108 protein-coding genes, 7 tRNA genes and 2 pseudogenes (1 of these 117 only partly in view) are annotated in these 113,370 nt (G+C 63.2%); 28 read left to right on the forward strand and 89 right to left on the reverse strand.

All coding sequences use genetic code 11. The annotated features are described in order from the left end of the window. Positions 1–280: 280 nt before the first annotated feature. The 20 genes from dnaB to rpoE all read right to left on the reverse strand — a co-directional run bounded on the left by dnaB (position 281) and on the right by rpoE (position 15,844). Positions 281–1,654: a replicative DNA helicase gene (dnaB, locus tag GV368_RS07065; RefSeq protein WP_142805114.1), complete on the reverse strand. Its 1,374-nt coding sequence runs from the start codon at positions 1,652–1,654 to the stop codon at positions 281–283. A 110-nt stretch (positions 1,655–1,764) separates the two neighbouring features. Continuing rightward, positions 1,765–2,214, reverse strand: coding sequence for a 50S ribosomal protein L9 (rplI, locus tag GV368_RS07070; RefSeq protein WP_142805113.1), 450 nt, complete (start codon positions 2,212–2,214; stop codon positions 1,765–1,767). A 13-nt stretch (positions 2,215–2,227) separates the two neighbouring features. Continuing rightward, positions 2,228–2,476: a 30S ribosomal protein S18 gene (gene rpsR, locus GV368_RS07075; RefSeq protein WP_142805112.1), complete on the reverse strand. Its 249-nt coding sequence runs from the start codon at positions 2,474–2,476 to the stop codon at positions 2,228–2,230. After that, positions 2,469–2,768, reverse strand: a complete 300-nt coding sequence (priB, locus tag GV368_RS07080; protein WP_142805111.1) for a primosomal replication protein N — start codon at positions 2,766–2,768, stop codon at positions 2,469–2,471. Before priB ends, rpsR begins: the two co-directional genes overlap by 8 nt. 27 nt (positions 2,769–2,795) lie before the next feature. Then, on the reverse strand, positions 2,796–3,179 hold the full coding sequence (gene rpsF, locus GV368_RS07085) for a 30S ribosomal protein S6 (protein WP_169116027.1): 384 nt from the start codon (positions 3,177–3,179) through the stop codon (positions 2,796–2,798). 237 nt (positions 3,180–3,416) lie between these two features. Continuing rightward, entirely contained in the window at positions 3,417–3,989 is a 573-nt protein-coding gene (gene pgsA, locus GV368_RS07090; RefSeq protein ID WP_169116085.1) for a CDP-diacylglycerol--glycerol-3-phosphate 3-phosphatidyltransferase, read from the reverse strand. Positions 3,990–4,020: 31 nt separating this feature from the next. Next, on the reverse strand, positions 4,021–5,820 hold the full coding sequence (gene uvrC, locus GV368_RS07095) for an excinuclease ABC subunit UvrC (protein WP_169116028.1): 1,800 nt from the start codon (positions 5,818–5,820) through the stop codon (positions 4,021–4,023). Between the two features lie 12 nt (positions 5,821–5,832). Beyond that, on the reverse strand, positions 5,833–6,900 hold the full coding sequence (nagZ, locus tag GV368_RS07100; protein ID WP_169116029.1) for a beta-N-acetylhexosaminidase: 1,068 nt from the start codon (positions 6,898–6,900) through the stop codon (positions 5,833–5,835). A 14-nt stretch (positions 6,901–6,914) separates the two neighbouring features. Next, positions 6,915–7,322 carry a holo-ACP synthase gene (acpS, locus tag GV368_RS07105; protein ID WP_169116030.1) on the reverse strand — a complete coding sequence of 136 codons (408 nt, stop codon included), beginning with the start codon at positions 7,320–7,322 and terminating at the stop codon, positions 6,915–6,917. Beyond that, a complete protein-coding gene (locus tag GV368_RS07110; protein ID WP_169116031.1) occupies positions 7,319–8,068 on the reverse strand; it encodes a pyridoxine 5'-phosphate synthase in 750 nt (249 codons plus the stop codon). The genes acpS and GV368_RS07110 overlap by 4 nt, the downstream gene beginning before the upstream one ends. After that, entirely contained in the window at positions 8,065–8,766 is a 702-nt protein-coding gene (gene recO, locus GV368_RS07115; protein WP_142805104.1) for a DNA repair protein RecO, read from the reverse strand. Before recO ends, GV368_RS07110 begins: the two co-directional genes overlap by 4 nt. A gap of 6 nt (positions 8,767–8,772) precedes the next feature. After that, complete coding sequence (gene era, locus GV368_RS07120) at positions 8,773–9,678, reverse strand: GTPase Era (RefSeq protein ID WP_169116032.1); 906 nt, start codon at positions 9,676–9,678, stop codon at positions 8,773–8,775. 18 nt (positions 9,679–9,696) lie between these two features. Continuing rightward, the gene (rnc, locus tag GV368_RS07125; protein ID WP_169116033.1) at positions 9,697–10,383 is read right to left on the reverse strand and encodes a ribonuclease III; all 687 of its coding nucleotides are present in this window, start codon (positions 10,381–10,383) and stop codon (positions 9,697–9,699) included. Then, the gene (locus GV368_RS07130; RefSeq protein WP_169116034.1) at positions 10,380–10,757 is read right to left on the reverse strand and encodes a DUF4845 domain-containing protein; all 378 of its coding nucleotides are present in this window, start codon (positions 10,755–10,757) and stop codon (positions 10,380–10,382) included. Before GV368_RS07130 ends, rnc begins: the two co-directional genes overlap by 4 nt. Positions 10,758–10,771: 14 nt before the next feature. Further along, positions 10,772–11,560 carry a signal peptidase I gene (gene lepB / locus GV368_RS07135; protein WP_169116035.1) on the reverse strand — a complete coding sequence of 263 codons (789 nt, stop codon included), beginning with the start codon at positions 11,558–11,560 and terminating at the stop codon, positions 10,772–10,774. 33 nt (positions 11,561–11,593) lie between these two features. Beyond that, positions 11,594–13,387, reverse strand: coding sequence for a translation elongation factor 4 (gene lepA, locus GV368_RS07140; RefSeq protein ID WP_169116036.1), 1,794 nt, complete (start codon positions 13,385–13,387; stop codon positions 11,594–11,596). A gap of 58 nt (positions 13,388–13,445) precedes the next feature. Continuing rightward, on the reverse strand, positions 13,446–13,703 hold the full coding sequence (locus GV368_RS07145) for a glutaredoxin family protein (protein WP_142811738.1): 258 nt from the start codon (positions 13,701–13,703) through the stop codon (positions 13,446–13,448). A 3-nt stretch (positions 13,704–13,706) separates the two neighbouring features. Further along, the gene (locus GV368_RS07150) at positions 13,707–14,678 is read right to left on the reverse strand and encodes a MucB/RseB C-terminal domain-containing protein (protein WP_169116037.1); all 972 of its coding nucleotides are present in this window, start codon (positions 14,676–14,678) and stop codon (positions 13,707–13,709) included. After that, a complete protein-coding gene (locus GV368_RS07155; protein WP_169116038.1) occupies positions 14,678–15,232 on the reverse strand; it encodes a sigma-E factor negative regulatory protein in 555 nt (184 codons plus the stop codon). Before GV368_RS07155 ends, GV368_RS07150 begins: the two co-directional genes overlap by 1 nt. Positions 15,233–15,241: 9 nt before the next feature. Further along, on the reverse strand, positions 15,242–15,844 hold the full coding sequence (gene rpoE, locus GV368_RS07160) for an RNA polymerase sigma factor RpoE (protein WP_142805095.1): 603 nt from the start codon (positions 15,842–15,844) through the stop codon (positions 15,242–15,244). A gap of 141 nt (positions 15,845–15,985) precedes the next feature. On the opposite strand from rpoE, the gene nadB reads away from it, so the two are divergent. Further along, the gene (nadB, locus tag GV368_RS07165) at positions 15,986–17,596 is read left to right on the forward strand and encodes an L-aspartate oxidase (RefSeq protein ID WP_169116039.1); all 1,611 of its coding nucleotides are present in this window, start codon (positions 15,986–15,988) and stop codon (positions 17,594–17,596) included. A gap of 367 nt (positions 17,597–17,963) precedes the next feature. Here nadB and fabF read toward each other — a convergent pair whose 3' ends face one another. The 8 genes from fabF to GV368_RS07205 form a co-directional block, all read right to left on the reverse strand. Then, positions 17,964–19,202 carry a beta-ketoacyl-ACP synthase II gene (gene fabF, locus GV368_RS07170; RefSeq protein ID WP_142805093.1) on the reverse strand — a complete coding sequence of 413 codons (1,239 nt, stop codon included), beginning with the start codon at positions 19,200–19,202 and terminating at the stop codon, positions 17,964–17,966. A 27-nt stretch (positions 19,203–19,229) separates the two neighbouring features. Next, the gene (gene acpP / locus GV368_RS07175; RefSeq protein WP_142805092.1) at positions 19,230–19,469 is read right to left on the reverse strand and encodes an acyl carrier protein; all 240 of its coding nucleotides are present in this window, start codon (positions 19,467–19,469) and stop codon (positions 19,230–19,232) included. 82 nt (positions 19,470–19,551) lie between these two features. Next, a complete protein-coding gene (gene fabG / locus GV368_RS07180; RefSeq protein ID WP_169116086.1) occupies positions 19,552–20,304 on the reverse strand; it encodes a 3-oxoacyl-ACP reductase FabG in 753 nt (250 codons plus the stop codon). Positions 20,305–20,325: 21 nt separating this feature from the next. Next, positions 20,326–21,270, reverse strand: coding sequence for an ACP S-malonyltransferase (gene fabD, locus GV368_RS07185; protein ID WP_169116040.1), 945 nt, complete (start codon positions 21,268–21,270; stop codon positions 20,326–20,328). 14 nt (positions 21,271–21,284) lie between these two features. Beyond that, entirely contained in the window at positions 21,285–22,250 is a 966-nt protein-coding gene (locus GV368_RS07190; protein ID WP_169116041.1) for a beta-ketoacyl-ACP synthase III, read from the reverse strand. Beyond that, on the reverse strand, positions 22,247–23,305 hold the full coding sequence (gene plsX / locus GV368_RS07195; protein ID WP_169116042.1) for a phosphate acyltransferase PlsX: 1,059 nt from the start codon (positions 23,303–23,305) through the stop codon (positions 22,247–22,249). The genes GV368_RS07190 and plsX overlap by 4 nt, the downstream gene beginning before the upstream one ends. Before the next feature lie 80 nt (positions 23,306–23,385). Next, positions 23,386–23,565: a 50S ribosomal protein L32 gene (gene rpmF / locus GV368_RS07200; RefSeq protein WP_142805088.1), complete on the reverse strand. Its 180-nt coding sequence runs from the start codon at positions 23,563–23,565 to the stop codon at positions 23,386–23,388. Positions 23,566–23,628: 63 nt separating this feature from the next. Then, complete coding sequence (locus tag GV368_RS07205; RefSeq protein WP_142811724.1) at positions 23,629–24,117, reverse strand: YceD family protein; 489 nt, start codon at positions 24,115–24,117, stop codon at positions 23,629–23,631. A 51-nt stretch (positions 24,118–24,168) separates the two neighbouring features. Between GV368_RS07205 and GV368_RS07210 the strand changes: the two genes are divergently transcribed. Both GV368_RS07210 and GV368_RS07215 read left to right on the forward strand, forming a co-directional pair. Then, a complete protein-coding gene (locus GV368_RS07210) occupies positions 24,169–24,750 on the forward strand; it encodes a Maf family nucleotide pyrophosphatase (protein ID WP_142811722.1) in 582 nt (193 codons plus the stop codon). Further along, positions 24,747–25,460, forward strand: coding sequence for an SAM-dependent methyltransferase (locus GV368_RS07215; RefSeq protein WP_178086751.1), 714 nt, complete (start codon positions 24,747–24,749; stop codon positions 25,458–25,460). The genes GV368_RS07210 and GV368_RS07215 overlap by 4 nt, the downstream gene beginning before the upstream one ends. Here the strand turns inward: GV368_RS07215 and GV368_RS07220 are convergent. After that, entirely contained in the window at positions 25,407–26,093 is a 687-nt protein-coding gene (locus tag GV368_RS07220) for an HAD family hydrolase (RefSeq protein WP_328514242.1), read from the reverse strand. The two genes, GV368_RS07215 and GV368_RS07220, sit on opposite strands and share 54 nt — an antisense overlap. After that, the gene (locus GV368_RS07225; protein ID WP_206673329.1) at positions 26,090–27,046 is read right to left on the reverse strand and encodes an RluA family pseudouridine synthase; all 957 of its coding nucleotides are present in this window, start codon (positions 27,044–27,046) and stop codon (positions 26,090–26,092) included. Before GV368_RS07225 ends, GV368_RS07220 begins: the two co-directional genes overlap by 4 nt. A gap of 623 nt (positions 27,047–27,669) precedes the next feature. Here GV368_RS07225 and GV368_RS07230 point away from each other — a divergent pair. Next, positions 27,670–30,714 carry an Rne/Rng family ribonuclease gene (locus tag GV368_RS07230; protein WP_169116043.1) on the forward strand — a complete coding sequence of 1,015 codons (3,045 nt, stop codon included), beginning with the start codon at positions 27,670–27,672 and terminating at the stop codon, positions 30,712–30,714. 45 nt (positions 30,715–30,759) lie between these two features. Here the strand turns inward: GV368_RS07230 and uvrB are convergent, their stop codons facing one another. Both uvrB and GV368_RS07240 read right to left on the reverse strand, forming a co-directional pair. Then, positions 30,760–32,706, reverse strand: a complete 1,947-nt coding sequence (gene uvrB / locus GV368_RS07235; protein WP_328514243.1) for an excinuclease ABC subunit UvrB — start codon at positions 32,704–32,706, stop codon at positions 30,760–30,762. After that, complete coding sequence (locus GV368_RS07240; RefSeq protein WP_169116044.1) at positions 32,706–32,843, reverse strand: hypothetical protein; 138 nt, start codon at positions 32,841–32,843, stop codon at positions 32,706–32,708. Before GV368_RS07240 ends, uvrB begins: the two co-directional genes overlap by 1 nt. 100 nt (positions 32,844–32,943) lie before the next feature. Between GV368_RS07240 and GV368_RS07245 the strand changes: the two genes are divergently transcribed. The 6 genes from GV368_RS07245 to aceA all read left to right on the forward strand — a co-directional run bounded on the left by GV368_RS07245 (position 32,944) and on the right by aceA (position 39,087). Then, positions 32,944–34,152, forward strand: a complete 1,209-nt coding sequence (locus GV368_RS07245; RefSeq protein WP_169116045.1) for an amino acid aminotransferase — start codon at positions 32,944–32,946, stop codon at positions 34,150–34,152. Positions 34,153–34,193: 41 nt separating this feature from the next. Next, positions 34,194–34,430, forward strand: coding sequence for a hypothetical protein (locus GV368_RS07250; protein WP_169116046.1), 237 nt, complete (start codon positions 34,194–34,196; stop codon positions 34,428–34,430). 67 nt (positions 34,431–34,497) lie between these two features. Next, a complete protein-coding gene (gene clpS / locus GV368_RS07255; protein WP_142805080.1) occupies positions 34,498–34,806 on the forward strand; it encodes an ATP-dependent Clp protease adapter ClpS in 309 nt (102 codons plus the stop codon). Between the two features lie 2 nt (positions 34,807–34,808). Then, the gene (gene clpA / locus GV368_RS07260) at positions 34,809–37,088 is read left to right on the forward strand and encodes an ATP-dependent Clp protease ATP-binding subunit ClpA (protein ID WP_169116047.1); all 2,280 of its coding nucleotides are present in this window, start codon (positions 34,809–34,811) and stop codon (positions 37,086–37,088) included. 76 nt (positions 37,089–37,164) lie between these two features. Further along, the gene (gene rraA / locus GV368_RS07265) at positions 37,165–37,644 is read left to right on the forward strand and encodes a ribonuclease E activity regulator RraA (RefSeq protein WP_169116048.1); all 480 of its coding nucleotides are present in this window, start codon (positions 37,165–37,167) and stop codon (positions 37,642–37,644) included. Between the two features lie 147 nt (positions 37,645–37,791). Beyond that, positions 37,792–39,087, forward strand: coding sequence for an isocitrate lyase (gene aceA / locus GV368_RS07270; RefSeq protein WP_169116049.1), 1,296 nt, complete (start codon positions 37,792–37,794; stop codon positions 39,085–39,087). 165 nt (positions 39,088–39,252) lie between these two features. Here aceA and GV368_RS07275 read toward each other — a convergent pair whose 3' ends face one another. After that, on the reverse strand, positions 39,253–39,876 hold the full coding sequence (locus GV368_RS07275) for an RlmE family RNA methyltransferase (protein ID WP_142810590.1): 624 nt from the start codon (positions 39,874–39,876) through the stop codon (positions 39,253–39,255). A gap of 45 nt (positions 39,877–39,921) precedes the next feature. Between GV368_RS07275 and yhbY the strand changes: the two genes are divergently transcribed. Further along, a complete protein-coding gene (yhbY, locus tag GV368_RS07280) occupies positions 39,922–40,365 on the forward strand; it encodes a ribosome assembly RNA-binding protein YhbY (RefSeq protein WP_142810588.1) in 444 nt (147 codons plus the stop codon). Positions 40,366–40,430: 65 nt separating this feature from the next. Here the strand turns inward: yhbY and greA are convergent, their stop codons facing one another. The 5 genes from greA to GV368_RS07305 form a co-directional block, all read right to left on the reverse strand. Continuing rightward, entirely contained in the window at positions 40,431–40,904 is a 474-nt protein-coding gene (gene greA, locus GV368_RS07285; protein ID WP_142810586.1) for a transcription elongation factor GreA, read from the reverse strand. After that, positions 40,901–44,134: a carbamoyl-phosphate synthase large subunit gene (gene carB, locus GV368_RS07290; RefSeq protein WP_169116050.1), complete on the reverse strand. Its 3,234-nt coding sequence runs from the start codon at positions 44,132–44,134 to the stop codon at positions 40,901–40,903. Before carB ends, greA begins: the two co-directional genes overlap by 4 nt. Positions 44,135–44,206: 72 nt before the next feature. After that, positions 44,207–45,358, reverse strand: a complete 1,152-nt coding sequence (gene carA, locus GV368_RS07295) for a glutamine-hydrolyzing carbamoyl-phosphate synthase small subunit (RefSeq protein ID WP_328514244.1) — start codon at positions 45,356–45,358, stop codon at positions 44,207–44,209. A gap of 136 nt (positions 45,359–45,494) precedes the next feature. Further along, positions 45,495–46,301, reverse strand: coding sequence for a 4-hydroxy-tetrahydrodipicolinate reductase (gene dapB, locus GV368_RS07300; protein WP_169116052.1), 807 nt, complete (start codon positions 46,299–46,301; stop codon positions 45,495–45,497). Further along, positions 46,298–46,822: an outer membrane protein assembly factor BamE gene (locus GV368_RS07305; RefSeq protein WP_169116053.1), complete on the reverse strand. Its 525-nt coding sequence runs from the start codon at positions 46,820–46,822 to the stop codon at positions 46,298–46,300. The genes dapB and GV368_RS07305 overlap by 4 nt, the downstream gene beginning before the upstream one ends. Positions 46,823–46,918: 96 nt before the next feature. Between GV368_RS07305 and fur the strand changes: the two genes are divergently transcribed. The 5 genes from fur (at position 46,919) to GV368_RS07330 (ending at position 52,552) form a co-directional block, all read left to right on the forward strand. Further along, on the forward strand, positions 46,919–47,353 hold the full coding sequence (gene fur / locus GV368_RS07310) for a ferric iron uptake transcriptional regulator (RefSeq protein ID WP_169116054.1): 435 nt from the start codon (positions 46,919–46,921) through the stop codon (positions 47,351–47,353). A 70-nt stretch (positions 47,354–47,423) separates the two neighbouring features. Next, a complete protein-coding gene (locus GV368_RS07315) occupies positions 47,424–48,611 on the forward strand; it encodes an MFS transporter (RefSeq protein ID WP_206673331.1) in 1,188 nt (395 codons plus the stop codon). Positions 48,612–48,900: 289 nt separating this feature from the next. Next, entirely contained in the window at positions 48,901–51,663 is a 2,763-nt protein-coding gene (locus GV368_RS07320; RefSeq protein ID WP_169116055.1) for a class I SAM-dependent DNA methyltransferase, read from the forward strand. A 68-nt stretch (positions 51,664–51,731) separates the two neighbouring features. Continuing rightward, entirely contained in the window at positions 51,732–52,163 is a 432-nt protein-coding gene (locus GV368_RS07325; protein ID WP_169116056.1) for a nucleotidyltransferase substrate binding protein, read from the forward strand. A 5-nt stretch (positions 52,164–52,168) separates the two neighbouring features. Then, the gene (locus GV368_RS07330; RefSeq protein ID WP_169116057.1) at positions 52,169–52,552 is read left to right on the forward strand and encodes a nucleotidyltransferase family protein; all 384 of its coding nucleotides are present in this window, start codon (positions 52,169–52,171) and stop codon (positions 52,550–52,552) included. Here GV368_RS07330 and recN read toward each other — a convergent pair. Both recN and GV368_RS07340 read right to left on the reverse strand, forming a co-directional pair. After that, on the reverse strand, positions 52,470–54,158 hold the full coding sequence (gene recN, locus GV368_RS07335; protein ID WP_169116058.1) for a DNA repair protein RecN: 1,689 nt from the start codon (positions 54,156–54,158) through the stop codon (positions 52,470–52,472). The genes GV368_RS07330 and recN overlap by 83 nt on opposite strands. 17 nt (positions 54,159–54,175) lie before the next feature. Next, positions 54,176–55,057 carry an NAD(+) kinase gene (locus tag GV368_RS07340; RefSeq protein ID WP_169116059.1) on the reverse strand — a complete coding sequence of 294 codons (882 nt, stop codon included), beginning with the start codon at positions 55,055–55,057 and terminating at the stop codon, positions 54,176–54,178. Between the two features lie 72 nt (positions 55,058–55,129). On the opposite strand from GV368_RS07340, the gene hrcA reads away from it, so the two are divergent. Genes hrcA through GV368_RS07355 form a run of 3 tightly spaced genes read left to right on the forward strand, consistent with a single transcriptional unit; the run spans position 55,130 to position 57,649 of the window. Beyond that, positions 55,130–56,155: a heat-inducible transcriptional repressor HrcA gene (gene hrcA / locus GV368_RS07345; RefSeq protein ID WP_169116090.1), complete on the forward strand. Its 1,026-nt coding sequence runs from the start codon at positions 55,130–55,132 to the stop codon at positions 56,153–56,155. 10 nt (positions 56,156–56,165) lie between these two features. Further along, positions 56,166–57,260 carry a ferrochelatase gene (hemH, locus tag GV368_RS07350; RefSeq protein ID WP_169116060.1) on the forward strand — a complete coding sequence of 365 codons (1,095 nt, stop codon included), beginning with the start codon at positions 56,166–56,168 and terminating at the stop codon, positions 57,258–57,260. Beyond that, a complete protein-coding gene (locus tag GV368_RS07355; RefSeq protein ID WP_169116061.1) occupies positions 57,257–57,649 on the forward strand; it encodes a phage holin family protein in 393 nt (130 codons plus the stop codon). The genes hemH and GV368_RS07355 overlap by 4 nt, the downstream gene beginning before the upstream one ends. 10 nt (positions 57,650–57,659) lie before the next feature. Here GV368_RS07355 and recD read toward each other — a convergent pair whose 3' ends face one another. The 11 genes from recD to GV368_RS07405 form a co-directional block, all read right to left on the reverse strand. Continuing rightward, positions 57,660–59,750 carry an exodeoxyribonuclease V subunit alpha gene (recD, locus tag GV368_RS07360; protein ID WP_169116062.1) on the reverse strand — a complete coding sequence of 697 codons (2,091 nt, stop codon included), beginning with the start codon at positions 59,748–59,750 and terminating at the stop codon, positions 57,660–57,662. Then, a complete protein-coding gene (recB, locus tag GV368_RS07365; RefSeq protein WP_169116063.1) occupies positions 59,747–63,418 on the reverse strand; it encodes an exodeoxyribonuclease V subunit beta in 3,672 nt (1,223 codons plus the stop codon). The genes recD and recB overlap by 4 nt, the downstream gene beginning before the upstream one ends. Further along, positions 63,415–65,478, reverse strand: coding sequence for a hypothetical protein (locus tag GV368_RS07370; protein ID WP_328514245.1), 2,064 nt, complete (start codon positions 65,476–65,478; stop codon positions 63,415–63,417). The genes recB and GV368_RS07370 overlap by 4 nt, the downstream gene beginning before the upstream one ends. Continuing rightward, on the reverse strand, positions 65,367–67,028 hold the full coding sequence (locus tag GV368_RS11360) for an exodeoxyribonuclease V subunit gamma (RefSeq protein ID WP_328514246.1): 1,662 nt from the start codon (positions 67,026–67,028) through the stop codon (positions 65,367–65,369). The genes GV368_RS07370 and GV368_RS11360 overlap by 112 nt, the downstream gene beginning before the upstream one ends. A 293-nt stretch (positions 67,029–67,321) precedes the next feature. Further along, positions 67,322–67,398 (reverse strand) — tRNA-Asp (locus GV368_RS07375). Between the two features lie 13 nt (positions 67,399–67,411). Further along, positions 67,412–67,487: transfer RNA gene (locus GV368_RS07380), tRNA-Glu, on the reverse strand. A 17-nt stretch (positions 67,488–67,504) separates the two neighbouring features. Continuing rightward, positions 67,505–67,580 (reverse strand) — tRNA-Ala (locus GV368_RS07385). 22 nt (positions 67,581–67,602) lie between these two features. Then, positions 67,603–67,679, reverse strand: a tRNA-Asp gene (locus GV368_RS07390). Positions 67,680–67,692: 13 nt separating this feature from the next. Further along, positions 67,693–67,768: transfer RNA gene (locus tag GV368_RS07395), tRNA-Glu, on the reverse strand. Positions 67,769–67,786: 18 nt separating this feature from the next. After that, positions 67,787–67,862, reverse strand: a tRNA-Ala gene (locus GV368_RS07400). 81 nt (positions 67,863–67,943) lie between these two features. Further along, positions 67,944–68,036: transfer RNA gene (locus GV368_RS07405), tRNA-Ser, on the reverse strand. Between the two features lie 126 nt (positions 68,037–68,162). Here GV368_RS07405 and GV368_RS07410 point away from each other — a divergent pair. Further along, a complete protein-coding gene (locus GV368_RS07410; protein ID WP_169116026.1) occupies positions 68,163–68,546 on the forward strand; it encodes a hypothetical protein in 384 nt (127 codons plus the stop codon). Between the two features lie 13 nt (positions 68,547–68,559). Here the strand turns inward: GV368_RS07410 and GV368_RS07415 are convergent, their stop codons facing one another. Further along, a complete protein-coding gene (locus GV368_RS07415) occupies positions 68,560–69,597 on the reverse strand; it encodes an aldo/keto reductase (protein ID WP_169116064.1) in 1,038 nt (345 codons plus the stop codon). A gap of 80 nt (positions 69,598–69,677) precedes the next feature. On the opposite strand from GV368_RS07415, the gene rlmM reads away from it, so the two are divergent. From rlmM to GV368_RS07435, 4 genes and pseudogenes are all read left to right on the forward strand, one after another. After that, positions 69,678–70,742, forward strand: coding sequence for a 23S rRNA (cytidine(2498)-2'-O)-methyltransferase RlmM (rlmM, locus tag GV368_RS07420; RefSeq protein ID WP_169116065.1), 1,065 nt, complete (start codon positions 69,678–69,680; stop codon positions 70,740–70,742). Positions 70,743–70,823: 81 nt separating this feature from the next. Then, positions 70,824–72,158, forward strand: a complete 1,335-nt coding sequence (locus tag GV368_RS07425; protein WP_169116066.1) for a DEAD/DEAH box helicase — start codon at positions 70,824–70,826, stop codon at positions 72,156–72,158. Between the two features lie 103 nt (positions 72,159–72,261). Further along, positions 72,262–72,666, forward strand: coding sequence for a hypothetical protein (locus tag GV368_RS07430; protein ID WP_142805057.1), 405 nt, complete (start codon positions 72,262–72,264; stop codon positions 72,664–72,666). Positions 72,667–72,726: 60 nt separating this feature from the next. Continuing rightward, positions 72,727–73,258, forward strand: a pseudogene (locus GV368_RS07435) (DDE-type integrase/transposase/recombinase); the annotation flags it as partial. A 12-nt stretch (positions 73,259–73,270) separates the two neighbouring features. Here GV368_RS07435 and GV368_RS07440 read toward each other — a convergent pair. The 17 genes from GV368_RS07440 to GV368_RS07520 form a co-directional block, all read right to left on the reverse strand. Further along, positions 73,271–73,996, reverse strand: coding sequence for a class I SAM-dependent methyltransferase (locus GV368_RS07440; protein WP_169116068.1), 726 nt, complete (start codon positions 73,994–73,996; stop codon positions 73,271–73,273). Next, positions 73,993–74,793 carry an HpcH/HpaI aldolase/citrate lyase family protein gene (locus GV368_RS07445; protein ID WP_169116069.1) on the reverse strand — a complete coding sequence of 267 codons (801 nt, stop codon included), beginning with the start codon at positions 74,791–74,793 and terminating at the stop codon, positions 73,993–73,995. The genes GV368_RS07440 and GV368_RS07445 overlap by 4 nt, the downstream gene beginning before the upstream one ends. A 27-nt stretch (positions 74,794–74,820) precedes the next feature. Continuing rightward, the gene (locus tag GV368_RS07450) at positions 74,821–76,002 is read right to left on the reverse strand and encodes an MFS transporter (protein WP_206673337.1); all 1,182 of its coding nucleotides are present in this window, start codon (positions 76,000–76,002) and stop codon (positions 74,821–74,823) included. A 35-nt stretch (positions 76,003–76,037) separates the two neighbouring features. Beyond that, the gene (locus tag GV368_RS07455) at positions 76,038–76,844 is read right to left on the reverse strand and encodes a GntR family transcriptional regulator (RefSeq protein WP_206673338.1); all 807 of its coding nucleotides are present in this window, start codon (positions 76,842–76,844) and stop codon (positions 76,038–76,040) included. Beyond that, complete coding sequence (locus GV368_RS07460; RefSeq protein ID WP_169116070.1) at positions 76,808–77,998, reverse strand: CaiB/BaiF CoA transferase family protein; 1,191 nt, start codon at positions 77,996–77,998, stop codon at positions 76,808–76,810. The genes GV368_RS07455 and GV368_RS07460 overlap by 37 nt, the downstream gene beginning before the upstream one ends. After that, on the reverse strand, positions 77,995–79,158 hold the full coding sequence (locus GV368_RS07465) for an acyl-CoA dehydrogenase family protein (protein ID WP_169116071.1): 1,164 nt from the start codon (positions 79,156–79,158) through the stop codon (positions 77,995–77,997). The genes GV368_RS07460 and GV368_RS07465 overlap by 4 nt, the downstream gene beginning before the upstream one ends. Positions 79,159–79,190: 32 nt before the next feature. Beyond that, positions 79,191–80,609 (reverse strand): MmgE/PrpD family protein, encoded by a 1,419-nt coding sequence (locus GV368_RS07470; protein ID WP_169116072.1) that lies wholly within the window; start codon positions 80,607–80,609, stop codon positions 79,191–79,193. Positions 80,610–80,626: 17 nt separating this feature from the next. Further along, entirely contained in the window at positions 80,627–81,898 is a 1,272-nt protein-coding gene (locus GV368_RS07475) for a TRAP transporter large permease (RefSeq protein ID WP_169116073.1), read from the reverse strand. A gap of 10 nt (positions 81,899–81,908) precedes the next feature. Continuing rightward, positions 81,909–82,379: a TRAP transporter small permease gene (locus tag GV368_RS07480; protein ID WP_328514247.1), complete on the reverse strand. Its 471-nt coding sequence runs from the start codon at positions 82,377–82,379 to the stop codon at positions 81,909–81,911. Positions 82,380–82,455: 76 nt separating this feature from the next. After that, on the reverse strand, positions 82,456–83,457 hold the full coding sequence (gene dctP / locus GV368_RS07485; protein ID WP_169116074.1) for a TRAP transporter substrate-binding protein DctP: 1,002 nt from the start codon (positions 83,455–83,457) through the stop codon (positions 82,456–82,458). An 84-nt stretch (positions 83,458–83,541) separates the two neighbouring features. After that, positions 83,542–84,054 carry a MaoC family dehydratase gene (locus GV368_RS07490; protein WP_169116075.1) on the reverse strand — a complete coding sequence of 171 codons (513 nt, stop codon included), beginning with the start codon at positions 84,052–84,054 and terminating at the stop codon, positions 83,542–83,544. A gap of 79 nt (positions 84,055–84,133) precedes the next feature. Then, entirely contained in the window at positions 84,134–85,120 is a 987-nt protein-coding gene (gene dctP / locus GV368_RS07495) for a TRAP transporter substrate-binding protein DctP (protein WP_169116076.1), read from the reverse strand. A gap of 31 nt (positions 85,121–85,151) precedes the next feature. Beyond that, complete coding sequence (locus GV368_RS07500) at positions 85,152–86,555, reverse strand: amidase (RefSeq protein ID WP_268969039.1); 1,404 nt, start codon at positions 86,553–86,555, stop codon at positions 85,152–85,154. A 739-nt stretch (positions 86,556–87,294) separates the two neighbouring features. Further along, the gene (gene guaA / locus GV368_RS07505; RefSeq protein ID WP_142811238.1) at positions 87,295–88,863 is read right to left on the reverse strand and encodes a glutamine-hydrolyzing GMP synthase; all 1,569 of its coding nucleotides are present in this window, start codon (positions 88,861–88,863) and stop codon (positions 87,295–87,297) included. 4 nt (positions 88,864–88,867) lie between these two features. After that, a complete protein-coding gene (guaB, locus tag GV368_RS07510) occupies positions 88,868–90,328 on the reverse strand; it encodes an IMP dehydrogenase (protein ID WP_142811236.1) in 1,461 nt (486 codons plus the stop codon). A 54-nt stretch (positions 90,329–90,382) separates the two neighbouring features. After that, entirely contained in the window at positions 90,383–90,679 is a 297-nt protein-coding gene (locus GV368_RS07515; protein WP_206673340.1) for an RnfH family protein, read from the reverse strand. Further along, a complete protein-coding gene (locus tag GV368_RS07520; protein ID WP_169116079.1) occupies positions 90,672–91,115 on the reverse strand; it encodes a type II toxin-antitoxin system RatA family toxin in 444 nt (147 codons plus the stop codon). Before GV368_RS07520 ends, GV368_RS07515 begins: the two co-directional genes overlap by 8 nt. A 71-nt stretch (positions 91,116–91,186) precedes the next feature. Between GV368_RS07520 and smpB the strand changes: the two genes are divergently transcribed. Next, positions 91,187–91,633 (forward strand): SsrA-binding protein SmpB, encoded by a 447-nt coding sequence (gene smpB, locus GV368_RS07525; protein ID WP_142805051.1) that lies wholly within the window; start codon positions 91,187–91,189, stop codon positions 91,631–91,633. 216 nt (positions 91,634–91,849) lie between these two features. Continuing rightward, positions 91,850–92,641 (forward strand): enoyl-ACP reductase FabI, encoded by a 792-nt coding sequence (locus GV368_RS07530; RefSeq protein WP_142805050.1) that lies wholly within the window; start codon positions 91,850–91,852, stop codon positions 92,639–92,641. Positions 92,642–92,685: 44 nt separating this feature from the next. Here the strand turns inward: GV368_RS07530 and GV368_RS07535 are convergent, their stop codons facing one another. Continuing rightward, complete coding sequence (locus GV368_RS07535) at positions 92,686–94,275, reverse strand: peptidylprolyl isomerase (protein WP_169116080.1); 1,590 nt, start codon at positions 94,273–94,275, stop codon at positions 92,686–92,688. A gap of 157 nt (positions 94,276–94,432) precedes the next feature. Here GV368_RS07535 and GV368_RS07540 point away from each other — a divergent pair, with 157 nt between their 5' ends. After that, positions 94,433–94,765 carry a DUF3579 domain-containing protein gene (locus GV368_RS07540; protein WP_142805048.1) on the forward strand — a complete coding sequence of 111 codons (333 nt, stop codon included), beginning with the start codon at positions 94,433–94,435 and terminating at the stop codon, positions 94,763–94,765. Positions 94,766–94,810: 45 nt separating this feature from the next. On the opposite strand, the gene rpsT is transcribed toward GV368_RS07540, so the two are convergent. Further along, positions 94,811–95,074, reverse strand: coding sequence for a 30S ribosomal protein S20 (gene rpsT / locus GV368_RS07545; protein WP_142805047.1), 264 nt, complete (start codon positions 95,072–95,074; stop codon positions 94,811–94,813). A gap of 72 nt (positions 95,075–95,146) precedes the next feature. Between rpsT and murJ the strand changes: the two genes are divergently transcribed. After that, the gene (gene murJ / locus GV368_RS07550) at positions 95,147–96,700 is read left to right on the forward strand and encodes a murein biosynthesis integral membrane protein MurJ (protein WP_142805046.1); all 1,554 of its coding nucleotides are present in this window, start codon (positions 95,147–95,149) and stop codon (positions 96,698–96,700) included. A 15-nt stretch (positions 96,701–96,715) separates the two neighbouring features. Here the strand turns inward: murJ and GV368_RS07555 are convergent, their stop codons facing one another. The 18 genes and pseudogenes from GV368_RS07555 to GV368_RS07635 form a co-directional block, all read right to left on the reverse strand. Beyond that, the gene (locus GV368_RS07555; RefSeq protein WP_142805045.1) at positions 96,716–97,210 is read right to left on the reverse strand and encodes an outer membrane protein assembly factor BamE; all 495 of its coding nucleotides are present in this window, start codon (positions 97,208–97,210) and stop codon (positions 96,716–96,718) included. Between the two features lie 198 nt (positions 97,211–97,408). Continuing rightward, positions 97,409–98,257, reverse strand: coding sequence for a diphosphate--fructose-6-phosphate 1-phosphotransferase (locus tag GV368_RS07560; protein WP_206673341.1), 849 nt, complete (start codon positions 98,255–98,257; stop codon positions 97,409–97,411). Between the two features lie 80 nt (positions 98,258–98,337). After that, positions 98,338–98,655, reverse strand: a pseudogene (locus tag GV368_RS11785) (6-phosphofructokinase); the annotation flags it as partial. Next, a complete protein-coding gene (locus GV368_RS07565) occupies positions 98,652–99,221 on the reverse strand; it encodes an NUDIX domain-containing protein (protein WP_169116081.1) in 570 nt (189 codons plus the stop codon). The pseudogene GV368_RS11785 and the gene GV368_RS07565, both read right to left, overlap by 4 nt. Before the next feature lie 13 nt (positions 99,222–99,234). Further along, the gene (gene nuoN / locus GV368_RS07570) at positions 99,235–100,707 is read right to left on the reverse strand and encodes an NADH-quinone oxidoreductase subunit NuoN (RefSeq protein WP_169116082.1); all 1,473 of its coding nucleotides are present in this window, start codon (positions 100,705–100,707) and stop codon (positions 99,235–99,237) included. A 32-nt stretch (positions 100,708–100,739) separates the two neighbouring features. Beyond that, positions 100,740–102,227 (reverse strand): NADH-quinone oxidoreductase subunit M, encoded by a 1,488-nt coding sequence (locus tag GV368_RS07575; protein ID WP_142805042.1) that lies wholly within the window; start codon positions 102,225–102,227, stop codon positions 100,740–100,742. A gap of 58 nt (positions 102,228–102,285) precedes the next feature. Next, entirely contained in the window at positions 102,286–104,286 is a 2,001-nt protein-coding gene (gene nuoL, locus GV368_RS07580) for an NADH-quinone oxidoreductase subunit L (protein ID WP_142805041.1), read from the reverse strand. Positions 104,287–104,300: 14 nt separating this feature from the next. Then, positions 104,301–104,606, reverse strand: coding sequence for an NADH-quinone oxidoreductase subunit NuoK (nuoK, locus tag GV368_RS07585; RefSeq protein ID WP_142805040.1), 306 nt, complete (start codon positions 104,604–104,606; stop codon positions 104,301–104,303). Positions 104,607–104,619: 13 nt separating this feature from the next. After that, positions 104,620–105,216, reverse strand: coding sequence for an NADH-quinone oxidoreductase subunit J (locus GV368_RS07590; RefSeq protein WP_142805039.1), 597 nt, complete (start codon positions 105,214–105,216; stop codon positions 104,620–104,622). Between the two features lie 19 nt (positions 105,217–105,235). Next, the gene (nuoI, locus tag GV368_RS07595) at positions 105,236–105,721 is read right to left on the reverse strand and encodes an NADH-quinone oxidoreductase subunit NuoI (RefSeq protein ID WP_028874905.1); all 486 of its coding nucleotides are present in this window, start codon (positions 105,719–105,721) and stop codon (positions 105,236–105,238) included. Positions 105,722–105,731: 10 nt separating this feature from the next. Beyond that, entirely contained in the window at positions 105,732–106,781 is a 1,050-nt protein-coding gene (gene nuoH / locus GV368_RS07600; protein WP_142811300.1) for an NADH-quinone oxidoreductase subunit NuoH, read from the reverse strand. Beyond that, positions 106,781–109,093: an NADH-quinone oxidoreductase subunit NuoG gene (nuoG, locus tag GV368_RS07605; RefSeq protein ID WP_169116083.1), complete on the reverse strand. Its 2,313-nt coding sequence runs from the start codon at positions 109,091–109,093 to the stop codon at positions 106,781–106,783. Before nuoG ends, nuoH begins: the two co-directional genes overlap by 1 nt. Further along, positions 109,087–110,406 carry an NADH-quinone oxidoreductase subunit NuoF gene (gene nuoF, locus GV368_RS07610; RefSeq protein ID WP_178086752.1) on the reverse strand — a complete coding sequence of 440 codons (1,320 nt, stop codon included), beginning with the start codon at positions 110,404–110,406 and terminating at the stop codon, positions 109,087–109,089. Before nuoF ends, nuoG begins: the two co-directional genes overlap by 7 nt. After that, positions 110,403–110,882, reverse strand: a complete 480-nt coding sequence (gene nuoE / locus GV368_RS07615) for an NADH-quinone oxidoreductase subunit NuoE (protein WP_142811215.1) — start codon at positions 110,880–110,882, stop codon at positions 110,403–110,405. The genes nuoF and nuoE overlap by 4 nt, the downstream gene beginning before the upstream one ends. Before the next feature lie 20 nt (positions 110,883–110,902). Continuing rightward, the gene (locus GV368_RS07620) at positions 110,903–112,156 is read right to left on the reverse strand and encodes an NADH-quinone oxidoreductase subunit D (protein WP_142811214.1); all 1,254 of its coding nucleotides are present in this window, start codon (positions 112,154–112,156) and stop codon (positions 110,903–110,905) included. After that, positions 112,149–112,751, reverse strand: coding sequence for an NADH-quinone oxidoreductase subunit C (locus GV368_RS07625; RefSeq protein ID WP_169116084.1), 603 nt, complete (start codon positions 112,749–112,751; stop codon positions 112,149–112,151). Before GV368_RS07625 ends, GV368_RS07620 begins: the two co-directional genes overlap by 8 nt. 16 nt (positions 112,752–112,767) lie before the next feature. After that, positions 112,768–113,244: a NuoB/complex I 20 kDa subunit family protein gene (locus tag GV368_RS07630; RefSeq protein WP_142805034.1), complete on the reverse strand. Its 477-nt coding sequence runs from the start codon at positions 113,242–113,244 to the stop codon at positions 112,768–112,770. Between the two features lie 4 nt (positions 113,245–113,248). Then, positions 113,249–113,370 carry the 3' end of an NADH-quinone oxidoreductase subunit A gene (locus tag GV368_RS07635; RefSeq protein ID WP_142805033.1) on the reverse strand. 253 nt of this gene lie beyond the right edge of the window, so 122 of the gene's 375 nt are visible here — the last part of the coding sequence; its start codon lies off the right edge, out of view; it ends in the stop codon at positions 113,249–113,251.

Here is a 113,370-nt window from a genome sequence, read left to right on the forward strand (position 1 = left end):
ACACCCCCCACTTCGGCCACACGACACCGGGGCCGCAGCAGGAGAGAGGCGCATTCTAGGCAATGGCAGCGATGAGTGCAAACAAGAAATTTTGATCGAACTCATAAGGGCGACTCGAAATGCCGTCACCAGCGGCTGCGGGTCAAGATTCAAGGAACACGGAATGCGTGACATATCAAATGGATAGGAGAGCATCAGAGCGCCGGACGACCCGACATGCAGCCGCGACGCAGGTTAGTCGCGGCGCTCTAGCCGCACGCCGATCTGCGAGTCGACTTCATCAGAACGAGGTAGAGGCGAAGCTTTCGAAACGGGTGTGCTCACCGAAGAAGCTGAGGCGAATGGTACCGGTTGGGCCGTTACGATGCTTGGCGATGATGATCTCGGCCACGCCCTTGTCGGGGGTATCGGGGTTATAGACCTCGTCACGGTAGATGAACATGATGATATCAGCATCTTGCTCGATCGCGCCGGATTCGCGCAGATCCGACATGACCGGCCGCTTGTTCGGCCGCTGCTCGAGACTGCGGTTGAGCTGCGACAGGGCGATGATCGGTACGTTGAGTTCCTTGGCGAGCGATTTCACCGACCGGGAGATTTCGGAGAGCTCCGTGGCGCGGTTGTCGCTCTCCCGCGTACCGGTCATCAGCTGCAGATAATCGACGACGATGAGTCCGAGTTTGCCGCACTGCCGCGCCAGACGTCGAGCGCGGGCGCGCAGATCGATGGGATTCAAGGCGGGAGTCTCGTCGATGAAGATGGGGGCCTCGTAGAGTTTACCCATGGCTGCGGTCAAGCGCTGCCAATCATCGTCGGACAGACGTCCTCGACGCAGGTTTTGCATGTCGATGCGCCCGAGTGAAGCAAGAAAACGCGTGGCAAGCTGGGTGCTGGGCATTTCCATGGAAAAAACGGCCACCGGTAAGCGTTGATGGAGAGCGACGTGCTCGGCGATGTTGAGCGCGAGCGTCGTTTTTCCCATGGCCGGGCGACCGGCGAGAATGATCAGATCGGAGGGTTGTAGTCCTGAGGTTTTCTCGTCGAGATCGATATAGCCCGTGGGAATACCGGTGACTTCACTGGGGTCTTCGCGGTCATAGAGTTCCTGGACACGATCGACCACGAGTTTGAGCGCCTGACCAATGGGAATGAATCCAGTGATACTGCGGGCCCCCGCCTCGGCGATCTCGAAGATCTTGGATTCGGCTTCATCGAGCAAAGACTTGGCGTCGCGCCCCATGGGACTGAGGGCGGAAGCGGCAATCTCGTCGGCGACGGCTATGAGTTTGCGCAGGATGGCGCGCTCGCGGATGATTTCGCCATAGCGTCGAGCATTGGCGGCCGAAGGGGTCTGGTTGGCGAGCTCGGCAAGGTAGGCAAGACCGCCCGCGGCTTCGGCTTCTCCACTCTTTTCCAGAGATTCATGAACGGTGACCACGTCGGCGGGACGCCCCTGTTCGAGGAGTCGGCTGACGTGACGGAAAATGCGTTTGTGTTCGTCGCGATAGAAGTCGTCAGGCCCGACGAGATCAGCGACTCGCTCCCAAGCGGTATTGTCGAGGAGCAAGCCGCCGAGCAGCGCCTGTTCGGCTTCGAGCGAATGAGGCGGCAGCTTGAAGGCGGAGGAAGGGGTGAACATGAGTTCGTCGGACATGGAACCAAAGTCTCGCTACGCAAGGTGAAGGGCTATTCTAGCGCCGAAAAAAGACGAGCGCCGGACCCGGAGGTGCGGCGCTCGTCGTTGGGTGCGAACGGGGAGGAGGATCAGTGCTCGCCGAGCACCGAGACCTTGATGATGACGCGCACGTCGGTGTGCAGCGCGATCTCGATCTCGGTCTCGCCGACGCTCTTGATCGGGCCTTGGGGCATGAGAATCTGGGCGCGGGGAATATCGTAACCCAGGGCTTCCAGCCCTTCAGCGATGTCGATGTTGGTCACCGAGCCAAAGAGACGCCCATCCTCACCGGCCTTGCGGGTGATTTGTACCGTGATCCCTTCGAGACGAGTGGCGAGCGCTTGGGCGGCAGCGAGTTTCTCTGCCTGCTGACGCTCGAGTTCCGCACGACGGCGTTCGAATTCGGCGATGTTCTCGGGCGTGGCGCGCTTGGCTTTCTTTTGGGGAATGAGGTAGTTGCGCGCGTAGCCGTCTTTGACCTTGACGATGTCGCCGAGGTTGCCGAGGTTGGTGACCTTCTCCATCAGAATGACTTGCATGTCTGGCCTCCGCTCACTCGTGCTGGTCGGTGTAAGGCAACAGCGCCAGGAAACGGGCACGCTTGATGGCGGTGGCAAGCTGGCGCTGATAGCGGGCGCTGGTGCCAGTGATGCGCGCGGGCACGATCTTGGCGACTTCGGTGATGAAGTCTTTGAGCAGCTCGACGTCTTTGTAGTCGATCTGTTCGATGCCTTCGGCCGTGAAACGGCAATATTTGCGGCGGCGGGAGAATCCGCGTCCGCCCCGTTCTGGTCTAGCCATGTTCTTTTCCTTCCATGTGTCGTAATTCGGTGATGTGTAGGATCGGCGTGCGGCTCTTTAGCGTCCGTGCAGCCAGGAAACCCGTACAGTGGATCACGGCGCCCAGCGGCAGCTCGGCCAGCCGAAGCCCGCATTCACCGAGGGATTTGATGCCGACCTCGAACTCGATGCGGCGCTCGGCGCCGGCTTCGGTCTGCGTCGAACGATGGGCAAGCACGCCCTCGAAAACCGGGATGCCCGCTGGCGTGTAACGCAGGCCACGACTAGAGATCAGCACGCCCTCGAGTTCCACACGGTTGCACACCGATCGGGCAAAAACTCAGACTGCCGAGCTGGATTCGGCGGCGGGCTCGGCTGCCGGGGTTTCCAGCAGGGAGCGAGACTTCTCGTCCTTCATCATCGGAGAGGGCTCGGTGATCGCCTTTTCCATGCGCACGGTGAGGTGACGCAACACGGCATCGTTGAATCTGAAAGCCGTTTCGAGCTCTTCGAGGGTCTCGCCGTCACATTCGATGTTCATCAGCACGTAGTGTGCCTTGTGCACTTTCTGAATGGAATAGGCGAGCTGGCGACGACCCCAGTCTTCGAGGCGATGGATCTTGCCGCCACGGCCGGTGATGAGGTTGCGATAGCGCTCGACCATGGCCGGAACTTGCTCGGACTGGTCCGGATGGACGATGAAGACGATTTCGTAATGTCGCATGTAGACTCCTTATGGTTGACGAGCAGCCTCCCGACATGCGTTCCGGTGAGGCAAGGGAAATGTTCAATATAGCAAAATACTTGGACAATGTCTAGCGAACGCAAAGGGCGTAAGGATTACTCGAGCAAACGTCGTTTGTGGTTGAAGGGGGGAATGCGCCCTGCGCAGGGGCGAAGATGCCGTTCGCGACCAGAGCCTGCCAGCGAGCCCTGAGCATGGCAATCGTTCGCCAGTCCCTCAAGTCATGCCTTCGCGCAACAGCGGCCAAGCGCGGCGCAGGTAATAAATCATGGAGACGATAGTGAGCAAAGCCGCCAGCCACAGCATCGCCTGCCCCCAGAAGGGAGTGTCGAAGTGCGGCAAGGGGCTCCAGTAGAGGAGCACGGGGATGGCGATGAGCTGGACGGTGGTCTTGAGCTTGCCGATGAAGGCAACGGCCACCGAGCCGCGGTTGCCGAGTTCGGCCATCCATTCGCGCAAGGCCGAGATGGTGATCTCGCGCCCGATGATGATGAGGGCAGCCAAGGCATGCGCCCGCCCCAGATCGACGAGCACGATGAGGGCGGCGGCGACCATCAGCTTGTCGGCCACCGGATCGAGGAAGGCACCAAAACGCGACTGCTGTCCGAGCCGGCGAGCGAGGAAGCCGTCGAGCCAGTCAGTGATCGCTGCCGCGGTAAAGATGATCGTAGCCCACAGATCGACGACTTCAGGGCGCAGCCAGCCTTGGGGAAGATAGAAGAGTAGGACGAAGACGGGGATAAGGGCAATGCGCCCCCAGGTGATCAGATTGGGAATGTTCCAGCGCATCGTGTCCTGTCCCTTCGCGTCTCTTCTGCCGTCACTGGTCATGCAGCGCATTATAGAGGGTTTGGGCGAGCCGCCGGTCGATGCCGGGCACGCGGCATAGGTCTTCGACCGTGGCTTCCTTCACTCCGTCGAGCCCGCCGAAGGCTGCGAGCAGCGCCTTGCGCCGTTTGGGGCCGATGCCAGGGATATCCTCGAGGCGGGAACCGGTGCGCGATTTCGCGCGGCGGGCGCGGTGGCCGGTGATGGCGAAGCGGTGCGCCTCGTCGCGCACGGTCTGGATGAGATGCAGCGCCGGCGAAGACGGCGGCAGCTGCAGGGGCGCCCGTCCGTCGGCGAAGACGAGGGTCTCGAGGCCGGGTTTGCGCGCTTCACCCTTGGCCACGCCCACGAGCGGCAGTTCGAGCCCGAGTTCGTCGAGCACCCGGGCGGCGACCTCGAGCTGCCCCTTGCCGCCGTCGATGAGCACGAGATCCGGGCGCGGCGCCTCGCCCTCGGCGACCCGCTCATAACGGCGGGTGAGCACCTGGCGCATGGCGGCATAGTCGTCGCCCGGCGTGATGCCTTCGATGTGATAGCGCCGGTATTGCGAGGGGTTCATCCCCTCCCCCTCCCAGACGACGCAGGAGGCCACGGTGGCTTCGCCCATGGTGTGGCTGATGTCGAAGCATTCGATGCGCCGCGGCGGCTCGGGCAGGTCGAGCGCCGCGGCCAATTCCTGCAGCTGGGTGCGGGCACGCTCACCGCCGCGCAAGCGCGCTGCGATCGCCACCCGGGCGTTCGCTTCGGCCATCTCCAGCCAGGCGCGGTCGGTGGCACCGCGTCCGGCACTCACGGCAATGGGGCGTTCGGCAAGGAACTCTACGAACTCGGCCAATTCCGGCGAGGCAAGATTGGTGAGGATGCGATCGGGCCAGGGCCGGTCCTGGTAGTGCTGCTCGAGGAAGGCGTGAAGCACATCGGCCGGCTCGGCTCCTTCGGCCTGCTGCGGAAAGAGGGGGCGGTCGCCGAGATGCCGCCCGCCGCGCACCATGGCGAGGTTCACGCAGACGAGCCCGCCTTCGGCGATGACGACGAGGATGTCGACGTCCTCGTCGCGGCGACTGTCGACGGCCTGCTGGTGCAGCACCGATTGCAGGGCGCGGAGGCGGTCCCGCAGGCGGGCGGCCTCTTCGAAGTCGAGGCGCTCGCTCGCGGCGTTCATCGCCGCGGTGAGCGTCTCGATCACCTCGGTCGATTTGCCGGAGAGAAAGCGCGCGGCCATCTCGACCTGTTGCCGGTATTCCTCTACGCTCACTTTGCCGACGCAGGGCGCGGTGCAGCGATGAATCTGGTGCAGCAGACAGGGGCGCGAACGGTTGCGGAATACCGAGTCGGCGCAGGTGCGCAGCTCGAAGAGTTTTTGCACGAGCTGAATGCTCTCGCGCGCCGCCCAGCCGTTCGGATAAGGCCCGAAGTACCGTTCTCCCTTGTGCAGCGCGCCACGGTAGGTCTGAATGGCGGGGAAGTCGCCGCCGGTGAGCCGGATGTAGGGATAGGATTTGTCGTCGCGAAAGAGGATGTTGTAGCGCGGCGACAGCGTTTTGATGAGGTGATTCTCGAGGATGAGCGCTTCGGCCTCGGAGCGCACCAGCGAAATGTCGACGCGTTCGATCTGGCGCACCATCAGGGCGATGCGCGGGCTCGGCAGCCGGGCACGGAAGTAGCTCGCCAGGCGTCGGCGCAAGTTCTTCGCCTTGCCGACGTAGAGCACGGTCTCGTCGGCGCCGATCATGCGATAGACGCCGGGCGATTCGGGCACCGTCTGCAGAAAAGCCGAAGCGTCGAAACTCATGGCAGGAACGGATCAAAACCAGACATTGCGCTGCGACCAGTCGCGCACGCGTTCGCGCGCCTGCAGGTAAGGCTCGAAGAGCTCGAGCTCGAACGGATCGGGAATGCGCGGCGAGCCGAGAAGCCCCGTGCGGCGCGCGATGACGTCTGCCGTCTCCTCCGGCCACGCTTCCTCGAGCAGGCGCTCCACCCAGTCGGGGCGATTGCATACGAGCGCCAGGTCGCAACCGGCCGACAACGCCGCCGCGACGCGCGCACGAGGATCGTCCCCCGCGGCTCCGGCCCCCGCCATGCCGAGATCGTCGGAGAGCACGGCCCCGCGGAAACCCAGCCGAGCGCGCAGCACTTCCCCGAGCCAGAAGGCGGAAAATCCCGCCGGTTCGGAGGCACAGCGTTCATAGCGCACGTGCGCCGGCATGACGCCGGCCAGCGAGCGCAACAGGCGATGACGATAGGGCACGAGGTCGCGCTGCCAGATCGCCTCGAAAGGGCGGGAATCGACCGGCAGCGTCTCGTGCGAGTCGGCGGCCACCGCGCCGTGACCGGGAAAATGTTTGCCGACGGCGCGCACCCCCATCATGGCGAGCCCCGCCACCAGCGCCTGGGCGAGCCGCGCGACCACGCCGGCATCGTCGCTGAAGGCGCGGTCACCGATCACCGCGCTCACTCCTGCCTCGACGTCGAGCACAGGGGCAAAAGTGAGATCGATGCCGTGCGCGGCGAGTTCCGCGCCGATGACGAGCCCGACGTCGTAGGCGAGCGCCACCGCCTGCTCGGGGTCGCGTTCGTACTCATCGCCGAGCCGGCGCATGGGGGCGACCGGGGTGAAGCCATCGCCGCGGAAGCGCTGCACGCACCCGCCTTCCTGATCGACGGCGATGACCAATGGCCCCGGGCGGGCGGAACGTATCGCCTGGACCAAGGCGGCGAGCTGGGCCGAATCGCGATAGTTGCGGGCAAAGAGAATGACACCGCCCACGGCCGGATGGGCGAGACGGCGCAGCTCCTCCGGGCTCGGTTCGAGACCGGCGAGATCGATCATCAAGGGGCCGGGAGGCAAAGAGGATGCGGCAATATTCATGGGACAGGGGCTTGTCAGGCAGGGGGGAAAGTCGGCGATTCGCCCTCGCTACGCTCGAGCACGACGAAGGCGACGGCGTACTCGCGCTCGTCGGCAAGGCTCAAGTGCGCCCTCAGGTCGGCCGCGGCGAGCCTCGCCGCAAGGGACTCGGCGAAGGCGAAGAAGGGACGCCCGCGGGCATCGTGCGCCACCCACAATTCCTGCCAGCCGAGCGACGCCCCCAGCCCCGTGCCCCAGGCCTTGGCGAAAGCCTCTTTAGCGGCAAAGCGCTTGGCGAGCAAGCGCTCCGGCATGGCCGCACGAAAAAATTCTTCCCGTTCGGCCGGAGCGAGGATGCGTTCGGCGAAGCGCGAACCATGGCGCGCGAGCGCGGCAGCCAGACGCTCGATACGTACGAGGTCCGTGCCCACGCCCACGATCATCGGGCGCAGGCCTCGCGCATCAGCCGCTTCATTTCGCGCACGGCCTCGCGCAGGCCGGTGAAGACGGCACGGCTGACGATGGCATGACCGATGTGCAGTTCCCGCACGCCGGGCAGGGCCGCCACCGGCTGAACGTTGTAGTAATTGAGGGCATGCCCCGCATTGAAGCGCATGCCCAGCCCCACGATCGCCTCCCCCGCCCGGCGTACCTTGTCGAGTTCGGCCTGCACGGCGGAGTGTGCCAGATCACGCCCGGCGGCATGAAACGCGTGGGCGTAGGGGCCGGTGTGCACCTCGCAGACTTCGGCGCCGATGCGGCTCGCCGCCTCGACCTGACGAGGATCGGCGTCGAGAAAGACGCTGACGACGATGCCGGCATCGCGCAAACGGGAGACGACACCCTGCAAGCGGGCCTCGTCGCGCACGATGTCCAGCCCCCCTTCGGTGGTGATCTCCTGGCGCCCCTCGGGAACCAGCATGGCCATTTCCGGTTTCAGGGCGCAGGCGATCGCCACCATCTCGTCGGTGGGAGCCATCTCGAGGTTGAGTTTGATGTGCGTGAGCTCGCGCAGCCGGCGGACATCGCCATCCTGGATGTGACGGCGATCCTCGCGCAGATGGACGGTGATGCCATCGGCCCCACCCAGATGCGCCTCCACCGCCGCCCATACGGGGTCGGGTTCGTAAGTGCGGCGCGCCTGGCGCAGCGTGGCGACGTGGTCGATGTTCACTCCGAGTTCGATCATTCGAGCAGCTCCCGTAACATGCGTCGTGCCTGCAATTCCTGCCCGTCAAGGGCATGGTCGATGAGCCGGCGTGTGAGCGCACGCACTTCGGCGAGCGTCGCCGGCCGGCTCCAGCATCCGGCGCGCAGATCTTCCAGTGTCTGGGCGCTCAGCACCACCTCGCCCGGAGCCGATTCACCTTCCATGAGCGGTACCAACCCTCGGTGCGGCTCGAAGCGATAGCGCCCGGCCACGGTGTGCGGCCAATCCAGGCCATAGCCGAGCGCGGCGAGGAAGGCGAGTTCGAAGCGGCGCAACACCGGCGCGAGCGCCTCCCCCGCAGCGAGCGCACGCACCGCCGCATCGTAGGCGAGGAAGACCTCGCGGTGGGGATCTTCGCGCGCGAGCAGCCGCAGCACCAGTTCGTTGAGATAATACCCGCACCACAGCGCCCTGCCCTGCGGCAGGGGCACCCCGCCGGCCCAGTCGGCCCGCGTGAGGGTACGCACTTCGCCCGCCCCGCTCCAGCCGAGCACGAGCGGTTGGAACGTGAGCAGCACGGAGCGCAGCTGGGAACCAGGGCGGCGCGCGCCCTTGGCGACCAGCGCCAAGCGCCCGTGTTCGAGCGTGAGCACCTCGAGCAGCAGGCTCGTCTCGCGCCAGGGACGCGCGTGCAAGACGTAGGCGGGCTCGGCCTCGACCCGTTGCCGCCGCGCCATGCGCCCTCAGCCGTCGTAACCCAGCGAGCGCAGCGCCTGTTCGTCATCGGCCCAGCCACTGCGCACCTTGACCCAGACTTCGAGATAGACGCGCGCCTCCAGCAGATTCTCCAGCTCCTGGCGCGCCTCGGTGGCGATGCGCTTGATGCGCTCGCCGCCGCGGCCGATCACGATCGCCTTGTGCGGTTCACGCTCGACGATCACCGCGGCGTAGATGCGGCGCAAGTTGCCTTCGACTTCGTAGCGCTCGATCTCCACGGCGATGCCATAGGGCAGCTCGTCGCCGACGAGGCGGAAAACTTTCTCCCGCAGATATTCGGCGGCGAGGAAGCGTTCGCTGCGATCGGTGATCATGTCGGGGTCGTAGATCGGCTCTCCCTCGGGCAGATAGGGTTCGAGGGCGCGCAGGAGCTCGTCGGTGTGCTCGTCTTTTTCTGCCGACAGAGGCACGATCTCGGCGAAAGGCCGGCGCTGCGCCATCTCGGCAATGAAAGGCAACAGCAGTTTCTTGTCTTTGAGGCGGTCGACCTTGTTGATGACGAGCACCACCGGCACGTTTTCCGGCAGCAGCGCCATCACCTGGGCATCTTCGCCCGTGAAACGGCAGGCTTCGATCACGAAGACGATGACGTCGACCTCGGAGAGCGCCTGGGTGACGGTGCGGTTCATCAAGCGGTTGAGGGCCCGCTTGTGCCGCGTCTGGAATCCGGGCGTGTCGACGAAGACGAACTGCGCCCGGTCCGTGGTGAGGATGCCGTGGACGCGGTGGCGCGTCGTCTGCTGTTTGCGCGAGACGATGCTCACCTTGTGGCCGACGAGGCGGTTCGTGAGAGTGGACTTGCCGACGTTGGGGCGACCGACGATGGCGGCATAGCCGGTGCGAAAGGGGGAAGCAGAGGAAGTATCGTTCATCGGGGCTCTGGAAATGGTTCAGGTCTCTCCCAACTGCGCCAGGATTTTGGTAGCGGCGTCTTGCTCGGCGGCTCGGCGGCTCGGCCCTTCGCCTTCGGCAGAGAGCCCGATCGCCTCGGCCTGCGCCCGCACCTTGAAGTGCTGCGCGTGCGCCGGGCCGCTGACGCTGACGATCTCGTAGCGCGGCACGGGATGATGCCGACCTTGCAGCCATTCCTGCAGACGGGTCTTGGGATCTTTGAGGCGTTCGAGTGGGCCGAGCGCGGCGAGTTCCGGTTCGAGGATGCGCGCCACCAGCTCGCGTGCCGCCTCATAGCCGCCGTCGAGCAGCACCGCGCCAACGATGGCCTCGAGCGCGTCAGCCAGCAGTGAAGGGCGACGGTTACCACCGGCGCGCCGCTCTCCCTCGCCGATGACGAGATACTCGTCGAGCCCCAGGCGCAAGGCCGCCGCGGCCAAAGTCTCTTGGCGCACGAGGCTCGCGCGGGCGCGCGAGAGCACCCCCTCGGGTTCGTCGGGATGGCGGCGATAAAGGAGCTCGGCCACCGCCAAGTCGAGCGCGGCATCGCCGAGAAATTCCAGACGCTCGTTGTGTCCTTCACCCGCGCTGCGGTGTCTGAGGGCGGTGAAGAGCAGATCTTGTGCATGAAAGCGATGACCGAGACGCGCTTGCAGCGCCGTCCACTTTTCCTCACGCTCGCTCATGGCGCCCCTGTCGCGGCAGCGATCTCGAAATCGAAGGCGAGGCTGACGTTGGCTACGAGAGGAACGAGCCGCTGATAGCGTACCTCGATCTTCGTGCGCCCCTCCTCGCGGGTGATGACGAGGTCACGGCCATCCACCGAAGTAAAGCCGTCGATGGTAGCGAACTTTCCGAACTCGGTGCGCAGCTGAGACGGGGGCGTCTGCGGATCTGCGCGCTGGGCAATCTCAGCGAGCGCCCGTTTGATTGCGGCGTATTCGGTATAAACGGGGACGATGCGCAGCGCGAGGATCAGGACGATGCCGACGAGCACCCCCCAGAAGATCACACCCAGCAAACTGACCCCTTGCTGCCGACGTACCAGCGCCGTGCCCATACGCCCTCCTTGTTTCATTGGATTCGACCAATACGCGAGAGGTCGGAAAAATTCAGCCAGATGAAGAAGGCCCTGCCGACGATGTTCTCCTCAGGCACGAACCCCCATACTCGGCTGTCACTGCTGCCATCCCGATTATCGCCCATGACGAAGTAGTGTCCAGGCGGTACCGAGCAGCGCACCCCCCGACGATTGTACTCGCAACGGTCGGCATGGGGGAATTCGAGCCGTTGCGTAACGAACGGTGGAGCGATGTCGTCGACGAGGATCTCGTGCGGGCGCTCCCCTAGATATTCGCGCCAGCGGGTGGAATAATACAGCCGATCGGCATGAAAATAGTCCGGTAAAGGCTCGTAGCGCACCGGCACGCCGTTGATGCGCAGCTTTTTGTCAAGATACTCGACGTAATCCCCAGGCAAACCGACGACTCGCTTGATGTAATCGACTGACGGGTCGACCGGATAGCGAAACACCATGACATCCCCACGCCGGGGTTCTCCCACGGGGATGATGACGTGGTTCACCAAGGGCAAGCGAATGCCATAGGAGAACTTGTCGACGAGGATGAAGTCGCCCACCAGCAGCGTCGGGATCATCGACCCCGAAGGAATCTTGAACGGTTCGACCACGAAGGAGCGCAGCACGAAGACGGCGAGGATCACCGGGAAAAAGCTCGCCCCGTATTCGACCCACCAGGGTGCCGGGGCTCCCTCGGGGCGGCGTTTGCTCGCCACCCAACGATCGAGCGCCCAGAGCACGCCCGTGGCGAGCGTGAGCAGGAAGAGGATCAGCGCGAAATTCATGTTTCCCTGCCTTGGAGAGTGCGGCGAGGCCGGTCAGGCTTCGTCGGTACGCAGCACCGCGAGGAAGGCCTCCTGCGGGATCTCGACGTTACCGACCTGCTTCATGCGTTTCTTGCCGGCCTTCTGCTTTTCGAGGAGTTTCTTCTTGCGCGAAATGTCGCCGCCATAGCACTTGGCGAGCACGTTCTTGCGCAACGCCTTGATCGTCTCGCGCGCGATGATGTGCGAGCCAATGGCCGCCTGCAGCGGCACGTCGAACATCTGCCGCGGGATGAGGCTGCGCAGTTTCTCGACGAGCTCACGGCCGCGTCGCTGAGCGCTGGCGCGGTGCACGATCACCGAGAGCGCATCGACTTTCTCACCATTGACGAGGACGTCGAGCTTGACGAGATCGGCAGGGCGGTATTCCTTGAATTCGTAGTCGAGCGAGGCATAGCCGCGCGACACGGACTTCAGCCGGTCGAAGAAGTCCATCACCACTTCGTTCATCGGCAGCTCGAAGATCGCGTGGACCTGCCGACCGTGGTAGCGCAGGTCGACCTGCACGCCGCGCTTCTGGTTGCACAGCGTGAGCACGGGGCCAAGGTAGTCCTGCGGCACGAAGATGTGCGCCGTGATGATGGGTTCGCGGATCTCCTCGATCTTGCTCGGATCGGGCAGACGCGAGGGATTTTCGATGCGCTGCACCTCGCCCGAGCGCAGCACCACTTCATAGACGACCGAAGGCGCCGTGGTGATGAGGTTCTGGCCGAACTCGCGCTCGAGCCGCTCCTGCACGATGTCCATGTGCAGAAGCCCGAGAAAGCCGCAGCGGAAACCGAATCCCAGCGCCTGCGAGGTCTCGGGCTCGAACTGCAGCGCCGCGTCGTTCAACTTGAGCTTTTCGAGCGCCTCGCGCAGGGAATCATATTCGCTCGATTCCACGGGATAGAGGCCGGCGAAGACCTGCGGCTTGATCTCGCGAAAGCCGGGCAGCGGCTCGGCGGCGACGCGAGGCAGCGTCGTGATCGTGTCGCCGACCTTGGCCGCACGCAGCTCCTTGATGCCGGCGACGACGAAACCCACTTCACCGCACTCGAGCGCATCGCGTTCGAGCGAGCGCGGCGTGAAGACGCCGAGCCGCTCGATCGCGTACTCGGCCCCGGTCGACATCAGCCGGATGCGCTCGCCGCGAGCGAGTCGCCCATCGACCACCCGCACCAGCATGACGACGCCGACGTAGTTGTCGAACCAGGAATCGATGATGAGCGCGCGGGTGGGCGCCTCAGGATTTCCACGCGGAGGCGGTACCCGGCGCACCACGGCTTCGAGCACCTCCTCGATTCCCAGACCCGTTTTGGCCGAACAGAGCACGGCTTCGCTCGCATCCACGCCGATGACGTCTTCGATCTCGGCGCGCGCGCGCTCGGGGTCGGCCTGCGGCAGGTCGATCTTGTTGAGCACCGGCACCACCTCGACACCGAGCTCGATCGCTGTGTAGCAGTTGGCCACCGTCTGCGCCTCCACCCCTTGGGAGGCATCGACCACGAGGAGCGCCCCCTCGCAAGCGGATAGCGAGCGGCTCACCTCGTAGGAGAAATCGACGTGTCCCGGCGTGTCGATGAGGTTGAGCTCGTAGGTCTGGCCGTCGCGCGCTCGGTACATGAGCGTAGCGGTCTGCGCCTTGATGGTGATGCCGCGCTCGCGCTCGAGATCCATGGAGTCGAGCACGCGATCCTCCATCTCGCGATCGGACAGGCCGCCGCAATACTGGATGAGCCGATCGGCGAGCGTAGACTTGCCGTGGTCGATGTGGGCGATGATCGAGAAGTTGCGTATGTTTTTCATCGGCACACAAAAAAAGCCCCGCGGGGCAGTGGAGAGCGGTACGAAAGATTCATCCCGATCATTCTAACGGAAAACGGCTCAAATAGTCATGAACGCTTGCTGCATCGCAGCGATGGCGACAGATTTCCACGCTCCCATGCAGGACGACCGGAATCGCCCGGCCATAGCGTTGACGCCAGGCCGGATCCGCATCGACGTCGCGTTTGACCACGGTAAAACCATAGTGTCGTGCGATGGGCATGAGTTCCTCCACCATGTCATCGCACAAATGGCACCCCGGGCGCGACAAGACCCATAGGACACGCTCCTGGGACATCGCTCACTGCGCTCCCTGGTGTCGTACCATCGCATCGAGCAAAGCGCGCAGGGTCACGTCGGGCACTTCACCCATCGCGGTACGCAGCGCGCCCGGCTCCCGCCGGCGCACCACCTTCGTGGCGCCAAAATCGTCGGTCTTCTCCCCGATTTCGTCCCCGTCCCACGGCTCGAAGAACACGGAGACGCTCGCCAGGCCATCCCCGATCTGCCACTGAGTGATCGTCTTACCCGATGGCCCTCGCCGCTGGAAGACGGCCTCGAGCTCGAACCCTGCAGGCATGACGGTGAACGCCCAGCCTGTATCGGCGGCCTCGATTCGCCTGCCACGCAGATCGATACGCTGCCAATCTTCATGAGCGCCGAATTTCCGTCGTACCTGCGCGACATCAGGAAGGCCCGTCACGCGGAAATCGGAAAAAAACTGCGTCTCCAGTACCCGAACCGGCGCCTCGTCCCAGATCGTTCGCTTCAACACGATCCCACTTTCTTTGTCGATCCACCATTCCTGACCGAACCGCAAGGCGTCGCGTGGCACGAACCGTATCCCGACCACCTCACGTCCCGCCTCACGGCCCTCGCCGAGCGGTTCGATCTGGTAGGATGCCTCGATGCGACCCACGGAGCCGCGCGGATGGTAAGGCACCCCGGATCCGCCCGCAGCCCGATCCATCAATACCAATTTCTCCTCGGGCAAAAAGCAGCGCACCTCCTCACCGATACGGACGGTTTCACGGGGTTCGCCCTCGAGCACCTCGACCCACTCGACCCGCTTTCCCTCCTTGTTCATATGAGTCACGCGAAGCGTTTGCACCCGATCGCCGATCTGCAGCACCACCGTACCGTGATAATCGATGTCCGGCGGAGATAGGGAGCGCTCGAGCAAGCGAAGGACGTCTTCCGAGGCACTCGCCAGCGCCGAGGCCCATGCCACGAGGAGACAGACCATGAACCGCACTTTTGCCGCGAAGCGCATCAACGCCCCCCTTGCTGCTGCGCCATCACCCGGGCATAGCGAAGTCCGCCGACACCCGCGGGACCATGAGCATTGCCGTAAGCGATCCAATAAATCTGCTCGTCCGGCGTTTGAGGGAGAGAACCCGAATTCGAGGGCGCAGCAATTTCCGCCTCCGCCAAACGCATGGCGTTCGCGTTGCCTGCGTCCTCGCGAGGCGTTTGCCACAGCCCCCAGCCGACGGCAAGGACGAGCGCCGCTGCGGCCGCGGTGGCAAACCAGTGTATTTTCGGTTCGTTGGCCACGACGCGTACGTCGCGCTCGAGCCCGACGCGCGTCACGGGGCTTGGTTCGAGCGCGATCCGTCTCAGGATCACCGAGCATAAGTCACGCTGGCGAGGTCCGGGGAGTTCCCCCCGCAGAGCCTCTCCTATGAGGTGATAGGCTAGCCAGCGCTGAGCCATGGCCGGGTCGTTCGTGAGCCGTTGCACCCACGAAGCGGTGTCCGCGTCGTCGAGCTCACCATCCACCAAGGCCGACAGCGCTTCTGGAGTCGTTTTCGTGTCGCGCATCATCGTCGTTTCCTACCAACGTCGATCGGGGGCCGTATCGAGCAGCGGCCGCAAACGTTGCGCGATCGCCTCGCGCGCACGGAAGATTCGCGAACGCACGGTGCCGATCGGGCAGCCCATCACTTGGGCGATTTCTTCGTAGCTCAGCCCTTCGAGCTCGCGTAGCGTGATTGCCGTGCGCAGCTCTTCGGGCAAGGACTGGATCGTCTCTTCCACCGTCTGGGCGATCTCCTGGGTAAGGAGCAAATTCTCCGGCGTCTCGCTGTCACTGAGCAGATCGAGTTCATCCCACTGCTCTCCCTCCTCCGTCTGATGGACGGTGGCGCTCGCGGAAGGGCGACGATTGGAGGCCATCAAGTGATTCTTCGCGGTATTGATGGCAATGCGATAGAGCCAGGTATAGAACGCACTGTCGCCGCGAAACGAATCGAGCGCCCGATAGGCCTTGATGAAGGTCTCCTGAGTCAAGTCTTCCACCTCCGCCGGGTCGCGCACCAGGCGCGACAACAACCGCTGCACTTTGCGCTGATATTTCGACACGAGCAACCCGAAGGCGTTCTGATCGCCTTGGCGCACACGCGCTACGAGCTGCTGATCGATCTCACGGTTGGTCATAGGAAGCGAGCCTGACGTTCCTGTCGGAGGTTCATTATACCGACCCGCTTCCCCAATCCTCGCGAAAATCGACCCACGGAGCAGGGATTTGGTTCCTCCCTTGTGATAACCTTTTCATCTCTCCCCTTCCTTTCTTCCTCGATGGAACACTTCGACGTCCTCATCCTCGGCAGCGGCCTGGCCGGACAGAGCGTGGCGCTCAAGCTCGCCGACCAGCGAAAAGTCGCGCTCATCACCAAGCGCACCTTGATGGAGAGCGCCAGCGCCTACGCCCAAGGCGGCATCGCCGCAGTACTCGACGATGCCGACAGCATCGAAGCCCACGTTCGTGACACTCTCGTGGCCGGCGCGGGCCTGTGCGACCCGAAAGCCGTGCGCTTCGTGGTCGAACGCGGCAAGCAGGCCATCGACTGGCTGATCGCCCAAGGCGTGCCGTTCTCGCGCGACGAGCGCGGCCAGTACCATCTCACTCGCGAGGGAGGACACTCGCAGCGGCGCATCATCCACGCGGCGGATGCCACCGGTGCCGCCGTCCAGCAAACGCTCACCGAAAAGGTGAAAGCTCATCCCAACATCCAGGTGTTCGAGCAGCACATCGCGATCGATCTCATCACCGGCGCGAAGCTCGGTCGACCCGAACTGGGTTGCCTCGGCGCTTACGTCTTCGACCGGCAGGCCGGACACGTGCGCACCTTCTCGGCCGCGCACACGGTGCTCGCCACCGGCGGTGCGGGCAAGGTCTACCTCTATTCAACCAACCCGGACACCGCCACGGGCGATGGCATCGCCATGGCCTGGCGCGCCGGCTGCCGCGTGGCGAACATGGAATTCATCCAGTTCCATCCCACCTGCCTCTACCATCCCCACGCCAAGTCCTTCCTCATCAGCGAGGCGGTGCGCGGCGAGGGCGGCATCCTGCGGCTACCCAATGGCGAGCGATTCATGCCGAAACACGACCCGCGCGCCGAGCTCGCGCCGCGTGACATCGTGGCGCGAGCCATCGACTATGAGATGAAGCGGCTCGGCATCGAGTGCGTCTACCTCGACATCACGCACAAAGATCCGGACTGGATCCGCAGCCATTTCCCCAACATCTACGCGCGCTGCCTGGAACTGGGAATCGACATCACCAAACAGCCGATCCCGGTGGTGCCGGCGGCGCACTATACCTGTGGCGGTGTCAAGGTCGACCTTTCCTCCCGCACCGACCTCCCGCACCTGTACGCGGTGGGCGAATCGACCTGCACGGGGCTGCACGGCGCGAATCGCCTGGCGAGCAATTCCCTGCTCGAATGCCTCGTCTTCGGGGAAGCCGCGGTGCAAGACATGCTGGCGCAACCTCCACGTGCCCCCCTGCCGTTGCCGGACTGGGACGAGAGCCGTGTGACCGACGCCGACGAGGAAGTGGTGATCGCGCACAACTGGGACGAACTGCGCCGCTTCATGTGGGACTACGTCGGGATCGTGCGCACCACCAAACGCCTGCAGCGGGCGATGCACCGCATCCGGCTGCTCGAGCGCGAGATCGCCGAGTACTATGCGAACTTTCGTGTCAGCAACGACCTCATCGAACTGCGCAACCTGGTGACCGTGGCCGAGCTCATCGTGCGCTGCGCCCTCAGGCGCAAGGAGAGCCGCGGCTTGCATTACACCAAGGATTATCCCGAGACCCTACCGGTCGTCCGTAACACCATCCTGCGACCGCGGCGGCCGACCAGTGGCGCACCAGTAGGCCAAGGCCCAACGATCTGACTCGGGCAAAGCGGGGAGCTCGACGAGACAAGTGGCAACGCGGCCGCCACGCCTCGGCCGCGCCTGCAGCAATACCCAGGGGCCGAAGCGGTGCATGCGTGTGCGATGACGGAGGTCCTTGCCTTCGGCAAAGGAGAGGCTCCAACCGGGCCACAACCAAAGCATGCCTCTCGCCGACGGGCGGCGAAACAGCTGCCGAACAGAGATACCGAGAGCCGCACCGATCATGAGCGTTACCGGCCAGCGAAAGTAGAGGACGGAGAGGAAAACGCTCGCCGTACCCAGGGTGAGCGCCAGAAAAATCGCGAACCTCGGTAGCGGCACGACGAGCCGGCATGGCTTCATCGGGCCGCCATCCATATATCATTCACATCCGCTTGAAGAGCAGCGTGCCGTTGGTGCCGCCGAAGCCGAAGGAATTGGACAGCGCCGCACGGATGCGGGTGGGACGGGCGACGTTTGGGCAGTAGTCCAGGTCGCACCCCTCGCCGGGCTCTTCGAGATTGATCGTGGGCGGCACGACCTGGTGATGCAGCGCGAGCACGGTAAACACGGCCTCGACCCCACCGGCTGCGCCCAGCAGATGCCCGGTCATCGACTTGGTCGAGCTCACCACCAGCTGCCGTGCATGCTCGCCGAATGTTCGCTTCACCGCCACCGTCTCGGCCACGTCGCCCAGCGGCGTGGAGGTGCCGTGGGCATTGATGTAGTCGATCTCGTCGGGTGCCATGCGCGCGTCTTTGAGGGCGTTGCGCATGCAGCGCATGGCCCCATCGCCATCCTCGCACGGCGCCGTCATGTGGAAGGCATCGGCGCTCATGCCATAGCCCCCCACCTCGGCGTAGATGCGTGCACCGCGGGCCTTGGCGTGCTCGTATTCCTCGAGCACCAGGACCCCGGCCCCCTCGCCGAGCACGAACCCGTCGCGGTCTTTGTCCCAGGGGCGGCTCGCACGTTCGGGCTCTTCGTTGCGCGTGGACAGCGCCTTCGCCGAAGCGAACCCGCCGATCGCCAGCGGCGTTACCGTCGATTCGGCTCCGCCGGCGATCATCACGTCGACGTCGCCGTATTGAATCATGCGCGCCGCCTCGCCGATGCAGTGCGTAGCGGTACTGCAGGCGGTCACCATCGCCAGACACGGCCCCTTGATGCCGAAGTGAATCGACAGATGTCCGGCGATCATGTTGATGATGGTGGCAGGAATGAAGAAGGGGGAGATCCGACGCGGACCGGTTTTGAGGAATTCGCCATGCGTCTCTTCGATCATCGGCAGACCGCCGATGCCGGAGCCGATGTTGATACCTACGCGCTCGGCATTCTCTTCGGTGATTTCGAGCCCCGAATCACGCATGGCCTGGATGCCGGCCGCCATCCCGTAGTGGATGAAGACGTCCATACGGCGCGCCTCTTTCTTCGGGATATAGGCCTCCACGTCGAATCCCTTGACCTCGCCGGCGATGCGCACCGGAAAACCGGAGGCGTCGAAACGACTGATGGGAACGATGCCGGAGCGCCCGGCAACGACGTTGGCCCAAGCTTCTTCGACGGTATTACCCACCGGGGAGACGATACCCATCCCGGTGACGACGACTCTGCGACGGGTCAAGGTTGGCTCCGTAGTCGAAAAAGGGGATTATTTCTTGGCGTGGTTGGTGATGTAGTCGATGGCCTGCTGCACCGTGGTGATCTTTTCGGCGTCTTCGTCCGGAATCTCGCATTCGAACTCTTCTTCCAACGCCATCACCAGTTCGACGGTGTCAAGTGAATCTGCGCCGAGATCCTCGACGAAGGAGGATTCATTCTTGATTTCGGCTTCATTGACGCCCAACTGCTCGGCGACGATTTTCTTGACACGCTGCTCGATGTTTTCCATTTCAGGAAACTCCTTGAACGGGATGTGGAAAAAACGGGATTATTCTACCAAAGTTGGGAAGTTTGCAATGGTTCGTTACACGTCAGGCCGCCAAGTACATGCCGCCATTGACGTGCAGTGTGACGCCGGTGACGTAAGAAGCCGCCGGCGAGGCGAGAAAGAGCACTGCCGCGGCCACTTCTTCCGGCGAACCGAACCGACCCAGGGCGATGCGACCGGCCAGGGCATCGCGGGACTCGTCGCCGAGCGCCCGGGTCATGTCGGTGTCGATGAAACCGGGGGCGATACAATTTACCGTGATGCCACGGCTACCCAGTTCGAGCGCGAGCGAGCGGCTCATGCCGGCCACGCCCGCTTTCGCCGCGGCGTAATTGGCCTGACCGGGGTTGCCCGAATGCGCCACCACGGAGGTGAGGTTGACGATGCGGCCGTAGCGCGCCTTCATCATCCCCTTGAGCACGAGCTTGCATAGGCGGAAAGTCGCCTTGAGATTGGTGTCGAGCACGGCGTCCCATTCCTCGTCCTTCATGCGCAGAGCGAGATTGTCGCGGGTGATGCCGGCGTTGTTCACCAACACGGCGATGGGGCCGTGGCGCTGTTCGACGGCACCGATGAAGGCCGTGGCCGCAGCCGCGTCGGTGACGTCGAGCCGCATCCCCTCGCCGGCGATACCCTCGGCGCGCAGCGCTTCGGCGATGGCGGCAGCCCCCTCGTCGGTGGTCGCCGTACCGATCACCTTGGCCCCCGCTTGCCCCAGGGCGAGTGCGGTGGCTCGGCCGATGCCGCGGGAGGCTCCCGTGACGACGGCCGTCTGGCCGTCGAGGCGAAACTGGATCATGTCTTCCCCTCTTCCTTGTCAGCCCTTGATGTCGAGCGCCTCGAGCGCCGCATGCAGGCTCGCCGCGTCGGCGAGCGCCCCACCCTCGAGGTCCTTGACGATGCGCTTGGTGAGCGCGGCGAGCACCTTGCCGGGCCCGCATTCATGGACGTGTGTGATGCCGCGATGCGCCGCCTCTTCGATCGTCTCGATCCAGCGCACGGGGCGCCAGGCCTGCTCGACGAGGGCACGGCGTATCTCCTCCGGGTCGCGGTGTTCGGCGACATCGACGTTGTGCAGCACGGGAATACGCGGCGGGCGCGGCACGATGGCGGCGAGACGCTCGGCAAGCCGCTCGGCGGCCGGTTTCATCAACTCGCAGTGAAAAGGAGCGCTCACCGGCAGCGGCACGGCGCGCTTGGCTCCGGCTTCTTTGGCGAGCGCCGCGGCGCGTTCGACCGCCTCCTTGTGCCCGGCGATGACGATCTGCCCCGGAGCATTGAGATTGGCTGGGGCGACGATGCCCCCCGTCTCGGCAGCGGCCTGGCGACAGACGGATTCCAGCGCCGCCACGTCGAGCCCCATCACCGCAGCCATGGCGCCGACGCCGGCCGGAACCGCTTCCTGCATCGCCTGGGCGCGCAATCGCACCAGGGGCAGCGCGTCGGCGAACGACAGACTTTCGGCGGCCACCAATGCCGTATATTCTCCCAGGCTGTGCCCCGCCAGGAGCGCCGGTTCGGGGCCACCCAGGGCGCGCCAGGCGCGCCACACGGCCACGCCCGCCGTGAGCATCAGCGGCTGGGTATTGACCGTGAGGGCGAGCCGTTCGGCCGGGCCGGACTGAACCATCTCCCACAGATCCTCGCCGAGGATGTCGCTCGCCTCGGCGAAGGTCTCACGGATGGTCGGCAGCCCCTCATAAGGAGCCATCATGCCGACGGACTGCGACCCCTGACCGGGAAACACGAACATGAAACGCATGATCCTCCGTCTCCTCAATAGCGCAGCAGCGCCGCACCCCAGGTGAAACCGCCGCCGATGCCCTCGAGCAAAAGCGTCTGCCCTGGACGAACCTTGCCCTCGGCGATGCCGACGTCGAGCGCCAACGGAATGGAAGCCGCCGAAGTGTTGCCATGCCGATCAACGGTGCTGATGACCCGCTCGGGTGGCAGCCCCAGGCGCTTGGCCGTGGCTTGCAGGATGCGGACGTTGGCCTGGTGAGGGATCAGCCAGTCGAGCGATTCGACCGGCAGTTTGGCCAGATCGAGCACTTCGTGCGCCACTTCGGCGAGCACCTGGACGGCGAATTTGAACACCGCCTGCCCTTCCATGCGCACGAAGGGATCTCCTTGTACTTTACCCGCGCCCACCTGCCCCGGCACCCACAACTCGGCGTGATGTCGCCCGTCGGCGTGCAGTCGTGTGGCGAGGATGCCCGGCAGTTCATCGGCTTCGAGCACGATGGCGCCGGCCCCGTCGCCGAAAAGCACACAGGTGGAGCGATCGTTCCAGTCGAGGATGCGAGAGAAGACTTCGGCGCCGACCACCAGCGCGCGGCGTGCCTCCCCCAGGCGCAGGAACTTGTCGGCAAGCGCCAGCGCATAGACGAAACCGCTGCACACCGCCTGGACGTCGAACGCAGGCGCCCGATTGGTCATGCCCAGCTTGGCCTGCAGGAGAGTGGCCGTACTGGGGAAAACGTAATCCGGCGTGGAAGTGGCGAGCACGAGGAGATCGATGTCGTCGGGCCGACAATCGGCCCGCTCCAGGGCATGCCGTGCGGCGATGAGGGCGAGGTCGCTCGCCATCTCCCCTTCGGCGGCGAAATGTCGTGCGGCGATGCCGGTGCGGGTGCGAATCCATTCATCCGACGTTTCAATGCCGCGCGCGACCAGATCGTCGTTGGTGATGGGCACACCGGGCAGATGGCTGCCGGTGCCGATGATGCGGGAAAATCTCATGACAATGCCACCTCGGTGACGGGCGAGGCGGCCCGCGGCCACGCTCCTGCCATTTTTCGTTCGATGCGTTCGACCAGGCGATGCGCCGCCGCTTCGGCCGCCCGATCCAGGGCCTGACCGAAGGCATAGGCATCGGCCCCGCCGTGGCTCTTCACCACGACTCCGCGCAACCCCACCAGCACCGCGCCGTTGTAGCGGCGCGGATCGACGCGATTTTTGAATCGTTTGAGCACCGGATAGGCCGCCAGCCCCATGAGGCGGGTGAGCAGACTGCGGTTGAATTCCTCGCGGAGGATGAGCGCGAGCATCTGCGCGAGACCCTCGGTCGTCTTGAGAGCGACGTTGCCGACGAACCCGTCGCACACGACGACGTCGGCTTGGCCGGAGTAGATGTCCTCGACGTTGCCGACGAAATTGAGGTCGGTGGCACGCAGCAGCGCCGCGGCTTCCCGCACCACCTGATTGCCTTTGATGTCTTCGGCGCCGATGTTGAGCAACCCCACCCGGGGAAGCTCCACCTGCTCGACGGCGGACACGAGCAACGACCCCATGATGCCGAATTGACGCAAGTGCTCGGCGGTGCAATCGACGTTGGCCCCGAGATCGAGCACCCAGACGCGACTACCTCGCGCCGGCAACACCGTGGCAATGGCTGGGCGATCGATACCGGGCAGCGTCTTCAACACGAAGCGTGCGATCGACATCAAGGCACCGGTATTCCCCGCGGAGACCGCCGCCTGCGCCCGGCCCGCCTTGATCTGCTCGATCGCCACGCGCAAGGAAGAATCCTTCTTGTTGCGCATGGCGGACGTGGGCGCCTCGTCCATCTCGACGACCTGGGAAGCCGGCACGAGCTCGATTCGCTCCCCGAATCGACGACGAAGGCGCCCCACCTCTGCCTCGAGCACGGATGGCTGCCCCACTGCAAGCACGGAAACATCCGAACGCCGGCGCAGGAAAGACTCGATCGCCGGCAAGGTGACTTGCGGTCCGTGATCCCCGCCCATGCAATCCACGGCAAGCACGAACGGCTTTGCGCGCTCAGAAGCTGTCATGATCAGTCACGATAAACGGGCAAGCGCGCACCGAGAGGCGGCACGAAGCGCGCGAGCTCATCGATCGCAAGAGAATGGGATCATTCGCCGCCGACGTCGATCACTTTACGGCCGCGGTAAAAGCCGCCCGGAGTGACGTGATGACGCAGATGCACTTCCCCCGTGGTGGGATCGACGGCGATCGGCGGGTTCTTCAACGCCTGGTGCGCGCGGTGCATCCCACGCTTCGAAGGGGACTTCTTGTTCTGCTGAACGGCCATGACCGGATACTCCTCTAGTTCGAACAGGCCGGACGATGCCGGCCCAAAAAGTTCAGGATTGTCTCACGAGCGCTTCAGTTGCGCCAAGACCGCAAAAGGAGAAAGCGCTTCACCCGCCTCCCATGGCCCTGGGGGTTCACAGGCTTCATGCCGCGCGAACACCGGCAACTCGAGCAAAATCTCGTCTTCCACCAGCCCTGCCACGTCGAGCGCCCCTGCGAAGTGGATCGCGTCACAGGATTCATCCTCGAGTTCCTCCTCGGGGATGTCCTCGTCGGCACGATAGAGCGACAAACGCCGCGCCACGGCAAAAGCCCAATCCAACGGCCCCAGGCAACGCTCGCAGCGCAAAACGGCTACACCTTGAGCGGACACATCGAGCGCAGCGCGACCATCTTCGAGACACGCCCCCGAGACGCGCCAGCGCACCGCCCCCAATTCGAGCACGGAAGCGGATAGGCGCGACAACTCGCCGGATCCGAACTCGCCGCAGAGCGAATCGGCATCCCGTGCGAACACCAGCGGATCGGGCAGGGTCACGTTTTGCGACATAAGTTCTCAATGATAAGATTTCCTGAAATTTTTGTCAAAAAATTCCTCTCCATGACGCGTCTCATCCTCGCTTCCACCTCGCCCTACCGCCGCCAGCTCCTCGAACGGTTCGGCCTGCCCTTCACTGCCCTCGCACCCCAAGTCGATGAAACGCCGCTGCCCGGCGAACCCCCGGCACGGACGGCCCGGCGACTGGCCGAAGCCAAGGCCCGAGCGGTCGCGGCGACGCTCGACGAAGCCTGCCACGTCATCGGCAGCGACCAGGTCGCCCATCTCGGCGACGAGCGTTTCGGCAAACCGGGGAGCGTGGAGCGTGCCGTTGCGCAACTGCAGCGCATGCGCGGCCGGACGGTCGAATTTTCCACCGCCGTGTGCGTGCTCGACGAGCAAGGTCGCGCCCAGACCGAACTCGTGCCCACCCGGGTGCGCTTTCGCGCCGACCTCACCGACGCGGAACTCGTGCGCTACGTCGAGCGCGAACGGCCGCTCGACTGCGCCGGCAGCGCCAAGGCCGAGGGGCTCGGCATCGCCCTGCTCGAGGTGATCGAATCGAGCGACCCCACCGCCCTCATCGGCCTGCCGCTCATCGCCACGGCGCGGATGCTGCGCCGACTCGGCTGGACGCTGCCGTGACCCCCGGGCGATTGCTGCTCATCCCCACGCCGCTGGGCGATGAAGGGCCGCCGCTGCTGCCGCCGGAACATCTACGCGAAGTGCAGCGCCTGCGCCGTTTCGTCGTCGAAAACGAGAAACCGGCCCGCGCCGCCCTCAAACGCCTAGGACATCCAGGGCCAATTGCCGAATTACTGCTGCAGCGCATCCCCGACGCGCCGACGCCGGCCGCCCTGGACGTACTGCTCGCGCCTTGCCTCGAGGGCGAAGATCTCGGCCTGATGTCCGATGCCGGCTGCCCCGGGGTGGCCGACCCCGGAGCGGCGCTGGTCGCCCGGGCGCACGGGCGCGGCATTGCCGTGGTGCCGCTCGTCGGTCCCTCGGCCCTCCTGCTCGCGCTCATGGGCAGCGGCCTCGAGGGCCAGCGTTTCACCTTTCACGGTTACCTGCCGATCCCGGCGCCGGAGCGCGCCACCGCGATCGCCGCGCTGGAAGCGGCCTCACGCGCCCACCAGCAAAGCCAATTCTTCATCGAAACGCCGTACCGTAACGATCGCATGCTCGAAACCCTGGTGCGGGTGCTGGCGCCGACGACGCTGCTGTGCGTGGCCTGCCATCTCACTCAACCGGATCAATGGATCCGCACCGCCCCCGTCGCACGCTGGCGCGCCGACCCCTTACCGACGCTCGGCAAGCGCCCGACCGTCTTCGGCTTTCTCGCCCAGCACTAGCGGCGCGAGCGCGCCCGCACAATCCACCACCGACAACGGTCGCAGGGCCGTGAGCGCCTCGCGCGGATGCGCCCCGTAGGCCACGCCGATACCGGCCGTCCCCGCCGCCTGGGCCATGAGCAGATCGTGCGTCGTATCGCCGATCATCACCGCCCGCTCCGGCGGAACCGCGAACTCTGCCAGCAGCTCGTGCAGCATCTGCGGATGCGGCTTGGAATGGCACTCATCGGCGGTGCGCGAGGCCATCACGTAGCGGCGCAAGCCCGAATGATCGAGCGCACGCTCCAGCCCCAGCCGGCTCTTTCCGGTGGCCACCGCCACGTAGCGCCCGGCCGCCGCGAGCCGCGCAAGCAGCTCCTCGACACCGGGAAAGAGCTCGAGCTCGCCGTCGTGCGACAAGTAATGGTGGCGGTAGCGCGCCGCCATCTCCGGGTAGCGCTGCGCCGGCAACTCGGGCAGTGCCAGACGCAAGGCATCGGTCAAGCCCAGGCCGATCACCTGCCGCGCCCGCTGCGCCGGCGGAGGCGGCACGCCCAGATCCTCGGCGGCACGCTGCATCGCCCGCACGATGGCTGCCGTCGAATCCATCAGCGTTCCATCCCAATCGAATACCACCAGATCGAATGCGCTCACCCCTCCTCCCCCGGGCCCAGATCAGCCAAAAATTCCCGCAATTCCGGCGGCAATGGCGCCTCCAGGTCGAGGCGCACCCCCGAGCGCGGATGCATGAAAGAAAGAAAAGCCGCATGCAGGAACATGCGATCGAATCCCGATCGCGCCAGCGCCTTGTTGGCGGCGAAACGACCGTACTTCTCGTCTCCCACCAAGGGATGCCCCAGATGCGCCATATGCACGCGAATCTGATGCGTGCGCCCGGTCTTCAGTTCCACTTCCACCAAGGTATAACCCGCCTGCGGCCAGCGCCGCAGGCGCCGCACGATGCTGTGCGCGACCTTCCCCTCGGAGCTGACGCGCACGCGCCGCTCCCCTTCCGGCGTGAGGTACTTGAAGAGCGGCGCGCGCACGTGCTGCACGTGCTGCTCGACGAGGCCGTGGACCAAGGCGAGATAGCGCTTGCGCACCTGCCCGGCGCGCAAGGCATCCTGCAGCGCCTTCAGGGCCGAGCGGCGCTTCGCCACCATCAGCAGACCGGAAGTTTCGCGATCGAGCCGATGCACCAGCTCGAGCAGCGGTGCCGCCGGACGCTCGGCGCGCAAGCGTTCGATCACCCCGAACGACACGCCCGAGCCGCCATGCACCGCCAAGCCGGCCGGCTTGTCGAGGACGAGCAAGTCTTCATCCTCATGGATCACTGGCAGCGGCGGCCCGGCGGGAATCGCCGGACGCACGGGTGCCTCGGCCACGCGCACCGGCGGCACCCGCACCCTCTGTCCCTGCTCGAGGCGTGTCTGCGCCTGCGCCCGACGGCCGTCGACGCGCACCTCGCCGCTGCGGATGATGCGATAGACGTGACTCTTCGGCACCCCCTTGAGGTGGCGCAAGAGGTAATTGTCCAGGCGCTGCCCGGCGCCCGCCTCATCGACGCACCACTCCTGCGCCGCGGGAGAAATTTTGCGTTCCATCATCTTCCCGAATATACTATCGCTTCGATTCACGGTCGAGTCGTCGTGTAACGTCCACCCGGAGTGGACCGACTTCGAGCGGTCGAGCCCGTCGAGAAGACGTCGTGCTCCCGCCCGACCGGAATCGAAGGGCGCGCGAACGAACCTGCTGCCAGCAGCCGCAAGGCAAGTTGCCCGGAGCACAGATGCCAGACCATCTCGACGAGATGGGCAAACACCCGAGCGCCGGAGAACGTCTCCATACGGCTGTGCAGCGAATTGATCGCGATGTCCCGAAAGAACGCTTCGCGCCGGGAGCTCCAGTCTCATGCCCCTTGCCGAAGCCACCAGCGGAACACCAGGGTCGCCCGGCCACAGACTTTTTTCTCAACTTGAACGGCGTGGGCGGACACGAACAGGAATGCAGCAACGCCGCACCGACAGCGGAGCGGCACGAGACCGAAGAGACGATCGACGACATGGTGCCACCGAGATCCGGCCCCACGACCCCCGCAATGCACGGCGCAGCTCCTTGCTCCGTGAGGCCTGCCTGGCCGCCGCGGAACGGTGCTCCTGCGCACTGACGTCGAACCCTCGTCGGGCCACTGCCCGTTCGTGTCCGTCCCGAGCGCGGGAGTAAGGACACGATGAAACGCATGCTCTTCAATGCGACGCAGCCAGAAGAACTGCGCGTCGCCATCGTCGATGGTCAAAAGCTCATCGACTTCGACATCGAATCGGCAGCACACGAACAGCGCAAAGGCAACATCTACAAAGCGGTGATTACCCGTATCGAGCCCAGTCTCGAAGCGGTATTCGTCGACTACGGTGAAGACCGTCACGGTTTCCTTCCTTTCAAGGAAGTCGCCCGCACCTACTGGAAAAGTACCGAAGCCAACGGTCGCACCCGGGTACAAGACGCGCTCTCGGTGGGGCAAGAGCTCATCGTCCAGGTGGAAAAAGACGAACGCGGCAACAAAGGCGCGGCGCTCACCACCTACATTTCACTCGCTGGCCGCTATCTCGTGCTCATGCCCAACAACCCGCGCGGCGGTGGTGTGTCACGACGCATCGACGGCGAGGAGCGGGCCGAACTCAAGGCGCTGCTCGAGGAACTCGACGTCCCCGAAGGCATGAGCCTGATTGCGCGCACCGCCGCCATCGGTCGCACGCGCGACGAGCTGCAATGGGACCTCGACTATCTCCTCAAGCTATGGCGCGCGATCGAAGAAGCCGCCTCCTCCCAGTCCGGCCCCTTCCTCATCTACCAAGAAAGCGCCTTGGTGATCCGAGCGATCCGTGACTACTTCCAACCCGATATCGGCGAAATTCTCTGCGACACCGACGACATCTGCGAGCAGGCGCGCCAATTCATGGCCCACGTCATGCCCGACTTCGTGCCCCGCGTCAAGCGCTACCAGGACGACGTCCCGCTCTTCTCCCGTTTCCAGATCGAGCACCAGATCGAGACGGCCTTCTCGCGCCAGGTGAATCTGCCGAGCGGCGGAGCGATCGTCATCGATCACACCGAAGCGCTGGTGGCCATCGACGTCAATTCCGGCCGTGCCACCAAGGGAGCCGACATCGAAGAGACCGCACTCAAGACGAACCTGGAAGCCGCGGACGAAATCGCCCGCCAATTGCGCCTGCGCGACCTCGGCGGGCTCATCGTCATCGACTTCATCGACATGGATGCGGCCAAGAATCAACGTGAAGTGGAGAATCGCCTCAAGGATGCGATCAAACACGACCGCGCCCGCGTTCAGCTGGGCAAAATCAGCAAATTCGGACTGCTAGAGCTCTCACGCCAACGGTTGCGCCCGGCACTCGCCGAGACGAGCTACATCCCCTGCCCGCGCTGCACCGGCACCGGTCACATTCGCAGCACCGAGTCGGCGGCGCTACACATCCTGCGCCTGATCGAAGAAGAAGCGATCAAGGAAAACACCGCAGCCGTCTATACGCAAGTGCCCGTCGATGTCGCCACCTTCCTGCTCAACGAAAAACGCGTCGACATCGCCCGCATCGAGGCACGCCACAAGGTGCGCATCGTCGTCATCCCCAACCGGCACATGGAAACCCCCGTCCACGAAGTGGTGCGTCTGCGTCACGATCAACTCGATGCGCACGACGTCGCCCTGGTGAGCTACGAGCTCGCCACGCCGCCCGCGCCCGAACCCAATCGCCTCGTCGATCTCTCGGACAAGCCTGCCCGGCGGCAGGTCGCTGCCGTCAAGGGAATCACCCCCGAGACACCGCCGCCCTCTGCGAGCAGCCCGCCCCCTTCCGTGCCCCCCACCCCCGAGACTCCAGAGGTGAAAGCCGCACCGGCCCCTCTGGTGCAGCGTCTCAAATCCTGGCTCCGCAGTCTCATGGGGCCTGGCGGCAACGAGCCGCCCAAAGCCGAAGAACCCGCTACGCCGCCGGCCGAGCCCGAGGCGTCCGAATCGGCCCGCCGCCCCGAGGGCCGTCGCCAGCCGAGAACCCGAAGCAGCGACAACGGACACCGTGGCGACCGTCCCTCACGTGAATCGAGCCGGCGCCGCGCAGAATCTTCGGAGCGACCCGGCGCACGTCCAGCCTCCTCAGCGCCCCAAAGCGCTACCGTCTCGGACAAGAGCTCAACGCAGCCTCGCACCGCAACGTCACCGAGCTCCTCCGGCAGCATCGAGGCGCCCCCCACCACCCTGGCCACGGTACACGAAGCTGCCGAATCCCTCGAAGGCGCCCCACCCACGACCGAGAGCACCTCGGAGGCCACCGTCAAGCGCCGGCGTCGTTCGCGCTCGCGCCGCAAGGTCATGGGAGAAACCGCCGAGGCGATCGAAGCCGCCGAGACCGAAGAAACGGGGCAAAACGAAGCCGACCTTGCTGCCAGCGACGAATCCGCTCGGACCGATGAGATCGCCCCGGCACGCAAAGCCGCAACGAAGCGCGCCGATGCCACCGAGGAAGCGCTGCCCACCGAGCCCGCCGCTTCCGAGCAAAAGGCAGGTGATCTGCCCGCCATCGTGCCGCCACGACTCCCCGAACCGACGATCGAATCGCGGCGTTCGGACGCGGATCTCGAAGCCGCAACCCCACACGCCACCGTGACGCCTCGCGCGGATGCCCCAACGACCGAATGGCAGGCCGATTCCCAGGCGCTTCGGCACCCGCGCGACGAAAGCGAACCAACAACCCGAGATGCCGAAGCACTCGCACCGCTGCCGCTCGCCGGCCCCGCGCTCGAAGCGATGCAGCCCCCCGCCAGCCACGCCACGAAAAGGGAACACCCCGAGCCGACCGAGCAAACGCCGGCCACTCGCCCGACACTCCAGGAAGCCCCGGCAGCCCCCGAGGGTGGAGAAGCGGCTCCTCCCACGTCATCGAGCGAACCTCGTGCGCCGAGCACTTCGACGCACCGCGAATCTGCCATGGCAAGCAGGCAGGCCGCCCCTCCTCCCGCACCTGCACCGGAAATGACTTCAGAATCCCTGCGCGAGATCCTCGCCGCCGCCGGCCTGCAGTGGGTAGAGACCGATCCGGCCAAGCTCGCCGAGCTCGAGCCCACCGAAGTGATCGTACGGCTCGGCCGCCCCGTGGTGCGCCCGCCCAAGGTCGAGGAAGGCCCGCTCGTTCAGGTGGAGACCAAGCGATCCTCTATCGAATCGACCCCTGCCGTCGCCGACGAGCAGCCTCCCGCCGCCTGAAAAAGGGCGCGGCAAACGCCGCGCCCTGCGCCTTTCCCCGCCCCTTCACTCCTCGAGCGAGGCGTGGGGATCGGCACCGAAGACACGCGCGCGCAGGCGAAAGAGCCGGTCGCGTACCTGCGCCGCTGCTTCGAATTCCAGATTGCGCGCGTGCTCCAGCATCTCCTTCTCCAGCCGGGCGATCGCCCTCGCCACCGCCTTCTCGTCGGTCGGGTCGATGGACTCTTCCCAGTGTGCCTCGGTCGCGGCGACGGCCCGCGCCGAGGGCCGATTCTCGCCCTCTTCACCATAGACCCCGTCGATGATGTCCTTGATGCGCTTGGTCACGCCCCGCGGCGTGATGCCGTGCTCGGCGTTGTAGGCGAGCTGCTTGGCGCGGCGCCGCTCGGTCTCGTCGATGGCGCGGCGCATCGACTCGGTGACGCGGTCGGCGTAGAGGATGGTCGTGCCGTGGAGATTGCGCGCCGCCCGCCCGATCGTCTGGATGAGAGAGCGCTCGGAGCGCAGAAACCCCTCCTTGTCCGCGTCCAGGATCGCCACCAGCGACACCTCGGGGATGTCCAACCCCTCGCGCAGCAGGTTGATGCCCACCAGCACGTCGAATTCCCCCAGACGCAGGTCGCGGATGATCTCCACGCGCTCGACCGTGTCGATGTCCGAATGCAGGTAGCGCGCGCGCACGCCGTTCTCGTTGAGATACTCCGTCAAATCTTCGGCCATGCGCTTGGTGAGCGTGGTCACCAGCACGCGCTCGCCGGCGGCCACGCGGCGCTTGGCTTCGGCGAGCAGGTCATCGACCTGGGTCGAAGCCGGGCGCACGATCACTTCCGGATCGACCAGCCCCGTGGGGCGCACCACCTGCTCCACGAGCTGCTGCTGGTGCGTCGTCTCGTACTCGCCGGGCGTGGCCGAGACGAAGATCGTCTGCGGCATCAATCGCTCGAACTCCTCCCAGGTGAGTGGCCGGTTGTCGAGCGCCGAAGGCAGGCGAAAGCCATATTCGACGAGGTTCTCCTTGCGCGAACGGTCGCCGCGGAACATCCCCCCGATCTGCCCCACCGTCACGTGCGACTCGTCGATGAAGAGCAGCGCATCGGCCGGCAGGTAGTCCATGAGCGTGGGCGGCGGCTCGCCCGGACGGCGTCCCGAAAGATGCCGGGAATAGTTCTCGATGCCCTTGCAAAATCCCATCTCGGAGAGCATCTCCAGGTCGAAGAGCGTGCGCTGCTCCAGACGCTGCGCCTCCACCAGCTTGCCGCACTCCAGCAGCCACGCCTTGCGCTCGCGCAGCTCCTCCTTGATCGAGTCGATCGCGCGCAGGACGGTGGCACGCGGCGTCACATAATGGCTCGAAGGATAGACGGTGAAGCGCACGAGCTTGTGCACCAGATGGCCGGTGAGCGGATCGAAGAGCGTGAGATGCTCGATCTCGTCGTCGAAGAGCTCGATGCGCAGCGCGTACTCCGCGCTCTCGGCCGGGAAGACGTCGATCACCTCGCCGCGCACGCGGAAGGTGCCGCGGCGGAAATCCGCGTCGGCGCGCTCGTACTGCATCTGCACCAGACGCTCGATGATGGCGCGCTGCCCCATGCGCTCGCCCTCGCGCAGGTGCAAGACCATCGAGTGGTAATCGACCGGGTCGCCGATGCCGTAGATGCACGAGACGGTGGCCACGATCACCACGTCGCGCCGTTCCATCAGGCTCTTGGTCGCCGACAGGCGCATCTGCTCGATGTGCGCGTTGACGCTCGAATCCTTCTCGATGTAGAGGTCGCGGCTGGGCACGTAGGCTTCGGGCTGATAATAGTCGTAATACGAGACGAAGTACTCGACGGCGTTCTTGGGGAAGAACTCGCGGAACTCGGCGTAGAGCTGGGCGGCGAGCGTCTTGTTCGGCGCCATCACCAGGGCCGGGCGCCCGCAGCGGGCGATCACGTTGGCCATGGTGTAGGTCTTGCCCGAACCGGTCACCCCCAGCAGCGTCTGAAACATCAGCCCGTCGCGGATACCCGATACCAGCGCCTCGATCGCCTGAGGCTGGTCCCGGCCGGCGGATAAGGCTGGAAAAGCTCGAACGGACTGCCCGGAAAACGCACGAAGCGCCCGCTGGAGGAAGGAAGTTCGGCCATGCTACAATTCCTTTTTTCGGCGGTAGCCTTGCGACATCTTACCCCGAAGCGGGTTCCCGCAAGGCACAGCCCGATGGTCCAGCCTCAGGAGCCCCGATCCATGTCCCGCAGTCTCTTTGCCGCGGTCGAACTCGCGCCGCGCGACCCCATCCTCGGACTCAACGAAGCCTTCGCCGCCGACCCGCGCCCCCAGAAAGTGAACCTCGGCGTGGGCGTGTATTACGACGAAGAAGGACGCATTCCGCTGCTCGCCTCGGTGAAGACCGCCGAGGAAGCGCGCGTGCGTCAAGCCAAGCCGCGCGGCTACCAGCCCATCGAAGGCCCGGCCGCCTACACCGGCGCCGTGCAGCGTCTGCTCTTTGGCGCCAATTCCCCTCTGCTCACCGAAGGGCGCGTCGTCACCGCCCAGGGTCTGGGCGGCACCGGGGCGCTGCGCATCGGCGGTGATCTCCTCAAGCGCATCGTGCCCGATACCACCGTCTACATCTCCGACCCCAGCTGGGAAAACCATCGCGGCATCTTCGAGGCGGCGGGCTTTCCCGTGCACACCTACCGCTACTACGATCCCAGCACCGGCGGCGTGGATTTCGCCGGCATGAAGGCGGCGCTCGCGGCCATGGCCCCGCGCAGCATCGTCGTGCTGCACGCCTGCTGCCACAACCCCACCGGGGCCGATCTCGGTGAAGCACAGTGGAAAGAAGTCGCCCAAGCCTGCGTGGCGGGCGAGCTCGTCCCCTTCCTCGACATGGCCTACCAAGGATTCGCCGAAGGGATCGACGCCGACGCCGCGGCGGTGCGCCACTTCCTCGCCACCGGCATCCCCTTCTTCGTCTCGAGCTCGTTCTCGAAGAATTTCTCCCTCTACGGCGAGCGCGTCGGAGCGCTGTCCATCGTCACCGGCTCGCGTGACGAGGCCGAGCGGGTGCTGTCGCAGCTCAAGCGCGTCATCCGCACCAACTACTCCAACCCGCCCTCGCACGGCGCGGCGCTCGTGGCCGACGTGCTCGCCTCAAGCGAGCTGCGCGCACAATGGGAAGAAGAGCTCGGCGGCATGCGCCGACGCATCCGCGCCATGCGCGAAGGGCTGCGCCAGCGCCTGGAAGCCGCCGTGCCGGGCAAGGACTTCTCCTTCGTCACCGGCCAGCGCGGCATGTTCTCCTACACCGGGCTCACCCCCGAGCAGGTCGAACGGCTCAAGAGCGAGTACGGCATCTACGCGGTACGCTCCGGGCGCATCTGCATCGCCGCGCTCAACGCGCGCAACCTCGACTACGTCGCCGAAGCGATCGCCGCCGTCCTACGCGGCTGAGCTCCTTTCCGCCGCCCCGCTCGGGGCGGCACCCTCCTCCCATGAACGAACTCGACGCCTTCCTCGAACACCTCGTCTGGCGCACTCCCTCGGGCGAAGCGATCGGCTGTACGGAAAAGCGCAAAGTCCTGCGCGAGAATCTCGAGGAACTCGCCCAGATGCTCAAGGATACCCTCGACGACGCGCTCCTCATGGGCGTGAGCGAACGTCAGGTACGCGAAGTGTTCCATGCCCTGATCGACCGGATCGAGAGCGACTTTTCCGAACGCGACGATTGAGCGCAACGATTGATCACATCGTCCGCGCCGGGGTTGCGTTTGGGCACGGACGCATTAGAATGAAACCATGACGACACGGCATACCACCATCCCGATCCTCGAGAAAGAAGAGGCGCGGGTTACTCCCCCGCGGTTCTACAAGGTGCTGTTGCTCAACGACGACTACACCCCCATGGACTTCGTGGTGATCGTGCTGGAGCGTTTTTTTCACATGGGCCGCGAACGCGCGACGCAAATCATGCTCAAAGTCCATCATGAGGGGATGGCAGTGTGCGGCGTCTATCCGAAAGACATCGCCGCCACCAAGGTCGAACAAGTCACGACCTTTGCCCGGCAACACGGACACCCCCTCGCCTGCGTCATGGAGGAAGTTTGAAAATGATCGCCCAAGAGCTAGAAGTCACCTTACACATGGCGTTCGTCGACGCGCGGCAGAAGCGGCACGAGTACGTCACCGTCGAACACCTGCTGCTCGCGCTGCTCGACAACCCGTCGGCGGCCGATGCGTTGCGTGCCGTGGGGGCCAATTTCGACGAATTGCGCCGAGAATTGTCGCAGTTCATCGACACGCACGTACCGCGGGTGCCGGGCAACGGCGAGGTCGACACCCAGCCCACGCTGGGTTTCCAGCGCGTCATCCAGCGCGCCATCCTGCACGTACAATCCTCGGGCAAAGCCGAAGTGGTCGGCGCCAACGTGCTGGTGGCCATCTTCGGCGAGAAGGATTCGCACGCGCTCTATCTACTGCAGCGGCAGAAGATCACCCGGCTCGACCTCGTCAATTACCTCTCGCACGGCATCGTCAAGTCGCGCAGCGCCGCACAGGGTGAAGCTGCGGCGAGTAAAGCCAAGCACGAGGCGAACGACGAGGAAGAAACACCGCAGGGCAACGGCGGCGCGCTGGAGAACTTCACCGTCAATCTCAACCAGCTCGCCCGCGAAGGCAAGATCGACCCGCTCATCGGTCGTGGCACCGAGCTCGAACGCGTCATCCAAACCCTCTGCCGTCGGCGCAAGAACAATCCCTTGCTCGTGGGCGAGGCCGGCGTGGGCAAGACGGCCATCGCCGAGGGGCTCGCACGCATGATCGTCGAAGGCAAGGTGCCCGAGATCCTCGCCAACGCCCAGGTCTACGCGCTCGACATGGGGGCGCTCCTTGCCGGCACGAAGTACCGCGGCGACTTCGAACAGCGCCTCAAGGCCGTGCTCAAGCAGCTGAAAGAACGCCCCAACGCCATCCTCTTCATCGACGAGATCCACACGCTCATCGGTGCAGGCGCCGCCTCGGGCGGCACGCTGGATGCGTCCAACCTGCTCAAGCCGGCGCTCTCCAGCGGCCAGCTCAAGTGCATCGGCGCTACCACGTACGCCGAATACCGCCAGATCTTCGAGAAGGATCACGCCTTGTCGCGTCGTTTCCAGAAGATCGACGTACCCGAGCCGAGCGTGGAAGACACCATCGCCATCCTCAAGGGGCTGCGTAGCCGGTTCGAAGCGCACCACAACGTGAAATACTCGACCGCGGCGCTGCATGCCGCCGCCGAGCTCGCGGCGCGTTTCATCACCGATCGGCAGCTGCCGGACAAGGCCATCGACGTCATCGACGAAGCCGGCGCGGCGCAGAAGATCCTGCCCAAGAACAAGCAGAAGAAAGTCATTGGCAAAGGCGAGATCGAGGCGATCGTCGCCAAGATCGCGCGCATCCCGCCGCGCACCGTGGCCGCCGACGACCGCGAGAAACTCGCCAGTCTCGAACGCGACCTGAAGAGCGTCGTCTTCGGGCAAGACGCGGCGATCGAAGCGCTCGCGCGCGCCATCAAGATGTCGCGCTCGGGTTTGGGCAATCCGCAAAAACCCATCGGCGCCTTCCTCTTCTCCGGCCCCACCGGCGTGGGCAAGACCGAAGTCGCGCGCCAGCTCGCCTACACGCTGGGGATCGACCTCATCCGCTTCGACATGTCGGAGTACATGGAACGGCATACCGTCAGCCGCCTGATCGGCGCGCCGCCGGGCTACGTCGGCTTCGAACAGGGAGGGCTCCTCACCGAAGCGGTGATGAAGAAACCGCACTGCGTGCTGCTGCTCGACGAGATCGAGAAGGCACACCCGGACGTGTTCAACATCCTGCTGCAGGTGATGGACCACGGCACGCTCACCGATGCCAACGGCCGCTCGACCGACTTCCGCAACGTCATCATCATCATGACGACGAACGCCGGCGCCGAGACCATGCAAAAGAGCACCATCGGCTTTGCCTCCAAGCGTGAGGCCGGCGATGAGATGGGCGAGCTCAAGCGGATCTTCTCGCCGGAGTTCCGTAACCGGCTCGATGCGATCATCTCCTTCAAGCCGCTCGACAACGAGATCATCCAGCGCGTCGTCGAGAAGTTCCTCATGCAGCTCGAAGCTCAGCTGCACGAGCGCAAGGTCGAGGTGCACTTCACCGACGAGCTCAAGGCCTGGCTCGCCGCCAAGGGGTTCGACCCGCTCATGGGCGCGCGCCCCATGGCCCGGCTCATCCAGGACACGATCCGCGCCGCGCTCGCCGACGAGCTCCTCTTCGGACGGCTGGTGAACGGCGGGCACGTGACGATCGACGTCGATGCCGAAGGCAAGGTGAAGCTGCTCTTCGACGAAGAAGCCGTGCTCGAATCCTGAACCCGGGCGGACGCCATACCGCATCCGAGCTGCTGCTAGAATCTCCGGTCGTCTTCCACCGACCGGAGATTTTTTTATGGACTTCCATACCGCCGACCTGTGCGACGCGCACGAAGACCGCGTGCGCGTGCTCGCCCCCATGCTGCGCTCCTATGGCGGCGCCCGCGCCGCGGGCGGGCCCGTGCGCACCCTGAAAATTTTCGAGGACAACGCGCTGGTGCGCGAGATGCTCGCCGAGCCCGGCCAAGGCGCGATGCTGGTGATCGACGGCGGAGGGTCCCTTCGCCGGGCGCTCCTGGGCGACAACCTCGCCGAACTCGCGGTGAAGAACGGCTGGGCCGGGGTCATCGTCTATGGCTGCATCCGCGACTCGGCCGCCATCGGTCGGCTCCCCCTAGGCGTCTGGGCGCTTGCCACGCATCCGCAGAAGACGCTCAAGCGCGGCGAAGGGCAGCGCGACATTGCGGTGAGTTTCGGCGGCGCCACCTTCGCGCCGGGGATGTTCGCCTATGCCGACGAAGACGGTGTGATCGTGTCCGACACGCCACTCGTATGACCCATAAACATCGCCTGATGCCGCAGCATACCCACCTTATCTTATGTCTTATATAAGACTGTTGACGTCGCGTCCGAGCTGACGTACCATGCAGCCCATGGGCTTTGCTCATGGGCTTTTTTCTCCTCTCTCAAGGAAGGAACCGTCATGGATCGTCAGCAACAGATCGCTGCCCTGAAAAAAGACTGGGCCGAAAACCCCCGCTGGAAAGGCGTCACCCGTCCCTATAGCGCCGAAGACGTGGTGCGGCTACGCGGCTCGGTCAATCCGGAATACACCCTCGCCCGCCGCGGTGCCGAAAAGCTGTGGAAGCTGCTGCACGAGGAGCCTTACATCAACTGCCTCGGCGCGCTCACCGGCGGTCAGGCGATGCAGCAGGTGAAAGCCGGCGTCAAGGCCATCTACCTCTCCGGCTGGCAAGTGGCCGCGGACAACAACGAATACCGCGCCATGTTCCCCGATCAATCCCTCTATCCGGTCAACTCCGTGCCGGTGGTGGTCGAGCGCATCAACAATGCCTTCAAGCGCGCCGACGAGATCCAGTGGAGCAAGGGGCTCAACCCCGGCGATCCGGGCTGGATCGACTATTTCGCGCCCATCGTCGCCGATGCCGAAGCCGGTTTCGGGGGCGTACTCAATGCCTTCGAACTCATGAAGGCCATGATCCGCGCCGGGGCATCGGGCGTGCACTTCGAAGACCAGCTCGCCTCGGTGAAGAAGTGCGGCCACATGGGCGGCAAGGTGCTGGTGCCGACTTCCGAAGCGGTGCAGAAACTCGTCGCCGCGCGGCTCGCCGCCGACGTCTGCGGCGTGCCCACCTTGGTGATCGCCCGCACCGACGCCGAGGCGGCCGATCTGCTCACGTCCGATCACGACGAATACGACAAGCCGTTCCTGACCGGTGAGCGCACCGCCGAAGGGTTTTATCGCACCCGCAACGGGCTCGAGCAGGCCATCGCCCGCGCGATCGCCTACGCGCCCTATGCCGACCTCGTCTGGTGCGAAACCGGTACGCCGGATCTCGAATTCGCGCGCAAGTTCGCCGAGGCGGTGCACGCCAAGTTCCCCGGCAAACTGCTCGCCTACAACTGCTCGCCGTCCTTCAACTGGAAGAAGAACCTCGACGACGCCACCATCGCCAAGTTCCAGCGCGAGCTCGGCGCCATGGGCTACAAGTACCAGTTCATCACGCTCGCCGGTATCCACTCCATGTGGTACAACATGTTCGACCTGGCCTATGACTACGTGCGCCGGGGCATGTCGGCCTACGTCGAGAAAGTGCAGGAGCCCGAATTCGCCGCCCGCGAACGGGGCTACACCTTCGTCGCGCACCAGGCCGAAGTCGGCACGGGCTATTTCGACGACGTGACCACGGTGATCCAAGGCGGCCAATCCAGCGTCACGGCGCTTACCGGCTCGACCGAGGAAGAGCAGTTCCACTGATCACGAGAGAGGGAGGAGTCCGCGGCCGCATCAGACGGCCGCGCGCAGACAATCTTGAGGCCGGGTAACCGGCCTTTTTTCTTTGGACACCTCGAATAACCTGCTGCGCGGCTGCATGGCGGCGTTGCGCGGTGCCCGGATGCTCGCCTATCCGGGGGATCACACTCAAGTGCGGCGCAATCCCCGCCCGAGCAGATACACCTCCGCACTGCGGTCGCGCGAAGCTTTGGGTTTGCGCACCGCCACGCTGCCAAACGCCGCACCCATCGCCCGGCGGAACTCCTCGAATCCTTCCCCTTGGAACACCTTGATGAGAAAAACCCCTTCGGGACGCAGGTGGCGCACGGCGAAATCGAGCGCCAACTCGGCCAGGTGCATCGCACGCGCCTGATCGACCGAGGCGATGCCCGAAAGGTTGGGGGCCATGTCGCTCAAGACCACGTCGAGCTTGGTGTCGGCCAAGAGCGCCTCCAGCGCCCGTTCCGTCGCCTCCTCGGTGAAATCTCCCTGCACGAATTCCACGCCAGGAATAGGTGCCATCGGCAAAAGATCGAGGGCAAAGACCTGTCCCGTCTCACCCACCCGTTCGCGCGCCACTTGCGACCAAGCCCCCGGCGCCGAACCCAGATCCAGCACGCACTGACCGCGCCGCAGCAGCCGGTCCCGATCGTCGATCTCGATCAACTTGAAGGCCGCGCGCGAGCGGTAGCCGGCGCGGGTGGCCTCCTGGACGTAAGGATCGGTCAAATGGCGATGGATCCAATCCCGATGGCTTTTGTTCTTTCCCATGATCCTTGCGCTAAAATCTTGTTTTACAGCAAACACTACCATCCCATGCGCCAGATCGACAGCCATACCCGCCGGGCCCTCCGCGCCCAAGCCCATCATCTCAACCCCGTCGTCATCATTGCAAGCAAGGGGCTCACCGAGGCGGTACTCGCGGAGATCGACCGGGCGCTGACGGCGCACGAGCTCATCAAGGTGCGGGTGGCCGGCTCCGAGCGCGAGGCGCGCGAAGCACTCATGACCGAAATCTGCGAGCGGCTCGACTGTGCGCCCGTGCAGCACATCGGTAACCTGTTGGTGCTATGGCGCCCCCGACCCGAGACTCCACCCCAGGAAGTGGCGGAAAAATCCTCTGCGCCAGGGGCACACGCCAAGTCGGCCAAGGCATTTGCTCGGGCGGCCCGGCTACGTGCGCTCATCGAGCAACGCGCAACCGCCAAGGCAGCTCGACGCCCCGCCAAAAAGCAGGGCCGCAAGCCGCGAAGTCCATGAAAGAAGCTGCCGTGCGCACGGCCACCTCGCGATCGGCTCGCTGGCGACGATTCATCCCCCGCCGCTCAAACGTAGCGCACGCCCAGGATCTCGAACTCGCGCAGCCCTCCGGGAGTTTGTACCTGCACCACGTCGCCCACGTACTTGCCGATGAGGGCGCGGGCGATCGGTGAGCTCACCGAGATTTTCCCCGCCTTCACGTCGGCTTCCTCGTCGCCCACGATCTGATAGCACGCTTTCTCACCGCTTTCCATATCCTCGAGCTCGACGGTGGCACCGAACACGACCCGCCCGTCGGCATCCAGGGTTTTCGGGTCGATGATCTGCGCATTCGCCAGTTTGGCCTCCAGCTCCTGGATACGCCCTTCGATGAAGGCCTGACGCTCGCGCGCGGCGTCGTATTCGGCGTTCTCGGAAAGATCGCCGTGGGCGCGCGCTTCGGCGATCGCTGCGATCACCGCCTGCCGCTCCACGGTCTTGAGACGATGCAATTCCTGGCGCAGCTTTTCCGCGCCTTCAACCGTCATGGGATATTTCATCTCGCCTCCTCCCGCAACTGGGCGTGCAGGGATTGCAAGGAATACACGTCATAGCGACCAGCCTGTTCGATTCCCAAACAAGCGGCCTCGGCTCCCTCGATCGTCGTGAAGAAGGCCGTGATCTTGGCTGCGAGGGCACTGGTACGAATCGAGCGCGAATCGAGCACGGCCTGGCGTTTCTCCTCGACGGTGTTGATGACGAAATCAATCTCGCCGTTTTTGATCATGTCGACGATGTGCGGCCGCCCTTCGGTGACTTTGTTCACCACGCGCACGGGGATACCGGCCTGGGCGATCACGCCGGCCGTACCGCGCGTGGCTACCAGATCGAAACCGAGCGCGTGCAGCTTACGGGCGATCTCCACCGCTGCGGGCCGATCCTTGGGCTTGACGCTGATGAATGCGCGTCCCTTGGTGGGCAAGCGCACCCCCGCGGCCAATTGCGCCTTGTAAAAGGCTTCGGCGAAGGTCTGACCGATGCCCATGACTTCGCCGGTCGATTTCATCTCGGGCCCCAGGATGGGATCGACGCCGGGGAATTTCACGAAGGGGAAAACCACCTCTTTCACCGAATAGTAAGACGGCACGATCTCGCGCGTGACGCCCTGCTCGGCGAGCGGGCGCCCCACCATGCAGCGCGCCGCCACCTTGGCGAGCGGCACGCCGCAGGCCTTGGAGACGAAAGGCACCGTGCGCGAGGCGCGCGGATTGACCTCCAGCACATAGACGACGGCCTCTTCACCCGAGCCCTGGATGGCGAACTGCACGTTCATCAGACCCACCACGCCGAGCGCCCGAGCCATGGCCACCGTCTGGCGGCGCATCTCGTCGAGCACGGCAGGAGCAAGGGTGTAAGGGGGCAGCGAACAGGCCGAATCGCCCGAATGTACGCCGGCCATCTCGATGTGCTCCATGATGCCGCCGATCACCACGTCCTTGCCGTCGGCGAGCGCATCGACGTCGACCTCGGTGGCGTCGTTCAAGAACCGGTCGAGCAGGACAGGCGAGTCGTTCGACACTTTCACCGCCTCGCGCATGTAGCGCTCGAGGTCCTTCTGCTCGTGCACGATCTCCATGGCGCGTCCGCCGAGCACGTAACTGGGGCGCACCACCAGCGGATAGCCGATCTCGGCGGCGAGCCGCAGCGCCTCCTCGGGTGTGCGCGCCGTGCGGTTGGGCGGCTGACGCAGGCCCAGCTGCACGAGCAGCTGCTGGAAACGCTCGCGGTCTTCGGCGGCGTCGATCGCGTCGGGCGAGGTGCCGATGATGGGCACGCCGTTCGCCTCCAGCGCCCTGGCGCGCTTGAGCGGGGTCTGTCCGCCGAACTGCACGATCACCCCTTCGGGGCGCTCGACGTGGACGATCTCGAGGATGTCTTCCAGCGTGATCGGCTCGAAATAGAGTCGGTCGGAGGTGTCGTAGTCGGTGGAGACGGTCTCGGGGTTGCAGTTGACCATGATGGTCTCGAATCCGTCCTCGCGCAAGGCGAGCGCCGCATGCACGCAGCAGTAGTCGAACTCGATCCCTTGACCGATGCGGTTGGGTCCCCCGCCGAGGATCATGATCTTGCGCCGGGTGGTGGGCGCCGCCTCGCATTCTTCCTCGTAGGTGGAATAGAGGTAGGCCGTCTGGGTGGCGAACTCGGCCGCACACGTATCGACCCGCTTATAGACCGGACGCACCCCCAAGGCATGCCGGTGCAGGCGCACGGCGGTCTCGTCGCGTTGCAGCAGCTTGGCGAGCCGCCGGTCGGAGAACCCCTTGCGCTTGAGCGCACGCATCTGGGCGGCGTCGATCGCCTCGAGCGAGCGCCCCACGAGCGACTGTTCCGTGCGCACGAGATCCTCGATCTGGGCAAGGAACCACGGATCGATGTGCGATAGGCGGTGTACGTCGGCCTGGGTGTAGCCTTCGCGGAAGGCCTGAGCCACGTACCAAATGCGCTGGGGGCCAGGATTGGCCAGCTCATGTTCGAGCTCCTCGCGACCGGAGTCGACCTCGTCGAGCCCATAGGCGCCCACTTCCAGCCCGCGCAAGGCTTTCTGGAAGGATTCCTGGAAGGTGCGGCCGATCGCCATCACCTCGCCCACGGATTTCATCTGCGTGGTGAGGCGATCGTCGGCCTGGGGGAATTTCTCGAAAGCGAACCGCGGCACCTTGGTGACCACGTAGTCGATCGTCGGCTCGAAAGATGCCGGCGTCGCCCCGCCGGTGATTTCGTTCTTGAGTTCGTCGAGCGTGTACCCCACCGCGAGCTTGGCTGCCACCTTGGCGATGGGAAAGCCCGTGGCCTTGGAGGCGAGCGCCGAGGAGCGCGACACGCGCGGGTTCATCTCGATCACGATCATGCGACCGTCTTCGGGATTGATGGCGAACTGGACGTTGGAACCGCCCGTGTCGACCCCGATCTCGCGCAGCACGGCGATGGAGGCATCGCGCATGCGCTGGTACTCCTTGTCGGTGAGCGTCTGCGCCGGCGCCACGGTGATCGAGTCGCCCGTGTGCACGCCCATCGGGTCGAGGTTCTCGATGGAACAGACGATGATGCAGTTGTCGGCGCGATCGCGCACGACCTCCATCTCGAATTCTTTCCAGCCGATGAGCGACTCTTCGATAAGGAGCTCGCTGATGGGGCTCGCGTCCAGCCCCCGCTTGCAGATCTCGACGAACTCCTCCATGTTGTAGGCGATGCCGCCACCCGTTCCCCCGAGCGTGAAGGAAGGTCGGATGATGACTGGGAACCCGATCTGCGCCTGCACGGCCATCGCCTCTTCGAGCGTGTGGGCGATGCCCGAACGCGCCGAATCGAGCCCGATGCGCGTCATCGCTTCCTTGAATTTCTGCCGGTCTTCGGCCTTGTCGATCGCCTCCTCGCGTGCGCCGATGAGCTCCACGCCGTAGCGTTCGAGCACCCCGCTACGGGCGAGCTCGAGGGCACAGTTGAGCGCCGTCTGCCCGCCCATGGTGGGCAGCAGCGCATCGGGCCGCTCCTTGTCGATGATGCGCTCGAGCACGGCGGCGGTGATCGGCTCGATGTAGGTGACGTCGGCCGTCTCCGGGTCGGTCATGATCGTGGCCGGGTTGGAATTGACCAGGATCACGCGGTAGCCTTCCTCGCGCAGCGCCTTGCATGCCTGCACGCCGGAATAGTCGAATTCGCACGCCTGGCCGATGATGATCGGGCCGGCGCCGATGATGAGGATGCTGTGGATGTCGGTACGCTTGGGCATGTCGTTCCCTGTCGTCGGTGGGTGGCCGCCGGCCCCGCCCGCTCGTGACGGACGGGGCCGGCGGCGGAAAGCTCATGGACGTTGGTTGCGGTGCGCGTCGATCAGCGCGACGAAACGGTCGAACAGATAGCCGACGTCGTGCGGCCCCGGGCTCGCCTCGGGGTGACCCTGGAAACCGAAGGCCGGCGCGTCGGTGCGCTCGATCCCCTGCAGGCTGCCGTCGAAGAGCGAGACGTGCGTGACGCGGCAATTGGCCGGCAGCGTGTCGGCATCCACGGCAAAGCCGTGGTTTTGGCTGGTGATATACACGCGCCCGGTGTCGAGATCCTTGACCGGGTGGTTTGCCCCATGATGGCCGAACTTCATCTTCACCGTCTTCGCCCCCGAGGCGAGCCCCAGGATCTGATGCCCCAGGCAGATGCCGAAGGTGGGGATGCGCCGCGCGATCGCCTCACGCGCGGTGGCGATCGCATAGTCGCAGGCAGCCGGATCGCCCGGCCCGTTGGCGAGCAGGATACCGTCGGGTGCGAGCGCGAGCGTCTGCTCGAAGGGTGTCTGCGCCGGCACCACCGTGACGCGGCAGCCGCGCGCGGCGATCATGCGCAGGATGTTGCGCTTCACGCCGTAATCATAGACCACCACGTGCCGCGGCCCTTCGCCGGCCGGTACGTAGCCCCGCCCCAGCGCCCATTCGCCTTCGTGCCAGGCGGCGACGTCGCGCCGGCTCACTTCTTTGGCCAGATCCATGCCGGCAAGGCCGGGGAAAGCGCGCGCCAAGGCGAGCGCCTCGGCCACGTCGGGCGTCTTGCCCGCCGGGGCCGTGACGAGGGCGCCCGCCTGCGCGCCGCGATCGCGCAGGATGCGCGTGAGCTTGCGCGTGTCGATGCCGGCGATCGCCACCACCCCTTGTGCGCGCAGATACTCGGGCAAAGCGCAGCGCATGCGGAAGTTGCTCGCCAAGAGCGGCACGTCACGCACCACCAGTCCGGCCGCCATCACACGCTCGGACTCGACGTCCTCGTCGTTGATGCCGACGTTGCCGATGTGGGGATAAGTGAGCGTGACGATCTGCCGGGAATAACTCGGATCGGTGAGGATTTCCTGATAACCCGTCATCGAGGTGTTGAACACCACCTCGCCGACGGTGTGACCGGTCGCACCGATACCCTCGCCGTGGAACACCGTTCCGTCGGCGAGGACGAGGATCGCGGGATTGAAAGACACGACGACTCCTTGCAGTGGATTCAGCGGCGCCTGAGCGGCCTGCCGAAAAAAACGGGATGGGCACGCTTCGCCATCCCGTTCTTTATATTTGAATTTTACCGCGAAAACCTGCCGGCGGCAATCGCGCCGCGCTGTTTCAGCGCAATCCGAGCACGTCGCGCATGTCGTAGAGCCCGGGCGCACGCCCCTGCAGGAAGCGCGCCGCACGCATGGCCCCCACGGCATAGGGCATGCGGCTCTGCGCGCGATGGGTGATCTCGATGCGCTCACCGGTTCCGGCGAAGAGCACGGTGTGGTCCCCCACGATGTCCCCGCCGCGGATGGAGGAAAAACCGATCTGCCGCGACGGGCGCACTCCCACCGTCCCCTGGCGACCATAGACGGCCTCGCGGTCGAGGTCGAAGCCCAACACGCGGGCGATGGTGCGTCCCATTTCGAGCGCGGTGCCCGAAGGCGCATCCACTTTGTTGCGGTGATGCGCCTCGATCACCTCCACGTCGTACCCCTCGCCGAGCAAGGCAGCAGCCCCTTCGAGGAGCCGAAAGACGACGTTGACCCCGATGGCCATGTTCGGTGCGAGCACGATGGGGATCTCCGTGGCCGCTTGCTCGATGATGGCGCGCTGCTCGGCATCGAACCCGGTGGTACCGATCACCATGCTCTTGCCCAGGCGCTGAGCCGTGCGCACCAGACCAACGGAGACCGCTGGCCGCGTGAAGTCGATGAGGCAATCGGCGGCACCAATGGCTCGTTCGTAATCGTCATCGATGACAACTCCCGTGGAACGGCCAAGCTGCTCCCCGGCATCACGCCCGATCCACTCGCTCCCCGGCCGTTCCAAGGCCGCTACCAGTTCGATGCCGGGATCTTCCTGCGCCGCCTCGACCAGCATCCGCCCCATCCGGCCACCCGCGCCGGCGATCGCTACCCGTACCGGTTTCATTGCTCCGCCTCCCGCTTCGTTTGGTCTGAGTCCTTCGGCTCTCCCGCTGCGGTGGATTGCTCCACCTCGCCCGCTTTTTCCGGATTCCGCTCGTTCTTGCCGTTTTTCTTCTCGCTTTTGGTTGGCTTGCCGGGAATCTCGACCACTCGCGGCGCGGAACTCGTCACCGGTGCATCCCCTTCTGCCGGCATGACGTCGCCCGCCACGCGCACGAGCACGTCGTTCTCGAAAAACACGGTGAGGCGCCGCTGCTGGATCGTGCCATCACCCTTTTTCACGTAGTAGACGTAGTCCCAGCGATCGTTGCGGAATGGATCGACGAGAAGCGGCGTTCCCAGAAGGAATCGGACCTGGTCGCGCGTCATCCCCTTCTCCAAACGGGCGACGGCTTCCGGATCCTGAAAATTGCCCTGGCGCACGTCGGCACGGTAGGGCGAAGCCAAACCGACCACCCGGTCCATCGAGCATGCGCTCAAGGCCAGCGCCAACGCGACGGTCGGCAAGAGAATACGAGGCGACATGAGTCTCACTAAGGTTTTGCCGAACGGCGAAAAACTATATCATAGCGCATGTCGTGCCGCTGGAACGCGCGCACCAAGATGAGGACCCCCCCGCCGATGGACAACACGAAGAATCTACGCAACAGGGGCCTCAAGGCCACCTATCCGCGGCTCAAGATCCTGGAACTCTTCCAAAGCGGCGAACATCGCCACCTCACCGCCGAAGACGTCTATCGTCTGCTCAACGCCGCCGGTGTCGACATCGGCCTGGCGACGGTCTATCGGGTGCTGACACAGTTCGAGCAAGCCGGCGTGCTGGAGCGGCATCACTTCGAGTCGGGCAAGGCGATCTTCGAGCTGGCTGCCGGCGAGCACCACGATCATCTCGTCTGTCTCGACTGCGGCCACATCGAAGAGTTCTTCGACGCCACGATCGAGGCGCGGCAGCGCGAGATCGCCCAGGAGCGCGGATTCGAGGTTACCGATCACGCGATGTATCTCTACGCCCACTGTCGGCGCGAGAATTGCCCACGCCGAGCGCATGGCTCTTAATTAACCGATTGGTCACAAAAACAAATACATGCAGTCGCAATAGACTGACCACGACACCGAGAGCCTACCTTTGCCTGATCGTCCTTTGACCCACGGCCTGCGCGCCTTGCCTGCGAGCATCTGGGGCCTGGCGCTCACTTCACTCTTCATGGACATCTCCTCGGAGATGGTCCACAGCCTGCTGCCGCTCTTTCTCTCGACGGTGCTCGGCGCCTCGATGACGACGATCGGAGTGATCGAGGGGTTGGCGGAGGCCACGGTGGCCGTCACCAAGGTCTTCTCCGGGGCGATCTCCGACTTTCTCCGGCGGCGCAAAGCGGTCGTCGTGACCGGTTATGCGCTCTCGGCGCTCACCAAGCCGCTCTTCGCGCTCGCCGCCTCGGTCTCCTGGGTGCTCGCGGCGCGCCTGCTCGATCGTTTCGGCAAAGGAATACGGGAAGCGCCGCGCGATGCGCTGATCGCCGACGTCACGCCCGACGATCTGCGCGGTGCCGCCTACGGCCTGCGCCAGGCGCTCGATTCGGTGGGCGCCTTCGTCGGGCCGATCTTCGCTTTCGCCCTCATGGCATGGTTTGCCGGCGACCTCCGGCTGGTGTTCTGGGTAGCCGTGATCCCTGCGATTCTGGCGGTCGTGATCCTGGTGCGATTCGTTCCCGAACCCCGGCACCCCGCCGCGAGCACGGAACGCGAGCCCTTCTCCTGGCGCCTCCTGCTGCGTCTGCCGCACGCCTACTGGATCGTGGTCGGTTTGGGCATTCTCTTCACGCTGGCGCGCTACAGCGAAGCCTTCCTGCTGCTGCGGGCACACGACGTGGGGCTCGCCGTGGGTGCAGTACCCCTCGTGATGATCGCGATGAACCTCGCCTACGCCGTGCTCGCCTATCCGGCCGGCGCCGCCGCCGACCGCCTCGGACCGCGGCGCTTGCTGCTTGCCGGCATCGCTGCCCTCATCCTGGCCGACCTGATGCTCGCCTTGGCAAGCGGTCCGATCGTGGTCTTCCTCGCCGCCCTCCTGTGGGGCGCCCATCTTGCCGCCACCCAAGGCATCTTCGCCAAGATGATCGCGCACGCCGCCCCGGCCGAGCTGCGCGGCACGGCCTTCGGCGGGTTCAACCTGCTGACGGGCCTCGCGCTCTTGGCCGCGAGCGCGCTCGCCGGTTGGCTATGGAGCACCTGGGGCGCCGCCGCGGCTTTCCTCGCAGGGGCGGGATTCGCCGCAATGGCCGCGGTGGCGTTGGTGAGGTACGGCAAAGGATGATCGTGGGCCAGCACCTGGTACGCGCGGCTGGCGATGACCTGCGGCACGACGAGCGTCTGACAACAAACCCGCTCGCACGGCCACGTTCGCGGCTACAATGACCCTTGGGCGCATGGCGCCGATGATGACAGAGGAAACCACGCTGCACACGTGCGCTCTTTCTTGTGCGAAATCGCCCAGGAGCGCGGCTTCGAGGTCGCCGATCACGCGAATCTACGCCCGCTGACGGCGCAAGCACTTCCCGCACCGACAGCATGGTTTCAATTAACTGATTGACAAGAACGAATACATGCCGTTATCCTGGAACGAAATCCGTGCGCGCGCACTCGAGTTCTCCCGCCGCTGGGCCGATGCCTGCTCAGAGCGTGCCGAGGCGCAAAGCTTCTGGAACGAGTTCTTTGCCATCTTTGGCGTCGATCGCAAACGCGTCGCCAGTTTCGAGAAACAAGTTACTCTTTGTCGGGCCGGAACGAAGCTCAGAAACGGCCGCATCGATGCATTCTGGAAAGGCGTGCTCTTGATCGAGCACAAAAGCGTCGGCCAAAGCCTCGAGCGTGCGTTTACCCAGGCGATCGACTACTTCGAGGGCCTACCCGAACGCGATTTGCCGCGCTACATCTTGGTGTCCGACTTTGCCCGCTTCCGCCTGTATGATCTCTTGAACAACAGCGAGATCGAGTTCCGTCTGGCCGATCTGCACAAACACGTCAAGCATTTCGCCTTCATCGCCGGCTACCGTACCCAAGAGATCGCGCCGCAAAATCCCGTCAATATCCAGGCGGCAGAACGCATGGGCGTTTTGCACGATCTGCTCAAGGATTCCGGGTACACGGGCCATGCGCTCGAAGTGCTGCTGGTGCGGCTGCTCTTTTGCCTGTTTGCCGAGGACACAGGCATTTTCCAGCCCGCCTCGGCCTTCCGCCTGTGGCTGGAGGAACGCACCGCGCCGGACGGCTCCGATCTCGGCCCGCAGCTGGCGCAGCTGTTCCAGGTGCTCAATACGCCCGAGGACAAACGCGCCAAAACGCTCGACGAGCAGCTTGCCGCCTTTCCCTACGTGAATGGCCGGCTCTTCGCAGAAACCCTGCCGATTGCCAGCTTCGACACCAAGATGCGCGACGCCCTGCTCGAATGCTGTGGGCTCGACTGGAGCGCAATCTCACCGGCCATTTTCGGCGCGCTGTTCCAGTCGATCATGGACGAACGGGCGCGACGCAACCTCGGCGCGCATTACACCAGCGAGGAGAACATTCTCAAGCTCATCAAGCCGCTGTTCCTCGACGCGCTGTGGGACGAATTCGAGCGTGTCAAGGGCAACCGCAACAAGCTGTTCGAGTTTCACAAAAAACTGCGCACGCTTACTTTCTTTGATCCGGCCTGCGGTTGTGGAAACTTTCTCGTCATCGCCTACCGCGAACTGAGAAAACTCGAGCTCGAGGTGCTGCGCGCCGGCCATGCCAGCGGCCAGCAGTTTATCGACATCCACCAGCTGATCCGCATCGACGTCGACCAGTTCTACGGCATAGAAATCGAGGAGTTTCCGGCGCAGATCGCCCAAGTGGCGCTGTGGTTGATCGACCACCAGATGAACCTGCGCGTCTCCGAGGAGTTCGGCCTTTACTTTGCGCGTATCCCGCTCAGGACTTCGCCGCACATCCATTGCGCCAATGCGCTGCGGCTCGACTGGAACGACGTGCTGCCGGCCGAACGCGCAAGCTACGTGCTCGGCAATCCGCCGTTCGTTGGCGCCAAGCTCATGGACAATGCGCAGCGGGCCGACGCGGCGGCGATATTCGCCGGCATTGCCAATGCTGGCCTGCTCGATTACGTCGCCGCTTGGTACGTCAAGGCGGCGCGCTACGGCGCAGCCAATCCTGCCATCCGCTGCGCTTTCGTTTCCACCAACAGCATCACGCAGGGTGAGCAGGTTGGCGTGCTCTGGGGTTGGTTGCTGGCGCAGGGCATTCACATCCATTTCACCCACCGCACCTTTCAGTGGAGCAACGAGGCGCGCGGCGTGGCGGCCGTGCACTGCGTCATCATCGGCTTTGGGCGGCAGGGTGTTGAGCAGAAGGTGATCTTCGAATACGAGGATATCCGCGGCGAACCGCATGCCGTGATCGCCCGCAACATCAACCCGTACTTGGTCGATGGGCCAAACGTAGTGTTGCCGCGCCGCTCGAAACCCTTGTGCGATGTGCCGGAGATCGGCATCGGTAACAAACCCATCGACAATGGCAACTATCTTTTTACCGCCGAGGAGAAAGCCGAGTTTCTCAAGCGCGAACCAGCCGCGGCAAAGTGGTTCCGCCGCTGGCTTGGCGCTGACGAATTCCTCAACGGCTACGAACGCTGGTGCCTGTTCCTCGGCGACTGTCCGCCCAGCGAGCTACGCCGGATGCCGCATGTGCTCGCGCGGGTGGAAGCGGTCAAGAAGTTCCGCGCCGCCAGCAAGAGCGCGGCGACGCGTAAGCTGGCCGAAACGCCGACGCGGTTCCATGTGGAGAACATTCCGCAGCAGCCATATCTGCTCATTCCCCGAGTCTCCTCAGAAAGCCGACTTTTCGTTCCGATGGGATTCATCACGAATGGCGCGATCGCCAGCGATGCCACCCTGATCGTGCCAGAGGCCACCATTTACCATTTCGGCATTCTTTCCTCGACCATGCACAATGCCTGGATTCGCTATACCTGTGGCCGGCTGGAAAGCCGTTATCGATATTCCGCCACGATCGTCTACAACAACTTCCCTTGGCCGCCAAACCCATCGGCAAAACAACGCGCCGCCATCGAGACAGCGGCGCAGGGCGTGCTCGATGCCCGCGCGCAATTCCCCGGCGCGTCATTGGCCGACCTCTACGACCCGGTCGCCATGCCGCCGGCGCTGGTCAAGGCGCACCAGAAGCTCGATGCCGCCGTCGATGCGGCCTACGGCCGAAAGCATTTCAAAAACGACGCCGAGCGCGTGGCCTTTTTGTTCGCGCTGTACCACGACGCGATACTCGCCGCGAAACAGCAGATGACGGACAGCGCCCAAGCGCAGTCGCAATAGCCTGACCACGACACCGAGAGCCTGCCTTTGCCTGATCCCCATCCATCCCCGCCGAGAGGCAAGACGACATGGCGTTGAACACCGAGCATCTTCGCACCACTCTGCGCGCTCTGGAAGCCGCCGTCGAGCGCTTCCGCCATACTGAAAGCGTCGGCGACGAGCTCGAGCGGGAAATCCTGCGCATGGCCATCGTCAAAGGATTCGAGCTGTCGCAAGAAATCTGTTTCAAGCTGCTCAAACGCCGGCTCAAAGCGTATGGCCACACGGCCCGCCAGATCGAAAGCCTGCCTTTCAAGGAAGTCTTGCGCCTGGCTGCCCGACACGGTCTCTTGACGCTCGAAGAAACCGAACGCTGGTTTGCTTATCGGGACAACCGCAATGATACTGCCCATGATTACGGCGAAGCATTCGTCGCGGAGACTTTGGCGCTCATTCCCGATTTCCTGCGCGATGCCTGGGCGCTCGAATCCCGTCTCACCGCAGCACCGGACGAGCGCTGAAACCCATGACCGTCGTTGACCTCGACCTGCCCGTCCGCTACCTGGACGAAGTGCGCGCCCTCCTGCGCCGCCACGTGCCCGGCCACGAGGTCCTGGCTTATGGCAGCCGGGTAAAAGGTGAAGCGCACGCGGCGAGCGACCTCGATCTGGTCGTGCGCGACCCGCTCGACCCGCAACGCCCCTGCCCGGCGATCCCGGCGCTGCGCCGTGCCTTCATCGACAGCAACCTTCCGATCTCGGTCGACGTGCAAGACTGGGCGCGCTTGCCCGAGCCGTTTCGCCAGGAAATCGAACGGGCTTGCGTCGTCATCCAGAGTGGGGAAGTTCGACCTGACCCATCCCCCGACGCCCCAGCAGCTCCCGCGCGTGTTCGCGGGTCGTATCGGTGATTTCCAGCCCGCCCAGCATGCGGGCGATCTCTTCGACGCGGGCGGCAGCATCGAGCGCTTCGACTCGGGTGTGCACGGCTCCGCCCTCTTCCTCTTTCCACACGCGCAGCTGCCAGTCGGCCCAGGCGGCGACTTGCGGCAGGTGCGTCACTGCCAGCACCTGCCGGTCGCGGCCGAGCTGCCAGAGCGAGCGGCCGACGATCTCGGCCACCGCCCCGCCGATGCCGACGTCGACCTCGTCGAAGATAAGGGTGGGCGTGTCGCTCGCGCGGCTGGCGATCACCTGGATCGCCAGGCCGATGCGCGAGAGTTCCCCTCCAGAGGCCACACGCGCGAGCGGGGCGAGCGTCTGGCTCGGGTTGGCGGCGACGCGAAATTCCACCCGCTCCAGGCCCGTGGCCGCCGGCTCTCCGGCAATGAGCGCCGCCTCGAAGCGCCCACCTTTCATCGCCAGCTCCTGCATCGCCGCGCTGACCTCGGCCGAGAGCCATTCGGCCGTTTCGCGCCGGCGTTCGCTGAGCGCGCGGGCGGACTCGAAGTAGGCCGACTCGGCCGCGCGCACCTCGACTTCGAGCCGCTCGAGGTCGGCGCTCTCTTCCAAGGCGGCGAGGCGCTCGCGCCAGCGCTCGGCGAGCGCGAAGAGTTCTTCCGGCGGCACACGGTAGCGACGGGCGAATTCGTCAATGGCTGCGAGCCGCCGCTCGAGTTCGGCGAGCCGCGCCGGGTCGAGCTCGAAGGCGTCGAGATAGCGCCGCAGGCTGGCGGCGGCCTCCTGTACCCCGATGCGCGCCTCGCTCACCAGTTGCACGGCCTCGGCCAGCTTGGCGTCGAACTCGAGGCTGCCGGCGAGCGCGCGTTCGGCCTGCCCGAGCAGCGCCTGCGCCGAAGGCTCTTCCTCGCTGAGGAGCGCCGCCGCCTGCGCCACCTGCTGCAGCAGCTGCGCCGCGTGCGCGAGCCGGCGGTGTTCCTGCTGCACCTCGTCCCATTCGCCGGGGCGCAGCGCGAGCCGCTCCCACTCCTGCAGCTGCCACAGCAGCCGCTCGCGCTCCTCGCCCAGGCTCTCCTGGCGCTCGCGCGCCCGGGCGAGCCGTTCGCGCGCCGACTCCCAGGCGGCGAAGCGCTGCCGCACGTCCTCGGCGAGCGCCTCGGCCCCGCCGAGCCGGTCGAGCATGCGTCGCTGCACCGCGCTCTCGAGCAGTGCATGGTGGGCGTGCTGTCCGTGGATGTCGGCGATCCAGGCGCCAAACTCGCGCAGCGCCGTAGCCGGCACCGGCACGGCCTCGATCCAGGCGCGCGAACGGCCCGATCGTTCGATGTTGCGGCGCAAAAGTAGCGTGTCGCCCTCGACCTCGATGCCGTGCGCCTCGAGCCAGGCGCGCGCCTCCGCCGCTGGCGGCAGGGTGCATTCGAGCGTCACCTCGGCGCGTTCGGCCCCCTGGCGGATCACCTCGGCGCTGGCGCGCCCGCCGAGCAGCAGATCGAGCGCATCGAGCAGGATGGACTTGCCCGCGCCGGTCTCGCCGGTGAGCACGCCGAATCCCGACGCCAGGCCGAGTTCCAGTTCGCGCACCAGCACGAAATCACGGATGGTCAGGCGAACGAGCACTTTCTCCCCCTTGCGCCTCAACCGCGAGGCAGCGCGCTCCAGTGCAGTTTCTCGCGCAGCATGGCGAAGTAGCAGTATTGCCGGGGATGCAGCAGCCGCACGCCGCGCTGCGCCCGCTGGATGCGCAGCACGTCGCCCGGCAGCATTTCGATGCGCCCCTGCCCGTCGAAATGCACGTCGGCCATGTGACCCGGCAGAAGTTCGATCTCGATGGTACAGCGATCGGGCAAGGTGACCGGCCGCGCCGTGAGCGCGTGCGGGCACAGCGGCACCAGGGCGATGCCATCCACTCCCGGATGCAGGATGGGGCCATTGGCCGAGAGCGCATAGGCGGTCGACCCGGTGGGCGTGGCGACGATCATGCCGTCGGAGCGTTGGGTATAGACATAGGCCCCGTCGACGGTGAGCCGGAATTCGATCATCCGTCCCAAATCGCCCTTGTTGAGTACTATGTCGTTGAGCGCGTGGCTCGACGTGAGCACCTTGTCGCCGCGCAGCAGCTGCCCGAAGAGCATGGAGCGCACTTCTTCTTGATAATCGCCCGCGAGGATCTCGGAAAGCCGTTCCTGCGCCTCGTCGCGCGGAATGTCGGTGAGAAACCCGACCCGCCCCTGGTTGATGCCCACGAGCGGCACGTCGTGATCGACGAGATGACGTGCGGCGTTCAACATCGTGCCGTCACCGCCGACGATCACCGCCAAGTCGATCTGCGTGCCCAGGCGCGCATAGGGCAGTGCCGGGAAAGGGGCACAGTTGCCGAGCGAACTCGCCGTCTCCGCCTCGATCAAAACGTGATAACCTCGTTCGTGCAGAAACCGCGCCGTCTCGACCAGCGCCGCGGCGACTTCCGCCGATTGGTGCTTGCCGATCAAACCGATGGAGGTAAATGGATTCGCCATGCCCCGGATTATTCCACAACTCGGCCACGATCGGCGCCGTCGCGCGGCACCCTTCCGGAGGGAAGAACGATGATGCTCGACCCGCGCAGCCGCATCCTGCTCAAGACGCTGATCGAACGCTACATCGCCGAAGGGCAACCGATCGGTTCGCGCACCCTGTCGCGCGCGAGCGGCCTCGACCTGTCCCCGGCCACGGTGCGCAACGTGATGAGCGACCTCGACGAACTCAGGCTCGTCTATAGCCCGCACGCATCCGCCGGGCGCGTGCCCACGGCCAAGGGATACCGCTTCTTCATCGACGCGCTGCTCACCGTCGCACCGCTCGAAGAAGAGACCCGCGCCGAGATCGAGGCCAACCTCCAGCCCGACCAGCCGCAAAAGCTCCTCAGGAAAGCCTCCGAACTGCTCTCGGAGCTCACCCACTTCGCCGGCGTCGTCATCGTCCCGCCGCGGGATCAAGAACGCGTGCGCCAGATCGAGTTCGTGCCCTTGAGCGGCAACCGGGTGCTGCTGATCGTCGTCACCCAGAGCGGCGACGTGCAAAACCGCCTGCTGCACACGCCCCGCCCCTTCAGCGCGGGCGAGCTCGAGCAGGCGAGCAACTTCCTGAGCAGCCGCTTCGCCGGCCACACGCTCGACGAGATCCGCACCCACTTGCGCGACGAACTGGCCAAGCTGCAAGACCACGTCTCCGAACTCATGCGCCTGGCGCTCTCGCCCACTACGCTCACCGACGAGGACGAAGACTGCCTGGTGGCCGGCGAGACGAACCTGCTCGAAGTCGACGATTTCACCACCAACATGCAGCACCTGCGCGAACTCTTCCGCCTGTTCGAGGAGCGCACGGGGCTGCTGCAACTCCTCGAGCTCGCCCAGCGCGCCCGCGGCGTGCAGATCTTCATCGGCGCCGAATCTGGGCTGGAGGAGCTCGAAGGCTGTTCGGTGATCACCGCCAACTATACTTTCGACGGACGCATGCTCGGCTCGATCGGCGTCATCGGGCCCAACCGCATGGCCTACGACCGCGTGATTCCCATCGTCGAGCTCACGGCGCAGCGCCTGTCGCAAGCGCTCGCCGCCACCGCCGAAGAACGCTGAAGGAGCCTGCATGGCCCGTTACGCCCCCGAGCCCCCCTTTCGCCACGACCGGCCACAACGCACGGGCGTGCTGCTCGTCAATCTCGGCACCCCTGCCGCCCCCACCCCGGAAGCCGTGCGTCCTTTCCTGCGCGAATTTCTCTCCGATCCGCGCGTCATCGAGCTGCCGCGCTGGCTGTGGCAGACGATTCTGCACCTCTTCATTCTGCCGCGCCGCCCCAAGGCGAACGCGCAGAAGTACGCCAGCATCTGGCTCGACGAAGGCTCGCCGCTCGAAGTCTATACCGAGCGGCTCACGCACGCGCTGGAATCCCATTGGACCGAGCGCGGGCGCGAACCGCTCGTGCGCTGGGCCATGCGCTATGGCGAACCGAGCGTGGCCAAAGTGCTCGCCCGCATGAAAGAAGAAGGTCTGCGACGCCTGCTCGTGGTACCGCTCTACCCCCAGTATTGCGCCAGCACCACGGCTTCCGTGTTCGACGCCGTGGCCGCCGAGCTCATGAGATGGCGCGACGTGCCCGAGCTGCGGCTCGTGCGCCACTGGCACGACGACCCCCGCTACATCGAGGCGCTCGCGCAGACGCTGGAAACCCACTGGGCGCAGCATGGCCGCCCCGACAAGCTGATTCTCAGTTTCCACGGCATGCCGCGGCGCACGCTGGAACTGGGCGACCCCTACCACTGCGAATGCCACAAGACGGCGCGGCTCGTGGCCGAGCGGCTTGGGCTCGCCCCCGACCAATGGCTCGTCACCTTCCAGTCGCGCTTCGGGCGCGCCCGCTGGCTCGAACCCTATACCCAGCCCACCCTGGAGCGGCTCGCCCGCGAGGGAGTGGCGCGCGTCGATGTCCTCTGCCCCGGCTTTGCCACCGATTGCCTCGAAACGCTGGAAGAGATCGGCATGGAATGCCGCACCGCCTTTCTCGAGGCCGGCGGCAAACAATTCCATTACGTCCCCTGCCTCAACGATTCCCCTTTCTGGGTCGAACGCTTCGCCGCCCTCCTCGAAGACCACCTCGGCCATTGGCCCGATCGCACGCCGTCCACGGATGAAGAACTGCAGGCACGCCTCGCGCGGGCCAAGGCAATGGGAGCGAAACAATGAGACCCGGATTCTGGATGCTCATCCAGTGGCTGCTCAACGCAGTGGCGCTGATGGTCACTGCCCAGCTCGTCCATGGCATCACCATCACCGGCTTCGTGCCGGCGCTGGCGGCGGCGCTGGTGCTCGGCCTCATCAACCTCTTCCTCAAGCCGGTGCTCCTCATCCTCACCCTGCCGGCGAGCATCCTCACGCTCGGTCTCTTCACCCTCATCCTCAATGCGCTGCTCTTCTGGGCGGGAACGGGATTGGTGGCCGGCGTCGTGGTCGAGGATTTCTGGTCGGCCTTCTGGGGCGCCATCGTCTATAGCATCCTCACCTGGGTCGTGTCGCTGGCGCTGTCGCCACGCGGCACCGACACCATCGTGATCAAAATTCAGCGCCGCGACTGAATCCTCCCGCTTATTCCAGAGGTGCCTCCAACCCGGACGAGCGCAGCACGCGGCGCGCGATCGCCGCTTCCAGCATGGCCCCGCCCGACGGATCCACCAGAGTGAACCGCGAGCGGGCGCGGGTGATACCGGTATAGATCAGCTCACGGGTGAGCAAAGGGCTGGGAGTATCCGGCAACACCAGCACCGCGTGCCCGAACTCCGAGCCTTGCGACTTGTGCACCGTGAGCGCGAACACCGTCTCCACCTCGGGCAGACGAGCGGGCAGCACCCAGCGCAGCCCACCAGCGGCGGCAAAGGCCACCATCAGCCGCGGGGCTTGCCCTTCCGCCCCAGGCAGAGCAAGCGTCACCCCCACGTCGCCGTTCATCAGACCCAAGGCATAGGCGTTGCGCGTCATCAACACCGGACGCCCCTCGTACCAGCCTTCTTCGTCCGGCAACACCCCTTGGCGGCGCAACCAGTGCGCGATACGCCGATTCATCTCCCCCACGCCCCAAGGCCCCTCGCGCAGGGCGCACAGTATCTGGAACTCGGCGTAGGCTGCGAGCACCGCCCGTGCCCAGTCGTCCCACGCTGCCTGCGGCGCTTCGGGCAGCGGGCGCTGCGCATGCAGCACTTGCAAATAAAACGCGTAGCCCGCGGGATTCTTTTGCGTGCCGCACACGAGCCGACGCAACGCTGCGTCCTCCTGACTTTGGGGAACGAGAAGGGCCACTTCGGAGCGTGGATGGCCGGGCGTGATCGAGGCGCGCCCTTCCCCGCCCTCTTCGCCCGAAACGTCCGGATCACTCGCAAGGGGCCCACCCAGGACCCCCCGCGCCGCGGCCGCATCGCCCCGATTGACCGCCGCCGCGAGCCGGCCGATGGCGCTCCCAGCGGCGAAACGGTGGCTCTGGCGCAGCATGGCGATCGCCTGATCGAGGGCCGAGCCCTGGAAGTCGATGAAACCGGAGGGTTCCTCACCCTCCTCCACGCCAAATCCTTCGGGTAGTTCCTCGCCCACCGTCGCCCGCAGCCAGGCGATCGTCTCGGGTGTATAGTGCCCCTCGTCGGCGCGTCGACACAGACCGCCGAGCACGGCGCCGGCCTCGACCGAGGCAAGCTGATCCTTGTCACCGAGCAATACCAACTGCGCTGCCGGAGGCAAGGCCCGCAGCACCGCCGCCATCATCTCGAGGTCGACCATCGAGGCCTCGTCGATCACCAGCACGTCCAGCACCAGCGGATCGGCCTCGTCGTGGCGGAACCGCCGCGACCCGGCCCGGGCACCCAGCAGCCGGTGCAGCGTCGACACCTCCTGCGGCAGTGTGGCGCGGATCCGTCCGCCTTGGGGCAACGCCTCCCACGGCAACCGCTCGAGGGAACGACCGATCGATTCGCTCAGCCGCGCGGCCGCCTTGCCGGTGGGTGCGGCGAGCCGGATGCGCAGCGGCGCCTCGCCCCGCCCCGGTATCCTTCCCTGCAGGGCGAGCGCCTGCAGCAAGGCGATGAGGCGCACCACGGTGCTCGTCTTGCCCGTACCGGGACCGCCGGTAATCAGCGCAAAGCGTCGCCGCAGCGCGAGCGCACAGGCAAGCCGCTGCCATACGTCGCCTTCTCCGGAAGGAAAGAGCGCATCGAGGAGAGCTCGCACCGGCTCCGGCGCGAGCAGGACGACTTCCCGTACCCGGGCGAGAACACCCTGCCGCACGGCACGCTCGTTGTCCCACTGGCGGCGCAGATAGAGGCGATGCGCCCGGCGCACGAGCGGCGCAGCCTCTTCCTCCTCGCCCTGTCCCACCAGCTCGGGGCAGGAGAGCGCGGCGAACCAGGATTCGAGCGCTTCCCCCTGGGCCGCCCCCGCTGGCGTTGGCAGCCCGTTTGCGTCGCGCGAGGGGATCGCCAGGGTGAACACCGCATCGTCGGCGAGCGCGGCGAGATCGAGGCACACGTGGCCGCGCCCCAACTGGTGGCTCGCCAGGGTCGCGGCAAGGATCGCCCGTGACGGCGCCTGCGGCACTTTTTCCTGCAGGAATCGCGCAAAGGCCGCATCGAGCGGCCGCAACCAGCCATCCTGCACCCAGCGCGCCAGATCGTCGCGCAGGTCTGTCTCACTCATGTCAGTCTCCCGCCTGGGCCATCGAGCAAGGCGTCGAGCCCATCGAGCAGCGGTGCCTCCGCCTGCGCGAAAAACACGCCTTTGCCGGGTTCGTCGTGGATGCCGCGCAGGAAGAGCAGCACCGCGCCGCCCAGATGGTGCTGCGGATCGTAATCGGGCAAGCGCACGCGCAGATGCCGGTGCAAGGCATGCAGATAGAGCGCATATTGCAGGTCGTAGCGCCCCTCGAGCACGGCCGCCTCCAGGTTCGCCCACCCATAGGCGGAATCCGTCGCCCCCAGGACGTTGGACTTGTAGTCGAGCACGTAATAGCGCCCCTCCCGGCAGAAAACGAGGTCGATGAACCCCTTGATCATGCCCTTGATCCGCCCCGGCGTCAGCCTCGGGCGATCCGCTCCCTGCAAGGTGTGCCGCTGCACCAGAGCATCCAGCGCCTCGATGCGGGTCTCGGGCACCGAGAACCAGAATTCCATCTCCGGCAGATAATCGGATAATGCGGCCAATTGGCACGTTCCCCCACCCGGCAAAGGCAGATCGGCCTGCATCACCGTCAGGAGCCAGTCGGTGAGCATGTCGACGTGCGTCGTCCAGCCGCGCACCGCGCAGCGCCGTGCCACCTGATCGCGCAGCCGCACCCCTCCGTCGGCGCACACCGCGTCGAACCCCTGCTGCGCCGCCCATTCGAGCAGGCCGTGGAGGAAGGTGCCGGTCGCTGCCCCCGGCGGCAGGGCATGGATCCCCGTCGCCGCTCCCGTCGGCTCCGCGCGGGGCGCATGAACGAGCTCGCGCGCCTTGGCTTCGTCCGGTGTCTGCGGGTCGGCCGCGAGCGCGCCGCGCAATCCCGAATAGCTGGAGATCGCCCACGGTGCGAAGAGACGGCGCCGCGGCGTGCGCGCCGGGCCCAGGGCGATCCCTTCCCCGTCCGCCGGCAGGCGGTCCTCGCCCGGTACCGGCAAGGGCGCGACGGCGAGGGAATCGCACCCTTCGGCGAGCGCTTCCAGCGCCGCACGCACCTGAGCCGGGGAATCGCCCTGCCGCACGCCCAGGGCATAGCCCATGGCGCTCGCGGGCAGATTCTCCAGCGCCCCCACGCCGATCCAGGTGGCAAACCGCGCCCGGGTGAGCGCCACGTAGAGCTTGCGCACGTCTTCGGCCAGGCGCTCGCGCTCGGCGCGGACGAGCGCCGTTTCGTCGACGACGGGCGACACCCGACGCCGACCCGCTTCGTCGTGCCAGACGAGAGGAAAATCGTCTTTCCCGACCGGCCGGCAAGAACAGGCAAACGGCAGAAACACGAGGGGATACTCCAGCCCCTTCGCCTTGTGCACCGTCACCACCTTGACGAGTGCCTCGTCGCTCTCCAGGCGCAGCTGCCGCTCCTCGGCGCCCTGTCCGCCATCCTGGCGCGCCTCGGCCAAGGCGCGGATGAGGGCATGTTCACCGTCCAACCCCCGGCTCATCTTCTGCAAGAGCTCGCTCAAATGCAGCAGGTCGGTGAGCCGCCGCTCGCCGCTATCGCCGTCGGGCGTCTCCCCGGCGAGCAAGCGCGCAGGCACGTCGAAGTCGTGCATCAGGCGGCGCAGCATGGGCAACACCCCTTGCCGCCGCCACAAGTCGCGATAAGCGAGAAAGCGCGCAACCTCCGTTTCCCAGGCGAGGACGTCGCGCTCCAGCGACTCGATTTCTGCCCATGATCGCCCGAGCGTGGCGCTCGCCAGGGCCGAGCGCAGGCGCGCGTCGTTCTGCGGCTCGGCACAGGCCTCGAGCCAACGCTGCAGGTCGGCCGCGGCGGGGCTCGCGAACACAGAGCTGCGCTCGGAGAGATAGACGCTGCGCACACCGCGCCGCGCGAGCGCCGCCCGCACCAGCTTGGCCTCTTCGCCCGTATGCACCAGCACCGCCACGTCGGCAGCCCTCACCGGCCGCATCGTCCCTTTGCTCGAATCGACGAACCCCGCCCGCCCTTCCCGCCCCAGCCGCAGCAGGCGCACGATTTCCTCGGCGCAGCCGTGGGCGACCAGCTCTCGATACACCGTCACCTTGATCGCCTGACTCGCATCCTCGTTTTCCGCCACCCACCACGCCACGAGCGCCGGCGGCTCCTGCCCCTCACACACGAACCGTTCGTTAAGTCCCTGGGCGGTTGCCGGCAGGAAAGGCAGGAGATCCTCCTCTTCCGAGATTTTGAAGAGAAAGGCACCGGCCTCGTTCTTTTCCTGCGCGTTGAGAAAGACGCGATTGACCGCCTCCACCATCGCCGGGGTCGAACGGAAATTGCGCCGCAGGGTGTAGCGCCGCCCGTCGCAGGCCAGGCGCGCTTCGAGATAGGTGTAGATGTCGGCGCCGCGAAAGGCGTAGATCGCCTGCTTGGGGTCGCCGATGAGGATGAGTGCAGTCTGAGGGTCGTTCTTCTGCGGCGCATAGACCGCCTCGAAGATGCGGTACTGTACCGGGTCGGTGTCCTGGAATTCGTCGATCAAGGCCACGGGGAAAGACTGTCGGATGCGCGCGGCGAGCCGCTCGCCGTTGGGTCCGCGCAGCGCCTCGTCGAGACGGGTGAGCAGATCGTCGAATCCCAGCTGCGCCCGCCGCCGCTGCAGCACGGCAAAACGCTGCGCCACCCAGCGCGCCGCATGTGCAAGGACGCTCGCCTTGCCCTGCTCGCGCAGCCGTTCGAGCCGTGAGCGCAGGTTTTCCAGCGCGTCGATCGCCTCATGCCCGGGTGGCTCGCCGCTCTTCCACGCCTCGTCCAAACCCGCGCGCGTCAAACGATTCCAAGCCGCTTCGGACAAATCCGGCGCCTCCGCCAACGGGTCGTCGCGCCACCGAGCCAGCGCCGCCAACCAGTTCTGTACGATATTGGCGCGCAATTTCCGCCCGTCGAGCTCCTTGCGATTGCGCGCCTCATCAAAGAGGGCCTGCAACGCGGGCACCCATTTCTCCCACGGCGCCTTCGCCTCCCCCCATTGCCGCAGGACTTCCGCCGTCACCTCCGCCGGCCCGCTCTCCCCTTCCAGATCCGCGGCGAGCGGCAGCAGGCGGCTCAAGCGCCGCTGCATCCCTTCCGGCGTGAAATCCGCAGCAAACCAGCCGCGCAGCAGCGCCAACGATTCGGCCAGCAGCGGCGTGAAGAACTCGCGCCAGTAATCGCGCACCGCCTCGAGCAACAGGTCCTCCGTCTCCGTCTCCAGCGTCTCGCTGAAGAGGCTGCCGCTGTCGAACGCGTGCTCGCGCAGCATGCGGTGACACCAGCCGTGGATGGTCGAGACCGCCGCCTCGTCCATCCATTCGGCCGCAGCCTGCAGCCGGCGCTCGCATCCCGGCCAATCCTGTTCGGGATATTGGGCGCGCAATGCGCGCAGGAACTCATCCACCCATTCGGGGATTTCCTCCCCGGCCGGATGGCCGAACCAGCGCGCCGCCTCGCTCAGGCGCCGGCGGATGCGCTCGCGCAACTCCTTGGTGGCCGCCTCGGTGAAGGTCACCACCAGAATCTCGGGCGGGGTGAGCGGACGGCAAAACGCCCCCGCTCCGCCATGCCCCAGCACCAGGCGCACGTAGAGTGCGGCGATGGTATACGTCTTGCCGGTACCGGCGCTCGCCTCGATCAGGCGGCTGCCCCACAGGGGAAAACGCAGCAGATCTACCTCATTCGCATCTTCCGTCACGCCTGCGCTCCTTTTTTCCCTTCCTTGGTGGCCTCCACGTACTGCAGCAAAGGCCCGAGCAGCACCTCGGCCCAGTGCGCGAACCCGCCGCTCGCGCGCAAGTCGACAAACCTCGGCCAGGCGCGCGCCAGGTAGGGGTCCTGGTCGCGCTCGCCGTCCGTCCACCCGTTGCCTTCGTACGCCTTGCGCGCCGCCTCCCACGCCTCTTCCTCGCCTTTGTTCGGCGCTTTACACCACGCTTTCCGCCACGCCAGCGACGCCTGGAACGCAAAGGGCAGCGGCCGGCACATGCCCTCGGCCCAGGCGCGCAGCAGCGCCGCGAGCGGTTCGGCTGCCGCGTCCCCAAGCGGGGCAAAAGTGTAGTCCCCCACGCGGCTCAAGACCACCGTCCACGTCGGCCCGGCCCCGGCATTGGCCGCCAGATGCTGTACCCAGTAGCCCGCCAGCCGATCCGGGCGGTATTTGCCGTCTTTCACGAGCTCGCTCGGCGAGATCAATACCCGCGCCCGTTCGCCCTCATCGTTGCCGCGCCAGTCCCCCAGCCAGTCGGCAAGCTCCAGACCGTCGGCGGCAAAGCGCACCTCCTCGCCGCCTGCGTGCTCCAGCGGCCAAGGCGTCAGCGCTTCCTGATAGCGCGCGAAGAGCTCGTCCATCCCCTCCTCGAGTTCTGCCGCCCACAGCGTTCCCATCTCCCCGGCAGGCAGCACGCCGCGCCGACGGATGCGGCCGATCGCCGCCCTTCGCACCGCGGCCACGTCCCGTCCCTGCCGCAGGGCCACCCGCTGCGCGTCGATCACTTCCTGGCGCAGGCTCCACAGGGTCAAACCATCGAGCGCGAACGGCTCGGCCTCCTCGCTGCCCGGATCGTCCAGTTCGAGGAAGACGCCGAGTCGATCGCGCAGGAAGGACCGTACCGGATGGCGCAGGAACTGCGCGAGCTCCCGCACTCGCAGCGGCTCCTCGAGCACGGGCGGTTGTAACGGCTTGGAAGGAACACGGGGCTCTGCCTCACGTCGCGCACGCCATTCGCGGGCATAGGTAAAGAGCGCCCCCGGCGCCGATTCGGGCGGGAAATAGGCCGGACTGAACGGTTGCAGCCGATGCTCGGTCGTGAGCGCCGCCAGCAGATCCTCCCCTTGCACGGGCTCTTTCTTTCCCGCCCGATGCCCCGTCCAGCCCGCCGCCAGGTGCTCGCGCAGCTGGGCCACCAGCACGGAAGGCGGCTGCGGCGCATTGTCGGTGATGCGGTGCCCCACCCAGGAAACGTAGAGGCGCTCGCGCGCCGACAGCAATGCTTCCAGGAAGAGATAGCGATCGTCCTCGCGCCGCGAGCGGTCCCCCGGACGATAATTGCGCGCCATGAGGTCGAAATCGGAAGGCACGCGCGCGCGCGGATAATCTCCGTCGTTCATCCCCAGCAGATAGACGTGCCGAAACGGGATCGCCCGCATCGGCATGAGGGTGGCAAAAATCACCCGCCCGGCAAAGAAACGCTGCGACAGGCCCTGTTCCTCCAAACGCTCCAGCCACGGTTCGCGCACCACCGCCAGCGGCAAACGCTCCTCCAGCCCCGCCGCGGCGCACGCTTCCACCCAGTCCTGCAGGGCGGTCTCCAGCCGCATCAGGGTAACGGTTTCCTCGTCGTCCCCGGCGGCAAAAAAGCGTGCGAGCAGCGCCTGCAGCCGCTCGCCCCACTCGGAAGGCGTGAGCGGCTCGCGCAGCTGACGACGCGCCGTCTCCAAGGCCTCGAGCACATCCGCCAGCGGACCGACGAGGCCCGCCTCCAGCCCCCCGACCTCGTCGAAAGGTTCGACCCCCCTCCAGGCCGGCGCATCACCCGCCGCATAGCCGTAGAGCATGCGCTCAAGACCGAATCGCCAGGAATTCTGCTCGAGCCACTCCCCTCCCCCCTGCTCGCCCAAGCCCAGGTCGCGCCGATGATCCCCATTCAGTCCCCAGCGGATCTGCGCCCCCTCGACCCAGGAACGCAGACGCGGCAGCGCCTCGTCGTCGATCCCGAATCGCCGGCGCAGTGCCGGCACGTCCAAGAGATCGAGCACATCCCCCACCCGTGCCCGCCCCTGCGGCAGATCGAGCAGGGCTCCAGCCCCTGCAGCAGCGGGTCGCGCGCACGCAGCCCCTGATCGGCGAGCGAAAACGGAATGTGGCGCGGATCCTCGGGTTCGATCGCACCGAACACCGCCTCGATGTGTGGCGCATAGACCTCGATGTCCGGCACCATGACGATCACCTCGTCGGGGCGCAGGGTCGGGTCCTCGTCGAAAGCCGCGCGCAGCTGATCGTGCAGCACCTCCACTTCCCGCTGCGGGCCGTGCGCCACGTGAAAGACGAGGGAACGGTCGTGATCGAGATCCACGCCCGGCCATCGTTCCCGCGTCTCGGCAAGGGGACGCAATTCGAGGATGTCTTCCTGCAGTTGCTGCAGTAAAGTGTTCGTTGCTTCGGGCGCCTCGAACCAGTCGAGCCGTCCGCCGTTTCCTTCCACCTTCCCCGCGTAGCGCTGGCGCACCGCCTCCTCGTCGAACTCGTCGAGCAGGGCGATGAAATCCCTTCCCTGCTTGCCCCAGGCCGCAAGCAAGGGATGACCATGGCGATGGAGTTCCGCTTCCGGAATGGAATCCGGCTGCCCCTCACGCCGCCGCCGGCGCCGACGCCATTTCTCCTGCTGCCGCAATAGCTCGCGCCCATCGACCACGTCGGCCCAATGGTAACGGCAAGGGTTATGCACGAAGAGCAGCACCGGAATCCAGCGCCCCAGCGCCGCCAAGGCCTCCACCCACTGCTGCGGCAGGCTCGAAATCCCGAAGACGACGAGCCGCTGTGGCAGTCCCGGCGGGGGCGGGCCTTGCCAGGTTCCGACCGCTTCGAGAAAGGCCGAGTGCACGCTCGAGCGCGCCGTGCGCTCGGCGCCCGGCTCGGTACGCGCCACGTCGGCACACAACAGGCGCCACAGCGCCGCCTGCCAGCGCTGCCCCTCCTCGAGCGGCGATTCCGTGCCGTGCGCGTCGCGCAGCACGTCCCGACCTGCGCCCCAAGCCTGCAGCCAGTCGGCACGATAGACCTGATACTGGTCGAACAGCTCGGCGATGCGCCCGGCCAACTGATCGCGCTTGCGCATCGCCCGCTCCACGCGCACCTGCCGCCGCAGCTCCTCACCCGGCGCTTGCTCCTCGGCTTGCGTTTCTTCCGCGAGGAAACGGCGCAGCGGCTCATAGACCGGATCCTCCGGCAGTGATCCCAGCAAGCGCAGCAAGCGCCAACGCAGCAAGGGCAGATCGAAGGGCGAGCGCTCCGGCACCGCTTCCGCCCCCAGCACGGCCCGGTAACAGCGCCACAGGAAGGTCGAGGGCAAGGAAAACTCCAGCGCCGCCGCCACGCCATAGCCCCCTTCGTTGGCCCCCGCAGCCAGCGCGAGCCGCAGCCACTGCGCCATGGCGTTGCCCTGCACGAGGAAACACTCCGGCACGAGCGGCGGCAGCGGCTCCCGTCCCAGCCAGGTCACCGCCAGCTGGCGCAAGTTTTCCACCCGGTTGCCATGAAAAATCAGGAATCCCGCGCCGGAGTCCGCTTTGCCCGCCCCCTCGCCCATCGTCCATCTCCCATTCCCCGCCCCGGCGGTTGCGCCGACCGTCCCCAAGAGCATAAAGGGTCATTGGTGACCATGCAAGAGACCTTGGGGAAACGCTGAATAATTGGCTGCGCGGGCGAATCGCTGCGTTGCGCGGTGCTCGCTCCCTCGCCTATCTGCTTGATATGTCTCGGTCGCTGCGCTCCGTGCGCCTTGCGCTTCATCCCGCTCGCTCATTTCTTCAGCGTTTCCCCAGCAGCGGGGTGCGCGTAGACGCAAAAAAGCGGGCACGAAGCCCGCTTTTTTGGAAGAACTGGCGGAGTGGACGGGACTCGAACCCGCGACCCCCGGCGTGACAGGCCGGTATTCTAACCGACTGAACTACCACTCCGCACTCATGAACCTGGCGTCCCCACGGGGATTCGAACCCCGGTTACCGCCGTGAAAGGGCGGTGTCCTAGGCCTCTAGACGATGGGGACCCGTAAAACCGTTTCCCTGGTGGAGGTGAGCGGAATCGAACCGCTGACCTCTTGCATGCCATGCAAGCGCTCTACCAACTGAGCTACACCCCCGACGAAGCACCTGCGGTATTCCTGGCGGAGTGGACGGGACTCGAACCCGCGACCCCCGGCGTGACAGGCCGGTATTCTAACCGACTGAACTACCACTCCGCACTCATGAACCTGGCGTCCCCACGGGGATTCGAACCCCGGTTACCGCCGTGAAAGGGCGGTGTCCTAGGCCTCTAGACGATGGGGACCCGCACAACCGTTTTCTCTGGTGGAGGTAAGCGGAGTCGAACCGCTGACCTCTTGCATGCCATGCAAGCGCTCTACCAACTGAGCTATACCCCCGGCAGAAGAGCACGCATGGTAGCAAAAAAACCATTCACTGTAAACCGGTTCCACACGCCTTGCGGCATTGCCGATGAAACCTGGCGGAGAGGGCGGGATTCGAACCCGCGTGCCGGTTTTACCCGGCCATCCGATTTCGAGTCGGCGCCGTTATGACCGCTTCGGTACCTCTCCTGAAGGGCGGAATTGTAGCCAATTCCCCGAAAAAAATCCATACTCTCGCACTTGACGGCGCGCAGGCATAAAGTTTTCCGCGGCCATGCCGTTAATGATTCCATTCGCTCCCGCGAGGAGGACTCGATGCTCCGCCGATCCCTGCCCTTGCTGCTCCTTCTGGCCGCATCGCTGTCCGGCTGCGATGCCTTCTACGACGCCATCGGCCTCAACGACGCCAAGAAGGCCGAAGCGGAGGCCAGGGCGATCGGGGCCGCCTGCCGGCACGCCGGACGCTCGCTCGAAGATTGCTATGCCCTCAACCCCAACGCCTCGAAGTCGGCGATCTTCGAGGGATGGCGGGAAATGAACGATTACATGCTGCAGAACAACCTGCGCGAAGTACCCCCGGTGTTCGTCCCCACCGAACCGCTCAAACGCTCGCAGCCCATCATCCCCAAGCCGGAAAGCGCGCCCGGCGCTCCGGCTCCCGGAACACCACCGCCCACGACCGCACCACTGGGTCGCTAGTGTCCGGACCTTCTCAAGGCGCCGGATTCGTATAGCGCAGGTGGATTTCATCGATGCGCGCGAGCACCTCCGGGCTCGGGCGCCAATCCCAGGCCCGGAGATTTTCCTCCAGCTGCTCGGGGCGAGTCGCCCCGATGATGGTGCTCGTCACACAGCGTCGGTGATAGACCCAACCCAAGGCGAGCGTGGCCGGGCTCACTCCCAGCTCACGCGCCAACCGGGCGTAGGCCTCGACCGCCGGCTGGACGTTGGGTTTGGCATAGCGTTGCCCGAAGTTGGCAAAGCGCGTCAGACGCCCTTCGGCGTGGGGATCGGCGAGGTACTTGCCGCTCAACAGGCCAAACGCAAGCGGCGAGTAGGCGAGCAGTCCCACGCGCTCGCGGAAACAGACTTCTTCCAACCCATATTCGAACGTCCGGTTCATCAGGTGATAAGCGTTCTGGATCGAGACGATACGCGGCAAACCATGCTCTTCGGCCAGGCGCACGAACTGCATCACGCCCCAGGGATGTTCGTTCGAGACGCCGACGTAGCGGACCTTCCCTTCCTCGACCAACTTGGCCAGTGCCTCGAGCTGGGCGCGGATCGGCACCGTCGGTCGCTCCTTGTCCGGATCGAACTGCCATTGTCCGAACATCGGCTGGTTGCGATCCGGCCAGTGCAGCTGATAGAGATCGACGTAATCGGTCTGCAAGCGCCGCAGGCTGCCTTCGATCGCCTCGCGCAGATTACGCTCGTCGAACCCGCCGGGACCACCGCGGATCCAATCGAGACTGCGCGCCGGCCCTGCCGCCTTGGTGGCGAGGATCACCCGATCGCGCGGCTTGCGCCTGAGCCAGGTGCCAAGAATACGCTCCGTCGCCCCGTAGGTTTCGGCGCGCGCCGGCACGGGGTACATCTCCGCCGTGTCGTAGAAATTGATCCCCGCTTCCCAAGCGCGATCGAGCAGCGCGTGCGCTTGTGCCTCGTCGTTCTGTTCCCCGAAAGTCATCGTCCCCATGCAGATCGCCGACACCTGCAAGGCACCCTCTCCCAGCGTGCGATACTCCATGCCCGTTCTCTCCTTCGTCGAAAAGCGCGCCGCTGCCGGCACGCCGCGGTATCATTGCCATTTCGTTCGTAGTGTACGCCATGCATTCCCCGCCGCAAGGGTTGATCGCCCTCACCCGCCCAGGTTTCGAGCCCGAGGCCGCCGCCGAACTGCGCCGCTGGGCCGAGGCCCAAGGCGTCCCTGCCGAATTGACGGTACAGGCGCGCAGCGGCTACGTGCTGCTGGATGCCCGTGCCCCGCTGCCGGACGAGATTTCCCTGCCCTCCTGGCGCGAGCTCGTCTTCGCCCGCGAGTGCCTGCCCTGGTTCGATCGCCTGACGCTGCCCGAGCGCGATCGGGTACGCCCCTTGCTCAAGAACGTCGTGCACCATCACCCCCGCACGCGGTTCTCCGCCCTGCGTCTCGCCTTTCCCGATAGCGACGAAGGACGCCCCCTCTCCGGTTTCTGCCGCCGCCTGCGGCCGCACCTCGAAACGGCGCTCGCCGAGGCCGGCAAGTTCGCCGAGCGCGCCCGCGACGTGCTCGTCGTCTTCTTCCCTTCCTCGCGCGAAGCCTTTTTGGGTAATGCTCCCGCCGCGCTCCTCTCTCCCTGGGAAAACGGCATTCCGCGGCTGCGCCTGCCGGCGGAAGCCCCCAGCCGATCGGCGCTCAAACTCGCCGAAGCGCTCCTCGTGCTGCTCGACGAAGACGAACGTGCTCGCTGGCTGCGCCCCGGCACGAAAGCCGTGGATCTGGGCGCCGCCCCGGGGGGCTGGACCTGGCAGATGGTCCAGCGGGGATTGCGCGTGAGCGCGATCGACAACGGCCGACTGGATGCGCGGCTCCTCGCCTCGGAGCTCGTCGACTGGCAGCGCGCCGACGGGTTTACCTGGCGCCCGCGCGGTCGCGTCGATTGGCTACTGTGCGACATGGTGGAGCAACCCAGCCGCATCGCCGAGCTCGTCGGTCGCTGGTTTGCCCAACGCCTGTGCCGCTACGCCCTCTTCAACCTGAAACTGCCGATGAAAAAACGCCTCGAAGCGCTAGAAGACGCCCGCAAGCGGCTACAGCGGCTCACGCGCGAGGCCGGCGGCATCGAGCTGCGTTGCAAGCAGCTCTACCACGACCGCGAGGAAGTCACCGTCTTTGCCCGAGCCTTGGCTTGAGTTCGCCGCCGATCGCCCGATGCCGGCGTATAATTTCTTGTCTTTGCCATTTTCTTCCGTTTCTGGAGCGCACGACCTCTGATGACCTTCTCTGAGCTTGGGCTTCTGCCCGAACTGCTTGCCGCCGTCAACGACCTCGGTTACACCGAACCCACGCCGATCCAGGCCCAAGCCATCCCGCGCATCCTCGCCGGCAAGGATCTGCTCGGCGCCGCCCAGACCGGCACCGGCAAGACCGCCGGATTCACCCTGCCGCTGCTGCAGCGCCTCGCGCCCCACGCCAACACTTCGGCGAGCCCCGCCCGCCATCCCGTGCGCGCGCTGGTGCTCGCTCCCACCCGCGAGCTGGTGTTGCAGGTCTATGAATCGGTGCGCCAGTACGGCAAACATCTGCCGCTGCGTGCCGCGGCGATTTACGGCGGTGTGGATATCAAACCCCAGATCGAGGAACTGCGCCGCGGCGTGGAGATCGTCGTGGCCACGCCGGGACGGCTGCTCGATCACCTCGAACAGAAGACCATCCAGCTCAACCAGGTCGAATTCCTCGTCTTCGACGAAGCCGACCGGATGCTGGACATGGGGTTCATGCCCGACATCCGCCGCATCATGGAGCGCTTGCCGCAGCAACGCCAGACCGTGCTCTTCTCGGCCACCTTCTCGCCCGAAATCAAGAAACTCGCCCAACAGCTGCTACGCGATCCGGAAACGATCGAAGTCGCGCGGCGCAACACGGTGAGCGAGACCATCACGCACCGTGTCGTGCGCTGCGAGGCCGCACACAAGCGCGAAGCGCTCGTCGAACTGCTGCAGCGCCACCCCGGCCAGGCGCTCGTCTTCGTCGACACCAAGATCGCCTGCGGACGGCTCGCCTCGCTCCTGCAGCGGCGCGGCATTCAGGCCGAGGCGATCCACGGCGACAAATCCCAGCAGCAGCGTTTCGAGGTGCTAGAAGCCTTCAAGAACGGCTCGCTGCGGGTGCTCGTGGCCACCGACGTCGCCGCCCGGGGGCTGGACATCGAAGAACTGCCCTTCGTCATCAACTACGCCCTGCCCCCCAACCCCGAAGACTACGTGCACCGCGTCGGACGTACCGGCCGCGCCGGACATGAAGGCTTGGCGATCTCGCTCGTCGATGCGAGCGAAGAGGAGCGGCTGCAGGCGATCGAAAAAATGCTCGGCCGCCCCATTCCCGCCGAAACGCTGGAACCCCCGCCCCGCGAGCGCCGCGCCGAACCCACCCGCCGTCGCAGCGCCGAGCGCAGCGGACGCGCCCCCGACGGTTTCGACTTCTCCCGGCCCTACGAACCCAAGGCCGGCGCCGTGCTTGCCACGACGAAGCAGCAGACGGCAGCGCATCGCGCCGGAAGCAAGAAGGCGGTGGCGGTGTTGCTGGGAGGCAGCGGACGCGCGCAGTGAGGCGACGAGGTCGAATCACCGCGGCGTTCTTCTTTTGTCAGGTACCAGACGCTGCGCGATAAAACCACGCAGCGCCGGTGACCTCCACGTTGGACCTCACTACATGGCGCTTGATTCTCAGCTCACCGGCAACGCCGGCCTCTACTACTGTTGCTACCACCTCTCGCTGCTCGGGTGGAACGTTATGCCCACGGCACGGAACGCCCGTGGCGTCGACATCATCGCCTACAGTCGGGACGCAACCCGCAAGCTCGCCATTCAGGTCAAGGCGCTGAGCAAGCGATCCCCCGTTCCCCTTGGCACGTCCTTGGAAAAGGTCATGGGCGATGTCTGGGTCATTGTGAACAAAGTCACTTCGTCCCCGTCTGCCTTTATCCTCCTACCGTCCGAGGTAAAAGAACTTGCCCACCGAGGCGAGAAAGATGGCCGTGTTTCATTCTGGCTTCAACCAATTAGCTACGACCGAGAATGCTTCAAAGAGAAGTGGGAGCGCATCGGGCATGGTTGAACGGCTGCACGGGACTCCGTTGTTCCGCAAGGCACTGAGGCCGACACCGGGTCGCCCCCTGACGAGGACAAGCGCCGCTACCTTTTCGTGGCGATCGACCGAGCCACGCGTTGGGAGCTCAACGCCATCTACCCGGAGAAGACGGCCGCCAACGCCCGGCGCCTTCCTGCGCTCGCTCCTCGAGGCCGCCCCCTTTCGCCTGCGTACGATTCCCGCCGACAACGGCAAGGAGTTCACCGACCGCTTCATCACTCGCGGCGAGCGTACTCCTACGGGAACGCATGCCTTCGATGAACCGTGCCAGGCGCTCGGCATCGAACATCGGCTGACCAAACCTCGACGCCCGCAGACGAACGGCATGGTCGAATGGCTCAACGACCGCATCAGCGAAGTGCTTGCCACCCACCGCTTCGACAGCCGAGCCTCGTTGGAGGCGACGATTCAGCGCTACGTCTGGCTGTTGTACAATCATCACATCCCCCAGAAGGCCCTGGGACACATCACCCCCGTCGAAGCCATGAAAAGATGGTACAAAGAAAAACCGGAACTTTTCATAAAAATACCACGCAATCGTCCGGGACCTGACATCTAGAACCACGTACCGTCAAACGTAAGTTTTTTTTCGCAAAAGATCCACTCGCATTGGACGATCGAATCGCACCCCTGACTGTCCCATGTAAGAATCAAATAAGGTTCGTACTCGTTCTTTTATAACCGGACTAATCTCGAGCTTTGTGTGGGAAGGATTCATCATCCTGCGCTCGAAATCGTCAAAGTCAATAAAAGTGATTGGCGTAAGAAAATATATCTGTTCTATTCGTTCGAACAAACCCTTATCGCAGGAACGCTCCATCGCTGCGATAGCCGCTTCACGAACGATTTTTTCGTCATGAAACAAACGCATAATCTCATTAAATTCACCTTCGAAGACAGGCTCAGAGACATATAACAGTCCCCCGGGGCGTAAGACACGATGGATTTCTTCCAAGGCCCGATCCATCATATCGACCGGAACATGATGCAGCGACTTAAGCATCATCGCATGGTCAAAACTCTCATCTGGTTCATTGATGGCTTCTGCTGCGCCTCGACAAAACGTGATCGATGCTGGTCGATCCTTCGCAAGATTACGGGCAAGTTGCGCCTCGTCAACCTCAAGCGCGACGATCTCTCGCACGCCCGCTCGTTCGGCCAAGCGGCAACTCATCGTCCCATCTCCACAACCCAACTCGATGATTCGAGCGTTATTGAGTGGAAGTTTTTGTACAATTAATTCATATTCATCATTTATTATTTGAACTGTTTCGACTGCCGAATAATTTGTGCTCATCGTGAGCCCTCCAGCATACGCTTTGCCCGTTCGATCACCGGGCGATCGATCAGTTTCCCATTCAGGCGAATTGCACCGAATCCCCCCGATCTCGCGGCCGCATCGACCACCAATCTCGCCCATTGTAGATCTTCGTCACTGGGAGAAAAGCCCTCGTTCACCACCGCCACCTGCCGGGGATGAATACACAGTTTGGCACCGAATCCGAGTTTTCGTGCAAATGACACGTCACGAGCCAAACGCTCCAAGTCGTCGATAGCTACAGTCACGCCGTCTACTGGTGACTCGAGCCTCGCCGCCGCCGATGCAAGAACGATACGAGAGCGAGCATAAAGCAAACCATTCTCCTCATCTTCTATTCCGGTATCCAGCTGAAAGTCGACCGAACCGAATGCCAAACGAGTCACCCCTGGTACCTGCGCCAGTTCAAATACCTTCCACAAACCCAATGCAGATTCGATCAGCGGTATAACGGGCATACCCGCAGGCACGCGATTCACGAAGTCGGAAAGCTCGAACACCGCCTCTGCCTTCGGGAGCAGCGCAGCGAGTATCGACGCCATGTTCAAAAGGCGACAATCTTCCTCGTACCATTCAGTGTCGACACCATTGATTCTGATACAGGCCTTACCACCACGAGCTAGCCACTCGCGAATCGCATCACGGGCTATGCTTTTGTGTTCAGGCGATACTCCATCCTCAAGATCGAGGATCACAGTGTCAGCACCCGATGAAACCGCTTTGTCGAACCGCTCCGGACGGTCCCCGGGGACGAACAGATAAGAACGTACAAACACCACAATCTCCTCTTGGATATTCCTTCGTCACACCTTACGATCTATTGGAGAATCAGTCCTCTGCAGACGCGTGAACATCAGCATCAAGCCAATCAGCATAATAGTCGTCCCAAATACAACAAATCCGCTCGCATGTTCGCCAGTCAGGGATACAATCCCAACAAACAATGGCGGTCCAGCGACCACACCGGCATAGGTCAAGAACAATGCACCACCCGTTATCGTCCCGGCTTGCCCAGCTGGCGCAAGACGTGCGATTTCCGCAAGATAAACCCCGTTCCAACCAATAGCCATTCCGCCGAAGGTAGCGCCCAGAACGAGCACCCAGGCAAATGACCACCCATGCGCAAAGATTGCCAGTAACAGCGCACAGGAACCCATGCCTAATGCAAGGAGGCTGAGTAAGACGCGCGGGGCAATCCAGTGATCTGCCACCCAACCCCATAGCAGGCGACCAACGATTCCCGCCGCCTGCGCCACTGACAAAACCAGTCCGGCTGTAATCAGAGGAAAACCGAACTCCTTGGTAAGATAGGTCACAAGGAAAGTTGTCAAGCACAATTGCATCGCACTAAAGAAAAATGAACATATCGCCAAATCTCGAATAGGTTTGTAGGCGAAGACCATTCTCAACGGACCGAGTGCGCCACTAAGCGAAATTCGTCTGCTGGAATCACGATCGGCATCCAATTCCATACGAATAGCTTGTGTCACAACCGTCATGGCCACACAGAACAAGGCCACGGCGCAAGCTGCTCCACGCCATCCGGCAAGCAATACCATCGTGGGCACCAGCGCGCCAGCCATCATGCCACCCAATGGCACACCGGTTTGCTTCAATGAAAACACTACACCCATTCGCTTTGCAGGCGTAGTTCGAGCCAAAACGTGGCTACTCGCAGGCGTCACCGGACCATAACCAAACCCGATAAGTAGCGCGCCTAACACAATGGCCCACGGAACTCCTATGGTCGCAAGAGCAAGTCCGGACGCGCACAAGATGAGACAAAACTGACTGACCCTAATCGCACCGAAGCGTTTGATCAGATCACCACTGCCCAGACTAGACAGCATACTGCCGATGTACACCAGCCCAACGAATAAGCCAATCATCGATACCGGCATGCCAATTTCAGCTGCGGCCACAGGCGCAAGTACCGGCGGCGTCAACGAGGCCATAGAAACGAGTGCCTGAATCCCTAACGTCATCAAGAGAGGCATCAGGCCCGCTACAAGGGAAGGTTTCACTGCGAGTCAGCTCCATCGAAACGAGCGAGGCGCTGTGTGGTCGAATAGCTAAAACGATCACCTGGGTAAAGGTTGACCGCCACCTCAAAAAGCTCGCCGTTCGTCGCGAAGTACTTGCGCACGACTCTAAGTCCGGCCGCACCGGAGATGGTGCCGAGCCTAGAGGCTGCCGTGTCGTCGATCAAAACCGCGCTGATCTCTTGGCGAACTTCGACCACCATCACGCCGTACTTTTGTTCGATGATTGAATAGATCGGCACGGAAGGATCATCCAACGCATCCAGGACCCCGTAATACGGACGAGCGATGTAGACATCTGTGAGCGACAAGGGCAACTGCTGATCTGGAATATAGCGCTCACCACTCACCTTAAGCCATGCCTGACCGACCTGACATTCAAGAAGATCAGCCAGTTGTTCATCGGCGAACACCTCTTCGCTACTACAAATCTTCAAACGCACGTCGTGAACATACTGGAACAGATCGGAGATACTCTCACTCGCCTGTATGTAGCGTGAAGCGATCCGAGTGGCCTTGACCTTCGTTCCTACGCCTGGCTGACGTGTGACGAGTCCGAGTTCCAATAGCCGGCGAATCGCCTCGCGTACCGTATGCCGACTCACGCTGAACTGCTGACACAGCTCATTCTCGCTCGGCAACAGGCTACCGATTGGATACCGACCGACACGAATATCGTCAATCAAAGCTTGTGCCAACACCAGATACCGAGGCTGACCAGCCGCAAGCAAGTTAGGAGAGGAATTCGTCATATTACCCTTTCCGATTCCAATGTAGCGATCCATTCATCGTCGTCACGAATCGCTTTAAGGATTTCACGGGTATCCGCACCGAGCCTCGGTGCAGGATGAGTCGGCAAGACCTCCCCCGGACACCGAATAGGGCATGCTAAAGTCTTAATCGATCCACGCACAGGGTGTGGGACGTCTACGATAATCCCCTGCTCCCGGACGAACTCGTTGTCAAGAGCTTGGGCAACATCATATACTGGCGCAGCTGGTACTTTGCCGGCGAATCTCTGCATCCACTCCATCGTGGTCGCACCACTGAGAACCTCATCCAGTAGCTTTGTCAACTCATCCCGGTGTGCGAGTCGTGCCTTGAAGTCCACGAAACGAGAATCAGTCGCCCACTCAGGTCGTCCGATCACTTCGGTAAGCACACCCCAGAATTTCTCCTTGTTACACATAATGAATATCCAACTATCCTTAGTTTTGTATAACTGGCTGGGTGTCAACGACGGGTGACTTGAGCGCGGCAGACGAGAAGTAATGACACCCTCGTTGAGATACCAAGTACCGACATAGCTCAAATTGTGCATTGCAACATCGAACAAGCTAACGTCGATATCGCGCCCGATCCCTGTTTCACGTGCGCTGAGCACCCCCGAGATCAACGCCAACGCGGACATTGTTCCAGTCATCATGTCAATGATCGACAGTCCGAATCGGACAGGAGGACCATCAGGCTCGCCGGTCAGGGACAGATATCCTGCCTCAGCCTGCATCAGATAGTCATATCCAGGCCACGTGACCCTTGAGCCATTACGCCCATACGCCGAGAGATGAGCGCAAACGATCTTTGGGTTATATACCTTTAGCTTTTCGTAGATAAGACCGAGTTTTTCGGGCTGATCACCGCGAAGGTTATTGAAGACCGCGTCGGCACTCTTGACCAGCTCATGCAGTACTTCCTGCCCCTTAGGCTTTTTGATGTCGAGCGTAATACTTTTCTTATTGCGGTTGAACGACTGGTGAAAATGACTGTCGCCAGGAGCGAAGAAATACGGCCCAACGCTGCGGCCCACATCCCCTCCATCAGAAGGATTTTCCACCTTGATGACTTCGGCACCCAAATCCGCTAGGTGCTGAGTACCGAATGGCCCTGCTCCATATTGCTCTACGGCAATAATGCGAATACCTTCGAGAGGAAGACTCATACCGGATTCCTTTTGATCAATTGCTTAGCAATAATGAGTCGTTGCAGTTCGTTTGTACCCTCACCGATGACCAATAGCGGTGCGTCACGGTAGTAGCGCTCAATATTATATTCTTTCGAGTACCCATATGCACCATGAATTCTCATCGCATCCGTTGAATTACGTACAGCAGATTCTGTCGCGAAGTACTTCGCCATGCCCGCTTCCATGTCACAACGCTCCCCGCGGTCGAACGCCTTGGCTGCAGACTCTACAAGCAGGCGGGCCGCCTCGACCCGCGTTGCCATTTCAGCCAACATGAGTTGAATGGCTTGATGTTCGCAGATCGGCTTACCAAAAGTCTTGCGCACTTGGGCATAGGCCACTGATTCTTCAAGCGCGGCACGCGCAACGCCGACACCACGGGCAGCAACGTTGATCCTGCCTAACTCGAGACCTGAAAGGATCTGCTTAAGACCGACCCCTTCAATACCGCCGATCAGTCGGTCGACCGGTACACGGTAGTCTTCGAAGACTAGTTCGCAAGTATCGATTCCGCGATAACCTAGTTTCTCGAGTTTTCGAACGACCTTAAACCCTTGGCCTTTTTCAGCCAATAGAAGACTCATCCCTTTATGAGGTGGATTTGCGGTTGGATCAGTCTTGACCAGCAAAGCGATGCAATTACCATACATGCTATTGGTAATCCAAGTCTTCGCACCATTGACTATGTAATAGTCCCCCTCGCGTTTGGCAACGGTACGGATAGCCTGAAGGTCTGTGCCTGCATCCGGTTCAGTCAAACCAACACCACCGCGCAATTCACCAGTAGCAAATCGTGGCAAAAAGTATTCTTTCTGTTGAGGTGTGCCATGGCGTTGTACGATTGAAGCCATGATCAAGTGAGAATTGATGATGCCCGACAGCGACATCCAGGTGCGTGCAATACATTCGACGATCTTCGCATAGGTGGAAGTGGACAGTCCCAGACCACCATATTCTTCGGAGATGATACAGCCAAACAGCCCCATCTCCTTCATTTTTTCAACAATCTCGCTCGGATAAATATCTTGATGATCAAAATGTCTGACAAAAGGTCTCACCTCCGTCTCTAAAAATCTATTTATCATATCAAGAATCAGGTTTTCCTGTTCGTTGCTCTGGTCAACGTTGTTGTTCATTTCATACTCCATTATTCATTAGGATTCATGGATTAGACGCGACCACCCAGGTTACGTGAAAACTCATTGGCTTTAATATCGTCCAATGCGAGAACAGTTTCAAGAATTTGTTTTGCTCGCGCCTCGGAAACCGCCATACTCGCATTCTCAAGATACTTGGAAATGATATCGCTGGCACTGAGCGGTCTATCCGACGCACCTCTATTGACATGCTCACGGTGGCGTAACTCACGTCCATCCCGCAGGGTCACGACCACCTCGCCCGAGTAGTACTTCGGAAAAGCTGATGCGGGATCAGCCTCATAGGCAACCTTATTTGCCACTTCTAGCACGATTGGATCAGCGATCGACTCTGGTTCAAGCTCCGCCAGTCCAAATCGACCTCGCACCAGACCTGAAGCAACCGCGTAGGGGATACTAAACTGGGCATCATAACTATTCTGTGGTTTTCGCTTGTTGGCTAATGGCTCGCACACCGTTTTGATGACCTCAGCCGGGACCAATGCACGTACAGCGACGATATCCCGGGGATCAAAATCATGTTCATGGTGCAAGAAAATCGCCGAATCCGCACATGCATGCGTGAAGTGACAGGCAGGCAAGGGTTTAACAGCCACCGCCGATACTTCCCAGGTTTCCCCAAGCCCTTCGGTTGCCAGCGAGTAATCACACTGCTCAGCCAACGCACCGAGATGACTATTGAACAGACCAAACCGCCCTTCATAGACCGCCTTCGGACCAATAAATCCATTACGCGCCAACGCGGCAGCCGTAATTCCCGCTGCACCGGCCCAACCAGGGTGAATGCGCTTGGTCCAGGCACCATCTTGGAGAAATTCCAAGCTACCAGATGCAAGCGACAAGGCGATCCCCTGAGCCATGGCGAGCTGACGCTCGTTCAGTCCGCGCAACCGCCCTGCGATCAGCGTACAGGCAAAGGTGCCGATAAGACCGGTGGGGTGGAAACCAGTCTGATGAAACCCGCCTTTTGCGACGGAACCGAGTCGTGCTGCTACTTCCACGCCAATCACATAAGAGGTAACCAGTTCTCGACCCGACAATTTGCTGGCCGCAGCGACACCAAGTGCACACGGGAAACAACTCGCAGTAGCATGGATCACACCACGCGTGTGAGTATCGTCGTAATCGAGGCCATGTACCAACAATCCGTTGATCAAAACCGCATCACGCAAGGCTAGACGAACACCGAAACCAATGACATCACTGTCACCATCACCGAATTCGCTCGCCGCGGAAAGGGTACGATGGGCAAATTCATACTGTGTAGATGCAAGTGCGATACCTACCGCATCCAAAATCAGATATCGTGCCCGCTCTCGTACCGACTGAGGGATATCGCCATCTCTCAGCTGGTTCGCAAAACGTGCGAACGTCTGCGCAATTGGCATATCGTCTTTAGTATCGGCAGAGGTTTTGCCTTGAATGTTCATGATCTTTATTTCCTTATTCAGCGAAGAAGAACGAGCGAAATGCTTGGAATATATGTAATAAGCATTAAACCTATAATACGGACACCAAAAAAGGGCAAAACTCCGCGAGCAACTTCATGTACGGGGATCTTTGCAACACCACTCATAACAAAAAGATTAAGCCCGATCGGCGGCGTAAGCGTCGCAATCTCAACGTTGGCCACCATGATCACTGCAAAGTGAATAGGATCGATTCCAAGTGCGCCGGCAATAGGAAACAGCAAAGGCGCCGTAAGAACGACCAGCGTGACGCCGTCGAGAAACATGCCGAGAATGAGAAGTACGACGTTGACCACCAGCAGGAACTGCCAGGCGCTCATCCCCATATCGGTGATGTAACTTACCAATTGCTGCGACACCCCCATGCGCGCAAGCATGAACCCTACCAAACTACCGCCCATCACGACCGTAAAGATCATCGTCGTTTGCAGCAGCGACTCCTTAGCCACACTCCACATCTTGCCGGCAGTAATGCTTCGATAGACGAACAAACCCAGCAGCGCCGCATAAGCTGCCGCAAAGGCTGAAACCTCAGTCGGTGTCAAAAACCCGGTGTAAATACTTCCTAGCACCAACGCTGGCATGGACAATGCGGCGGTAGCAGCAGGCAGGCGCTTGCCAAAACCACGCCAATCCGGACGACGCACATTAGTTCCATAGTTGTTCCGCTTGGCAAGATATACCGTAGCAATCATCAGCAAGACCGCTTCCATCAAACCCGGCACTATGCCGGCGATGAACAGCTTGTCGACTGGCATACCAACGATTGAACCGATCAGGATGAAAAGAAGCGAGGGTGGAATCATAAGACCCAAGGTTCCACCGACTGCAACGAGCGCAGCCGAGAATCCAATAGGATAGCTCTCGCGCTTCAAGCCCTCGACCGTCGAAGCTCCGATGGCCGCTGCCGATGCCACACTCGAACCTGATATCGCCGCGAAGAACACGCTGGTAATCAGCACGGTAAGAGCCAAGCCCCCTTTGATCGCACGAACCACGCTACCAACCAGTTCGATCATGATGTTAGCGATTTGCCCCTTCATCATCAGGTTGCCAGCAAGCACAAACATGGGTATGGCCATTAGTGGATAACTATTGACCGACTTGAAAGCAGTCTGAGCAATCACAGTCGTTGGCACACCGTCGCTCAGAAGTGCCAACCCGACCGCGACCAAACCGAGAGCAACCGAAACATGCGTGCCAATCGCTAGAAATATCAGCGTAAGCACCAGTGCGCTGAGCAGAAACACTATCTGTCTCCTAAAAGTCGATTTTGATCGGCGTACCGCCCGCAAAAGGGTCTTCACCCTTGAGCGTTCGCCAGAGACATGAAAAATAGTAAATAAAGTACAGCACAGCCCCAATCGGCATAGCAAGGAACAACACCCAGAGAGGAATATCAAGATTTGACTCTGTCATCATACCCATCGTATAATAACGATAAATCTGGGGAAACGAGGCGTAAAATAGGATTGCGCTAAAACTCAGACCGATGGCACTAGACAGGAAATGGCAAAGTTGTCGCCATCGTTTCCCGAGCCGCTCGACCAACAGTTCGGTCCGGATGTGGTAACCAGCCGAACCAGCTGCTCCGACTGTCAAAAAAAATGCCCATACCATGAGATAACGAACCGTCTCCTCAGCCCAGAAATAACTGGTGTTCAGTAACGCTCGGCCGAAAGCTTCATTCAGCATGATCACGGTCGATGCCAAGAACATTACAGTCGCCACGTTCAACAAGAATCCCAACTCGAATCGGCACCAAAATCGGGATCGCCTCGCCTGTGCCGCATCTTTATTTAGATGATCAATTGTGGACGCCACAGCGCGCTCCCAGTTCGTTGAACTGTTTGATTACTTCATCATAGCGCTCAGAAAAAAGGCTGGTGTTCTTCTGTGCCAGCGATCGCCAACGCGCGCGTTCCTGATCGTCGGCAACATGAAATACCGCGCCCTGGTCAATCATTTTTTGGATCAGTGTATCGTCTTCTGCCTTCACTTCCTGCCACTGGCGAGGAGAAATATCGGCAATTGCATCGACGATCGCAGTACGGTGCGTAGCAGGAAGAGAGTCGAACCATCCTTTATCCACCACGATAGAGTAGGTCGTGAGTGAGAATCCCGGCACGTACCAGCCATACTTCCCGGTGATACCGATCATCTCCGCCCAACCAGCTGGTGAGGTAAAAACGCCATCAATCGCACCTTGTGCCAACGCCGTACTCATCTCCGAGGCAGCCATCGACACCGGGCTAATCTGCAAGCTACGCATGGTCTCCAGAAAGACACGGCCGCCAGTTACCCGAATTTTCATACCTTTCAGATCCTCCATCCGTTTGACCTCGCGATCACGGAGTACGAACATGAGATCGGCTGTGCGCAAAAACCCAAGGATCCGAAGATTTCGCGGCTCAACGTACGAGGACATCAATCCGGAAAGTCCAGACATAAAACATGAATTATTCATCATACTGTCACTAACAGCAAACGGTAGATTGATAACACCTGTGCGGGGTTCAATTGTCTCGATTCTGACCGAGACGGGCCAGACCATGTGCACGGCCCCAGTACCTAATGCTGCTAATGCATCTTGGTCGTTATACAGCTGCCCAGCAGTAAAAATCTTTACCTTAACCTCACCCTTGGAACGCTTTGCCACTTGTTCCGCAAACTCGTTCATATAACGAGTCTTCCAGTGTGTAGTGGCAACTTCACTAGTCAGAACAAGTTCGGTTGCCGTGGCGTTTTGAACCAATAAAGCACCGAAAATCAGCGACACGCCTGTTATGAACCGGGTAAATACGCTCATTGTTGCCTCCTCCTTTAGTATGTTTCGGTCGATGATCCACTAATTATTCCCAAGGACATCCTTACGCCCCTGGTTCATTACAGCTCAATAATCGGCAGCTTCGTCAATATTTCCTTCACGCATCTGAATCAGTACGCTACGTTCGAAGCTCATAAATACCGTTCCATCAGCTTTTTTGCCGATCGTGCGAACGGTAACGATGCCCTGTCCAGGACGTGATTGTGATGCTCGCTTGGCCAACACTTCGGATTCTGCGTAAATCGTGTCTCCAGCAAATACCGGTGCGACTAGCTTGATATCTTTCCATCCAAGATTCGCAATCGCCTTACCGCTGACCTCGGGCACCGACATACCGAGCACTATTGCCAGAGTCAAACCGCTATTGACGATTAATTTGCCGAACTCACTTTTCTCCGCGTAGGCAGCATCGCAATGCATTGGATGATAGTTCATGGTTATCAGAGAGAAAAGAATATTGTCGGCATCCGTCAACGTTCTTCCCGGACGATGCTCATACACATCCCCAATTTCGAAATCCTCGAAGTATCGGCCGATCTGACCGCGGTACCGTTGTTCACCAATTTTCTTCAAACTCATTTACGAATTCTCCGTATTGCTTTGTTACTGTTCCACGGAGTGGCGACACTCACACACTCACCCCGCCCCGTCCTAAGAATCAATTACCCAGACACATTTTATTTAGCTGTTTGAGTGCAAAAACAGCATCGGCATTATCGCTTACGTACTTTGCACTGGCCTGTTGGAACACTGTCCTCAGCTTTTCCACTTCAGTCGACGCAACCACGCGATAGTTTGCCCCCTGAGCAACCATCTGCTCGATCAACTCTTTATCCTTGGCCACGGTTTCTCGCCACTGTTGATCAATGAGCGAATCAAGCACCTCGGAGATGAGAGTACGGTAATTTTCTTCCAGCCCTTCGAACCACGACTTATCGACAACCACCGGAGAGATCGCCAATGCCATACCAGGAAAGAGCGATCCGTACCTCGCTGAAATTCCCAACACATCCACCCAGCCCGCAGGCGACGTCAACGCACCATCAATCGCACCCTGCGCCAGCGCAACTCCCATCTCCGAGGCAGCCATTGAGATTGGATTTGCCTGCACTGCACGCATCGCATCGAGCATCACGCGCCCTCCCACAACCCGGATCTTCAACCCCCGCAGATCGTCGACGCGTTGGATATCCTTATCCCGCATAACAAATAAAAGCTCGGCGGTCCGTAGAAAACCAAGAATCTGTATACCTCTCGGCGCAAGATAGTCTGAAATTTCTTTTGCTAGACCGTTAGCAAAGCATTTGTTAGTCATCTGCTCCTCGGTTAGACCGAACGGCAAGCTCAAGACGCCAATACGCTTGTCGAACAACTCTAGACGGGAAACAACTGGAAAAACCATGTGTACCGCCCCCGTACCTAGAGCAGCCAGAGCGTCACGGTCATTATAGAGTTGCGATGCGGGATAATATTTTCCAGTTACAGCACCATTCGTTCGAGATTTTATTTCCTCAATAAACTTAATGATGTAAGGACTAGGATTTGTGGTAAGCGGAACCTCCCCGGTGATGATAATCTCCATCGCTTGTACATGGACCGGCACTAGGCCAATTGCCAACAATGCAATTATAATAATCTTTTTCATACAAACTCCACTTTACATCATATTAATAACTTTAATTTTTCGGCAAGGGCGCATATAAATGCCATTCAGACAAAGACTGAACAATGTGACCGATCGCAAGCAAACGCTCTTCGTCAAATGGCCATCCGACGAACTGCGCCCCCAAAGGCAATCCATTCGAATCAATGCCAACAGGCAACGAAAGGGCAGGAAGACCGAGATAGTTTATCCCACGCGTCCAATACGACAGTCTACTAAAATCTTTCTCGAGCTTGATGTGATCATCCCCAATGGTATCTTTGATAAGTGGGGCCCCCGCGGGAGTCGTCGGCAACAACAAAGCATCAGCACCTGCGAGTGTTTCACGCAAAAAGCGGCGCAATAACCGTGAACGCAGGCGATGGGACTCATGGTAATCTAATCCATTGATGAGCATCCCCCGAAACAAACGCCGACGAACCTGCCGGCCGAATACTTCTGGCTGATTAAGCAAGTTACGTCGGTGTACTGCTGCCGATTCCACTGCCAGCAACACCGAGGCAAGATCCCCATAAAGCCCAAGATCAGGCAACTCAATCTCCAAGAAACGCATGCCCGCCTCGGACAGTAGGCCGCGCAAACGCGCGAGCGACTCAAACATCTCGTTGCTCAACATATCGCCGACAGCGAGCCGCGGAACGACGACAGTGAAATCACTCGCCTTGCGTCCGAGCCAACCGCCTGCGTAAAGCGGCAGATCCACACAAGAGGGATCGAATGGATCGGCTCCTACCATTGCCACAAGCGCCCTGCCACACAGGTCAGCACTCAAGGCCAGGGGTCCGATGCAATCAAGACTTGGGGATAATGGCATCGCACCTGCTACGCTGACGCGAAATTGGGTTGGCTTAAGACCCGTCACCCCGCACAAAGCGGCAGGTAAGCGCACCGACCCCCCGGTGTCGGAACCGATTGCGAGTGGAACCTCTCGGGCAGCCACCGCCATGCCGGCTCCGCTGGAACTTCCACCGGAAACTCTTTGCGGATCAAAAGGGTTACTACCATGGCCAAGTTGATCATTGCGGCCTGTCGGCGACATCGCGAACTCGGCCATATGCAAAGCGCCGATTATTACGGCGCCAGCACATTCAAGTCGACTGACGATGGTCGCATCTCTGCTAGCGGGTGTTTCGTGGCGTCGAATCGTCGAACCCCAACCGGCAACCCGCCCTCGGCAGTCAAACATATCCTTCAATCCGACCGGAACACCATGGAGAATCCCAACTGCCGCACCCGAGGCATAACTTGCGTCGAGATCACCCGCTTGTGCCAGCGCCTCATCTCGCTCCAAGCGCACCCAAGCAGAAGGCATCATCCGACTAACAGTGATCTTCGCGAACGACCTCCTGACAGCGCCAAGAGCCCCGTCATCCAAAATTTGATCTAGAACAAGCTGCGCACCCGTTATAGGCGGCATAGGGCGTCGTCGTGATGCCAATAGCACTTCAGCGAAGGGCTCCCAGGCATCTACCGCTCTCAGACGATCCGCCGCCGATGCTACTACGGCGGACAACCCTTTCACCGCACTTTGGACATCAGCCCAATCTTCCGTTGGTATCTCCAACGCCGCCCCCCCCCGTGCCCATTTCGTAGCGCACCGATGGTGCACTTTTTAGTACGGACATCAGGATGTCCGTATGTCTGGATAAATAGTAAACATCAACATGATGGATGTCAACATTAGTTGCACAGAGTATGTAACATTTTGTAACATTGATAATATTCACTCTGGGCAACTTGAAACATACTCGCACGGAGTGAATGCGGAGTTTAAATGGAGCGAATCGAGGTAAGTCACGAGGAGAGGTAAAGCGTCTGGAGATACTGCGCCGGGTGGAGGACGGGGCGATGAGTCAGAAGACGGCCCAAGAGTTGGGGCTGACGGATCGAGAGGTGCGGCGACTGTTGCGGCACTATGAGCAGCAAGGAGGCAGACAGTTTGGTCAATCGTCGGCGCAGCAAGCCGTCGAACCGACGACTTGCTGCGGTTTCAAAGAACGGGTTTTGGCACGCCCGTGGAAATGCTAAACAGATTTTTCTGCCTAGCACTGGTGGTCGAGTCCTTGAAGATGTCTCGAAGGAGAGTTTGCAGGGCTGGATGACCGCAACAGGGCTACGGTAGGTGGCCAAATGGTGGCAAAATGCCAGACGCCAAATCACTCCCACTCGATCGTCGCCGGCGGCTTGCCGGAAATGTCGTAGACCACCCGGTTGACGCCGGCCACCTCGTTGATGATGCGGTGCGACACTTGGGCGAGCAACGCGTGCGGCAGCTCCGCCCAGTGCGCTGTCATGAAATCCTGCGTCTGCACCGCGCGCAGAGCGATCACGTGCTCGTAAGTGCGGGCGTCCCCCATCACGCCGACGCTGCGCACCGGCAGGAACACGGCAAACGCCTGGCTCACCTTGTCGTACCAGTCGGCGCGGCGCAGCTCGTCGATGAAAATCGCATCGGCCTGGCGCAGGGTGTCGGCGTACTCGCGCTTCACTTCCCCGAGGATACGCACCCCAAGCCCCGGTCCGGGGAAAGGATGGCGATAGACCATGTCGTGCGGCAGCCCCAGGGCGATGCCCAGCTCCCGCACTTCGTCTTTGAAGAGCTCACGCAGCGGCTCGAGGAGCTTGAGGTTCAGGGTCTCGGGTAGCCCCCCCACGTTGTGGTGGCTCTTGATGCTCGCCGCCTTCTTCGTCTTGCCCCCGGCCGATTCGATCACGTCGGGATAGATGGTACCCTGGGCGAGCCAGCGCGCACGCGGCAGCTTCGCCGCCTCTTCCTGGAAGACTTCGACGAAGATGCGCCCGATGATGCGCCGCTTCTGCTCCGGGTCGGCCACGCCGGCGAGCGCCGAGAGAAAGCGCTCGCTCGCATCGACGTGAATCACCTTCACACCCAGATTGCGCGCGAACGTCGCCATGACCTGCTCGGCCTCGTTGAGGCGCAGCAGGCCGTTGTCGACGAAGACGCACGTGAGCCGATCGCCGATGGCACGATGGATGAGCGCCGCGGCGACCGACGAATCCACCCCGCCGGAGAGCCCCAGGATCACTTCCTCGTCACCGACCTGCGCCCGGATGCGGGCAATGGCCTCGCCGATGAAATCGGGCATGGTCCAGTCGCGTCCGCAGCCGCAGATCTCGTGCACGAAGCGCTCGAGCATCTCCTTGCCCTTGAGCGTGTGCGTGACTTCAGGGTGGAACTGCACGCCGTAGAAACCACGCGCCTCGTCGGCCATGGCGGCGATGGGGGTGGACTCGTTGCTGCCGATCACGGTGAAACCCGGAGGCAACTCGACCACCTTGTCGCCGTGGCTCATCCACACCTCCAGCACCGCGTGCCCTTCCTCGTCGCGGCGATCGGCGAGCGATCCGAAGAGGCGGTTCGGGGCGGTGACGCGGACCTGGGCGTAGCCGAATTCGCGCTTGCCGCTCGCCGCCACTTTGCCACCCAGCTGCTCGGCCATGGTCTGCATGCCATAGCAGATGCCCAACACCGGCACCCCTAGCGCAAAAACGATCTCGGGCGCGCGCCAATCGAGCGCCGCGTAGGCCGAATTCGGCCCGCCGGAAAGGATGATCCCCTGGGGCGCAAAGGTACGGATGAAGTCCTCGCCCACGTCGAAAGGATGGATCTCGCAATAGACCTGCGCCTCGCGCACGCGCCGGGCGATGAGCTGGGTGAGCTGCGAGCCGAAATCGAGGATCAGGATCTTGTCGTGTCGGGTCATGGGATCATTCGACGTGGTAATTGGGGGCTTCTTTGGTGATCTGCACGTCGTGCACGTGGGATTCGCGCACACCGGCCGCGGTGATCTCGACGAACTGCGCTTTTTCCTGCAGCTCGGCGATGGTGCGGCAGCCCAGGTAGCCCATGGCCGAGCGCACGCCGCCCACCAGCTGGTGGATCACCGCACTCACCGGCCCCTTGTAGGGCACCCGACCTTCGATGCCCTCCGGCACCAGTTTCTCCACGTTGGCGCTCGCGTCCTGGAAATAGCGGTCGGCCGCTCCCTGCTGCATCGCCCCGAGCGAGCCCATGCCGCGGTAGGCTTTGTAGGAGCGCCCTTGATAGAGCACGGTCTCGCCGGGCGCCTCTTCGGTCCCCGCGAAGAGGCTACCGAGCATCACGGAATCGGCCCCGGCCGCGAGCGCCTTAGCGATGTCGCCCGAATAGCGGATGCCGCCGTCGGCGATGAGCGGCACGCCGGTGCCGGCCAGCGCCGTGGCCACGTCGTCGATCGCGGTGATCTGCGGCACACCCACCCCCGCAACGATGCGCGTGGTGCAGATCGAGCCCGGGCCGATGCCCACTTTCACCCCGTCGGCGCCGGCATCGAGCAATGCCCGCGCCGCCTCGGCGGTGGCGATGTTCCCCCCCACCACCTGCACTTGGGGATAGGTGCGCTTGACCCAACGCACGCGATCGAGCACCCCTTGCGAGTGGCCGTGCGCCGTATCGACCACCAGCACGTCCACGCCGGCGGCCACGAGCAACTCGGCGCGCTCCTCGGTGCCGGGCCCCACACCGATCGCCGCCCCCACGCGCAGGCGGCCCTGCTCGTCTTTGGTGGCGAGGGGATGTTCGCTCGATTTCTGGATGTCTTTGACCGTGATGAGCCCTTTGAGCGTATCGTGCTCGTCGAGGATCAGCACGCGTTCGAGGCGGTGACGCTGCATCAGCGCCTTCGCCTCTTCGAGCGAAGAGCCTTCTGGCACGGTGACGAGCCGCTCACGCGGGGTCATGATGACGGACACGGGTGCCTCGAAGCGCGTCTCGAAGCGTAGGTCACGGTTGGTGACGATGCCCACCACTTTGCCGTGCTCGACCACCGGCAGCCCCGAGACCCCAAGCTGGCGCGTCAACGCCAGCACTTCGCCCACGGTCATCGTCGGCGGGATGGTCACCGGATCCTTGAGAATGCCCGATTCGAAACGCTTGACCTTGGCGACTTCCGCCGCCTGCTGCTTGGGCGTGAGGTTCTTGTGGATGATGCCGATGCCGCCTTCCTGGGCGAGCGCGATCGCCAGGCGCGCTTCGGTGACGGTGTCCATCGCGGCAGACACCAGCGGCAGATTCAAGCGGATGTCGCGCGTGAGCCGGGTGGAGAGGTCCGCGTCGCGCGGCAGAATGGCAGAATGGGCGGGAACGAGGAGGACGTCGTCGAAGGTGAGGGCTTTCTTCAGCAATCGCATGGTACAGTCCTTGGACCAAAACGGAATTATACCGGCGAGGCAGCTTCGAGAGGGCTAGTTTTTGTTGCGAGACGTTCGGGCGCGACGCCGGCGCACCGCTTTCGGGTCGGCGATGAGCGCGCGAGTGAGTTCCAGCCGGTCACCCTCGGCAAGGGGCGTCTCCGGCGGTACGAGCCGGCCGTAGAGGCTGCACGCGCGCTCCCAGTCTCGCTGCAACGCCGGATGGCGTTCGAGCACCCCCGAGCGCAGCACGGCATCGCGCACCGTCGCCCCTTCAGGCAACACGAGCGATACGCGATCGATCACCCTCGGGGAGGGGGCGCAGACGAGCTCGATACGCAGTTCAGCCACTGCCCTCCCCCTTGATCTGACGGGCCCGGCGCACGAAGGCATCGATGAAAGTGGCCGCGATGCGATTGAACACCGGCCCCAGCACCTTCTCCAGCACGCGCGACGAGAATTCGTAGGAGAGGTCGAACTCCACGCGGCAGGCCTGCTCCCCCAGCGGCACGAAGCGCCATTCTCCCTCCAGGCGGCGAAAAGGCCCCTCCTTGAGGCGAATGCGCATGCGATGGGGAAATTCCTTTTCGTTGACCGTGGTAAAGTGGGTCTTGATGCCATGGAAATCGACGTGCAGCGTCGCCTCGGTTATCGCATCCGTGCGTCGGTGCAGCTCGACCCCGCCACACCAGGGCAGGAACTCGGGGTAGTCCTCACAACGGTCGACGAGTTCGAACATCGTCTCCGCTGGGGAATCGATCAAGACGCGCTTGTGGACTTCGGCCATCCGTGCCCTTTCGCCGGCTGCTCACCTATAATTGGGCGATTCTACCCCAGCACTTCACCGGAACGTCGTCCATGAGCATCGTCGAAAACCGCAAGGCACGCCACGATTACTTCATCGAGGAGACGTTCGAGGCCGGCATCGAGCTACAGGGCTGGGAAGTCAAGGCGATCCGCGCTGGCCGCGTAAACCTCAAAGAGGCCTACGTGATCGTCAAAGACGGCGAGATCTTCCTGCTCGGCATGCACGTCACACCGCTGGCGAGTGCCTCGACCCACGTCCACCCCGACCCCACGCGCACCCGCAAACTGCTGCTGCACCGGCGCGAGATCGATCGCCTCGTCGGCCAGGTAGAACGCGCAGGCTATACGCTCGTACCCCTCGATCTGCACTTCTCCCGCGGCCGCATCAAAACGACGATCGGTCTGGCCAAGGGCAAGAAACTGCACGACAAACGGGAGGCCGAGAAAGAACGTGACTGGCAGCGCGAGAAGGCACGCCTGATGCGCGAGAAGCGTTGAGGATCACGGACGCCACGAAAACCGCTACGCGCGTTTGCCGAGCAAGGCGCCCGAGGCACGGAACGCAAGACAAATCACAAAGATGGCCGAGCAGCCGAACCCGCATAACGACGCGATCGGACCGCACGACGTACGATTCACCGGCGCCGATACGAATGCCCCTTCGGGCTTGCCGTATAATCGCCGCCATAAGATAACCATGACGGAGCACACCCAATGGGCTTTCTCACCGGCAAAAAGATCCTCATCACGGGGATGATGAGCAACCGTTCGATCGCCTATGGCATCGCCAAAGCGATGCACCGCGAAGGTGCCATCCTTGCCTTCACCTACCAGAACGAACGCTTCGAGGAACGTATCCGCAAGATGGCGTCTGAATTCGGCTCGGAGCTGGTCTTCCCGCTCGACGTCACCGACGATGCGCAAATCGAAGGGCTGTTTACGGCGATCAGTCAATACTGGGACGGCCTCGACGGCCTGGTGCACTCCATCGCCTACGCCCCCACCGAAGCGCTCGATGGCGATTTCCTCGATGGGTTCACCCGTGAAGCCTTTCGCATCTCTCAGGAAGTGAGCGCAGCGAGCTTTCCCTTGCTCGCCAAAGCCGCCAGGCCGATGATGCGGGGACGAAACGGGTCGCTCCTCACCCTCACCTACCTTGGCGCCGTGCGCACCATGCCCAACTACAACATCATGGGTCTGGCGAAGGCGAGCCTGGAAGCGGCCGTGCGCTACATGGCCGCCTGCCTCGGGCCCGAAGGCACGCGCGTCAATGCCGTCTCGGCCGGCCCCATCAAAACGGTGGCCGCCTCCGGCATCGGCAGTTTCGGCAAACTGCTGCGCTTCAACGAGCACAATGCCCCGCTGCGGCGCAACGTCACCATCGAAGAGGTGGGCAATGCCGCCGCCTTCCTCTGCTCGGATCTGGCAAGCGGCATCACCGGCGAAATTCTCTACGTCGACGGGGGGTTCAACACCACTGCGCTCGGCAACCCCGAACAGGAGTAAACCGGCAATGAGCTTCTGCTGCGCCGGGCCTTACCAGCGCAGGGTCATTGTGCCGTCGTGAGCGCCTGCAGCGCCTCACGGCGGATCACTACGGGGTGGCGCGCTTCCAGCGTCCTCAGCCAGGCGCGCCACTCGACGTTGCCTACCACCGAGCGGATGCGCTCACCGGCAAAACGCACCATGGGGTCGTCTGCCTGTAATTGCGGACGCCGCGCCCCCTCGATCCGTACGAACCAGTGATCACCGTTCTCGGCTTCCCAAGCAAGGTAACGGGGCCAAGGCGCAACGGCCCTGAAAACCTCATCGACGAGCTCGGGCGGCAACACGCTGGAGGCCCGGGTCACACTACGCGCGGGCTGCCAGGACAGCTCGGGGAGCGCTTCGCCCTGCGTCAGCCGATCCAGCCACAGCGGCGCCAGCTCGCGCAGCCGCTCTCGTCCTTTTTCTCGCGCCAAATCCTGGGTCACTCGCTCGCGCGCCTCGTCGAACGTCATCTGCCTCGGCGGAACGTATTCGGCTACCCGCACTGCGGCGAGCTTGCCCGGCTCGAGTTCGATCGGATCGAGATTTTGTCCTTCCTTCGCTTGCGCTTCCTGAAGGGCTGCGATGAGTTTGTCGCTCTTCACGCCGGCGATTTCGACTTCCTGCAGAGGGACGAGCCCCGTCTCGTGGATCTCCAGACCAAAACGTTCGGCCACCGGATCGAGCCGGTCGATCGCCTCGAACACGGCGTTACCCAGCTCCTCGTGCAGCTCCCCGTAGCGTACCCTCGCCTGGCGAGCGCGCCAGGAATCGGCCAACACCTCTCGCACGTCCGCGAAAGCCCGTAGTTGCTGGGTAGCCGGATCGCGAAACAGCTCTGGCGCCTGCTCATAGAGAGAGCGCAAGTCGGACTCGCTCGGCGTCAGCGACCGTCCGATCTCTGCTTCATCGACGAGCAAGTATTGCAGCCGGACCTTGGCCGGCTCGACGTAGCGCGAGGCATTCGCCTCGTAGTAGGCACGCAAGTCATCCTCCGAGAGGCGAGCGGGATCGGCTTCGTGCAGCGCCGTACGTACCGCCACGCGCACTTCACGCTCTTCGAGCTGCTGTGCCACCAATTGCAGCATTTGTTCGCGCGGGACGATGGCCCCCTGCGCGATCGGCTCCACCAGACGCTGGACCGCGAGATCCTGTGCGAGCATCGCTTCGAACGCCTTGGGAGTCAGTCCCTGAGCTCGTAACACGGTCTCATAGCGCGTGTAGGAAAATTGACCGTCCTGCTGGAACACCTCGAAGGATGCAATCGCGCGCTGCAAGGTCTCGGGCGTCACCACCACCCGCGCCCGGGCAGCCTCGGCCTGAATCAGACGACGTTCGATGAGCTCGCGCAGTATCATCTCGACGAAGGCGGGGTCGCGTGCGATGCGCACGTCGAAGTTCGCGCCGAACTGCTGACGCAATTGCGCCGTACGATCTTCCAGTGCGCGCTGCAATTCGGCCACGGTCACGACCGTATCCCCTACCTTGGCCACCTCCAGACGATTGGGCCCGCCGGAGAAGTAGTGCTCGACTCCAAAGAAAGCAAAAGGCAGAATCAACAACAGCAGGATGCCTTGGGCGATGCGTTTCTTCTTGCGAATGACCTCGAACATGGAACCGCCTTCCTTTACGATGAGCGCAGGACGGCCATGCGCCCCTGCAACGAAAGGGCGATTATCGCATCAAATTTTGGATGAGTGGGGGTGTGGCGGGCTGGGCTATAATGGTTCTTTTTGTTCGAGGCCGGGACGACAATTTGGCAGGCCATCCATGAAACCCAATGTACATAATTTCTTGATCATCGGGCTCACTTCCGAAGGCAAACGGTTCCGCCCCAGCGACTGGGCCGAACGCCTGTGCGGCATCATGTCGCAGTTCGGCGCCGACCACAAGATGCGCTATTCCCCCTACGTCCAACCCGGCCCCGACGAAAACGGCGCCAAGACCGTACGAGTCGACGCCCGTCTCTACGACATCGAACCGCTCGCCTACCACTTCTTGCTCAATTTCGCCAAAGACAACGACCTTCAGCTAAGATTCCTCGAAGAAGAATCCTCGATTTCCAACGGCGGCGAGCGGGAAAATGAAAAAGGCAGCCTTTGAGCTGCCTTTTTCGCACCGATGTGGCGATCCCTGTCGGGCGACTTCTCAGCCGAGCGCCTTGATCCGCGCCATCAACCGACTCTTGTAGCGTGCAGCGGCATTCTTGTGAATGATGCCCTTGCCAGCCATCGAATCGATCACACCCTGAGAGGACTGGAAAGCAACGAGCGCTTGTTGCTTGTCACCAGCGGAAAGCGCCCGCCGAACCGCTTTGATCGCGGTACGCAGACGCGAGCGCAGACTGCGGTTGTGCGCGCGGCGCTTGAGCGCCTGACGGGCGCGCTTGCGAGCTTGAGCCGTGTTGGCCATGTCCTTCAACCCCGAAATACTTGGAAGAAACTATAATTTTAGCCTTTCCGCCATTCCGATGCAACCAACACGATGAATCTGTTGCGCGCGCTGGCCACCGTCAGCGGCTTTACCCTGGCATCCCGCATCCTCGGTTTCGTGCGCGACCTTCTGATCGCCGCCGTCTTCGGTGCCGGCCCTGCCACCGACGCCTTCTTCGTCGCCTTTCGACTGCCGAATCTCTTGCGGCGGCTCTTTGCCGAAGGGGCGTTTTCCCAAGCATTCGTGCCGGTGCTCGGGCACACCCGCGAGCGCCACGGCGCTCGCGCCACGCAAACGCTGATCGATCGCATCTTCACCCTGCTCTTCACCTCCGTGAGCGCCGTAACGCTCTTGGGAATCCTCGCCGCCGCGGTCCTCATCTCCGTTTCCGCTCCCGGATTCCTCGCTCAGCCCGAAACCTTCGCGCTCGCCGTGTCGCTGACGCGAATCACCTTTCCCTACATCTTGTGCATGACCCTGGTGGCGTTTTCTTCGGCCATCCTCAACACGTGGGGCCGGTTCGCGGTACCGGCAGTCACGCCTGTGGCGCTCAACATCTCCTTCATCGCTTTCACGGCGCTCGTGCTCGCTGGCCCGCCCCTCTTCTCCGTGCCGGTGAAGGCGCTCGCGTGGGCCGTGCTCGTCGGGGGACTCGCCCAGGTGTTGATTCACGCCGTTGCCTTACGGCGGATCGGCATCTGGCCTCGTTGGGACTGGGCACCGCGCGACGAAGGCGTGCGCCGCGTGCTACGGCTCATGGCCCCAGCCGTACTCGGGGTTTCGGTCGCCCAGCTCTCGCTGCTCATCAACACCGTATTCGCCTCCTTGCTACCCAGCGGCAGCGTCTCCTGGCTCTACTATGCAGATCGCCTCATGGAGTTTCCCGCCGGGCTCTTGGGAGCGGCGCTCGGCACCATCCTCTTGCCGAGCCTGTCCCGAGCCCACGCGCGCGCCAGCCAAGCAGACTACCGAGCTCTACTCGACTGGGGACTTCGCCTGACGGTGCTCCTCACGCTGCCCGCAGCGGCGGGCATGGCCCTGCTGGCCGAACCCCTCGTGAGCACCCTCTTTCAGCGTGGGGCCTTCGGGGTACCAGACGTAGCAGCCACCAGCCGCGCGCTCCTCGCCTATGCCATCGGGCTTACGCCCTTGATCGCCGTAAAAATCCTCGCCCCGGGATTCTATGCCCAACAAAACGTGCGCACGCCCGTGCAAATCGCCGTGATCTCGCTCGTGGCCACTCAAGCCATGAACGTGGTGTTCGTCTTCGTCCTGCAGCTCGCGCACGCGGGTCTGGCGCTGTCGATCAGTCTCGCGGCCTGGCTCAATGCGGCGCTGCTGCTGCGAGGGTTGTGGCAGCGCAACACCTACCGCCCCCTGCCGGGCTGGGGAAAATTTCTTTTCCGAGTCATGTCGGCTACGATCGTGCTCGGAGCCATCGCCTGGATCGGGGCGCAAATGGCTGGCGACTGGCCCCATCTACCCTCCCTCGAACGCGCCCTATGGCTTTCTGTGCTCCTGGCCGCCTGCGGCCTCGCCTATTTCGGCACGCTCTACGCCTTGGGGATGAGATTGGCCGAGTTCCGCCGCCAAGGCGGTGCGTGACGAGGCACGGTGCGCCTACATCGCGTCGGGATCGAGCCAACCATAGACGTAGCTCACGCTGGTGCGCTCGACCACGCCATTGCGGAAATGCACGTTGAAAAGTGTGAAGAGCACCCCGCGCCACTCGGTCTTGATGTTCCAGTCCCACACTTCCTCGCCCGAAAGCCTGAAGTAACGTTCGCGGCGATGCGTCCCCAGAATACGGGAGACCTCGGCCTTGGTCATACCCGGCTTGACCCGCTCCAGGTTCTCGGGCGCAAGAGCATCGTACTGCTCGACGATACGCCCCTCAGCATCCACCGTGTACATCCAACAGGTCCAACCATAAGGTTGCGTGGCGTATTCCAGGGTGCGCGTGCCGTCGGGATTTTCCCAAACCCGCGTGGGCGAACCGCGTGCGGCAAGGAGCTGCGCCTCCGTCTCGAAGACGGGCGTATGGATGAGCGGTGTGGTGCATGCCCCCAGCAGCACCGCAACGATGACAACGACGGGCAATAACCGGGCGCGCATCCTCGTCTCCTGTCTCCATAGTCTCAAGGAAATTATAGGGCACCGCGAATAACCTGCTGCGCGGCTGCATGGCGGCGTTGCGCGGTGCTCGGATGCTCGCCTATCTGGGTGATATGTCTCGCATCCTGCGCTCCGGGCGCCTTGCCCTGCAGCCGTTCGCGACGGTTCTTCGAGCTACCCTATAGTCCCGCCATCCGATCAAGGCATGGACCAAGGCGTACAGCGCTTCGGCAGGCTCTCCCAGACAGGCAAATGCACGTCCGGCAATCCACCACGGCAAGGGGTAGACAAGGTTCCTTCGATGAGGGGCAAGAGCCAGCGCGAAAAAGCCTCGTTTACGCCACAGCCGGCGGTATCGATCCATTGGGGCGGAAAACCTCGCTCGCGGTTGGCCGGCGTATCGATCGGCACCGTCACGCACCGATGACGGCAAGGGGCTTCGTCGAGGCGCTCCACCGCCACCATCACCGCCGAACTGCCCCCGAGCGCCGTTTCCACGGCGAATTCACCCAGGCGAGCGGCCACCTCGTAATCGACTGGGCTTGCCCAATGCGCCGCGGCCCGCTGCAGATAATCCGGCACGGCAACGTGATACTTCACTCCGAATTCCTGCGCAAGCCACTGCGCGAGCGCCATTCCCGCCCCGCCGAGTTGCACGTAGCGCCCATCCTCCACCCCGCGCATCGACAGCAGTCGCCCCGTTTCGTCCTTGACCCCTTCGGCGACGACGAGGGAGCAAAAACCGAGGCGGGAGAGCGCCTCCTCCACGCGAGGGAAAACCGCTTCAGGACGAAAAGGCGTCTCCGGCAGCAACACCAGGTGCGGCCCTTCGTCGGGCGCGAACCGCTGCACGAGCGAGGTGCTGGCGGCGAGCCAACCGACGTTGCGCCCCATCGTCTCCATGACGAAGAGCCGGGGCTTGCGCACGTAAAGAGAGGCCAGGTCGAGGCTCGCTTCGAGATAGCTCGTGGCGAGATACTTCGCCGCCGAAGGATAACCGGGAGAAAAATCGGTGCCGAGAAGGTCGTTGTCGATGGTCTTGGGCACCCCCACCACGGTGAGGGGATACCCAGGCGTTGCGCACTCAAGTGCAGCTGGCGCACCGTATCCATCGACCCGTTGCCGCCGTTGTAGAGCAACCAGCGCACCTCATGCGCCTCGAGCACGGCAAAGAGCCGCTCGTGGAGCGCCGGTGCTTCATCGAGCGGCGGCAAGTCGAAGCGGCAGGAACCGAAAGTCCCGCCCGGCGTGCGCGAAATGCGCGCGAGCACGGAAGAATCGAGCGTACCGGGCGCGACGAGCTCCTCTTCGAGCACACCGAGGATGCCGTGCCGGGCGGCGAGAAACGACACCCCCGCCGCGGCGCAGGCGCGCATCACGCCCACGGCGCTCGCGTTGATCACCGCCGTCATTCCGCCCGATTGGGCGTAGAGGAGCGCGCTCATGGTGTGGGCAGCCCGAGCGCACGTAGCCGCGGCAGCGCGAGCAGGATCGCCGAGAGCGTCTTGCCGTCGATGATCTCACCGGCGAAGATCGCTTGCCACAGGCGCGGCAGCGGCCAGTGCAGCACCTCGAGGAATTCGCCATGATCGAGACGACGGCGACCGGCACGCAGCCCGCGGGCGAGAAAGACGTGAATCACCTCGTCGGAATAGCCGACACAGGGATGGAAGCGCCCGATCGATTCCCAGTGCTCGGCCGTATAACCAGTCTCCTCTTCCAGCTCGCGCCACGCACAATCGAGCGCGGGTTCGCCTGCATCGAGCTTGCCTGCCGGCAGCTCGACGATGCTGCATCCCAGGGGATAGCGGAACTGGCGCTCCAGCACCACTTCGCCTGCGTCGGTGAGTGCGATCATCGCCGCGGCGCCAGGATGGCGCAGATATTCGCGCGTCGTCTCGTGCCCATCGGGGAGACGCACGCGATCGCGCAGCACGCGCAGAAAACTTCCTTCCCATACCGTGTCCGAGGCCAGCGTCCGCTCGCGCAGGAGGTCGTCGGCCGAGGACACGGGCACGCCTCGCTCAGAAGGACGTGAGCACGGCGTAGCCACACACCGCCATCAACCCCTGCGGCATGAGTCCCGCCACCGCCAGCGTCAGGGCATTGGCCGAGAGCAGCACGCGCGTCTCGCTGGAGGCGATGAGCGCCGTGCGATCCATCGGCTCATCGAAGTACATCACTTTGACCACCCGTAGATAGTAGTATGCACCGATCACCGACATGATCACGGCGAGCACGGCGAGCCAGGTATGCCCCGCGCTGACTACCGCTTCGAGCACGGCGAACTTGGCGAAAAAGCCGAGGAAAAAGGGGATGCCGGCCATGGAGAACATGACGAGCATCATCATCGCCGCGAACCAGGGACTACGGCGGTTGAGTCCCTTGAAGTCGTCGATGTGCTCGGCCTCGAACCCGGTACGCGCGAGCAACAACACCATGCCGAAGCTCGCCAGGCTCATGAGTGCGTAGGACACGGCGTAGAAGAGCGCCGAGCTATAGGCATTGAAGACCTGTTGATGACCGCCATCGGTGACGCCGGCGAGCAAGCCAAGCAGCACGAACCCCATGTGGGAGATGCCCGAGTAGGCAAGCATGCGCTTGATGTTGCTCTGGGCGATCGCCGCGAGGTTGCCGAGCACGATAGAGGCCACCGCGAGCAGCATCAACATGGGTTGCCAGGTCTCGGCCAGGCCGGAAAAACCACCAACGAGCAATCGCACCGCCAAGGCAAAGGCTGCCAGCTTGGGCGCCGACGAGATGAGCAGCGTCACCGGCGTCGGAGCACCGTGATAGACGTCGGCCACCCACATGTGGAAGGGCACCACGCCGAACTTGAAGGCGATGCCGGCCACGAGGAAGGCGAGACCGAACTTGAACACCAGCTCATCGCCTGCCCCTAGGGACACCGCCTGGCCCACCACGCCCAGATCGAGCGAGCCAGTGGCGCCATAGATCATCGACATACCGTAGAGGAGCAGTCCCGAGGAGATCGCCCCCAGAACGAAATACTTGATCGCCGCCTCGGAACGCAAACCATTGTCCCGGTCGAAAGCAACCAGGGCGTAGAGCGCCAGCGTCATCATCTCCAGGCCGAGATAGAGGACGAGCAGGTTGTTGGCCGACACCAGGATCATCGCTCCCAGCATCGACAGCAGCATCAACACGTAATACTCCGCTTTCTCCAGCCGCCGTTCGATGAGGTAGAGCCGTCCGTAGAGAAGCGAGGCGAACACCGACAGGTAGATGAAGAGCTTGAGCACTTGGCCGAGCCAGTCCGAGACGTACATCGTGCCGAAGGTGTAGCGCACCGTCGGGTCGTCGACCGAAAAGACCGTGATGAAGGCAGCGCCGATGACGGTGAGCTGCGCCAGCGCATAGCCGAGCTCCCGGCTGATGCGGCGCAGGAAAGTCCCCGTCACCATGACGACGAGCGCCATCACCGCCACGAAGATCTCGGCAGCTGCCAAGGAGAAGTCCGGTCGTTCGAATTCCATGTTCTATCCCGTCCCAGCGTAGAGGGCTTGACTCAGTGCAGTTTGCCGGCGGCCACGTGCCGCAGCAGTTCATCGACGGAGGCGTGCATCACGTCCAGGAGCGGCGCCGGATACACCCCCAGCAGCAACACGAAGAACGCGAGCACCGCCAGCATCCAAAATTCGCGCGCCCCGATGTCGTCGAGCGCCGCGACGCGGTCATTGGCCACCGGACCGAAGACGACGCGCTTGTACATCCACAGCGAGTAGGCCGCGCCGAGGATGAGCGTGGTGGCGGCCACGAAGCCGATCCAGAAGTTGGTCTTCACCGCAGCGAGCGCCACCATGAATTCCCCGACGAAACCGCTGGTCGCCGGCAGACCCGAGTTGGCCATGGCGAAGAGCAGGAAGAAGGCCGCGAACTTGGGCATGACGTTCACCACCCCGCCGTAGTCGGCGATGCGCCGAGAGTGCATCCGATCGTAGAGGACGCCGATGCACAGGAACATCGCCCCCGACACGAACCCATGCGAGATCATCTGCACGATGGCCCCTTCCACCCCAAGCCGGTTGAACAGGAAAAAGCCCAAGGTGACGAATCCCATGTGCGCGATGGAGGAGTAGGCCACGAGTTTCTTCATGTCCTCCTGCACTAGGGCGACGAAGCCGATATAGACCACGGCGATCAGGGACAGGGTCACCATCAGCCACTGGAAACTCATGGAGGCATCCGGCGCGATCGGCAGGGAAAAGCGCAGGAAACCATAAGCCCCGAGTTTCAACGCGATCGCCGCCAGCACCACCGAGCCACCGGTGGGCGCTTCGACGTGCGCATCCGGCAACCAGGTGTGCACCGGCCACATCGGCACCTTGACGGCAAAGGCCACGAGGAACGCCAGGAAGAGCAGCTGCTGCGTGCGCAGATCGAGCGGCAGCCGGTGCCAGTCGAGGATCTCGAAGCTGCCGTTGGAGGCGTAGAAGAGATAGAGCAACGCCACCAGCATCAGAAGCGAGCCGGCGAGCGTATAAAGGAAGAACTTGATCGCCGCGTAGACCCGGTTCGGTCCGCCCCAGATGCCGATGATGAGATACAGCGGAATGAGGGAAGCCTCGAAGAAGACGTAGAAGAGCACGGCATCCATCGCCGAGAAGATGCCGTTGATGATGCCGGACATGATGAGGAAGGCGGCCATGTACTGCGCCACCCGCTCCTGGATCACCTGCCAGCCGGCGATCACGACGATGAGCGTGATGAAGGAATTGAGCAGCACGAAAGGCATCGAGATGCCATCCACGCCGAGGTGATAGCGCACTGAATAGCGGGGAATCCAGTCGCGGATCTCGACGAACTGCAGCGCCGAGGTGCCCGCATCGAACTGGAACCACAAGGGAAGCGTCACCGCGAAGCCGAGCGCCGCCGCGAAGAGACTCGTCACCCGCGCCAAAGGCGCGTTGCGGTCGTTCCCTCCCACCGCCAGCACCAGCAGCCCCCCGAGGATCGGAATCCAGATCGCCAAACTCAATAAAGGAATTCCCGCCATATCGCTCTTCCGTGTGCGCGTCGTCTTGGTATCGTAAAAATCGGGACCTGATCCCGCCTCAATGTCCACCGTAGATGAACCAGAGCAACACCACCATGCCGACGATCATCGCGAAGGCGTAGTGGTAGAGCCGCCCGGACTGCAAGGTGCGCGCCGCAGCAGCGATCTCACCCACCATGGAGGCCGAGCCATTGACCACGGCTCCGTCGATGATGGTGCGATCGCCGATCTGCCAGAGGAAACGCCCGAGCAACCGCGCCCCGCCGGCGAAGACCACCTCGTTGAATCGGTCGAAATAGTACTTGTTCTCCAGCAGCACGTAGATCGGGCGGAACGTGCGCGCGAAGAATTCCGGCACCTGCGGACGTACCAGGTAGCAGAACCAGGCGAACACGACTCCGGCGAGCGCGAGCCAGAACGGTGCCGTGGTGAAACCGTGCAAAGCCATCGCCAGAGGCCCGTGGAATTCCTCGGCGAGTTTCTCCATGGCCGGGTGTTTCTCGGCGAGCACCTGAATCGCGTCACCGAACCAACCACCGTAGAGCATGGGCTCGATCGTGAAATAGCCGATCACCACCGAGGGAATGGCCAAGAGCACCAGCGGCACCGTCACCACGGCAGGGGATTCATGCGGTTTCTCGCCCGGCGCCAGCCCATGATGCTCGTCGTGACCATGCGCCTCGTGCCCATGGTGCGCCTTCCCGAAACGCTCCTTGCCGTGGAAGACGAGGAAATACATGCGGAAGGTGTAGAACGCCGTGACGAAGACGCCGGCGAGCACGCAGAAATAGGCGTACCCCGCGCCGAAGACGTTCGCCTCGGCCACCGCCTCGATGATGGTGTCTTTGGAGTAGAACCCGGAGAAGAAGGGCGTGCCGATGAGCGCGAGCGAGCCGATGAGCGCCGTGATCCAGGTGATGGGCATGTACTTGCGCAAGCCCCCCATGTTCCGCATGTCCTGGTCATGGTGCATGCCGATGATGACCGAACCGGCGGCGAGGAAGAGCAGCGCCTTGAAGAAGGCGTGCGTCATGAGATGGAACACCGCCGCCGAATAGGCCGATGCCCCCAGCGCCACCGTCATGTAACCGAGCTGCGACAGGGTCGAATAGGCCACCACGCGCTTGATGTCGTTCTGCACGATCCCGAGAAAACCCATGAAGAGCGCGGTCGTGGCACCGATGATCAGCACGAAGGAGAGCGCCGTGTCGGAGAGCTCGAAGAGCGGCGACATACGCGCCACCATGAAGATACCGGCCGTGACCATAGTCGCGGCGTGGATGAGCGCCGAGATCGGCGTCGGACCTTCCATCGAATCCGGCAGCCAAACGTGCAAGGGAACCTGGGCCGATTTGCCCATGGCGCCGACGAAGAGCGCGATACAGATGGCGGTCACGAGCGGCCAACCGGTGACCGTCTCGGTGAGCCCCGCCAGATGCTCGGCCTTGGCAAATACTTCGACATAATCGAGAGAACCCGCATAGGCCGCCACCAGACCGATACCCAAGAGGAAGCCGAAGTCACCGACGCGATTGACCAAAAAGGCCTTGAGATTGGCGTAGATGGCACTGGGACGCGTGTACCAGAAACCGATCAGCAAGTACGACACCAAGCCCACCGCTTCCCAGCCGAAGAAGAGCTGCAGGAAGTTGTTGGCCATCACCAACATCAGCATGGAGAAGGTAAAGAGCGAGATGTAGCTGAAAAAGCGCGTATAGCCCGGATCATCGGCCATGTAGCCGATGGTGTAGATATGCACCATCAGCGACACGAAAGTGACCACGAGCATCATCATCACCGTGAGCGGGTCGATGAGGAATCCCACCTGGAAGGAGAGCCCATCGCTCGTACCCCAGACATAGAGCGGCCCGTTGAACGTGTTACCCGCCTGCACGTCGAAATAGATCGCGATCGAGGCGAGGAAGGACACGAGCACACCGAGGATGGTGACCGTATGCGCCCCACGGCGCCCCACCCAGCGACCGAAGAGCCCCGCCACGATGGAACCCACCAGCGGCGCGAACGGGACCAGGAGATAGAGCGTTTTCATTTCGTTCATCGCGCTCATCACAATCAACCCTTCAGTTGGTCGAGGTCATCGACGTGGATGGAGCGGCGGTTGCGGAACAGCACCACCAGGATCGCCAGCCCGATCGCGGCCTCGGCCGCCGCCACCGTCAGGATGAAGAAGACGAAGATCTGTCCATGGATGTCTCCCAGGTAGCGGGAAAAAGCCACGAAATTCGTATTCACCGCGAGCAGCATCAACTCGATGGCCATCAACAACACGATCAGGTTCTTGCGGTTGAGGAAAATTCCGACCACGCTGATCGCGAACAGGATGGCGCCGAACACCAGATAATGGGACAAAGTCAGCATGATGTCTCCCCGCTCACTCTTTTTCTGCGGGCATGGAGATCACCCGCAACCGATCGGCTGCTTTCACCTTCACCTGTTCGGCCGGATCGAGATAACGCACGTCCTTGCGCTTGCGCAGCGTCAGGCTCACCGCAGCCACCATCGCCACGAGCAGGATCATCGCCGCCAGCTCGAAGGGATAGGAATAGAGGGTGTAGAGCACTCGACCGATCGATTCGGTATTGCTCGCATCGGTTGGCAAGGCGGGTGGAGAGGAAGCCTGGCGGAAGACATCTCCCGTGAGCACGAGCAGCATCTCGACTACCAGCACCGCCGCCACCAACAAACCCAGCGGCAGATTGGACCAGAATCCCTCGCGCAAACGATCGACGTTGATGTCGAGCATCATCACGACGAAGAGGAAGAGCACCATCACGGCGCCCACATAGACGAGCACCAAGGTGATGGCCAGGAATTCTGCCTCAAGCAAGAGCCAGATCGCCGCGGAAGAGAAGAAAACGAGCACCAGGCACAGGGCGGCATGCACCGGATTACGCACCAGAATCACCCCTAGGGCTGCGGCTACCGCGATCGCGCCAAAGAGATAAAAAACGACGGTTTGGAATTCCATGGCCTGTCCTTTTCCCGGCTCAACGATACTTCGCGTCGGCCGCACGATCGGCAGCGATCTGCGCTTCGTACTTGTCGCCCACTGCCAGTAGCATCTGCTTGGTGTAATAGAGATCGCCGCGCTGCTCCCCGTGGTACTCGAACACCCGCGTCTCGACGATGGCATCCACGGGGCAGGCCTCCTCACAAAAGCCGCAGAAGATGCACTTGGTCAGGTCGATGTCGTAGCGCGTGGTACGGCGCGAGCCATCGGCACGCGGCTCGGCCTCGATGGTGATGGCCATGGCCGGGCAGATCGCCTCGCACAGCTTACAGGCGATGCAGCGCTCTTCGCCGTTGGGATAGCGACGCAGCGCGTGCAACCCGCGAAAACGAGGACTCTGCGGCGTGCGCTCTTCGGGATATTGCACCGTGATCTTGCGGGCGAAAAAGTGCCGCCCGGTCACGGCGAGCCCTTTGAAGAGCTCTTTGAGGAACAAGGTTCCGATCAGGTTGTGCGCGCCCATCGTATTCTCCTCAGCGCCAGATCGACAGTGGCGAGAGCAGCCACACCGTCACCACGAACAGCCAGATCAAGGTGATCGGGACGAAGACCTTCCACCCCAGACGCATGATATGGTCATAACGGAACCGCGGGAAGGTGGCGCGGAACCACAGAAAGAGGAAGAGGAACACCGCCGCCTTGATGAGCAGCCAATGCAGGCCGTCGGGCAGGAAACCCACCGGAGAGAGCCAACCCCCGAAGAAGAAGATCGAGGTGAGGAAAGAAACCAGGATCATGTTGGCGTATTCGGCGAGGAAGAAGAGCGCGAACGCCATCCCCGAATACTCCACCATGTGCCCGGCCACGATCTCGGATTCACCCTCGACCACGTCGAAGGGTGCACGGTTGGTCTCGGCCACCCCCGAGATGAAATACACCACGGCCAGCGGCAAGAGCGGCAGCCAGTTCCAGGACAGGAACCCCAAGCCCATCTCGGCAAACCGACCCTGAGCCTGTGAATGCACGATATCGATGAAATTGAGGCTACCGGCCACGAGCAGCACCGAGATCAGGCCGAACCCCATCGCCACTTCGTAGGAAACCATCTGGGCCGAGGCACGCATCGCTCCGAGAAACGGATATTTGGAGTTCGAGGCCCAGCCCGCGATGATCACCCCGTAGACTTCCAACGACGTAACGGCCAAGACGAAGAGGACACCCGCGTTGAGGTTGGCGATCCACGTGTTCTCGCCGAAAGGAATCGCCACCCAGGCGAGCAGGGCCGGTGTGAGCGCCATGATCGGACCGATCACGTACAGCCCTTTGTTCGCCTGGGTCGGGAAAATCACTTCCTTGAAAAGGAGTTTCAAGGCGTCGGCGATCGGTTGCAACCACCCCTTGGGGCCGACACGGTTCGGACCGATGCGCACCTGCATGTAGCCGATGACTTTGCGCTCGGCAAAGGTCAGGTACGCCACCGCCAGCATCAAGGGGATGAGAAGGGCGATGATCTTCAATAGCACCCAAACCGCCGGCCAAGTCGGGCCGAACCACGTCGCGAGAGTTTGCCACGTCGCTTCCATCATGCACGCTCCACAGTCAGCACCGCCCATGGATGCCCTGCCCGGGCAAACGTCTCGTCACAGGCAAGCAACACGGCGCCCGGCGGCACCCCGGCATCGAGTGCCGCCTCGGCCACACACCCCATTCCCACACCGATCCGATCCCCTTCGGCCACGTTCAGCGCCCGAGCCGTATCCGGATGCAGACGCGCCATGCGCAGACGGCGCGCTTCCGCCGTCTGCTGCAACGGCGGGGAACGGCGCACGATCGGATCGCGCGCGTAAGGATGCACGAGCGGGATACGCTCTACACCTTCGCCGGAAGGCCACGTCGCCGCACTGAAACCGGAGACCCCCGTGCGCGCGAGACGCGTCTGCCAGCCCGAGGGAAGGGCCTCGGCCTTCACTTCCTCCGAGCTCTGCTGGGCGAACCCTTGGAGCTCGAGCATCGCACCGAGCGCGCGCAGCACTTTCCACGCCGGGCGGGTCTCCCCTTTGGGGCGCACCACGGCGGTGAAGGACTGCGCCATCCCTGCGAGATTGACGAAGGTGCCGGACGTCTCGGTGAAGGGCGCCACCGGCAGCAACACGTCGGCACGGGCACGTAACGCCTCTCCGGCATAGGACGTGAGGGCCACCACGGTGCGGGCACGCTCGAAAGCCGCCTGGGCTGCCATCTCGTCGGCAAAGTCTTCCGGCTCCAGGTGCAGCAACAGGTAGGCCGAGCGCGGCTGCGCGAGCGAAGCGAGTGCCGTCTCGGCGCCGATCGCCCCCACGAGCTGCGCCCCGACGGCATTCGCCCCGGCCGGCAACCAGCCAAGCGTCGCGCCGGAAATCTGGGCCAATTCCGTGGCAAGGGACTCGATCGCTGCCGCATCCGGATGCGCCAGGGCGAGCGCCCCGAGCCAGATCGCTCGCCGCTCACCCGAGAGCAGCTGCTCAGCGATCGCCCGCTCTGTTTCATCGGGCGTCGCGGCTTGCTTGGCTACGCTCGGCACCGCCACGCCTTTCGCTTCGGCCGCGGCACGCACCACGGCAGCAAGACGGGCGACGAATTGGCTGGGTTTGGTCACGAGCCGCGGCGCGACCGGCAGGCGCCAGTCGTCGGCGACGAAATCGAGCGCAGCCACCTTGAGCCCGCGTTTGGCCGCCTGGCGCACGCGGTGCGCGAGGAGCGGCAGTTCCTGGCGCAAGGCGGAACCGATCACGAAGAGGCGATCGAGCGCCGCGACGTCGGCATACTCCATGCCGAGCCAGGCGACAGCGCCGCGGGCGGCATCGGCTCTGGCATCCAGCCGATCGGGACGCGCATCGACCAGCCCCACCCCCAGAGCCTCACCCAGGCGCTTGAGCAGATGGAGCTCCTCGACGGTGGCCATGGGGTGCGCAAGGAAGGCCACCTGCCGTGCCCCCTCCTCGTCGATGACGCTCTTGAGGCGATTGACCGCCACTTCGAGCGCCGTCGCCCAATCGACTTCCACCCATTGGCCGTCGCGTTTGACGAGCGGGGTCGTGAGCCGGTCGGCCGCTTCGAGGCCGGGATAGGCGAAACGGTCGCGGTCGGAGAGCCAGCATTCGTTGATCGCTTCGGTATCGAGCGGCAACACCCGCTTGACCACGTCGTGGCGCGACTGCACGATCAGGTTGGAACCGAAACCGTCGTGCGGGCTCACCGAGCGGCGACGGGTGAGTTCCCAGGTACGCGCCCGGTAGAGGAAGGGCTTGGACGTGAGCGCCCCGACCGGGCAGAGGTCGATGATGTTGCCCGAGAGTTCGGAGTCGATCGTGCGCCCGAGGAAGGGCATGATCTCGGCCCGCTCGCCGCGGAACGCCTGCCCCATTTCCTGGTAGCCACCGATCTCGTCGAGGAAACGTACGCAGCGGGTACAGTTGATGCAGCGCGTCATGAACGTCTGCACCAGGGGCCCGAGGTCTTTTTCGTGCACCACGCGCTTTTCTTCGTCGTAGCGCGAGGCGCTCTGACCATAGCCGACGGCCAGATCCTGCAGCTGACACTCCCCCCCCTGGTCGCAGATCGGGCAGTCGAGAGGGTGGTTGATGAGGAGAAACTCCATCACCCCTTTCTGCGCCTTCACCGCCGCCGGCGAGTGCGTATACACCTTCATGCCGTTGGTGGCAGGCGTGGCGCAAGCCGGCAGCGGCTTGGGCGCCTTTTCCACTTGAACCAGGCACATGCGGCAGTTGGCGGCGATCGACAGTTTCTTGTGATAGCAGAAGTGCGGGATGTAGATCCCCAGCTTCTTTGCCGCATCCATCACGGTGCTGCCGTCGTCGACCTGGACCGGCTTCCCGTCGATTTCGAGTTCTAGCATGACGGCCCCACGTAGATTTCACTTCCCGCCCGCTGCACTTCGGGCGGCACCAGACACTGCTTGTGCTCGATGTGATGCTCGAATTCGCTGCGGAAGTGCTTGATGAAGCTCTGCACCGGCATCGAAGCGGCATCCCCCAGGGCGCAGATGGTACGCCCCATGATGTTGCCGGTGACCGACTCGAGCAGCGCGAGATCTTCGGGCCGCCCCTGCCCGTGCTCGATGCGATGCACGACGCGGTAGAGCCAACCGGTGCCCTCACGGCAAGGGGTGCATTGCCCGCAGGATTCTTCGAAATAGAAGTAGGAGAGGCGCTCCAGAGCCCTGACCATGCAGGTGGTCTCGTCCATCACGATCACCGCGCCCGAACCGAGCATGGAACCGGCCTTGGAAATGGAATCGTAATCCATCGTGCACTGCATCATGATTTCGGCAGGCAACACCGGGGCCGAAGACCCCCCTGGAATCACCGCCTTGAGCTTGCGGCCACCGCGCACGCCGCCGGCCATCTCCAGCAGCTCGGCGAACGGCGTACCCAGAGGCACCTCGTAGTTACCGGGACGATTGACGTGGCCGGACACCGAGAAGATCTTCGTGCCGCCGTTGTTGGGCTTGCCCAGCTTGAGAAAAGCCTCGCCGCCCATCTGCAGGATGAAGGGGACGGAGGCGAAGGTCTCGGTGTTGTTGATCGTGGTGGGCTTGCCGTAGAGGCCGAAGCTCGCCGGAAAAGGCGGCTTGAAGCGCGGCTGCCCTTTCTTGCCTTCGATCGATTCGAGCAGCGCCGTCTCCTCGCCGCAGATATAGGCGCCGTAGCCGTGATGGGCGTAGAGATCGAAGGAGAAATCGCTGCCGAGGATGTTCTCGCCGAGGTAGCCGGCGGCGCGGGCTTCTTCGAGCGCTTCTTCGAAGCGCAAATAGACTTCGAAGATTTCGCCGTGGATGTAGTTGTACCCGCGTCGGCACCCCATGGCGTAACCCGCGATGATCATGCCCTCAATGACGGCGTGCGGGTTGTAGCGCAGGATGTCGCGATCTTTGAAAGTACCCGGCTCGCCCTCGTCGGAGTTACAGACGACGTACTTCTCGCCGGGGAACTGCCGTGGCATGAAGCTCCATTTCAGCCCGGTGGGAAAGCCGGCGCCGCCACGACCGCGCAAACCGGAAGCCTTGACTTCCTGGATCACCTGCTCCGGCGGCACTTTGTCCGTGAGGAGACGGCGCAGGGCCGAATAGCCGCCGCGCGCTTCGTAGTCTTTGAGCCGCCAGGTGCGGTCGCCGTCGAGTCCCTTGAGGATCAGTCCTTGCGCGCTCATTTGGCCCTCAGCTGCTCGATGAGCTGGTCGATTTTTTCCTTCGTCATCCAGCTGCACATGTGGTGGTTGTTGACGAGCATCACGGGTGCGTCACCGCAGGCCCCCATGCACTCCCCTTCCTTGAGCGTGAAGAGGCCATCGGGCGTGGTCTCGCCGAAATCGATGCCGAGTTTTTCCTTGAGATATTCGGCGGCATGGACCCCGCCCGAGAGCGCGCACGGCAGGTTGGTGCACACGGTGATCTTGTGCTTGCCCACCGGCTCGAGATCGTACATGTTGTAGAAGCTGGCCACTTCATAGGCGGCCACCGGCGGGATCTCGAGATAGCCGGCGACGAATTCGATCGTCTCCGGGGCGAGCCACCCCTTCTCCTCCTGCGCGATGCGCAGCGCCGCCATCACCGCCGAGCGTTTCTGGCCTTCGGGGTATTTGGCGATTTCACGATCGATTTTTGCGAGCGAGTCTTGACTCAGCATGGTCGTGCGTTCTCCCCGTCTCAGCGGTCGATCTCGCCGAAGACGATGTCCATGGTCCCGATGATCGCCACCACGTCGGCGACGAGATGCCCCCGCGCCATGCGATCCATCGCCGAGAGATGCGCGAAGCCCGGCGCGCGCAGCTTGACACGGTAAGGTTTGTTGGCGCCGTCGGAGACGGCATAGACGCCGAATTCGCCTTTGGGATGCTCGACCGCCGCATAGACTTCACCCGGCGGTACGTGAATCCCCTCGGTCATCAGCTTGAAGTGATGGATGAGCTCCTCCATCCCTTCTTTCATCCTGGCTCGTGGTGGCGGCGCGACCTTGTGGTTGTCGGTGATCACCGGACCGGGGTTCTTGCGCAGCCAGTCGATGCACTGCTTGATGATTCGGTTCGACTGGCGCATCTCTTCCATGCGCACCAAGTAGCGATCGTAGCAGTCGCCATTGGTGCCCACGGGGATGTCGAATTCGAGCTGGTCGTAGACCTCGTAGGGCTGCTTCTTGCGCAGATCCCAAGCCACACCGGAGCCACGCAACATAGGGCCGGTGAAGCCCCAGGCGAGCGCCTGCTCGGGCGAGACCACGCCGATCCCAACGGTGCGCTGCTTCCAGATGCGGTTGTCGGTGAGCAGCTCATGGTAATCGTCGAGGTATTTGGGAAAACGCTCGGTGAAATCTTCCAGGAAATCGAGCAGCGACCCTTCGCGGTTGCGGTTGAGCTCGCGTACGCGCTTCTCGTCCTTGACTTTGCTCACCTGATACTTCGGCATCTGATCGGGCAGGTCGCGATAGACGCCGCCCGGTCGGTAATAGGCAGCATGCATGCGCGCACCGGAGACCGCTTCGTACGCATCCATGAGATCTTCACGCTCGCGGAAGGTATAGAGCACCATGGTCATGGCGCCGATGTCGAGCGCGTGCGTGCCAATGTTGAGCAGGTGATTGAGGATGCGCGTGATCTCGTCGAACATCACCCGGATGTACTGGGCGCGGATTGGCACCTCGATACCCAGCAGCCGCTCGATGGCCATGCAGTATGCATGCTCATTGCACATCATCGAGACGTAGTCGAGCCGATCCATGTAGGGGACCGATTGCACCCAAGTGCGTGTCTCGGCGAGCTTTTCCGTACCACGGTGCAGCAGCCCGATGTGCGGATCGGCACGAGCGACGACTTCCCCGTCGAGCTCGAGGATGAGCCGCAGCACGCCATGCGCGGAAGGGTGCTGCGGACCGAAGTTGATGGTGTAGTTGCGAATCTCAGCCATGGTCGACGTCCCCGTAATGGGCTTCACGCACGATGCGCGGCGCATTGACGCGCGGCTCGATCGTGACGGGTTGGTAGATCACGCGGCGTAGATGGGGATCGTAGCGCATTTCGACGTGGCCGCTCACCGGGAAGTCTTTACGCAGCGGATGACCCACGAAGCCATAATCCGTGAGGATGCGCCGCAGATCGGGATGTCCATCGAAGAGAATGCCGAAGAGGTCGAAGGCCTCGCGCTCATACCAGTCGACACTGGGCCAGACCTCGATCACGGACGGAATCAGAGGAAACTCGTCGTCTTCGGCGAAGACCTTGACGCGCAGACGCACGTTGTGCTGCAAGGAGAGCAAATGAACGGCCACGGCGTAGCGATGACCATGCCACGGGCGATTACCATAGGTGGAATAATCCAGCCCCGAGAGGTCGATGAGCTGCTCGAAAGCCAGCTCGGGATGATCCCGCAGCAACTGGGCCACGAGGGGATAGTCGGCAACGCTCACGCGCAAGGTCACCTCGCCGCGGTCGAGGAGCACCTCGAGCGCTTTGTCGCCGAGCACCTCCTGTAGCGTTTGCGCCAAACGTTCGATGCGACTCATGCTGGGTCTCCGGGGCTCAACGCGCGATGGTCGATGTGCGCTTGATCTTGTTCTGCAGCTGGATGATGCCGTAGAGCAGGGCCTCGGCGGTGGGCGGACAACCCGGCACGTAGATATCGACGGGAACGATGCGGTCACAGCCGCGCACCACCGAGTACGAATAATGGTAGTAGCCCCCGCCGTTGGCGCAGGAACCCATGGAGATCACCCAGCGCGGCTCGGGCATTTGATCGTACACCTTACGCAGTGCCGGGGCCATCTTGTTGCACAGCGTGCCGGCGACGATCATCACGTCGGACTGGCGCGGGCTGGGACGGAAGACGACGCCGAAGCGGTCGAGATCGTAGCGCGAGCAGCCGGCGTGGATCATCTCGACGGCGCAGCAGGCCAGACCAAACGTCATGGGCCACAGCGAACCGGTGCGGGTCCAGTTGAGGACCGTGTCGAGCGAAGTGGTGAGAAACCCCTCGCGCATGACGCCTTCGATGCTCATCGTTTCACTCCCAGTCGAGTGCGCCGTTCTTCCACTCGACGATGTAGCCGATCACCAGCACCGCAAGGAAAACCATGACGGTGCCAAACACATAGAACGCGTGTGCCCCCTCGGCGATCATGTCTT

The organism is Tepidiphilus baoligensis, from assembly GCF_012911495.1.
Lineage (GTDB): Bacteria > Pseudomonadota > Gammaproteobacteria > Burkholderiales > Rhodocyclaceae > Tepidiphilus > Tepidiphilus olei.

Bases quoted from the DNA above. Each gene is read 5' to 3' on its own strand.
- dnaB (WP_142805114.1), bottom strand. From the start codon at position 1,654: ATGTCCGACGAACTCATGTTCACCCCTTCCTCCGCCTTCAAGCTGCCG.
- GV368_RS07275 (WP_142810590.1), bottom strand. From the start codon at position 39,876: ATGGGAAAGAACAAAAGCCATCGGGATTGGATCCATCGCCATTTGACC.
- GV368_RS07150 (WP_169116037.1), bottom strand. From the start codon at position 14,678: ATGCGCTTCGCGGCAAAAGTGCGGTTCATGGTCTGTCTCCTCGTGGCA.
- GV368_RS07630 (WP_142805034.1), bottom strand. From the start codon at position 113,244: ATGAGCATCGAAGGCGTCATGCGCGAGGGGTTTCTCACCACTTCGCTC.
- uvrB (WP_328514243.1), bottom strand. From the start codon at position 32,706: ATGTTTCAGACGCTGCTGGGGGTGACCGGTTCGGGCAAGACCTACACC.
- acpS (WP_169116030.1), bottom strand. From the start codon at position 7,322: ATGATCGTGGGCGTGGGCACGGACCTCGTACGTATCGAGCGTCTGGCT.
- GV368_RS07320 (WP_169116055.1), top strand. From the start codon at position 48,901: ATGCCGTTATCCTGGAACGAAATCCGTGCGCGCGCACTCGAGTTCTCC.
- GV368_RS07245 (WP_169116045.1), top strand. From the start codon at position 32,944: ATGTCCCGCAGTCTCTTTGCCGCGGTCGAACTCGCGCCGCGCGACCCC.
- rpoE (WP_142805095.1), bottom strand. From the start codon at position 15,844: ATGACCAACCGTGAGATCGATCAGCAGCTCGTAGCGCGTGTGCGCCAA.
- smpB (WP_142805051.1), top strand. From the start codon at position 91,187: ATGAGCATCGTCGAAAACCGCAAGGCACGCCACGATTACTTCATCGAG.
- dapB (WP_169116052.1), bottom strand. From the start codon at position 46,301: ATGAAACCGGTACGGGTAGCGATCGCCGGCGCGGGTGGCCGGATGGGG.
- lepA (WP_169116036.1), bottom strand. From the start codon at position 13,387: ATGAAAAACATACGCAACTTCTCGATCATCGCCCACATCGACCACGGC.
- era (WP_169116032.1), bottom strand. From the start codon at position 9,678: ATGAACGATACTTCCTCTGCTTCCCCCTTTCGCACCGGCTATGCCGCC.
- GV368_RS07130 (WP_169116034.1), bottom strand. From the start codon at position 10,757: ATGGGCACGGCGCTGGTACGTCGGCAGCAAGGGGTCAGTTTGCTGGGT.
- rpsF (WP_169116027.1), bottom strand. From the start codon at position 3,179: ATGCGACATTACGAAATCGTCTTCATCGTCCATCCGGACCAGTCCGAG.
- GV368_RS07340 (WP_169116059.1), bottom strand. From the start codon at position 55,057: ATGGCGAATCCATTTACCTCCATCGGTTTGATCGGCAAGCACCAATCG.
- GV368_RS07425 (WP_169116066.1), top strand. From the start codon at position 70,824: ATGACCTTCTCTGAGCTTGGGCTTCTGCCCGAACTGCTTGCCGCCGTC.
- plsX (WP_169116042.1), bottom strand. From the start codon at position 23,305: ATGACAGCTTCTGAGCGCGCAAAGCCGTTCGTGCTTGCCGTGGATTGC.
- GV368_RS07155 (WP_169116038.1), bottom strand. From the start codon at position 15,232: ATGATGCGCGACACGAAAACGACTCCAGAAGCGCTGTCGGCCTTGGTG.
- GV368_RS07575 (WP_142805042.1), bottom strand. From the start codon at position 102,227: ATGGCGGGAATTCCTTTATTGAGTTTGGCGATCTGGATTCCGATCCTC.
- GV368_RS07430 (WP_142805057.1), top strand. From the start codon at position 72,262: ATGGCGCTTGATTCTCAGCTCACCGGCAACGCCGGCCTCTACTACTGT.
- rpsR (WP_142805112.1), bottom strand. From the start codon at position 2,476: ATGGCTAGACCAGAACGGGGCGGACGCGGATTCTCCCGCCGCCGCAAA.
- uvrC (WP_169116028.1), bottom strand. From the start codon at position 5,820: ATGAGTTTCGACGCTTCGGCTTTTCTGCAGACGGTGCCCGAATCGCCC.
- GV368_RS07500 (WP_268969039.1), bottom strand. From the start codon at position 86,555: ATGCCGCCTATAACGGGTGCGCAGCTTGTTCTAGATCAAATTTTGGAT.
- lepB (WP_169116035.1), bottom strand. From the start codon at position 11,560: ATGAATTTCGCGCTGATCCTCTTCCTGCTCACGCTCGCCACGGGCGTG.
- GV368_RS07460 (WP_169116070.1), bottom strand. From the start codon at position 77,998: ATGAGTCTTCCTCTCGAAGGTATTCGCATTATTGCCGTAGAGCAATAT.
- dctP (WP_169116076.1), bottom strand. From the start codon at position 85,120: ATGAAAAAGATTATTATAATTGCATTGTTGGCAATTGGCCTAGTGCCG.
- GV368_RS07330 (WP_169116057.1), top strand. From the start codon at position 52,169: ATGACCGTCGTTGACCTCGACCTGCCCGTCCGCTACCTGGACGAAGTG.
- nuoE (WP_142811215.1), bottom strand. From the start codon at position 110,882: ATGCTGAGTCAAGACTCGCTCGCAAAAATCGATCGTGAAATCGCCAAA.
- dctP (WP_169116074.1), bottom strand. From the start codon at position 83,457: ATGAGCGTATTTACCCGGTTCATAACAGGCGTGTCGCTGATTTTCGGT.
- GV368_RS07465 (WP_169116071.1), bottom strand. From the start codon at position 79,158: ATGAACAACAACGTTGACCAGAGCAACGAACAGGAAAACCTGATTCTT.
- clpS (WP_142805080.1), top strand. From the start codon at position 34,498: ATGACGACACGGCATACCACCATCCCGATCCTCGAGAAAGAAGAGGCG.
- rpsT (WP_142805047.1), bottom strand. From the start codon at position 95,074: ATGGCCAACACGGCTCAAGCTCGCAAGCGCGCCCGTCAGGCGCTCAAG.
- rraA (WP_169116048.1), top strand. From the start codon at position 37,165: ATGGACTTCCATACCGCCGACCTGTGCGACGCGCACGAAGACCGCGTG.
- GV368_RS07415 (WP_169116064.1), bottom strand. From the start codon at position 69,597: ATGGAGTATCGCACGCTGGGAGAGGGTGCCTTGCAGGTGTCGGCGATC.
- rplI (WP_142805113.1), bottom strand. From the start codon at position 2,214: ATGCAAGTCATTCTGATGGAGAAGGTCACCAACCTCGGCAACCTCGGC.
- GV368_RS07440 (WP_169116068.1), bottom strand. From the start codon at position 73,996: ATGAGCACAAATTATTCGGCAGTCGAAACAGTTCAAATAATAAATGAT.
- murJ (WP_142805046.1), top strand. From the start codon at position 95,147: ATGAATCTGTTGCGCGCGCTGGCCACCGTCAGCGGCTTTACCCTGGCA.
- hemH (WP_169116060.1), top strand. From the start codon at position 56,166: ATGGCCCGTTACGCCCCCGAGCCCCCCTTTCGCCACGACCGGCCACAA.
- GV368_RS07450 (WP_206673337.1), bottom strand. From the start codon at position 76,002: ATGACGTTAGGGATTCAGGCACTCGTTTCTATGGCCTCGTTGACGCCG.
- nuoK (WP_142805040.1), bottom strand. From the start codon at position 104,606: ATGCTGACTTTGTCCCATTATCTGGTGTTCGGCGCCATCCTGTTCGCG.
- GV368_RS07250 (WP_169116046.1), top strand. From the start codon at position 34,194: ATGAACGAACTCGACGCCTTCCTCGAACACCTCGTCTGGCGCACTCCC.
- GV368_RS07590 (WP_142805039.1), bottom strand. From the start codon at position 105,216: ATGGAATTCCAAACCGTCGTTTTTTATCTCTTTGGCGCGATCGCGGTA.
- GV368_RS07305 (WP_169116053.1), bottom strand. From the start codon at position 46,822: ATGTCGCCTCGTATTCTCTTGCCGACCGTCGCGTTGGCGCTGGCCTTG.
- GV368_RS07410 (WP_169116026.1), top strand. From the start codon at position 68,163: ATGCTCCGCCGATCCCTGCCCTTGCTGCTCCTTCTGGCCGCATCGCTG.
- GV368_RS07470 (WP_169116072.1), bottom strand. From the start codon at position 80,609: ATGAACATTCAAGGCAAAACCTCTGCCGATACTAAAGACGATATGCCA.
- GV368_RS07530 (WP_142805050.1), top strand. From the start codon at position 91,850: ATGGGCTTTCTCACCGGCAAAAAGATCCTCATCACGGGGATGATGAGC.
- GV368_RS07520 (WP_169116079.1), bottom strand. From the start codon at position 91,115: ATGGCCGAAGTCCACAAGCGCGTCTTGATCGATTCCCCAGCGGAGACG.
- yhbY (WP_142810588.1), top strand. From the start codon at position 39,922: ATGCGCCAGATCGACAGCCATACCCGCCGGGCCCTCCGCGCCCAAGCC.
- nadB (WP_169116039.1), top strand. From the start codon at position 15,986: ATGGAACACTTCGACGTCCTCATCCTCGGCAGCGGCCTGGCCGGACAG.
- GV368_RS07240 (WP_169116044.1), bottom strand. From the start codon at position 32,843: ATGGCCGAACTTCCTTCCTCCAGCGGGCGCTTCGTGCGTTTTCCGGGC.
- fur (WP_169116054.1), top strand. From the start codon at position 46,919: ATGGACAACACGAAGAATCTACGCAACAGGGGCCTCAAGGCCACCTAT.
- greA (WP_142810586.1), bottom strand. From the start codon at position 40,904: ATGAAATATCCCATGACGGTTGAAGGCGCGGAAAAGCTGCGCCAGGAA.
- nuoL (WP_142805041.1), bottom strand. From the start codon at position 104,286: ATGAACGAAATGAAAACGCTCTATCTCCTGGTCCCGTTCGCGCCGCTG.
- GV368_RS07620 (WP_142811214.1), bottom strand. From the start codon at position 112,156: ATGGCTGAGATTCGCAACTACACCATCAACTTCGGTCCGCAGCACCCT.
- guaA (WP_142811238.1), bottom strand. From the start codon at position 88,863: ATGACCCGACACGACAAGATCCTGATCCTCGATTTCGGCTCGCAGCTC.
- GV368_RS11360 (WP_328514246.1), bottom strand. From the start codon at position 67,028: ATGGGCGAGGGGGCGGGCAAAGCGGACTCCGGCGCGGGATTCCTGATT.
- GV368_RS07540 (WP_142805048.1), top strand. From the start codon at position 94,433: ATGAAACCCAATGTACATAATTTCTTGATCATCGGGCTCACTTCCGAA.
- GV368_RS07190 (WP_169116041.1), bottom strand. From the start codon at position 22,250: ATGAGATTTTCCCGCATCATCGGCACCGGCAGCCATCTGCCCGGTGTG.
- aceA (WP_169116049.1), top strand. From the start codon at position 37,792: ATGGATCGTCAGCAACAGATCGCTGCCCTGAAAAAAGACTGGGCCGAA.
- GV368_RS07210 (WP_142811722.1), top strand. From the start codon at position 24,169: ATGACGCGTCTCATCCTCGCTTCCACCTCGCCCTACCGCCGCCAGCTC.
- acpP (WP_142805092.1), bottom strand. From the start codon at position 19,469: ATGGAAAACATCGAGCAGCGTGTCAAGAAAATCGTCGCCGAGCAGTTG.
- carB (WP_169116050.1), bottom strand. From the start codon at position 44,134: ATGCCCAAGCGTACCGACATCCACAGCATCCTCATCATCGGCGCCGGC.
- GV368_RS07205 (WP_142811724.1), bottom strand. From the start codon at position 24,117: ATGTCGCAAAACGTGACCCTGCCCGATCCGCTGGTGTTCGCACGGGAT.
- rlmM (WP_169116065.1), top strand. From the start codon at position 69,678: ATGCATTCCCCGCCGCAAGGGTTGATCGCCCTCACCCGCCCAGGTTTC.
- GV368_RS07625 (WP_169116084.1), bottom strand. From the start codon at position 112,751: ATGAGTCGCATCGAACGTTTGGCGCAAACGCTACAGGAGGTGCTCGGC.
- nuoH (WP_142811300.1), bottom strand. From the start codon at position 106,781: ATGGAAGCGACGTGGCAAACTCTCGCGACGTGGTTCGGCCCGACTTGG.
- GV368_RS07490 (WP_169116075.1), bottom strand. From the start codon at position 84,054: ATGAGTTTGAAGAAAATTGGTGAACAACGGTACCGCGGTCAGATCGGC.
- nuoN (WP_169116082.1), bottom strand. From the start codon at position 100,707: ATGGAATTCGAACGACCGGACTTCTCCTTGGCAGCTGCCGAGATCTTC.
- GV368_RS07355 (WP_169116061.1), top strand. From the start codon at position 57,257: ATGAGACCCGGATTCTGGATGCTCATCCAGTGGCTGCTCAACGCAGTG.
- hrcA (WP_169116090.1), top strand. From the start codon at position 55,130: ATGCTCGACCCGCGCAGCCGCATCCTGCTCAAGACGCTGATCGAACGC.
- GV368_RS07225 (WP_206673329.1), bottom strand. From the start codon at position 27,046: ATGATGGAACGCAAAATTTCTCCCGCGGCGCAGGAGTGGTGCGTCGAT.
- rnc (WP_169116033.1), bottom strand. From the start codon at position 10,383: ATGAGCGAGCGTGAGGAAAAGTGGACGGCGCTGCAAGCGCGTCTCGGT.
- clpA (WP_169116047.1), top strand. From the start codon at position 34,809: ATGATCGCCCAAGAGCTAGAAGTCACCTTACACATGGCGTTCGTCGAC.
- GV368_RS07110 (WP_169116031.1), bottom strand. From the start codon at position 8,068: ATGATCGAACTCGGAGTGAACATCGACCACGTCGCCACGCTGCGCCAG.
- fabD (WP_169116040.1), bottom strand. From the start codon at position 21,270: ATGCGTTTCATGTTCGTGTTTCCCGGTCAGGGGTCGCAGTCCGTCGGC.
- GV368_RS07325 (WP_169116056.1), top strand. From the start codon at position 51,732: ATGGCGTTGAACACCGAGCATCTTCGCACCACTCTGCGCGCTCTGGAA.
- rpmF (WP_142805088.1), bottom strand. From the start codon at position 23,565: ATGGCCGTTCAGCAGAACAAGAAGTCCCCTTCGAAGCGTGGGATGCAC.
- GV368_RS07230 (WP_169116043.1), top strand. From the start codon at position 27,670: ATGAAACGCATGCTCTTCAATGCGACGCAGCCAGAAGAACTGCGCGTC.
- nagZ (WP_169116029.1), bottom strand. From the start codon at position 6,900: ATGAATATTGCCGCATCCTCTTTGCCTCCCGGCCCCTTGATGATCGAT.
- pgsA (WP_169116085.1), bottom strand. From the start codon at position 3,989: ATGCGCTGGAACATTCCCAATCTGATCACCTGGGGGCGCATTGCCCTT.
- GV368_RS07535 (WP_169116080.1), bottom strand. From the start codon at position 94,275: ATGTTCGAGGTCATTCGCAAGAAGAAACGCATCGCCCAAGGCATCCTG.
- GV368_RS07145 (WP_142811738.1), bottom strand. From the start codon at position 13,703: ATGTCCCAGGAGCGTGTCCTATGGGTCTTGTCGCGCCCGGGGTGCCAT.
- GV368_RS07555 (WP_142805045.1), bottom strand. From the start codon at position 97,210: ATGCGCGCCCGGTTATTGCCCGTCGTTGTCATCGTTGCGGTGCTGCTG.
- recD (WP_169116062.1), bottom strand. From the start codon at position 59,750: ATGAGTGAGACAGACCTGCGCGACGATCTGGCGCGCTGGGTGCAGGAT.
- recO (WP_142805104.1), bottom strand. From the start codon at position 8,766: ATGGCGCGGCGGCAACGGGTCGAGGCCGAGCCCGCCTACGTCTTGCAC.
- GV368_RS07455 (WP_206673338.1), bottom strand. From the start codon at position 76,844: ATGGATCGCTACATTGGAATCGGAAAGGGTAATATGACGAATTCCTCT.
- nuoG (WP_169116083.1), bottom strand. From the start codon at position 109,093: ATGCTAGAACTCGAAATCGACGGGAAGCCGGTCCAGGTCGACGACGGC.
- nuoI (WP_028874905.1), bottom strand. From the start codon at position 105,721: ATGGGCGCGCACAACCTGATCGGAACCTTGTTCCTCAAAGAGCTCTTC.
- guaB (WP_142811236.1), bottom strand. From the start codon at position 90,328: ATGCGATTGCTGAAGAAAGCCCTCACCTTCGACGACGTCCTCCTCGTT.
- nuoF (WP_178086752.1), bottom strand. From the start codon at position 110,406: ATGAGCGCGCAAGGACTGATCCTCAAGGGACTCGACGGCGACCGCACC.